General features: G+C 68.5%; 98 protein-coding genes, 3 tRNA genes and 3 pseudogenes (2 of these 104 running past the window's edge). 49 read left to right on the top strand and 55 right to left on the bottom strand.

What is annotated here, in order from left to right; translation table 11 throughout:
• Positions 1-376: the end of an ATP-binding protein gene (locus OG344_RS12450; protein ID WP_405088356.1), read on the top strand. Its footprint begins 2,519 nt before the window's first position; only the last 376 of its 2,895 coding nucleotides appear in the window; the start codon falls outside the window, past its left edge; it ends in the stop codon at positions 374-376.
• A 42-nt stretch (positions 377-418) separates the two neighbouring features.
• Here OG344_RS12450 and OG344_RS12445 read toward each other — a convergent pair whose 3' ends face one another.
• From OG344_RS12445 to OG344_RS12400, 10 genes are all read right to left on the bottom strand, one after another.
• The gene (locus OG344_RS12445; RefSeq protein ID WP_327049361.1) at positions 419-988 is read right to left on the bottom strand and encodes a TMEM165/GDT1 family protein; all 570 of its coding nucleotides are present in this window, start codon (positions 986-988) and stop codon (positions 419-421) included.
• 210 nt (positions 989-1,198) lie between these two features.
• Complete coding sequence (locus OG344_RS12440; protein WP_405088355.1) at positions 1,199-2,251, bottom strand: UDP-N-acetylmuramate dehydrogenase; 1,053 nt, start codon at positions 2,249-2,251, stop codon at positions 1,199-1,201.
• Between the two features lie 90 nt (positions 2,252-2,341).
• Positions 2,342-2,794, bottom strand: a complete 453-nt coding sequence (locus OG344_RS12435) for a hypothetical protein (protein WP_405088354.1) — start codon at positions 2,792-2,794, stop codon at positions 2,342-2,344.
• A 103-nt stretch (positions 2,795-2,897) separates the two neighbouring features.
• Positions 2,898-3,326, bottom strand: a complete 429-nt coding sequence (locus tag OG344_RS12430; protein ID WP_405088353.1) for a MaoC family dehydratase — start codon at positions 3,324-3,326, stop codon at positions 2,898-2,900.
• A gap of 2 nt (positions 3,327-3,328) precedes the next feature.
• Entirely contained in the window at positions 3,329-3,778 is a 450-nt protein-coding gene (locus OG344_RS12425; protein ID WP_327049357.1) for a MaoC family dehydratase N-terminal domain-containing protein, read from the bottom strand.
• A gap of 415 nt (positions 3,779-4,193) precedes the next feature.
• Positions 4,194-4,358, bottom strand: a complete 165-nt coding sequence (rpmG, locus tag OG344_RS12420) for a 50S ribosomal protein L33 (RefSeq protein WP_030921771.1) — start codon at positions 4,356-4,358, stop codon at positions 4,194-4,196.
• A gap of 79 nt (positions 4,359-4,437) precedes the next feature.
• A tRNA-Met gene (locus OG344_RS12415) sits at positions 4,438-4,511 on the bottom strand.
• A gap of 180 nt (positions 4,512-4,691) precedes the next feature.
• Positions 4,692-4,764 (bottom strand) — tRNA-Thr (locus OG344_RS12410).
• A 138-nt stretch (positions 4,765-4,902) separates the two neighbouring features.
• Positions 4,903-5,331: a hypothetical protein gene (locus OG344_RS12405; protein ID WP_405088352.1), complete on the bottom strand. Its 429-nt coding sequence runs from the start codon at positions 5,329-5,331 to the stop codon at positions 4,903-4,905.
• A 59-nt stretch (positions 5,332-5,390) separates the two neighbouring features.
• Positions 5,391-5,600, bottom strand: a complete 210-nt coding sequence (locus tag OG344_RS12400; RefSeq protein WP_405088351.1) for a transposase — start codon at positions 5,598-5,600, stop codon at positions 5,391-5,393.
• 140 nt (positions 5,601-5,740) lie between these two features.
• Here OG344_RS12400 and OG344_RS12395 point away from each other — a divergent pair, with 140 nt between their 5' ends.
• On the top strand, positions 5,741-6,391 hold the full coding sequence (locus OG344_RS12395) for a hemerythrin domain-containing protein (protein ID WP_327049354.1): 651 nt from the start codon (positions 5,741-5,743) through the stop codon (positions 6,389-6,391).
• On the opposite strand, the gene OG344_RS12390 is transcribed toward OG344_RS12395, so the two are convergent.
• On the bottom strand, positions 6,327-9,662 hold the full coding sequence (locus tag OG344_RS12390; RefSeq protein ID WP_405088350.1) for a BTAD domain-containing putative transcriptional regulator: 3,336 nt from the start codon (positions 9,660-9,662) through the stop codon (positions 6,327-6,329). The two genes, OG344_RS12395 and OG344_RS12390, sit on opposite strands and share 65 nt — an antisense overlap.
• A 298-nt stretch (positions 9,663-9,960) precedes the next feature.
• Here OG344_RS12390 and OG344_RS12385 point away from each other — a divergent pair, with 298 nt between their 5' ends.
• Positions 9,961-10,335 (top strand): STAS domain-containing protein, encoded by a 375-nt coding sequence (locus OG344_RS12385; RefSeq protein WP_405088349.1) that lies wholly within the window; start codon positions 9,961-9,963, stop codon positions 10,333-10,335.
• Here the strand turns inward: OG344_RS12385 and OG344_RS12380 are convergent, their stop codons facing one another.
• The 4 genes from OG344_RS12380 to OG344_RS12365 form a co-directional block, all read right to left on the bottom strand.
• Complete coding sequence (locus tag OG344_RS12380; RefSeq protein ID WP_405088348.1) at positions 10,336-12,447, bottom strand: transglycosylase domain-containing protein; 2,112 nt, start codon at positions 12,445-12,447, stop codon at positions 10,336-10,338.
• An 84-nt stretch (positions 12,448-12,531) separates the two neighbouring features.
• Complete coding sequence (bla, locus tag OG344_RS12375) at positions 12,532-13,506, bottom strand: class A beta-lactamase (RefSeq protein WP_405088347.1); 975 nt, start codon at positions 13,504-13,506, stop codon at positions 12,532-12,534.
• A 109-nt stretch (positions 13,507-13,615) separates the two neighbouring features.
• Positions 13,616-15,064: a protein kinase domain-containing protein gene (locus tag OG344_RS12370; protein WP_405088346.1), complete on the bottom strand. Its 1,449-nt coding sequence runs from the start codon at positions 15,062-15,064 to the stop codon at positions 13,616-13,618.
• Positions 15,054-16,430 (bottom strand): DUF4407 domain-containing protein, encoded by a 1,377-nt coding sequence (locus OG344_RS12365; RefSeq protein ID WP_405088345.1) that lies wholly within the window; start codon positions 16,428-16,430, stop codon positions 15,054-15,056. The genes OG344_RS12370 and OG344_RS12365 overlap by 11 nt, the downstream gene beginning before the upstream one ends.
• Before the next feature lie 224 nt (positions 16,431-16,654).
• On the opposite strand from OG344_RS12365, the gene OG344_RS12360 reads away from it, so the two are divergent.
• The 5 genes from OG344_RS12360 to OG344_RS12340 all read left to right on the top strand — a co-directional run bounded on the left by OG344_RS12360 (position 16,655) and on the right by OG344_RS12340 (position 23,477).
• Positions 16,655-18,124 (top strand): hypothetical protein, encoded by a 1,470-nt coding sequence (locus OG344_RS12360; RefSeq protein ID WP_405088344.1) that lies wholly within the window; start codon positions 16,655-16,657, stop codon positions 18,122-18,124.
• Complete coding sequence (locus OG344_RS12355; RefSeq protein ID WP_405088343.1) at positions 18,121-19,122, top strand: hypothetical protein; 1,002 nt, start codon at positions 18,121-18,123, stop codon at positions 19,120-19,122. The genes OG344_RS12360 and OG344_RS12355 overlap by 4 nt, the downstream gene beginning before the upstream one ends.
• Positions 19,119-20,795: a hypothetical protein gene (locus OG344_RS12350; RefSeq protein ID WP_405088342.1), complete on the top strand. Its 1,677-nt coding sequence runs from the start codon at positions 19,119-19,121 to the stop codon at positions 20,793-20,795. Before OG344_RS12355 ends, OG344_RS12350 begins: the two co-directional genes overlap by 4 nt.
• Before the next feature lie 147 nt (positions 20,796-20,942).
• Entirely contained in the window at positions 20,943-22,907 is a 1,965-nt protein-coding gene (locus OG344_RS12345) for a S8 family serine peptidase (protein ID WP_405088341.1), read from the top strand.
• Positions 22,908-23,081: 174 nt separating this feature from the next.
• Entirely contained in the window at positions 23,082-23,477 is a 396-nt protein-coding gene (locus tag OG344_RS12340) for a beta/gamma crystallin-related protein (RefSeq protein ID WP_405088340.1), read from the top strand.
• A 199-nt stretch (positions 23,478-23,676) separates the two neighbouring features.
• Here the strand turns inward: OG344_RS12340 and OG344_RS12335 are convergent, their stop codons facing one another.
• Together OG344_RS12335 and OG344_RS12330 are read right to left on the bottom strand one after the other, a co-directional pair.
• Positions 23,677-26,484, bottom strand: coding sequence for a DEAD/DEAH box helicase (locus tag OG344_RS12335; protein ID WP_405088339.1), 2,808 nt, complete (start codon positions 26,482-26,484; stop codon positions 23,677-23,679).
• A 563-nt stretch (positions 26,485-27,047) separates the two neighbouring features.
• The gene (locus OG344_RS12330) at positions 27,048-27,173 is read right to left on the bottom strand and encodes a hypothetical protein (RefSeq protein WP_405088338.1); all 126 of its coding nucleotides are present in this window, start codon (positions 27,171-27,173) and stop codon (positions 27,048-27,050) included.
• Between the two features lie 404 nt (positions 27,174-27,577).
• On the opposite strand from OG344_RS12330, the gene OG344_RS12325 reads away from it, so the two are divergent.
• Positions 27,578-28,015, top strand: coding sequence for a hypothetical protein (locus OG344_RS12325; protein ID WP_405088337.1), 438 nt, complete (start codon positions 27,578-27,580; stop codon positions 28,013-28,015).
• 45 nt (positions 28,016-28,060) lie between these two features.
• Here OG344_RS12325 and OG344_RS12320 read toward each other — a convergent pair.
• From OG344_RS12320 to OG344_RS12310, 3 genes and pseudogenes are all read right to left on the bottom strand, one after another.
• Positions 28,061-28,591, bottom strand: a pseudogene (locus OG344_RS12320) (transposase); the annotation flags it as partial.
• A gap of 340 nt (positions 28,592-28,931) precedes the next feature.
• Positions 28,932-29,186 (bottom strand): annotated as a pseudogene (locus OG344_RS12315) (transposase family protein); the annotation flags it as partial.
• A gap of 290 nt (positions 29,187-29,476) precedes the next feature.
• Positions 29,477-30,391, bottom strand: a complete 915-nt coding sequence (locus OG344_RS12310) for an IS982 family transposase (RefSeq protein ID WP_405088336.1) — start codon at positions 30,389-30,391, stop codon at positions 29,477-29,479.
• Between the two features lie 319 nt (positions 30,392-30,710).
• Between OG344_RS12310 and OG344_RS12305 the strand changes: the two genes are divergently transcribed.
• Positions 30,711-31,217, top strand: a complete 507-nt coding sequence (locus OG344_RS12305; protein ID WP_405088335.1) for an HNH endonuclease — start codon at positions 30,711-30,713, stop codon at positions 31,215-31,217.
• A gap of 43 nt (positions 31,218-31,260) precedes the next feature.
• Here OG344_RS12305 and OG344_RS12300 read toward each other — a convergent pair whose 3' ends face one another.
• The gene (locus OG344_RS12300) at positions 31,261-31,602 is read right to left on the bottom strand and encodes a hypothetical protein (protein WP_405088334.1); all 342 of its coding nucleotides are present in this window, start codon (positions 31,600-31,602) and stop codon (positions 31,261-31,263) included.
• Between the two features lie 267 nt (positions 31,603-31,869).
• On the opposite strand from OG344_RS12300, the gene OG344_RS12295 reads away from it, so the two are divergent.
• Both OG344_RS12295 and OG344_RS12290 read left to right on the top strand, forming a co-directional pair.
• Positions 31,870-33,297, top strand: coding sequence for a helix-turn-helix domain-containing protein (locus tag OG344_RS12295; protein WP_405088333.1), 1,428 nt, complete (start codon positions 31,870-31,872; stop codon positions 33,295-33,297).
• Positions 33,294-33,827, top strand: a complete 534-nt coding sequence (locus tag OG344_RS12290; RefSeq protein WP_405088332.1) for a flavoprotein — start codon at positions 33,294-33,296, stop codon at positions 33,825-33,827. Before OG344_RS12295 ends, OG344_RS12290 begins: the two co-directional genes overlap by 4 nt.
• 250 nt (positions 33,828-34,077) lie before the next feature.
• On the opposite strand, the gene OG344_RS12285 is transcribed toward OG344_RS12290, so the two are convergent.
• The 8 genes and pseudogenes from OG344_RS12285 to OG344_RS12250 all read right to left on the bottom strand — a co-directional run.
• The gene (locus OG344_RS12285; RefSeq protein ID WP_405088331.1) at positions 34,078-34,407 is read right to left on the bottom strand and encodes a hypothetical protein; all 330 of its coding nucleotides are present in this window, start codon (positions 34,405-34,407) and stop codon (positions 34,078-34,080) included.
• Positions 34,408-34,588: 181 nt separating this feature from the next.
• Positions 34,589-36,181, bottom strand: coding sequence for an Hsp70 family protein (locus tag OG344_RS12280; protein ID WP_405088330.1), 1,593 nt, complete (start codon positions 36,179-36,181; stop codon positions 34,589-34,591).
• Between the two features lie 14 nt (positions 36,182-36,195).
• Positions 36,196-39,162 (bottom strand): hypothetical protein, encoded by a 2,967-nt coding sequence (locus OG344_RS12275; protein ID WP_405088329.1) that lies wholly within the window; start codon positions 39,160-39,162, stop codon positions 36,196-36,198.
• 266 nt (positions 39,163-39,428) lie between these two features.
• Positions 39,429-40,973, bottom strand: a complete 1,545-nt coding sequence (locus OG344_RS12270) for an AAA family ATPase (RefSeq protein ID WP_405088328.1) — start codon at positions 40,971-40,973, stop codon at positions 39,429-39,431.
• Positions 40,970-41,518 carry a 4Fe-4S single cluster domain-containing protein gene (locus OG344_RS12265; RefSeq protein ID WP_405088327.1) on the bottom strand — a complete coding sequence of 183 codons (549 nt, stop codon included), beginning with the start codon at positions 41,516-41,518 and terminating at the stop codon, positions 40,970-40,972. The genes OG344_RS12270 and OG344_RS12265 overlap by 4 nt, the downstream gene beginning before the upstream one ends.
• A gap of 14 nt (positions 41,519-41,532) precedes the next feature.
• A complete protein-coding gene (locus OG344_RS12260; protein WP_405088326.1) occupies positions 41,533-41,730 on the bottom strand; it encodes a DUF2997 domain-containing protein in 198 nt (65 codons plus the stop codon).
• 4 nt (positions 41,731-41,734) lie between these two features.
• Positions 41,735-42,055, bottom strand: a complete 321-nt coding sequence (locus tag OG344_RS12255) for a DUF1257 domain-containing protein (protein WP_405088325.1) — start codon at positions 42,053-42,055, stop codon at positions 41,735-41,737.
• A gap of 196 nt (positions 42,056-42,251) precedes the next feature.
• Positions 42,252-42,620: pseudogene (locus tag OG344_RS12250) on the bottom strand (SbcC/MukB-like Walker B domain-containing protein); the annotation flags it as partial.
• 14 nt (positions 42,621-42,634) lie between these two features.
• Between OG344_RS12250 and OG344_RS12245 the strand changes: the two are divergent.
• The gene (locus OG344_RS12245) at positions 42,635-43,639 is read left to right on the top strand and encodes a transposase (RefSeq protein WP_405088324.1); all 1,005 of its coding nucleotides are present in this window, start codon (positions 42,635-42,637) and stop codon (positions 43,637-43,639) included.
• A 900-nt stretch (positions 43,640-44,539) separates the two neighbouring features.
• Positions 44,540-44,806 (top strand): hypothetical protein, encoded by a 267-nt coding sequence (locus OG344_RS12240; RefSeq protein WP_405088323.1) that lies wholly within the window; start codon positions 44,540-44,542, stop codon positions 44,804-44,806.
• A 496-nt stretch (positions 44,807-45,302) separates the two neighbouring features.
• On the opposite strand, the gene OG344_RS12235 is transcribed toward OG344_RS12240, so the two are convergent.
• Genes OG344_RS12235 through pglW form a run of 6 tightly spaced genes read right to left on the bottom strand, consistent with a single transcriptional unit; the run spans position 45,303 to position 63,272 of the window.
• On the bottom strand, positions 45,303-47,414 hold the full coding sequence (locus OG344_RS12235) for a DEAD/DEAH box helicase (protein ID WP_405088322.1): 2,112 nt from the start codon (positions 47,412-47,414) through the stop codon (positions 45,303-45,305).
• Positions 47,411-48,736 (bottom strand): BREX system ATP-binding protein BrxD, encoded by a 1,326-nt coding sequence (gene brxD / locus OG344_RS12230; RefSeq protein ID WP_405088321.1) that lies wholly within the window; start codon positions 48,734-48,736, stop codon positions 47,411-47,413. Before brxD ends, OG344_RS12235 begins: the two co-directional genes overlap by 4 nt.
• A 20-nt stretch (positions 48,737-48,756) precedes the next feature.
• Positions 48,757-51,528, bottom strand: a complete 2,772-nt coding sequence (gene pglZ / locus OG344_RS12225) for a BREX-2 system phosphatase PglZ (protein WP_405088320.1) — start codon at positions 51,526-51,528, stop codon at positions 48,757-48,759.
• Positions 51,525-55,220 (bottom strand): hypothetical protein, encoded by a 3,696-nt coding sequence (locus OG344_RS12220; RefSeq protein WP_405088319.1) that lies wholly within the window; start codon positions 55,218-55,220, stop codon positions 51,525-51,527. Before OG344_RS12220 ends, pglZ begins: the two co-directional genes overlap by 4 nt.
• A gap of 7 nt (positions 55,221-55,227) precedes the next feature.
• On the bottom strand, positions 55,228-58,839 hold the full coding sequence (gene pglX, locus OG344_RS12215) for a BREX-2 system adenine-specific DNA-methyltransferase PglX (RefSeq protein WP_405088318.1): 3,612 nt from the start codon (positions 58,837-58,839) through the stop codon (positions 55,228-55,230).
• Positions 58,836-63,272, bottom strand: a complete 4,437-nt coding sequence (gene pglW / locus OG344_RS12210) for a BREX system serine/threonine kinase PglW (protein WP_405088317.1) — start codon at positions 63,270-63,272, stop codon at positions 58,836-58,838. Before pglW ends, pglX begins: the two co-directional genes overlap by 4 nt.
• 253 nt (positions 63,273-63,525) lie before the next feature.
• Between pglW and OG344_RS12205 the strand changes: the two genes are divergently transcribed.
• Positions 63,526-63,975 carry a hypothetical protein gene (locus OG344_RS12205; protein WP_405088316.1) on the top strand — a complete coding sequence of 150 codons (450 nt, stop codon included), beginning with the start codon at positions 63,526-63,528 and terminating at the stop codon, positions 63,973-63,975.
• 18 nt (positions 63,976-63,993) lie between these two features.
• Here the strand turns inward: OG344_RS12205 and OG344_RS12200 are convergent, their stop codons facing one another.
• Together OG344_RS12200 and OG344_RS12195 are read right to left on the bottom strand one after the other, a co-directional pair.
• Entirely contained in the window at positions 63,994-67,164 is a 3,171-nt protein-coding gene (locus OG344_RS12200) for a tetratricopeptide repeat protein (RefSeq protein WP_405088315.1), read from the bottom strand.
• Between the two features lie 118 nt (positions 67,165-67,282).
• Positions 67,283-67,600: a hypothetical protein gene (locus tag OG344_RS12195; protein ID WP_405088314.1), complete on the bottom strand. Its 318-nt coding sequence runs from the start codon at positions 67,598-67,600 to the stop codon at positions 67,283-67,285.
• A gap of 123 nt (positions 67,601-67,723) precedes the next feature.
• Here OG344_RS12195 and OG344_RS12190 point away from each other — a divergent pair, with 123 nt between their 5' ends.
• Positions 67,724-68,284, top strand: a complete 561-nt coding sequence (locus tag OG344_RS12190) for an NUDIX hydrolase (protein WP_405088313.1) — start codon at positions 67,724-67,726, stop codon at positions 68,282-68,284.
• Here the strand turns inward: OG344_RS12190 and OG344_RS12185 are convergent.
• Complete coding sequence (locus OG344_RS12185; protein ID WP_405088312.1) at positions 68,265-69,386, bottom strand: XRE family transcriptional regulator; 1,122 nt, start codon at positions 69,384-69,386, stop codon at positions 68,265-68,267. The two genes, OG344_RS12190 and OG344_RS12185, sit on opposite strands and share 20 nt — an antisense overlap.
• 217 nt (positions 69,387-69,603) lie before the next feature.
• Here OG344_RS12185 and OG344_RS12180 point away from each other — a divergent pair, with 217 nt between their 5' ends.
• From OG344_RS12180 to OG344_RS12130, 11 genes are all read left to right on the top strand, one after another.
• Positions 69,604-70,014, top strand: coding sequence for a hypothetical protein (locus OG344_RS12180; protein ID WP_405088311.1), 411 nt, complete (start codon positions 69,604-69,606; stop codon positions 70,012-70,014).
• Positions 70,011-70,313 carry a hypothetical protein gene (locus OG344_RS12175; RefSeq protein WP_405088310.1) on the top strand — a complete coding sequence of 101 codons (303 nt, stop codon included), beginning with the start codon at positions 70,011-70,013 and terminating at the stop codon, positions 70,311-70,313. Before OG344_RS12180 ends, OG344_RS12175 begins: the two co-directional genes overlap by 4 nt.
• 92 nt (positions 70,314-70,405) lie before the next feature.
• Positions 70,406-71,122 (top strand): GntR family transcriptional regulator, encoded by a 717-nt coding sequence (locus OG344_RS12170; RefSeq protein WP_405088309.1) that lies wholly within the window; start codon positions 70,406-70,408, stop codon positions 71,120-71,122.
• Positions 71,123-71,162: 40 nt separating this feature from the next.
• Positions 71,163-71,639: a hypothetical protein gene (locus OG344_RS12165; protein WP_405088308.1), complete on the top strand. Its 477-nt coding sequence runs from the start codon at positions 71,163-71,165 to the stop codon at positions 71,637-71,639.
• A 152-nt stretch (positions 71,640-71,791) separates the two neighbouring features.
• On the top strand, positions 71,792-72,223 hold the full coding sequence (locus OG344_RS12160) for a plasmid replication, integration and excision activator (protein WP_405088307.1): 432 nt from the start codon (positions 71,792-71,794) through the stop codon (positions 72,221-72,223).
• Positions 72,223-72,498 (top strand): hypothetical protein, encoded by a 276-nt coding sequence (locus OG344_RS12155; protein WP_405088306.1) that lies wholly within the window; start codon positions 72,223-72,225, stop codon positions 72,496-72,498. Before OG344_RS12160 ends, OG344_RS12155 begins: the two co-directional genes overlap by 1 nt.
• Positions 72,499-72,639: 141 nt before the next feature.
• Entirely contained in the window at positions 72,640-74,079 is a 1,440-nt protein-coding gene (locus OG344_RS12150; RefSeq protein ID WP_405088305.1) for an FtsK/SpoIIIE domain-containing protein, read from the top strand.
• Complete coding sequence (locus tag OG344_RS12145) at positions 74,066-74,227, top strand: hypothetical protein (protein ID WP_405088304.1); 162 nt, start codon at positions 74,066-74,068, stop codon at positions 74,225-74,227. Before OG344_RS12150 ends, OG344_RS12145 begins: the two co-directional genes overlap by 14 nt.
• Before the next feature lie 35 nt (positions 74,228-74,262).
• Positions 74,263-75,837, top strand: a complete 1,575-nt coding sequence (locus OG344_RS12140) for a replication initiator (protein WP_405089080.1) — start codon at positions 74,263-74,265, stop codon at positions 75,835-75,837.
• The gene (locus OG344_RS12135; protein WP_405088303.1) at positions 75,834-76,025 is read left to right on the top strand and encodes a helix-turn-helix transcriptional regulator; all 192 of its coding nucleotides are present in this window, start codon (positions 75,834-75,836) and stop codon (positions 76,023-76,025) included. The genes OG344_RS12140 and OG344_RS12135 overlap by 4 nt, the downstream gene beginning before the upstream one ends.
• The gene (locus tag OG344_RS12130) at positions 76,022-77,386 is read left to right on the top strand and encodes a tyrosine-type recombinase/integrase (RefSeq protein ID WP_405088302.1); all 1,365 of its coding nucleotides are present in this window, start codon (positions 76,022-76,024) and stop codon (positions 77,384-77,386) included. Before OG344_RS12135 ends, OG344_RS12130 begins: the two co-directional genes overlap by 4 nt.
• 868 nt (positions 77,387-78,254) lie before the next feature.
• Here the strand turns inward: OG344_RS12130 and OG344_RS12125 are convergent.
• On the bottom strand, positions 78,255-78,731 hold the full coding sequence (locus tag OG344_RS12125; RefSeq protein ID WP_405089079.1) for an NUDIX hydrolase: 477 nt from the start codon (positions 78,729-78,731) through the stop codon (positions 78,255-78,257).
• A 258-nt stretch (positions 78,732-78,989) separates the two neighbouring features.
• Positions 78,990-79,074 (bottom strand) — tRNA-Tyr (locus OG344_RS12120).
• A gap of 147 nt (positions 79,075-79,221) precedes the next feature.
• Between OG344_RS12120 and OG344_RS12115 the strand changes: the two genes are divergently transcribed.
• Both OG344_RS12115 and OG344_RS12110 read left to right on the top strand, forming a co-directional pair.
• Complete coding sequence (locus tag OG344_RS12115) at positions 79,222-79,713, top strand: GNAT family N-acetyltransferase (RefSeq protein WP_405088301.1); 492 nt, start codon at positions 79,222-79,224, stop codon at positions 79,711-79,713.
• Between the two features lie 54 nt (positions 79,714-79,767).
• On the top strand, positions 79,768-80,259 hold the full coding sequence (locus OG344_RS12110; RefSeq protein WP_405088300.1) for a YajQ family cyclic di-GMP-binding protein: 492 nt from the start codon (positions 79,768-79,770) through the stop codon (positions 80,257-80,259).
• Positions 80,260-80,309: 50 nt separating this feature from the next.
• Here the strand turns inward: OG344_RS12110 and OG344_RS12105 are convergent, their stop codons facing one another.
• Complete coding sequence (locus tag OG344_RS12105) at positions 80,310-80,546, bottom strand: hypothetical protein (protein ID WP_405088299.1); 237 nt, start codon at positions 80,544-80,546, stop codon at positions 80,310-80,312.
• A gap of 444 nt (positions 80,547-80,990) precedes the next feature.
• On the opposite strand from OG344_RS12105, the gene OG344_RS12100 reads away from it, so the two are divergent.
• From OG344_RS12100 to OG344_RS12065, 8 genes are all read left to right on the top strand, one after another.
• Entirely contained in the window at positions 80,991-81,251 is a 261-nt protein-coding gene (locus tag OG344_RS12100; RefSeq protein ID WP_405088298.1) for a GntR family transcriptional regulator, read from the top strand.
• A gap of 261 nt (positions 81,252-81,512) precedes the next feature.
• Positions 81,513-84,104: an MFS transporter gene (locus OG344_RS12095; protein WP_405088297.1), complete on the top strand. Its 2,592-nt coding sequence runs from the start codon at positions 81,513-81,515 to the stop codon at positions 84,102-84,104.
• A 2-nt stretch (positions 84,105-84,106) separates the two neighbouring features.
• The gene (locus OG344_RS12090; RefSeq protein ID WP_405088296.1) at positions 84,107-84,922 is read left to right on the top strand and encodes a YceI family protein; all 816 of its coding nucleotides are present in this window, start codon (positions 84,107-84,109) and stop codon (positions 84,920-84,922) included.
• Positions 84,923-84,955: 33 nt separating this feature from the next.
• Entirely contained in the window at positions 84,956-85,459 is a 504-nt protein-coding gene (locus tag OG344_RS12085) for a MarR family winged helix-turn-helix transcriptional regulator (RefSeq protein WP_405088295.1), read from the top strand.
• A 422-nt stretch (positions 85,460-85,881) separates the two neighbouring features.
• The gene (locus OG344_RS12080) at positions 85,882-86,790 is read left to right on the top strand and encodes an ABC transporter substrate-binding protein (RefSeq protein WP_405088294.1); all 909 of its coding nucleotides are present in this window, start codon (positions 85,882-85,884) and stop codon (positions 86,788-86,790) included.
• Between the two features lie 3 nt (positions 86,791-86,793).
• The gene (locus tag OG344_RS12075) at positions 86,794-87,651 is read left to right on the top strand and encodes an amino acid ABC transporter permease (RefSeq protein WP_405088293.1); all 858 of its coding nucleotides are present in this window, start codon (positions 86,794-86,796) and stop codon (positions 87,649-87,651) included.
• A 29-nt stretch (positions 87,652-87,680) separates the two neighbouring features.
• Positions 87,681-88,448 carry an amino acid ABC transporter ATP-binding protein gene (locus OG344_RS12070; RefSeq protein WP_405089078.1) on the top strand — a complete coding sequence of 256 codons (768 nt, stop codon included), beginning with the start codon at positions 87,681-87,683 and terminating at the stop codon, positions 88,446-88,448.
• A gap of 80 nt (positions 88,449-88,528) precedes the next feature.
• The gene (locus OG344_RS12065; RefSeq protein WP_405088292.1) at positions 88,529-89,068 is read left to right on the top strand and encodes a helix-turn-helix domain-containing protein; all 540 of its coding nucleotides are present in this window, start codon (positions 88,529-88,531) and stop codon (positions 89,066-89,068) included.
• On the opposite strand, the gene OG344_RS12060 is transcribed toward OG344_RS12065, so the two are convergent.
• From OG344_RS12060 to OG344_RS12040, 5 genes are read right to left on the bottom strand one after another with little or no spacing between them, the layout of a single operon-like run.
• Entirely contained in the window at positions 89,008-90,165 is a 1,158-nt protein-coding gene (locus OG344_RS12060; RefSeq protein WP_405088291.1) for a peptidase C39 family protein, read from the bottom strand. The genes OG344_RS12065 and OG344_RS12060 overlap by 61 nt on opposite strands.
• Positions 90,166-90,173: 8 nt before the next feature.
• Positions 90,174-92,045 (bottom strand): ABC transporter ATP-binding protein, encoded by a 1,872-nt coding sequence (locus OG344_RS12055; RefSeq protein WP_405088290.1) that lies wholly within the window; start codon positions 92,043-92,045, stop codon positions 90,174-90,176.
• On the bottom strand, positions 92,042-92,878 hold the full coding sequence (locus tag OG344_RS12050) for an ABC transporter permease (RefSeq protein WP_405088289.1): 837 nt from the start codon (positions 92,876-92,878) through the stop codon (positions 92,042-92,044). The genes OG344_RS12055 and OG344_RS12050 overlap by 4 nt, the downstream gene beginning before the upstream one ends.
• A complete protein-coding gene (locus OG344_RS12045; RefSeq protein ID WP_405088288.1) occupies positions 92,875-93,834 on the bottom strand; it encodes an ABC transporter permease in 960 nt (319 codons plus the stop codon). The genes OG344_RS12050 and OG344_RS12045 overlap by 4 nt, the downstream gene beginning before the upstream one ends.
• Complete coding sequence (locus OG344_RS12040) at positions 93,831-95,483, bottom strand: ABC transporter substrate-binding protein (protein WP_405088287.1); 1,653 nt, start codon at positions 95,481-95,483, stop codon at positions 93,831-93,833. Before OG344_RS12040 ends, OG344_RS12045 begins: the two co-directional genes overlap by 4 nt.
• A gap of 236 nt (positions 95,484-95,719) precedes the next feature.
• Here OG344_RS12040 and OG344_RS12035 point away from each other — a divergent pair, with 236 nt between their 5' ends.
• Positions 95,720-96,295 carry a pyridoxamine 5'-phosphate oxidase family protein gene (locus OG344_RS12035; protein ID WP_405088286.1) on the top strand — a complete coding sequence of 192 codons (576 nt, stop codon included), beginning with the start codon at positions 95,720-95,722 and terminating at the stop codon, positions 96,293-96,295.
• Between the two features lie 28 nt (positions 96,296-96,323).
• On the opposite strand, the gene OG344_RS12030 is transcribed toward OG344_RS12035, so the two are convergent.
• Entirely contained in the window at positions 96,324-97,172 is an 849-nt protein-coding gene (locus OG344_RS12030) for a M48 family metalloprotease (RefSeq protein ID WP_327049318.1), read from the bottom strand.
• 88 nt (positions 97,173-97,260) lie between these two features.
• The gene (locus OG344_RS12025; protein WP_405089077.1) at positions 97,261-97,950 is read right to left on the bottom strand and encodes a 4Fe-4S binding protein; all 690 of its coding nucleotides are present in this window, start codon (positions 97,948-97,950) and stop codon (positions 97,261-97,263) included.
• Between the two features lie 212 nt (positions 97,951-98,162).
• On the opposite strand from OG344_RS12025, the gene OG344_RS12020 reads away from it, so the two are divergent.
• From OG344_RS12020 to OG344_RS12005, 4 genes are all read left to right on the top strand, one after another.
• On the top strand, positions 98,163-98,903 hold the full coding sequence (locus OG344_RS12020; RefSeq protein WP_405088285.1) for a ComEA family DNA-binding protein: 741 nt from the start codon (positions 98,163-98,165) through the stop codon (positions 98,901-98,903).
• 109 nt (positions 98,904-99,012) lie between these two features.
• Positions 99,013-99,273 (top strand): hypothetical protein, encoded by a 261-nt coding sequence (locus OG344_RS12015; protein ID WP_405088284.1) that lies wholly within the window; start codon positions 99,013-99,015, stop codon positions 99,271-99,273.
• Between the two features lie 37 nt (positions 99,274-99,310).
• Positions 99,311-101,293 (top strand): hypothetical protein, encoded by a 1,983-nt coding sequence (locus OG344_RS12010; RefSeq protein ID WP_405088283.1) that lies wholly within the window; start codon positions 99,311-99,313, stop codon positions 101,291-101,293.
• A complete protein-coding gene (locus OG344_RS12005) occupies positions 101,290-101,637 on the top strand; it encodes a hypothetical protein (protein WP_405088282.1) in 348 nt (115 codons plus the stop codon). The genes OG344_RS12010 and OG344_RS12005 overlap by 4 nt, the downstream gene beginning before the upstream one ends.
• Here OG344_RS12005 and OG344_RS12000 read toward each other — a convergent pair.
• The 3 genes from OG344_RS12000 to OG344_RS11990 form a co-directional block, all read right to left on the bottom strand.
• On the bottom strand, positions 101,618-101,971 hold the full coding sequence (locus tag OG344_RS12000; RefSeq protein WP_405088281.1) for a hypothetical protein: 354 nt from the start codon (positions 101,969-101,971) through the stop codon (positions 101,618-101,620). The two genes, OG344_RS12005 and OG344_RS12000, sit on opposite strands and share 20 nt — an antisense overlap.
• Before the next feature lie 138 nt (positions 101,972-102,109).
• A complete protein-coding gene (locus tag OG344_RS11995) occupies positions 102,110-102,634 on the bottom strand; it encodes an NADH-quinone oxidoreductase subunit C (RefSeq protein ID WP_405088280.1) in 525 nt (174 codons plus the stop codon).
• Positions 102,631-103,170 (bottom strand): NADH-quinone oxidoreductase subunit B, encoded by a 540-nt coding sequence (locus OG344_RS11990; protein ID WP_405088279.1) that lies wholly within the window; start codon positions 103,168-103,170, stop codon positions 102,631-102,633. The genes OG344_RS11995 and OG344_RS11990 overlap by 4 nt, the downstream gene beginning before the upstream one ends.
• A 218-nt stretch (positions 103,171-103,388) precedes the next feature.
• Here OG344_RS11990 and OG344_RS11985 point away from each other — a divergent pair, with 218 nt between their 5' ends.
• The 4 genes from OG344_RS11985 (at position 103,389) to OG344_RS11970 (ending at position 108,283) form a co-directional block, all read left to right on the top strand.
• The gene (locus OG344_RS11985; RefSeq protein WP_405088278.1) at positions 103,389-103,478 is read left to right on the top strand and encodes a putative leader peptide; all 90 of its coding nucleotides are present in this window, start codon (positions 103,389-103,391) and stop codon (positions 103,476-103,478) included.
• 190 nt (positions 103,479-103,668) lie between these two features.
• Positions 103,669-105,513: a 2-oxoacid:acceptor oxidoreductase subunit alpha gene (locus OG344_RS11980; RefSeq protein ID WP_405088277.1), complete on the top strand. Its 1,845-nt coding sequence runs from the start codon at positions 103,669-103,671 to the stop codon at positions 105,511-105,513.
• A complete protein-coding gene (locus tag OG344_RS11975; protein ID WP_405088276.1) occupies positions 105,506-106,576 on the top strand; it encodes a 2-oxoacid:ferredoxin oxidoreductase subunit beta in 1,071 nt (356 codons plus the stop codon). The genes OG344_RS11980 and OG344_RS11975 overlap by 8 nt, the downstream gene beginning before the upstream one ends.
• A 204-nt stretch (positions 106,577-106,780) precedes the next feature.
• Positions 106,781-108,283 (top strand): MBL fold metallo-hydrolase, encoded by a 1,503-nt coding sequence (locus OG344_RS11970; protein ID WP_405088275.1) that lies wholly within the window; start codon positions 106,781-106,783, stop codon positions 108,281-108,283.
• Between the two features lie 33 nt (positions 108,284-108,316).
• Here the strand turns inward: OG344_RS11970 and OG344_RS11965 are convergent, their stop codons facing one another.
• The 4 genes from OG344_RS11965 to OG344_RS11950 form a co-directional block, all read right to left on the bottom strand.
• Positions 108,317-108,913, bottom strand: coding sequence for a dTDP-4-dehydrorhamnose 3,5-epimerase family protein (locus OG344_RS11965; RefSeq protein ID WP_405088274.1), 597 nt, complete (start codon positions 108,911-108,913; stop codon positions 108,317-108,319).
• 1 nt (position 108,914) lies between these two features.
• Positions 108,915-110,606: a DUF4082 domain-containing protein gene (locus OG344_RS11960; protein ID WP_405088273.1), complete on the bottom strand. Its 1,692-nt coding sequence runs from the start codon at positions 110,604-110,606 to the stop codon at positions 108,915-108,917.
• Positions 110,607-110,769: 163 nt separating this feature from the next.
• On the bottom strand, positions 110,770-111,684 hold the full coding sequence (locus tag OG344_RS11955) for a hypothetical protein (protein ID WP_327049305.1): 915 nt from the start codon (positions 111,682-111,684) through the stop codon (positions 110,770-110,772).
• Positions 111,685-111,722: 38 nt separating this feature from the next.
• Positions 111,723-112,388, bottom strand: a complete 666-nt coding sequence (locus OG344_RS11950) for a hypothetical protein (protein WP_327049304.1) — start codon at positions 112,386-112,388, stop codon at positions 111,723-111,725.
• 250 nt (positions 112,389-112,638) lie between these two features.
• Between OG344_RS11950 and OG344_RS11945 the strand changes: the two genes are divergently transcribed.
• The 3 genes in view from OG344_RS11945 to OG344_RS11935 are tightly spaced (at most 15 nt apart) and all read left to right on the top strand, a layout consistent with a single transcriptional unit that may run on beyond the window.
• Positions 112,639-113,559, top strand: coding sequence for a hypothetical protein (locus tag OG344_RS11945; protein WP_405088272.1), 921 nt, complete (start codon positions 112,639-112,641; stop codon positions 113,557-113,559).
• A gap of 15 nt (positions 113,560-113,574) precedes the next feature.
• Positions 113,575-115,035: an O-antigen ligase family protein gene (locus tag OG344_RS11940; RefSeq protein ID WP_405088271.1), complete on the top strand. Its 1,461-nt coding sequence runs from the start codon at positions 113,575-113,577 to the stop codon at positions 115,033-115,035.
• A gap of 7 nt (positions 115,036-115,042) precedes the next feature.
• On the top strand, positions 115,043-115,343 hold the 5' portion of the coding sequence (locus OG344_RS11935; RefSeq protein WP_405088270.1) for a glycosyltransferase family 4 protein. The gene runs 695 nt beyond the window's last position; only the first 301 of its 996 coding nucleotides appear in the window; it begins with the start codon at positions 115,043-115,045; its stop codon lies off the right edge, out of view.

Here is a 115,343-nt window from a genome sequence, read left to right as displayed (position 1 = left end):
CGACCGCGAGGGGGCCTCCGCGCGGCTGCACGAGGCCTCCCCGCTCGCCACCGCGCTCCGCGCGACCCCGCTGGTCGCCCAGATCGAGACGCTGGCCCGCCGCGTCGGGTCGCCGCTCTCCAGGAGCCCGCTGCCGGATCCCACGCCGTCTGCCGCCTCGCCGTCCAGATCCGGACGGCAGGCCGACCTGACCCCCCGTGAGCTGGAGGTGCTCCGCCTGGTGGCGGCCGGGCGGAGCAACCGCGACATCGCGGCGGAGCTGTTCATCTCGGCCAAGACCGTCAGCGTCCACGTGTCGAACATCCTGCCGAAGCTCGGCGTGTCGACCCGGGGCGAGGCCGCCGCCGCGGCCCACCGCCTGTCTCTCCTGGACTAACCGAACAGCGCTCAACCGAACAAGGGCTCAACCGAACAGCGCTCAACCGAACAGGGGCTGCACCAGCAGCAGCACACCGAAGACGGCGAACGCCGCGGCGGCGCCGTACTTGATCCACTTTTCCGGCAGGCGGCTGCCGAGGAAGCGCCCGACCAGGATCGCCAGCGCGTCGGCCGCGACCATGCCGATGGTCGAGCCGATCCAGGTGCCCAGCCAGCCGTGCTGGGTGGCCAGCGTGATGGTCGCGAGCATCGTCTTGTCGCCCAGCTCGCTGAGGAAGAACGCCACACCGACGGCGACGAACGCGTTGCGGGTCGTCCTGGCCGCCTTCCCCTCCTCCTCCTCGCTGAGCTCGTCGCCGCGCAGCGTCCACAGCGCGAAGGCGAGGAACGCGAGGCCCGCGACGATCGAGATCGCGGTGGTGGGGAGCGCGTCGCCGACGACCCTGCCGAGGGCGACGCTGCCGAGATGCACGAGCGCGGTCGCGACGGTGATGCCGGCCAGCACCGGGAGCGTCCTGAACCGGGTGGCGAAGGTCAGGGCCATGAGCTGGCTCTTGTCGCCGAGCTCGGCCACGAAGATGACGACGAGGGAGATCCAGAGGGCTTGCACGGGGTCGCCTTCCGAGGGGAGGTGCGACCGGGCCGCCGTACGACACCCGGGGAACGGGCACGACTTCGGCCCGGCAGCATGTGGTCATGACTGTCGGGCCGAAGGTCTCGTCCGCCACGGGGGCTCCACGACCGGGCGGGTGAACCGCCAGTGTGTCGATCAGTGGATTTCGGACTACTCCCCTTCGGTGTTGTCCTAGTTTAACTGATGCTAAAGACGTGCTCCCACCAGCACGGGCTCGTTGACGAGCCACACGCCGAACTTCTCGTGCACGCCGTCACGCACCTCGCGGGCCAGCGCGAGCAGCTCGCCCGCGCCCGCCTCCCCGGTGGGATTGGTGAGGGCCAGCGTGTGCTTCGTGGAGATGCGGGCCCGGCCCTTCTCGTAGCCCTTGGGGAACCCGGCGTTCTCGATCAGCCACGCCGCCGGGACCTTCACCGAGCCGCCGGGCATGTCCCAGCGCGGATGGCCGGGGGCGCGACGCTCCAGGGCCGCCGCCTCGTCCGGGCCGAGCACCGGGTTGGTGAAGAAGGACCCCGCGCTGCGTGTGTCGGGGTCGCCGGGGTCGAGCACCATCCCCTTGCCGCGCCGCAGCTCCAGCACCGCCTCACGCGCCTCGGCCAGCGGCACCCGCGCGCCGATCTCCACGCCGAGCCGCGCGGCCAGTTCGCGGTACGCCACGGGCCCCGACAGCGCGGACCGCTCCAGGGCGTAGGTGACCGCCAGCACCACGTGCCGGTCGGGGTCCTGCTTGAAGGCGCTGTGCCGGTAGGAGAAACCGCACTCCGCCGCCGTGAGGCCGGCCACCTCGCCGGTCCTCCGGTCGAACGCGCGGACGCCGGTGACGGTCTGCGAGACGTCCTGCCCGTACGCCCCGACGTTCTGGATCGGGGTGGAGCCCACCAGGCCGGGAATGCCCGACAGGCACTCGACGCCCGACAGGCCCTCGGCGACGCACCGGGCGACCAGGGCGTCCCAGTCCTCCCCCGCCTGCGCGGTCACGAGCACGCGCCCGTCCCCGTCCGGCGCCGCCTCGACGCCCCGGGTGACGACGCGGACCACCAGCCCGCCGAACCCCTCGTCGCCGACGAGCAGGTTGCTCCCGCCGCCGAGCACCAGCACGGGTTCCCTGTCGCGGTCGGCCTCGGCCACCATCGCGACCAGGTCGCCGGTGGTGTCCGCCTCGGCGAACACCCGGGCCGGGCCGCCCGTACGCAGGGTGGTGTACCGGGCGAGGGCCACCCCTGCCAGCCGCTCAGCCATTCGTCTCCTCAGCGCGTCCCCCCAGGCTGTGTAGAGGGACCCGGGGCCGTGTCGAGGAACAGGATAGCCACCCTGACCGGCCCGTCCAGTTCACGGAGTGGGAGGGGCGTCCCGGTCGGAGGGTGAGTCGGTGCCGGTCTCGCCGCCGGTCTCGACGCCGGTGTCGCCGCCGGTCTCGACGCCGGTCCCGGCGATGGACCGGTCGATCCGGGAGGTGGCCGAACTGCCGTCCCACAGAAGCTGGGAGGCGACCATCGACGCCTCGCCCGACGGGGTCAGCGCCGTCTCGATCGTCCCGCCGGGGGCGACGTCCCGCTTGACCTCGGTGATCTCCTCGTGGCCCGCCGCCCGCGCGGCCTCCCGCGCGTTCCCCGCGCGGGGTGACGGCAGCCCACCCCCCTGGGCGTCCCCGGCCTTGCCCGGATCCTGCGTCTGCGTCGCCACGCCGGCGGTGTCGTCGTGCTCCCGCTGGGTCGTGACCGGCTCGTTGACGACGCCCTCGGTCTCTGAAGTGTCGGTCTCTGAAGTCTCTCGCTCGCTCACGATCCGACCGCTACCCAGCACCGGCGCCGCCAAGCGCCGCCAAGCCCCGTCATGGCCGGTCAGCGCCGATCGAAGCCGGCATCGAAGCCGGTATCGAAGCCGGTCAGGAGAGCTGGACCACCGCGCGGGCCTTGGACAGGACCCGGGAGTCGCCGGACCTCGCCGTGAGCGTGACCACGACGCGCTTGTCCTCGCGCTTCTCCTCCACGATCCCGCTGATCGTGATCGTCGCGCCGTTGTCGTCGTCGGGCACCACGACCATGGACGAGAACCGGACGCCGAACTCGACCACCGCGCCGGGGTCACCCGCCCAGTCGGTCACGAACCGCCCGCCCTGCGCCATCGTGTACATGCCGTGCGCGATGACGTCGGGCAGGCCGACCGCCTTCGCGTGGCGCTCGTTCCAGTGGATGGGGTTGAAGTCGCCCGAGGCCCCGGCGTACCGCACCAGGTCGACCCGGCGCACCCGGTACTCGGCGGCCGGGATCTCCTGGCCGGCCTCCACGTCGTCGTACTTGACCGTCGCCGCCATGATCAGGCCGCCCCTCCGCGCTCCACGATGATGTTGTAGGTCCGGCAGACCAGCTCGCCGGAGGTGGTGTGCACGTCGCTGCGCACGGTCAGGAACTCGTTGCGGCCGACGCTGCGGATCTCCGCGATGGTCGAGGCGCACACGAGCTCGTCGCCCGCCTGGATGGGCCGCTCGTACTCGAACCGCTGCTCGCCGTGCACGACCATGGAGAAGTCGAGCCCCAGCTCGGGGTCGGTGAGCGCGTCGCCGGTGCCGAGGAGGCTGAACACGATCGGGAAGGTCGGCGGCGCCACGACGTCAGGGTGCCCGGCCGCCACGGCGGCCTGCCGGTCGTGGTAGATCGGGTTGCCGTCGCCGATCGCGGTGGCGAACTCGCTGATCTTGACGCGGCTGACCTCGTAGGGCGCGGACGCCTGGTACGTCCGCCCGACGAAGTCGCGATTCAGAGGCATCGGCCGTGCTCCTTAGAGAATGAGCTCCCCAGTGAGCTCCTCAGAGAAATGAGCTCCTCGGGGGATGAGCGGGTGACCGTACGCTAGCAACACCCGATCCGGCCCGCCGTCACCGCCGCACCGCGCAAGATCCGTCACAGCAGATCCGTCACAGCAGCACCGGGACGGAAGCACCGGGACGGAAGCGCCGACACGAAAACCGGCGCCTCCGCGACGGAGACGCCGGTCATACGTGATCGAGGTCGGACTGCGTCCAGAACCGCTGTCGACGGCCTGGAGTGCGAGGCCTGGGACAGGGTGGGACCGAGTCGACGCCGGGTGACACCGATGCCCTGGAGCGACGTCCTGGACGGCACCGGGAAAGCCGACCACCGCGTTCGCGGCGCGGAATCACGCGCGCCGGACCGCGCTACGGTCAGCGGGTCTCGCGGTGCGCCTGGTGCGTCTTGCAGTTGGGGCAGTACTTCTTCAGCTCAAGCCGATCCGGGTCGTTGCGCCGGTTCTTCCGCGTGATGTAGTTGCGGTGCTTGCACTCCTGGCAGGCCAGCGTGATCTTCGGCCTAACGTCTGTGGCAGCCACGTGGGAGTGCCTTTCTACGTCTGGGACTACTGGACAACCCAGGCCGGGGCCGCCTACGTGAGGTGACCCGGCAGGGTAGTAGCGGAGGCCGGACTTGAACCGGCGACACAGCGATTATGAGCCGCTTGCTCTGCCTGACTGAGCTACTCCGCCTCGGCCGGAGAAACCGCACCCGGCCACGCAAGGATACCCGACCCGTACGGCTCTTCGCGCATCGGGATCAGCCGTGATCGGGATCGGTCAGCCGATGGGGAGAGGCACCCCCACCAAGCCAAAAGCCCCACCCAGCAACATTCCCCCAGGAACACCACTCAGATAGGACTTTCCGGCCAGAGCCCCCAAACGGAATCGAACCGTTGACCTTCTCCTTACCATGGAGACGCTCTGCCGACTGAGCTATAGGGGCGGGCCCGGCTGCGCTCTCGCGCCTCGCGGACAGGTGTAACCATACACGGCCACGCCGACCGATGCGAACCAGATACCCCTCCCGGCAATCTTCGCCCCGGGCGAACCTCGCCGGTCGCGGCACTCGAATATCCCCGGCTCACGGTGTCGGCAGCGCCCCGGAGAGATCGGCCGCGGGCCGCTGGCGGACCGGCACGTCGGCGGCGACGGCGTACCTGCTGAAGTAGCCCTTCCCCCGGACGGGGGTCACGTTGCTGAGCGTCACCGTGGCGTCGTACGGCGCGTCCTCGCAGGCGGGCAGGCACCAGGTGCCGCTGAGCTTGCCCGCGCCGACGGCCCGGGTCGGCCCCCAGGACCGCCAGGTGACCTCGCTGATCGTGCTGAACTCCGAAAGGACCAGGTTCACCGGCCGCTGGTCGGGGCGCCCCTGCTCCGCACCCCGCAGGTTGAGCACGTACACCGGTGTCTCGGCGGCCGGGCCGGCCGGCGACGCGCCGCAGCCGGAGACCCCCACGGCGAGGGCCGCGCCCGCGACGGCGAGCGTGGTGACAGTGGTGGCCAGGCGCATCGATTCCCCCTCGGCACTCTGAGTGCCCGAGATCGGCGCGGGTTACGCCTGGGGCCCGCCTACCTGACGGCCGTACGGGTGCCGCCGGTCCGCTCCGGCAGGGCGATCACCTCGCACAGGTCGGCGAGGTCGACGAACCGGGCGACCTCCTCGACCGACCGGCAGTCGGCGACCAGCCGTCCGTGCCGCCGCACGCGCAGCACCTGGCGGTCGCGGTGGTACGCCGGAACGATCTCGTACCCGCCGGGACCCACCCATCGCCTGTCCATAGGGGAACAAGCTATCGGTTCTTCCCACCGTTCTCTCGCGTCCCTTGGGAATCGGGTTTAAGTAAGGACCTAACCGACCCCAAGCGCCGGAGCGCACAGTGAGCGTGCCCGACCACCCCGCTTACGAAAGGCATCGCGCGATGTCCGACGCCCCCGCCCCGCACCCCGCCAACCTGCCCGCCCCCAACCTGCTGGGCTTCCGCATCACCCACCGCGCGATGCGGGCCGACTCCCGGCGCCTCGCCGACGCCACCGGCGAGATCGCCGCGGGCCGGCAGCCGTGCGGCCCCGAGCGCGCCGCCGCGATCAAGAACTACGTGGTCAAGCTGTGCCAGGGCATCCATCACCACCACAAGGCGGAGGACGACCACCTGTGGCCCCTGCTGGTCCGGTCGGCGGGCGCCGAGGTGGACCTGAGCGAGCTGAGCGAGGACCACTCCGAGCTCGATCCGCTGCTGGCGGAGATCCAGGCCGTCGCGGGCGACCCCGCCGAGCTGGCCAAGCCGATGCGCCGCCTGGCCGACCTGCTGGACGAGCACATCGCGGAGGAGGAGCGGCAGCTCTTCCCGGTCATCATGCGGCACGTCACGGCGAAGGACTGGGAGGAGCTGGAGAAGCACGTCCGCAAGGGCGGCGACCCGCGGTTCGAGCTGCCCCGCATCGAGCGGCACGCGCGGCCGGAGGAGCTGGCCGAGCTGCGCAAGGTGGCCGGGCCCGTCCTGGTCGTCATGCTGGCGCTGCTGCGTCCCGGCCACCGGCGCCGCGAGCGTCTCGTGTTCGGCGCGGCGTGAGCGCCCGGCGGGCGGCCTCCTCCCAGTGCGGGGAGCCGGCCTGCCGGGCCACCTCGGCGGCCCGCCGGTAGTGCGCGTCCGCGTCGCCGGGCCGGCCCAGGAACACGGCGAGGTCGCCCAGCGTGCGGGCCACCGGCCCGGCCGTGACCGATCCCGAGTGCAGGCCGGCCAGCTCGCCGTCGTACGGCAGCAGCAGCTCGTAGCACTCGGCGGCCACCTCCCGGTCGCCCAGCGCCGCCGCGTTGTCCGACCGCAGCGACATCAGCAGCAGCCAGTAGTAGTCGCGCCGGGGCCGGTGCCCGGGCAGCCACACGGCGCGGGCCTCGTCGACGCGTCCGGTGCCGACGAGCGCCCGGGTGTAGATCTCCATGCTGTCCTCACGCAGGCGCTCCCAGAGGACGGTGAGCTCCTCCACCATCCCGGCGAGGCGTCCGGCCGCCAGCGCGACCACGAAGCGGCCGACCATCCCCACCATCGCGCCGTTCGCGTCGCCAGTGCGGGCCAGCCGTTCGCCGAGCTCGCCGTACGCGCGGCCGGCCCGCTCGAAGTCGCCCGTCACCAGCAGGCGCAGGGCGTCGAGGAAGGCGAGGATGCCGAGGGCCAGGCCGAGCTGGCCGGTCGTCGACAGCGCGGCGCCCCTGTCGGCGTGCTCGCGCGCCGACGCCCAGTCGTTGCGGGCGAGCGCGACCATGAGCAGCGCGAAGTGGCCGAGCGTCTGGTAGCCGAGCAGTCCCGCGGCGGCGGACGCGGCCAGCAGGTCGTGCCCGAGCGTCTCCAGCTCCGCCCGCCGGCCCGGCGCGAGGCAGGCCCAGTAGCGGGCGTTGAGCGCCATGCAGCGCAGCCGGGGGTCGCCGAGGGCGTCCGCGATCGCCAGCGCCTCGGCGCTCGCCGTCTCGACGCGCTCCGCGTCGTGCCCTTCGAGCGCGTGGCAGAGGGCGACGAGCATGCGGCAGCGCAGCTCCCCCGCCTCCGCCGGCATCGAGCCCTCGATCGCCCCGACAAGGCGCGGGTCGTACGCGCGGTCGGGCTGGATGGTCCAGATGACCGGCGCGTCGAACGACGTGACCGCGCGGGCGACCGCCGCCAGGTCTCGCATCTCCCGGCTCATCTCTTCGGCCAGCGTGAGGGCCCTCTCCCGGTTCCGGAGCGCGGTGATCACGTCGCCCGCGTGCGCCTGGGCGGACACCAGATCGCACAGCAGGCCGAGCCGGACGTCCCGGGGCGGCTCGCCGGTCCCCTCGGTCAGCAGGTCGAGCGCGTCCAGGGCGCCCTGCAGCAGCGTCGCCGCCTCGCCGTACGCGTGGTAGACCGACGAGGCCTGGCGGGCGGCGCGCGCCGCGTACCCCGCCGCCGTGAGGGCGGTCGCGGTGGTCGCGGCGGCGAGCGCGTGGTGCCCGAGCGCCCCCACGTCGCCGGGCCGCACGGCCTCCAGCGCGGTGAGGACCCTGCCGTGGATCCGCGTACGGCGCAGCCGGGGGATGTCCTCGTACAGCGTCTCGCGGACGAGCACGTGGGCGAAGCGGACGTGGCCGGGGCGCGGCTCCTCCAGCAGGCCGGACAGCACGCCCGCCTCCAGGCCGTCGAGCACCGTCTCCTCGTCGGCCCCCGGCATCGCGACGAGCACGTCCGCGTCGGCCTCCCGGCCGAGGACGGCGGCGGTGCGGAGCGTCGTCTGCGCCGTGGCCGGCAGCCGGGCGAGGCGGCGGCGGATCAGGTCGCGGACGCCCGGCGGCAGCGCGTTGGCCGCGGCCGGGCCGTCCACCGCGAGCAGCCGGGCCGTCTCGGCCACGAACAGGGGGTTGCCGCCGGTCCGCTCGGTGACCGTGCGGACCAGCGTCGCGTCCACCTCCGCGCCGGAGCGCTCGGTGAGCAGGCGCGCCACCTCCGGCTCGCCGAGGCCGCCCAGGGTGATGTTCTCCACGGCCTGGACGGCGAGCGCGGCGGCGGTGGCCGTGAGGTCGTCGCCCGCCTCCGCCGGCCGGTGCGTCAGCAGGACGAGGACCGGCGTGCGGGCCAGGCGGCCGGCGAGATGACGCAGCAGCTGGAGGGTCTCCTCGTCGGCGCGGTGCACGTCCTCCAGCACTATCAGCAGTGGTCCCGGCACGCCCTCCAGGTAGTCGCCGGCCGCCCGCGCCAGCCAGAACTGGCCCACGGGCGCGGCGTCGTCGGTCAGCAGCGGCGCGAGCCTGGCCGCCGTCCCGGGCTCCGGCGGCCGGGTGGCGGAAAGATCGCGCAGCACCTCGCTCCAGGCCCACGCGGGCGGCACGCCGCCGGTCGTCTCCGGGCAGCGGCCGACCACGGTCTGCCAGCCGTCCCCGGACAACCGCCGCACCAGCGCGTCGGCGACCGTGCTCTTGCCCGAGCCCGCCTCGCCGCCGAGCCAGGCGATGCGGAAGCCGTCCCGCGCCTGCCCGGCCGCGGCGACCAGCCGGGACAGCTCCGCCGTACGGCCGACCATCCGGAAGGCGGCGGGGGCGGGCTCGGCCCGCGTCTCCCGTACGGGCGGGCCGATCACGGGCGCGGGGTCGAGCGACTCGGCCTGCGCGAGGATGTCCGCCTCCAGCGTGCGCAGCGCGGGCCCGGGGTCGACGCCGAGCTGGTCGGCGAGCAGGGCGCGGGTGCGGCGCAGGGCCGCGAGCGCCTCCCCCTGCCGTCCGCCCCGGTAATAGGCCAGTGCGAGCAGCCGTACGGCGTTCTCGCGCAGGGGATGCTCGGTGAGGTGGCGTTCCAGCTCGGGGACGATCTCGGCGTGGCGGCCCAGCGCGAGCGCCGCCTCGGCGCGGTACTCGGCCGCGACCACCCGCAGTTCGTCCAGGTGGCTCACCTCGGGCGCGGCCCACTCCTCGTCGCCGAACTCGGCGTACGCCGGGCCGGTCCACAGCGCCAGGGCCTCGTTGACGAGGTCGAGCGCCCGGGCGGGCGCGCCCTCGGCGAGGAGGCCGGAGGCGGCCTCGACCAGCCGGGGGAAACGCCAGGCGTCCACGTCGTCCGGCTCCAGCGCGAGGCGGTAGCCGGGCGGAGCGGTCACCAGCACGCGGGCGGCGGCCCGAGGCGGGCGGCCCGGCTCCAGCACGCGGCGCAGGTTGGAGACGTAGACCTGCAACGCGCCCAGCGCCCGCGGCGGCGGCTGGCCCTTCCAGAGGTCGTCCACGAACCGGTCGGTCGACACCACGTGGCCGTGCGCGCAGACGAGCCGGGCGAGCACGGCGCGCTGGAGCGACGTCCCGAGGTCCGCGCGGCGGCCGTCGACCTCCGCCGCGATTCGCCCCAATATTCTCAATCGCACCATAACGGGGTAAGCATATGTAGCGGATCCGGCTGCGGCAGCAGGAGACAACATCACACCGCGGTGGTGAATTTCTTCCACTCGATCGACGCAGCGGATAAGAATTGTTACTCTCAGTAGGGCCCAACTAGTGCAATGTTCAACTGAGCCCTACCTCTGGAAGGCAGGACGCGTTCGCCGTCCCGCCGTCGAAGCGCTTCGTCAGGTCGCCCCGGACCTCCCCCACGGCCCCCCACGGCTCCGTCAGTGGTCCCCGGCGTCGAGAAGAGCGAAGGGAGCCACCGTGGAGACGTGGACGGCACCGAGCCCTGCCCCCACCCGATGGTGGGTGCTGGGCATGCGCGGAGAGCTGGATCTCCACGCGGTGCGGCATCTTCACGAGCCCCTGCGCGGCCTGATCGAGGCCAGGGGCCCGTGGCTCGCCCTCGACCTGAGCGAGGTGCGGTTCATCGACACCACCGGGGTCGGGCTGCTGGTGCGCCTGGCGCACCACCTGCGCGGCCGGGAGGGCGACCTGGCGCTGATCGCGCCCAGAGGCCAGGTGCTGCGGATCCTCCGCTGGACGAACCTGACCCGGCTGTTCCGCGTGCTCGACACCGCCGACGCGCTGGCCGACCTCGCCACCGACTACCCGCCCCGCCTCGGCCGGGCGACCTGACTAGTCGAACCTGATCTCCACCGGGGTGTCGTCGCGCGGCGGCGCCACCGGGCGGCAGCTCTGGCCGCACCCGCCGAACGAGGGGTCGAGCGGGGTGAACTTCGTCGCCGGCGTGCCACTCAGCGCCTTGAGCATCGTGTCCTTCCAGATGGGGCCGGGGACGCTGGCGCCGAACACCTCGCCGTAGTAGCGGCCGCCGATCGTCACGCCGTTCAGCTTGTACTTCGACGTGCCGCGCGGGTCGCCGAGGCTGACCGCGCCGGCCAGGTCGGGGGTGAACCCGGCGAACCAGGCGGAGGAGGAGTTGTCGGTGGTGCCGGTCTTGCCGGCCGCATCGCGGCCGATGCCGCCGACCGCCGCCATCGTGCCCTTGGTCAGGACGCCGGACAGCACGTACGCCGCCGCGTCCGCCACCTCGGGGTCGAGTGCCTGACGGCACTTGGGCGTGTAGTCCGTCGTCCTGCCCGTGCTGTCGGTGATCCGGCTGATCGCCATCGGCGCGCAGTACTTCCCGCGCGCCCCGATCGCGGCGTAGGCGTTCGCGACCGTCACCGGGTCCATCTCGTTGATGCCGAGGGTGAACGTCTCGAACTCCTGGAGCGCGCCGCCGTCGGACCGGTGGATGCCCAGCGACTTGGCCGTCTTGACCACCTCGCAGAGCCCGGCCCGCCGCTCCAGCTCCATGAAGAACGTGTTGACCGAGTGCCAGGTGCCGGTCTGCAGGGTCAGCCAGCCGGGCGCACCCTCGTCGTTGGTGACCGTGTGGCTCGGGTCGCCGATGGGCTGGCCCGCGCAGTTCCTGAACGTGGAGTAGCCGGGGGCGGTGTAGCCGGCGCCCACGCTGAACCCGTCGTTGACCTTCATGCCCTGCTTCAACGCGGTGAGCAGGGTGAACGTCTTGAAGGTCGACCCCGCCTGGAAGCCGATGCCGCCGCCGTGCGCCGCGTCCGCGACCAGGTTGTAGGACATCTCCTTCCTGATCTTGCGCGTCCCGTACGGCCGGCTCGCGGCCATCGCCCGGATCGCCCCGGTGCCGGGCTGCACCAGCGCCTCGGCGGCCACCGGGTCGTCGGACGGGTTGACCCACTTCCTGATCGCCGCGTCCGCCGCCGCCTGCATGGAGGGGTCGATCGTGGTCCTGATGGTCAGGCCGCCCCGGTTGAGGAACCGCGACCGGTCCTTGGCCGTCTTGCCGAAGTCGGAGTTGCTGAGAATCTCGTTGCGCACATAGACGCAGAAGTACGGATATTTGCTGGACTCGCAGCCGCCGGGCAGCTTCGTTCCCTTGTACCCGAGCTTGGCGGCTTTCGCCTTGGCCACCTCGGCTTGGGTGATCTTGCCCAGCTCGGCCATCCGGTCGAGCACGACGTTGCGCCGCTTCAGCAGCCGGTCGCGGTGGGTCTTGCCGAGGTTGGGGTCGGTGGCGTTGGGGTCCTGCACCGCGCCCGCCAGCGTCGCCGCCTGCGGCAGCGTCAGCTCGCTCGCGCCGACCCCGAAGAACCGCTTCGCCGCCGCCTCGACGCCGTACGCCCCCGCGCCGAAGTAGGCGATGTTCAGGTACTTCTCCAGGATCTCGTCCTTGGAGTACTTCTTCTCCACGCCCATCGCGTACCGCAGCTCGTTGAGCTTGCGGGCGTAGCTGGCCTCCAGGGCCTTGTTCTTCTCCGCCTCGGTGTCGGCCGAGTTCAGCAGCACCTGCTTGACGTACTGCTGGGTGATCGAGGAGCCCCCCTGGGCCACCCCGCCCGCCTGCATGTTCCTGGCCAGCGCGCGGAGGGTGCCCTCGATGTCGATCGGGCCGTGCTCGTAGTAGCGGTAGTCCTCGATCGAGATGATGGCCGTCTTCATGACGTCGGCCATCTGGTCGAGCGGGACGACCTCGCGGTACTGCTCGTAGAACCGCGCGATCTCGCGGCCCTTGACGTCCTGGACCACCGAGATCTGCGCGAGCGGAGGCTCGGGGAGGTCCCGTGGTTCGAGGCCGACGTCCCTGACGGCCGACACCAGGCCGACCCCCGCGCCGCCGACCGCCGGCAGCGCGATCCCCGCGACCAGCACGCCCGCCGCCGCTCCCATGGCGGCCAGACGCAGCATCTTCCCCGTGGCGTTCACGTGATCATCCCCAACTCGACTTCCCCGTCCCCCGAATCGATAAGGACAAGGTTATGGGGCCGTAAAGGGGTTCGAGACCCGGTCCTACGACAGCAGGCCGAGGCCGCGCACGAGGACGGCGGCGGTCCGCGCCACGACCTCGTCGTCCGCGGAGCCGCCGGCGGCGTGGCGGTTCGTGTAGATGGCCAGGATGATCGGAGCCGCGTCCTCGGCCGGCCAGATGACGGCGATGTCGTTGGCGGTGCCGTACGTGCCGCCGGTGCCGGTCTTGTCGCCCACGATCCACTTCGGGGGCAGCCCGGCGCGGATGCGAGCGCCGCCGGTCGTGGTGCCGCGCAGCCACCCGGCGAGCCGGGACCGGTCCGCCGCGTCGAGCGCGCCGCCGGCGGTGAGCGCGCGCAGGTCGCGGGCGATCGCCACGGGCGTGGTGGTGTCGCGCCTCTCCTTGGGCGACCACACGTTCAGCTCGGGCTCCCAGCGGTCGAGACGGGAGACCTGGTCGCCGAGCGAACGGAAGTAGCGGGTCAGGCCCTCCGGCCCGCCGATCCGCTTCAGCAGCAGGTCACCGGCGGTGTTGTCGCTGTGGACGATCGCCGCCCGGCACAGCGCGGCGAGCGTCATGCCGTCGTCCACGTGCTTGCCCGTCTCCGGCGAGTGCGGCTTCACCTCACCGGCCGTCCACCGGACCACCTCGCGGGACAGCTCGGCATCGGTGGTGCCGGCCAGCACCGCCCCGGCGGCGAACGCCTTGAAGGTGGACGCCAGCGGGAACCGCTCGCCCTCCCGGTAGCCGATCGTGCTCCCGGTCGCCGTGTCGATCGCGTACGCGCCGATGCGGCCCCGGAAGGAGGCCTCCAGCCTGCGCAGCGTCTTCCGTACGGCCGCCTCGCCGTGCGCGGGCACCGCAGAGGCCCGGGCCGAGGGCGTGGTCTGGGCCGAGTTCGTGGCGGGAGGTCCGCCCGAACCCGGCACGCCGCCCCCCGCACCGGCACTGCAGGCGGCGCACGCCAGGACGGCGGCCACCGGTACGGCGGTTCTCCACCCGCCCAGCCGTCTCATGACAGAGGAGCCAACCAGAGGCGACAAAGTCGTGTCCAATGCGTCGCAGCCGATGTGTCGCAGCCCATGTGTCGCAGCCGATGTGTCATCGCCCCCGCCGGCCGGTTCGTCACTCGGCGACCTGCCGCCGGACGGCGGGGCTGAGGCCGGAGAGGAGGCGTTCGGCACGGCCGTCGGTGGTCGCCCGCAGCAGGGCCGCGATGACGGCCGGCGGCACATTGTCGAGGACCCGCCAGGCCCGCCGTGTCGTCATCGACTCGACCAGCCGGACCGCTGTCATGGTGGGGCCGAGCGCGGTGAGGATCGCGGCGGCGCCCCGGTCCGCGACCCCCGCCAGGACCAGGGTGCCCCGGCCCGTGGGCATCACGCGCAGCACCGCGGCCGCCCCCGTGGCGGCCATGTGGTCGACGGCCCGGCCCGCTCGCGCCGTCCCCATCAGGGCCAGCACCGTGGCCGCCGCCGACGGCTCGCCCGCCATGGCGTCGAGCAGCGCGCCCGCGACCGCCGGATCCAGGGCGTCGAGCAGCGACGCGGCCACCTGCCTCGGCTGCGCGAGCAGCAGGCGCGCCCCCTCGGCCGGAGACGCCCGCCGGATCGTCTCCACCGTCGGCACCCCCCGAGACGCCCCCGGCGGCGGACCGGCCAGTGCGCCTGGCGGCGGACCGGGCGGTGCTCCCGGCGGCGGACCGCAGGCAACCGGCGGCGCCTGGGATATCGGGCCGTCGAGGATCGTGCGCAGGATGGCGTCGGCTTCCTCCGCTCCCATGCGCCGTACGGGATCCTTCTCCAGGAGCCCGGCCACAACGCGGGCCAGCGGCCCGGGCCGCGTCTGCTCCGGGTCGTCGCTGATGACGGCCAGCATGGTCGCGTGCTCGTTGCCCCGGCGGAAGGGCGAGCGGCCCTCGACGGCCCAGAAGAGGGTGACGCCGAGCGACCACAGGTCGGACGCGGCGCTCGCCGCCTCCCCCTTGATCTGTTCCGGCGCCATGAACTCGGGGGTGCCGAGCAGGCGGCTGCGGGCCGTGAGGCCGCTCGTCCCGGAGATCTGGGCGATGCCGAAGTCGACCAGGACGACCTTTTCCGCCCGGCTGATCAGAATGTTGGCGGGCTTGACGTCCCGGTGCACCACGCCGGCGGCGTGTGCGGCGGTCAGTCCCCCCAGCACGTCGCGGGCGACGGACGCGGCCTTTCTCTCGGCCAGCACGCCTTCCCTGATCTGGTCTTCCAGACTGACGCCCTCGACGTGGGCCATGACGATCCACGGCCTGCCGTCCGCCTCGAAGACGTCGTGCACCACGACGATCGAGGGATGCTGGATTTGGGCGAGGGACCGCGCCTCCCGGAGCGCCCTCTCCCGCTGGACCTCGGTCCGCTCGCCGTACGGCCACAGGGGGATCTCCTTCATGGCGACCAGGCGCTCCAGCGCCGTGTCCCAGGCGAGCCACACCGCGCCCATGCCGCCCCGGCCCAGCAGGGACCGCAGTTCGTACCGGCCCACGACGACCTGCCCGGGCCGCGCCGGGCCGCCGACCGTCATGCCGGCGGAGTCAGTCGTCATCGGGGAGCAGCTCGACCCCGCCGGAGCGCTCCGGGGCGGGCCGCGGCAACCGGAGGGTGCGGGTGTCCGGCATGCGGCGCAGTTCCTGGTCCTCGACCGAGCCGTAACCGTCGGCGACGTGCTCGGCGCGGGTTCCCGTCGGCCCTCCCGACGGGTCGTCGGGACGGGAGCCGGGAACCGACGGGAGCGGCCCGGTGTCCCCCGTACGGGACCAGATGCCCCAGATGTCCGTGGCGCCGTTGGCGGGTCCCGCGGTCGGCGGCCGGGTCATCGCCCCGGCGGTGAAGCTGCCCCGCGCGGCGCGGAACTCGTGCTGCTCGGCGAGCGCGAGCACCTTCTCGTAGTTGCCGGGCCGCTGCATCAGCTTCACCGCGACCGGCAGGCACTCGATGAGCAGGAACAGCAGGAAGAGCAGCAGCCGGGTCATGCTGAGGCTCATGTCCTTGCCGGTGATCTCGTTGAGCGCCTGCATCCTGATGAGCAGCCCGTTGGTGTTGAGGTTCTCGGCGTCGAAGGACTGCTGCAGGTCTCCCTGCCGCCTCTGGGCCGCGTCGAGCTGTGCCCGCGCCTTCGGCAACGCCTCCTGCGCGCTGGTGAGGCGGACCTGCTTGGCCTCCTGACCGTTGTCGGTCAGCTGCTTCCTGCGCTTCTCGATCTGCCCGTTCAGCTGGTCGATGCGCCGCTTGTTCTTGTCGTACGCGCGCTTGCTGTCCCGGGCGAGCGGGCCGTCGCCCTTCTTCGGGCAGGACGACCCTCCGTAGAGCTGGCACTGCCACTCGGTGTAGTGCTGGTCGGCGAGCTTCCGTTCGCCGTCCCGGTCGGCGGTGAGCGCGACGATCTGCGGGTCCTGGTCGGTGGCGACGGGGACGTCACCGCCGGAGGAGACCACCTTCTCCAGGTTCGCGACCTCCTGGCGGAGCTGGCCGATGGTCTTGCCGGTCACGCCCTCTTGCTGCTGCGCGACGAACACGTCCGCCCGCCGCTGCTTGATCTCGACGATCTGCGCGTCGATCTCGGACTTGAAGATCTGCAGGACCAACGGGGTGGAGATGACGAAACCGAGAAGGAGCGCCATGAGGATTCGGGGGACGGCCAGCGGCCAGCGGCGCGGCGCGTCCGCCCTCATCGTGCTGACCAGCCAGCGGTCGAGGCTCAGGATCATCAGGCCCCACACCAGCCCGGCGAGGATGGAGACGACGACGTTGAGCCCGAGCGCGCTGCTCAGAGCGAAGGTCATCGAGATCGTGGCGAGGACGCCCGTCGTGAGGACGGCGCCCCCGATGCCCTCGAACTTGGGTTTCTCGGTCGGGCAACGCTCCAGGACCTCCGATCTCGCTCCGGACAACGCAATCAGAAAGTCCCTCATGTTTCTCCCGGGAGAGTGGAGTGCTGGCCTGCGCCGTACACACGGAAACATCGCGTGACGCGCGCCACACCGCTATCGTAGTTCTCCTATGTCACGTTTCGCGATATCGCGGAATTTACCGTGATGTCATCACAGAAGGCGGGCGCATCCGAGAACTTCTCGCCGGGGACGGGGACGGGAACACGGACCGGTCGGGGTCCGGGGTCGAGGACGGGGCACGAGGCATGACGGGGGATAACGTGCCGGAGCCCGGCGAGGACCTGCTCCGCAAGGCCCTCGCCCGGGCCGTCGCGGGACTCACCGCCACCGGCAGGCTGGTCGTCGTGGAGGTCGCCGCCGACGGCATGACGACCTTCGAGATCCACCGGGACGAGCACGGCACCGCGCTCGGCCGCCGGTGGCCCCTGCAGTGGATCACGCTGACGGCGGAGCACGGCTGGGGCGAGGAGGCCCGGCAGGCCCTGCTGCGCGCCGCCGGCCTGCCCGCGCCCGGTTCTGAGGTCGTCGTCGCGAGCTCGTCCCCCGAGAGCGCGACGGCCCTGCAGGCGCTGGAGTGGCTGCGCGAGGCGCGCACGGCACAGGTGTTCGCCACCACCGCGCCGATCACCGGGCTGGTCAGGGACGTCCTCGTCGGCGACCCGCTGTGCCGGTCGTACGACCTCGTGGTGATGCGGCCCGCCGGGGCCGGCGGACGGCTGGAGCTGGCGGGCAAGCTGCTGTTCCCGGTCGGCGCCCGCGCCGGAACCCGCACGGAGCTCGCCGTCCGCTGCGAGCCGGGCGGCGAGCACGGCACGGCCCTCGCCGTCGTCACCCGGCAGGGCCGGGAGCCTCGGCTGCTCTCCGTGCACAGCGCCAGGGTCGCCCCCGGGCCGTACGTCGTCACCGCCGAGCTGGTACGGCCGGGCAGGGTGCGGTTCGCGGGGCTGCCCGGCCTCGCCGCCGATCGGCGGACCTGGGACGAACTCCTCGCCGACCTGCCGGACCGGCTGCCGCCCAGGACCGGCCCGGCCCACCTGATCTGCGCGGTCGAGGTGTGCGGCCCGGACGTCAAGGTCGAGGAACGGCTGGGCCGCGCCCGTCAGATGATCGCGTTCCTCTCCGGTCTCGCCGGTTTCTCCGGCGCGCCCGCGGACGCGCCGCGCGTCTCCCTCGTCGCGTACGGCGCGCACTCCTTCGACCGGTCCGTACCGGATCGGCCGGTGGAGGTCGTCGCCTGGCAGGCCACGGCGGAGGCGGCCCTGAAAGGGCTCGACACCCTGGAGGACCGGGGGGCCGTCACCCAGGGCTACCCGTACCACCCGCACGCCGCGCAGGTGGAGGACATGCTGGCGACGGTGGCGGCCCGGCTCAACCGGAGCATGAGAAAGTCGCCACCGGGCCGGCACGTGCTGCTCACCATCGGCGACCGCCGCCCGCATCCGATGCGGGCGGACCGGTCCGGCGTCCTGCCCTGCCCGCATCGGCACGACTGGCGGTCGCTGCTGGCGTACCTGGAGCACCTGCCCGGGATGGCGTTCGGCGCGATCTGCGACCAACCGGAGGACGGCCCGCAGCACCGGATCTGGCGCCATCTCGGCGCGCGGGCGCTGGCCCACCTCGACGCCCTCGACCTCCAGGGACTGGCCGCCGGCCTCGGCCTCGCCGTGCCCGCCGCCGTCCACGTCCCGTTTCCCCTGCTCGACGAGACGGAGTGAACACCGGCATGCAGCCCGATCCGAAGCCGGGGCGGCCCGCCCACGACATCGCCATGTGGGGCGCGCCCGGCAGCGGCAAGACGACGCTGCTGGCCGCCCTGGACATCGCCCTGATGCGCAGGGACGACGACTGGAGGATCGTCGGCTCGGACCCCGCGTCGTCGGAGTTCCTGATCGAGCGGACGAACGCGCTGTCCACCGGCAAGGTCTTCCCCGAGGCGAGCACCGGCCTGGAGCACTACCACTGGACGTTGTACGGCCCCGGCGAGCGGCGCAGGCGGCGGTGGTGGCGCAGGCAGGGTGAACCCGAGCCGTTCGAGGTCGGCCTCGGCATGATCGACGCGGAAGGCGGCCTCTTCAGCGCGGGTCCCCGGCGGCTCGACTACGGCCCGGACGTGCTGGACGAGCTGCGCGAGCGGATGCTGGACAACCTGGTGAAGAGCCTCGGCATCGTCTTCCTCTTCGACCCGATCCGCGAGTTCGAACGCGGCGACGCCTTCAACCATCTGCATCCGCCGCTCAAACGGCTCACCGAACGGATGCGCGACCTCGGCCGGCTCACCGGCGGCCGGCTTCCCCACAACGTCGCCGTGTGCGTCACGAAGTTCGACGACCCGCGTGTGCTGGAGACGGCCGAGAAGATGCACCTGCTCGCCTCCGCGCCCGACGACCCGTACGGCTTCCCCCGCGTGTCCGACGACGACGCCCCGGACCTGTTCCGGCAGCTGTGCGACCTGTCGGCCAACGGCAACGCCGACATGGTCCTCAACGCGCTCGGCCGCTACTTCCACCCCGACCGCGTGCGGTTCTTCGTCACCTCGTCGATCGGCTTCTACGTCCATCCGCAGACGAAGGCGTTCGACTGGCACGACTACGAGAATCTGCTGCCCGAAGGCGAGGACCTGCGTATCCGCGGGCCCATCCATCCGATCAACGTGGTGGAGCCCATGCTGTGGCTCGGGCGGCAGCTCGCCGCCGACAAGGAGACCCCGCGATGAACGGGGACGGCGCGCGGAGGATCGGCTTCGAGTGGGGGCTCGAAGGCAAGGAGCACGGCAGCTACGACGAGTACGGCCTGCTGAGGTGGAGCGCCGAACGGCTCGCGCACGTCTTCGACAAGCTCAGGGCACGGTACGCCGCCGGCACCCCCTCCGAACTGCCCCAGGTGACGATCGCCCCTGCCGGGATCGAAGACAAGGACACCGGCGAGAAATCCCACAACGTCGTGCTGGCGATCCACACCTGGTCGGACCACCGTGACTTCACGGGCCGGAAGGTCGCCTACACACGGTGGTTCTTCGTGCCGTACCACCAGCTCCAGGACCACCCGGTGTCGTACCAGGCGCTGTACGCGGCTTTCGACGCGCTCCCGCTGACCCCGGAGCCGCCGCTGACCGTGGCCGTGCCGGCGCTCGACCCGCGCGACGTCATGCCGGGGTCGGACGCGCTGGCCGCCGCCGCGCTGCTGGCCTCCGGGCAGCAGGTCTGCCTCGTCGGCGCGGACGGCGTCCCGATGGCCGAGCGGTTGCGCTTCGTCGACACGGTCATGGCGCTGCTGCCGTACGGGCTGCGGACGAGGTTCAGCGCGGCGACCTGGACCAGCAGCACGACGAAACACCGGATCAAGCTCTCCTTCGCCCGCTACGCCCCGGAGGGTGTCCAGGCCGTCCATTGGGGCCAGGGCGCGGACATCCCCCTCGACAAGCACTCGGCGGAGTACCACCGCATATTGCGCAACCGTGACGTGGACTACCCCGACCTGATCGGGTGGCTCGCGGGCCAGACCGAACCCCTTTGGTTCAACGACGACGACCGCCCCCGGGTCTTCGAACTGCTCCGCCAGTCGGCCTCCCAGTCACCTCCCCCACGACCACCGGACCCGGCGCCCGCGCCCGCGCCCGCGCCCGCGGTGAGCAGACAACGCGGGATGGTAGGGGCGACCCAACAGGGCCCCACGGTCGACGCACTCGCCCAAGCCCTCGCCGATGTGGCACCCACTATGGATCCCCGCCCGGCGTTGAATGCGCTCCTGAAGGCCGTCAAGGACCAGCCCGGCAGGACTGCCCTGGGGGAAGCCATGTCCAGGCATCACTGCTTCCGCGATGTACTCGATCACCAGGATGATTCGGCCCACCTGTACGAGCAGTTGGCAGCAGCGGCTTTCCTACCGGACGAGAAATTGTCGTGGACGAGCTGCAATGCCCTGCTGGACGCCGAGAGTACGCCGGAAGTCGTGCGTCTCCGATTGGAGGGTCAGCCCAGCCCACAGCGGCGCCGGTTGAAGGGTCTGAACAGGCCGCAATGGTGGCGGTTCGGCTGGGTCAAGCGGCATCGGGTGGCCTGCGCCATCGGTGCCCTAGTGTTCGCCTTCACCCTCGCTGGCGGTGCCGCCCTGTTATACCTACACAACGACAACGCTCCGAATCCGCAGGCATTCTCGCCGGCGCCCCAGACCTCTCTCGGTGAAAGCACCTCGGCGGAGCCATACATGACGTACACCCAGGCACCTTCGTCCTCCCCGGAAACGCCGGCCGGGCTGGCGGGGATCTCCTGGGATGCCATCGCAATCGCCTGCGCCGTCGTGGGCATCGCCGGGTCGATAGGAGCGGTCATCTACATCCGGAGGCCCTCCCGGTACGAGGGTTCGATGACAGGGCGGCATCGGGCGTGAGCGGCGTTCCGGCCCCGCTCGGCACCGCCTTCGCGGGTCGGCGTACGCGGTCTGAGCCGCACCTTCCAGTCGACGATCACGCTGACCGGCGGGCCGTCGATCAAGGGCGCGTCGATCACGGCGGGCGTCTCCTCGCCGCTGCCCGTGGTGCTCGCCTCGGCCCCGCCGTACAGCGACGCGCTGTGCCTCAGCCCGGCGCCTCCCGGGCTGTTCGCCGGGAAGATCGTCGCCTGTCAGCGCGGCCCGAACCGGGTGCTCAAGGGCTTCTCGGTGAAGCAGGGCGGCGCCGCGGGGATGATCCTCTACAACGCCACACCGCAGGACGTCATGACCGACAACCACTGGCTGCCGACGGTGCACATCGACAAGCCGGAGACCGACGTCCTGCTGAGCTGGCTGAGCTCCCACCCGGGCACGACGGCGACCTTCACCCAGGGGACGAAGGCCACCTGGCAGGGCGACGCGATGACGTCGTTCTCCTCGCGCGGCCCCGGCGGCGACTTCCTGAAGCCGGACGTCACCGCGCCCGGCCTGCACATCCTGGCGGGCATGACCCCGACTCCCGACTCACCGCTGGAAGGCCCGGCGGGCAACCTCTACCAGGTCATCGCCGGGACCTCGATGTCGTCGCCGCACGTCGCGGGCGCCGGCGCGCTCCTGTTCGCGCTGCACCCCGACTGGACGCCGGGCCAGGTCAAGTCGGCCCTGGAGACCACCGCCACGACGAAGGTCACCAAGGAGGACCGCACCACCCAGGCCGACCCGTTCGACTACGGCGGCGGGCGCATCGACCTGACGAAGGCGGGCGACGCGGGCCTGACCCTGGACGAGACCGCGGTGAACTACGCCGCCTCGGCCGCCGACCCGCTGAACCGGATCGACCTCAACCTGCCGTCGGTGAACGCGCCCATCATGCCGGGCGTGATCAGCGCGAAGCGTACGTTCGTCAACCCGACCACCAAGACGCTCACGTACACCGCGCTGGGCACCACGGTCAGCGGGGCGAACATCACGGTGCTGCCGCCGCTGTTCACGGTGAAGCCGGGCAAGAGCCAGAAGGTCACCATCCTGATCACCGCGCCGGACCTGCCCGAGGGGCAGTACTTCGGCCAGGTGAACCTCAAGCAGGTCGGCGGCGGCCGGGAGCAGCACCTGCCGGTGGCCTTCTACCGGCGCGAGGGCGCGGTCCCGATCGACCAGACCTGCACGCCGAGCACCATCGCCAGGAACACCGGGCAGTCCACCTGCACGGTCTCGGTGCAGAACACCTCCCTGCAGGACACCGACGTCACCGCGCTCAGCACGCTGGACGCCAAGCTGCGGCTCACCGGCGTCACCGGTGCGACCCAGGTCGGCAGCCAGATCGTGACGACCAAGAAGACGCTGGCGGGGAGGAAGCCGGACAAGCCGGTCATCGCCCCGGGGTCGGGCCCGGCCGGGTACATTCCGCTCACGGCCTTCGGCATCGCCCCGACGCCCATCGGCGACGAGGAGGCGCTGAACTTCACCGTTCCGGCGTACACCTTCGCCGGCCGTACGTTCACCAGGATCGGCGTCGTCTCCGACGGCTACACGGTCGCGGGCGGCACGAACGGCTCGGCGGACATCCAGTCGACGCCGCAGACGCTCCCCGACACCGCCCAGCCCAACGGCGTGCTCGCGCCGTACTGGACCGACCTGGACGGCACCGGAGCGCCCGGCGTCTACGTCGCGACCCTCACCGACGGGGTGAGCAGGTGGCTGGTCGTCGAGTGGAGGCTCAATCTGTACGGCACGAACAGCCTGAAGGTCTTCCAGCAGTGGATCGGGCTGGGCGGCGCCGAGGACATCACGTACGCCTACGATCCGGGCAACCTGCCCGGTGACCCCGGCGCGGTGTACGGCCTGACCGTCGGCGCCGAGAACATCGAGGGCACCGCCGGCACCCAGATCAGCGGCCCGCCGACGCAGGACTACCGCGTCACCAGCACGCCGGGCGCCCCCGGCGGCACGCTCAGCTACTCCTTCACATTGAAGGGCGTGTCCGCGGGCACCGGCACCGTCCTGACCGCCACCTCCACCCCCGAGGTGAAGGGCATCACGGTCGAGGTCGACAAGATCACCGTTCAGTAGGTCTTTTCCTCTGCGGGGCCCGGCGGACGTATGTGTCCGCCGGGCTCTCGCCGTCTACCAGGCCCGGCGGTCCAGCGGTCTGCAACCGCCGTACGAGTGGACGCCAAGCCCCGGTATCGGTGGGCGCCAAGAGTCGATTGGCACGCTTCTCCCATGCACCGCACAGGAGGAAAGATGTCTAGAACGCTCAGGACGCTGCTCGCCACGGCAGTGCTCGCCACCGCCGCGATCGTCGTCACCGTGGCGCCGGCCCACGCCGGTTGGATCGGGATCATCCTGTACGAGGACTCCGGTTACAAGGGATATCCGCACGCCTATACCACCAGCCGCCTGGGACTGTACGGGTGGTGGGAGAACGACGAGGCCAGCTCCGTGAAGAACGTCGACGTCTTCGCGTGGGTCCTGTACGACGACGTGGACTACAAGGACCGGCATTTCTGCATCCGGCCGGGAGAGTGGGTCGAGAACCTCGGATCGTCGCCGTGGAAGTTCAACGACAAGATCTCGTCCCTCAAGCGGCTGACGACCTCCAGCTGCGCCGGATACGTCCCCTTCTATAACAACGCCTGACGCCTCAGCACGGAGGGCGGAAGGGCAGGTCGGCGCGACCGGTCTCGCCGTGTAGTCGGCTCCACCGGCGGCAGCTACAGCCCGCGACAGGTGCCGTAAAGGCGGCACTGCCCAGGTCACCGCCTACAGCCTGGAAACACCAGATGCGATGTGGGCGGTGACCCCGAGCGGAAGCCGTGCCCGGCGATTCCCAGAGGGCTCAACCTCCCTGAGGAGGTTCGGGCGGCAGTTCCAGCCGTGGAAGGTCGCGAGCGACCACGTCGAAGTAACGCTGTGTGGACCACGCGGCCCGATCACCGATCACGTACAGCCGTCGCTTGGCACGGCTGACAGCCACGTTCAGCAGGTTCGGACGGGTGGCCGCCCAGCGTTTCGCACCCGGCCGCCCAGGATCGCCGCCGAGGACCAGGACGACCACGGTGGCTTCCTTGCCCTGCGCCGTATGCACTGTTCCGGCCTCCACTCCTCGGAATCGCCGCACCACCTGGTTCATCCCGCGTACGACGTCCCGGAAAGGGCTGATCACGAAGACGTCCTCGGGTTGGACGCCCGCTCGCGCGAGACGGCTCAGGACACGGGCCAGGGCGACTCCCTCCTCGGGGATCCAGTGGCCGCCGGAGGCGGATCCGGTCACGTCGATCCACATGCTCTCCGGCAGTTCGACAGGTGGCTGCTCGGTCTTGCCGTACACCATGAGCCCGTCGTACGCGATCGCGTTGGAGATGCCGAACATGGGCTGGTCACAACGTCGGTGGACGCGCAGCGGCGCGCCGACCCAGATCGGCTCCTCCTCGCCCGGGAGATAGGTCCCGTACGCGTTCGCGTGATCGGCCAGTTGCTGAACCGACGTACGTCCGGGAAGCCATCGCTCCTCCTGGACGCCGAACACTCGGCGCAGCACCTGTTGCGCGGTGAACGGCAGCGTCACCACCGGTTCGAGCTGCAGAGGGTCTCCGACCGCCACCACCCGCCGCGACCGCCAGATCGCGCCGGCCGCGAGTTGCGGCGCCGCCTGACCGGCCTCGTCGATGAAGAGCCATCCCAGTGCCTCCTGCTGCAGGTGGGAGAACACACGGTGAAAGGATGCGAAGGTGGTCGAGACCACCGGGACGAGGAAGAAGAGGCTCTGCCAGGCAGCCCGTACGGCCTCCTCCGGTGCGCTCTTGGGGGCCTCCCCGGTCAGGACGTCCATGGCGGCCTGGAGGCTCTTCCGCATACGCGTCGCCTCCGCTCGAAGGAACGCCTGGTGAAGACGCAGCGCTTCGAGGAACAACTCGCTACGCGCGAGGTTCCAGGTCTCGTCCGTCCACAGCGTCTGGCGCTCCCGATACTCATCGTCGCTCCACCATTGCTCGTCGGGGAAGAATTCCCGCAACCTGTCCTGCTGGAGGGCGAGCTTCGACTTGAGCCGGGTCAATCGTGACTGTGCGGCATCACGCTCGGCCCGGCTGGAACCGAGTTCACGGGTCATCCGCGCGATCATCTGGTCAAGCTCCTTCAGCCGAGCGGCAGCCGTGTACAGCGCCTGCTGCGCACTGTGAACCTCGCCCACCAGCACCCGGTCCTGCGCGTGCCACTCCCGTGAGGCCTTGCCGAAGGTGAACACCGCGGTGATGAAACTGGGCTGGAACCGCTGGTGATCCTCTCGTCTGGCGTTCCGGGCCGCGACTTCCTGCCGTGCCGACGCTTGGAGGCGAAGTGCGTCATCGAGCTCGTTCAGCAGGGCTTCGACGTGTCTCTCGGCCGAGGTGATCTGCTCGGTCATCCGGGCGATGGAGTGCTGGACCGCGAGTACCTCCCGCAGGTGCTTGTGAGCCTCGCCACGCTCCCGTCGGAGCGCCTCGACTCGCTCGTAGGCGAGCATGAACGACTTCACCGCCGTCTGCCACGATCCGGCCCCGGCCTTCTCCCAGGCCTCGAAGGCTGTCCGGAGGCCGGGTTCGACGTCGCTGCCGTACCAGGCCTTGCCGACGAACTCGACGCGGTTCGACTTTCTGCCCAGCCTGGCGGCCACCAGCCCCCACGCGGGCTCACCGAGGACCCGGCTGGCGACATCGTCGAAATATCTGGCCTCGCCCTGCCATCGATCGTCGATCGCCTTCTCGCCGGGGATCTCGGTCGTAACGTTCTCGACAGCCCCGTTGTTGGCGGAGGCGACCACCATCTCGAACCCGGTGAGGTCCTCCCGCCACAGACTGACCACGCGCCGGAAATCACCCGTCTGCCATCGCCTCTCTCCGGTGAAGGCGGCCCCGGTGCCGGGGAGCCTGGCCAGGCGCAGTGCCCGCTCCACCACGTTGGCCGCGATCAGATCCCGGAGCATCGTGGTCTTGCCGGTGCCAGGAGGCCCGTTGACCGCGAAAAGCCCTGCTCCCGCAGACAACTCCACCATGATCGTGTTCACGGCGAACTGCTGGCTCAGCGCGAGCGGCTTGTCCGGGGACTGCGGCCAGCGGCCCGCGGGCACATGGGCAGGCGCCACGTGGTCGAAGACCACCTGCGGTTGCCTGCGCAGGTCCGTACGCGGCGGCGCCGGCAACCGGAGGTAGGCGTCCAGTGCCGCTCCATACCTACCCGTCCGTACGGCGGACGCGACGCGTTCGAGGTCGCCGACGATGAAGCTGTTGAGGAAATCGGCTCCCGCCTCGACGACATGCTCACGCCGCCGGGAGACCTGAATGCACTTGACCAGGAACCCCTCGGGGGCCAGAACGTCCTCGACACCGAACCGGTCGCTGGTGAGCTCCATGAGCTCCAGCAGGTCGTCGTGGTCAAGAGGACGGCCGACGAGCACCCCCTTGTTCCGCAGCTCCTTGGCCTGCTTGTCATCCGCGGTCGCGGCGACGCGCGTCTCGGCCACGCCTTGGAGGTCTTCGCTCGTGCCGTCGAAGCCGTCGAGCCAGGAAAGTGAATCTGGACCGGGGGAACGTGTGCGGCCCGCCGCCCATGCGGCGCTGGAGAACCCCAACGTGTCCAGGAGCGGACGCCCCTCCTCCGTCACGGTCACGGAGAGAAGCGCACTCAATCCCTGCGGTGCCTGGTCGAAGACATCCGGATCCGGTCCGAACACGCTCTCAAGGAGGACACGTATGCGATCGAGCTGGAATACGCCGCCGTAAACGATATGCCGCCATGTCATGTTCGGCTTGATGGGCCTCCGTTGGAGAGGGTGCCTGGACTCCCATGGAAAAACCTCTCCGGGGCCGATCCGGAACACCGGCTCACGCTCCTCTCTGGGATTGGCCCTCGGCAGGCTCTGCGGGCTGAACAGCTCGCAGGCCCGCCAGAACTCAACGATGCGTGCGCGGTTGGCGTTCAGATGGCTCACGGCTCTCCTTGTCGAGGCGCTGCACGGCGTCGCACCTGTCCGGTCTGATCGGGCCCCCGACCCTCGGAGCTCTCCAGGAGGTCAAAGGTCGATCTCGGCCTTGCATGACGACCATGCGATGAGCGCAGCAGAGTGCCTTCTGAACCGACGCGGAGAGGACCTCGGGCAAACGAGCACAATCCTTCCAGCCCCAAGGGTGCTTTCTCGCGTAATCGATCAAGCCCGCCGAAAATCGTGGCGGCCTACCGACCGCCGTTCCTCTTCCGGTTGTGCCGGAGCGCGAGCCGCACCGCGAAGTAGACGACCGCGAACAATACGGCCACCTCGAACACGACAAGTAACAGTTCTGCCAGCCCGAGCCCGTACATCGACCACCTCTTCAGGAGAAGAAACCGAGGGCAGTATGAGCCGATAGTGCGCCGCAGTCGAGCAGTGCTCCCGGCGGTGAACTCGCTCCTGGCTGATCGCCCGCTCTTCAGCCGAGGCTGTGGCCGCTGATGGGTGCGGGACGGAGACGTTCCCCAGGCATACCGTGCGATCGAGGCCAGTTGTAGCCCGGGAACGCCGGGGCGCCGACTGCGCCATTCGGCAGACACCGTGAGGACGCCACGGCCCAGGTAACCGCCTACGGTTCGGACATCACCAAATGCGGTGTGGGCGGCGACCCAAATATCTCGCCTGGCGGACAACCAGGCCGAAGGACTCCACGGCGGGTCCCAACTGGGACCAGAGAGTAAGGCGGTCACGATAAATCGCCTCATAAGATCTCGACGTGGGACTCTCTGATCTTCGTCGTGAAATGGTTCTCGCCGCCATCGCAGAGTGCGACGACTTGGGCCGGGACGCGTTCCTGGACACGTACGGATTCGGGCGGGCACGCGGATATTTCCTCGTCCACGAGGATCGGCGCTACGACTTGGAGGCCATCGCCGGAGTCTCACACCGGGGCGTCGACGGGCAGCCACTTCGGCCTGAAGAGTTCTCCGGTGGCAGGGAGTCCGTGGCCCGCCAGCTCATCCGTCTCGGTTTCAAGGTCGAGGCCCCCGGGTTGTCGCTGGGCGAGCACACGATCGAGAATCTTCTCCTGAAGATCGGCTCCCTCCGTACGGACACGTCGAAGGCGACCGGCCGGCCCCGCAGGCACCAGCCGCTGACGCTGTTATGGGCGCTCGGACGAGCCGCGCAGGCAGAGCCACGCCTAGACGATTGAATCCAAGGCGGTCTGGCCACGTTCAGTGGCACGGCCGTTCCAAGATCACGGTGTGAGTCCGAGGATGACGAATGGCCTGTTCATGTAGCGGCAGGCCCAGCGGGTGGCTTCGGTGATGTCGGTCCGTCCAGCCAGGCGTAACGCGCCGATGGCAAGGTTGCGCAGGCTGGCCATGACGCGAGGGCCAGAGCGCGTACGAACGCGGGAGTGGTCCTCGCGGAACAGGGTGTCTCTGATCCAGTGCAGAACCTCCACACCCCAGTGATCCTGATTGAATCGGGCCAGGTCGGTGGGGGCGACGAGGTGTTCGTCGGGGCTGGCGACGCCGAGTTGGGCGATGGCCGACACGACGGTGCCGTCGCCGGCCTTCACGTAGCGTTCGATCAACCAGACCTGGCTGACGTGCGGGAACGGCAGATTCTCGGGAGCGGGCAGGACCTGGATGGTGCGGGTGGTGATCCGGCCGTGACCGGTCTGGGTGCTGGTGTGCGCGATCGGAGTCTCGCGCCACGGCAGCGCGTTGAGCGCGTCGAACAACGCTCCACGGTTCTCCTTGACCGGCAGCACGAAGTGGCCGCCCCGCTCGCGGGATCATGTTCGCGGTGGCCTTGACCGTGTGCAGTGCGTCAGCGGTCAGGACGGTTCCGGTCAGATCGAAGTCTTTCAGCAGCTCGCGGGCGGTGACCGTCTCCCGGGTCTTGGCGCCGTCGACTTCTGCCTGAGCCGCCACCACGGCTCGGTCCGCTGGTCCGGCCACGATGGCCAGCAGGTGCCGCCCGTTGCCGTCGCCGGTGCGGGCGCCGCGGAGGGTTTTGCCGTCCATCCGCAGGTGGGTCAGCGGCCGTGTGGCGTTGCTTTCCCCGTGGGGAGTATCAGTGTTCATGCAGCTCATGAGGGTTGCTGTGAGCCAGGTGCCGATCGCGGTGTCGAGCGCGGCTGGATCGGTGTCGGTGAGCACGCGCCAGAGCGTGGTCCTGCTCGGTGGCGGTGCCGGGGCCGCCCCAGCTCGCATGTACACCTCGGCCAGGACATCGGCGGGGACGTCGGCGATCCAGCCCGTGATTGCGCGGTAGCCCTTCATCCCGGCCACCGTCGCTGCCGCGGCCAGCGCGAGTACTGCTGCAGCCGGATGGTCGCGGCCTTGATCGGAACGTCCGTCCGGGACCTCCATGAATAGTTTCAGCAGGTCATCGCAGGCGTCGGCGAGCGGGACGCAAGCGATTGGGCCAGCGGTCACCACGTCGATGGCTTCCGGCTCGACCGTGGGGATGGCACACTTGGCCACGACGAAGCTCCACGCGCAAGAGATCTGTAGGAAGACCCTTGCTAGCGGGAGCTTCGTCTCATTCTGGGAGCAACACGCCGTATGTGATCACATCGCGACCTACCCGGCCCACCTCCGGCCCACCCCACTGTCTTCCCCACCGTCTTCAGGGTATCGATCTTGGAACGGCCGTGCGTTCAGTGGTCGTAGGCAATCAACGACCGCTTGATCGGCTGACCGGTCTTGTCGTTGTGCCAGATCGCGGCGGTCAGCGCGAGTATCCGCGCGAGCACGCGGGCGATGACTCCGCTCGGCGTGCGTCCGGCGTGACGTTCCAGGTCAAGCTGGCCCTTGAAGGTCTGGTTGATCGACTCGATGGTCTGCCGCAACGGCTTGAACAACGCTGATCCGGCCCGTTCGGGTTCGCCCTTGCGGGCCGGGCGCAGCAATCGAATATCACCGTCGGTGAGGTTCTGCTCGAACTCGCGGCCGTAGTAGTTCTTGTCTCCGATGATCGTCTGTCCTGGGCGGCCGGTCAGCAGTTCGGGAGCATGGTCCAGCATGCCTTGCAGGATGTCGCGTTCGTCGGCCTTGGCGCCGGTGAGAGCAAAGGCGATCGGCAGCCCGCCCAGGGTGCACAACAGGTGCAGCCGCAGTCCCCAGAAATACCGGGAGTGACTGGCGCAGTAGCCGTACTCGGCCCAGCCTGCCAGTGCGCTGCGCTTGGCCGTCTCCCGGGAACGGCCGCACTCCACCGGAGTCGAGTCGATCACCCATACGTCGTCGCTCCACAGCGTGGTGTCGGCGGCGAGCATTCTGATCACGTGTTTGAGCAGGCTGGACGCCTTGCGTAGCCGCTTGTTGTAGCCGGACTGGCCGGGCAGGTAGGGGAACATGCCAGTCAGGTGGGCGCGGGCGTAGCGCAGCCAGTGCCGCTCGGAGGTGAAGCCCAGCAGCGCCGACATCACCGCGAGCGTCACCAGCTCGGCGTCACTGAGGGTAGGCGCGATGCCGACCTTGGGACGCCAGGGAGCCAGATCCGGCCAGGCCTTCACCGCGTCGTCGATCTTCACGTAGAGTGCGGTTGCGAGGGTGTCTATGTCATTGGTCACACATTGATCATGGACGCCCTCGCCCTATTTCCGCAGGCGATCCCTTGGACTCAATCGTCTAGAAGCCTGGGCGCGGACAAGTGCCGAGATCTCCTCGCTCATCGAGAAGTTCGGTCACGTCGACGACCAGCCGAATCCCGAGTTCCCCGTCCTGCGGCTGTTCCATCACGGGCTGTGGGAGCTGGACGCGTCCGACGTTCCCCCGAGGGCGAGCACGAGCGTTGCTCAGGGATGGATGAAGAGGAGTGCGCCTACGGGAGGTCTACGACCGTGGGTCCACACCCTCGTAAGCCGGCATCCGGACGTACGCGCGCAGATCGTGCTGCGCCTCCTGGAGAAGTACTTCCAGGGCGTCGACCCCGACGAGCTCCTCACCGCGGTAGGCCTGGTGAGCACCTCGGAGGCCGAGGTATCCCTGAACGACGGATCTCCGGCCCCACGGCGCCGCCAGTCCACCACGATGCGCCTGATCCGTGACTCGGCCCTGGCGCAGCAGATCAAGGACGTACACGGACACCACTGCCAGATCTGCGGCGTACGGCTTCGGCTCCCCAACGGCTCGTACGCCGAGGGCGCCCACATCCGCCCGGTCGGCCAGCCGCACAACGGCCCCGACGAGCCGGGCAACATCCTGTGCCTCTGCCCGAACGACCACATCCTCTTCGACCGTGGCGCCCTCACCCTCACCGACGATCTGCAGGCCTTCGACGAGGTGACGGGCCAGGTCAAAGGCGACCTGCGCCTCGCACCGCAACACATGATCAGCATCACGCACGTCGCCTACCACCGCGAGACGGCCCGCCAGGCCGCGCAGCCGACGCACTGACTGCCGCCACCGCCGCTTCCTGTATCGGGGTCGTCGAGGTCGTTCACGAGCCGTCTTCCGCCAGGTACGGAGGGCGGGGGTACCGCTGGCGTAGTTGCCCGTACCGGTGCGCCACCCGGCGCGCGGCGGTGACGACGTCGGAGGCCGGGGCGAAGGCGTAGACCGGCCGCCCGCTGGTCGAGGTACGGCCCGAGCGCCAGCGGAAGTATCCGCCGTCGGTCCACACGACCAGCTCGACCCAGACCGACACCAGCGCCAGCCCGTACCCCTCGTGAACATCGGCGGCGATGCCGTACTGCTCCAGCTCCACACGCAGCCGCTCGGCACACTGGGCAGCGGTGACGACCAGCGGGCGACGCCCCGCCACGAGCCGATCGGCGCTCATGACGCCACCGCCCTACGGCCCGAGCACTCGACCGTGGACAGCTCCACGATCACGCTATCGATCCGGTATCGGGCCTTCGCCGACGCCTGCCAGCCCTTCCCTCGGCAGGCCCCGCACCTCTCCGTCTCCGCAATCATGGAGCAAGGGTCGGAATTCTCGTTCTCCCAGCCCATCCCCACGTGGCATCCCTTGACGGGATAGGTCGCGACCGCGTACCTGTGGAAGGCACTTTCCGTAACCGCCCCGGTGCGAAGGGAAAGCACGCGGATGCCGCCACGCGTCGCCGAACCGTACGAGGTCCCCGCCTCGCTGTGGAACCGCCCCGACACGCTCACCGCGCTCAGGGCCCGCGACATCGGCGCGGTCTTCCGGCTCGTCCGGCAGTACGGCGGTTTGAGCCAGACCGCGATCGGCAGCCTGACCGGCTACAGCCAGGGCAAGGTCAGCGGCATCATGAGCGGAAGCCAGCAGGTCACCGCCCTGGAGGTGTTCGAGCGCATCGCCGACGGCCTCCACATGCCCGACCAGGCCCGCATGGCTCTCGGCCTCGCTCCCCGCGACCTGGCCGCCGCACCCATCCCACGGCGGCATTCCCGCCCAGCAGGTCCGCCGCCTACCGTTGATCTCGTCCGACACGGAGAGGACGAGACCGAAGTGCGTCGTCGTAACTTCGTCGGCCTCGCGGGGGCCGCCCTGTTCAGCGCCGTAGTAGACCAACCCCTCACCCGCGACGAACCATCCGCAGATGCCGACGCTCTCGCCGCGGCCCTCACCGAACACCCGGCCGCCGGCCCCCGCCTCCCGGAGCTGGCGCAACTCGCCGCCGCGGTCGTTAGGGCGAAGCGGAGCTATCAGGAATGCCGATACTCCGAGGTCGCGGCCATGCTCCCCGCGCTGATCCGCTCCCTGCGCCTCGCCTGCTTTGAACTCAATGGAGATGCTCAGCTCAAGGCACACACCCTGTCCGCCGAGGCGCACCATGTGGCCGCCTCCATCCTGCTCAAGCAGGAGGACAAGGGCCTCGCCTGGCTCGCCGCCGACCGCAGCGTCCACGCCGCCCGGGCCAGCGAGAGTCCTCTGATGATGGGCTCAAGCGCCCGCATCATCACCCACGCCCTGATGGACGGTGGGCACCACCGGGCAGCGACCGGCATGGCGAGCAGCGCCGCCCAACGTCTGAACGCCGCCCTGTCCCAGCCGTCCCCGAACGATCTGTCGGTGTACGGGACGCTCCTGTTGCGTGGGGCCGTCGCCGCCGCGCACCATGGCAACCGGCACACCGCCGCCGAACTCCTGGACGAAGCCGAGGACGCAGGCCGACGACTCGGCCACGACGGCAACCACATGTGGACCGCCTTCGGCCCGAACAACGTCCTGTGCCACCGCGTGAACATCGCCCTCATTTTTGGCGACGCCGGAACCGCCATCGAGAACGCCCGCGGGATCGACCTCGACGCCCTGCCAGTCAACGAACGAAAGGCGACCGTCCTCCTGGACACCTCCCGAGCCCTCCTCGCCCTGGGCAAGCACGACCGCGCCCTTCACATCCTGCGCGCCGCCGGAGACCTCGCGCCCGAGGAGATCACCACCCGACCCGCCACTCATAGGCTGGTCCGCGACATCCTCGCCACCGCGCCCGTCAGCATCCGACGCGACGCGCGAGAGTACGCCGAATCCCTGGGAGTCACCGCGTGACCGAGTCCGGCAAGGTCCTGTACGTCATCGTCTGCGCCGCAGGACCCGCCGGCGACGTCGGCGAACTCGTCACCCTGGCTCAGGACGACGGATGGACTGTCCAGATTGTCGCCACCCCGAACGCGCTCGACTTCATCGACGTCCCCGCACTGGAGAAGCGGACCGGCCGCCCCGTCCGCAGCCGATATCGCAAGCCGAGCGACCCCAAGCCCCCCAGGGCGGACGCCATTATCGTCGCCCCCGCGACCTACAACACCATCAACAAGTTCGCCCAGGGCATCGCCGACACCTACGCCCTCGGCCTCCTCGCCGAAGCCCCCGGCCTCGGCATCCCCGTCGTCATCCTGCCCTTTGTCAACAGCGCCCTCGCCGCTCGCAAGCCCTTCCGCCACAGCATCGACTCGCTGCGCGGTGAAGGTATTGCTGTACTTCTGGGCGCTGAACAGTTCGAACCGCATCCACCGAACGCAGGCGGCGACCAGATCGACACCTTCCCCTGGGACCTGGCGTTGAACGCGTTGCACCAATGACCGGCCCTGGTCCGATGAATGCCCTTCTCTGCGATCAACGTGCGCAATAGCTAAAGAGCGACGCTAGGCACGTGGCTCTTTCTCTTTGGTCTTGCTATACGTCGATCAGCTCGGAGGAAGCGGCGTCAAGCCCAGCGAGCTTGGCGCTTACCCGCCTGTCCGTATCCGATACCCGATCGACGCTGCTGATGACGCCGTTGAGGAACTCCTCGACAGCCGGCACCAGCCCATTGGTCACTTCGACCCGCGTTCACTGACCTGCCGTCCGATCGTCCCTCGCTAGAGCCAGCACTGCTTCTTTACCCGAGAAGCAATCCTCCACGAATCGGTGCAGCTCATCGACCGATTCGAAGTAGGCGTTAGAAGTGCCTTCTACCTGCTCGGGAGTCAAGCAGGTATACGCCCAAGCGGAAAGACCATGCGAGCTCTCAAGGACCTGCGTGAACATGATGACATCGTCGTCAAGACGGAAGGTCCCATTCAGAGGGATCTCATACTCGTGCCAGACATCGACGTCACATGCTCCGGGGTTGGGACGCCAGGGCAGATGACCTCGCTTGACAAGCAAGTCCAGGTTCATCCGTCTCACCTCACGTTCCCCTCGTACCCATTGAAGACGATCACGCTTCGGCTCGGCCGGGCTCCGCACTTCTTGGCCCTATACCTCGAGCATGTTGCCGCCGCCCTTATAGGGTAGCAGATCCAGCTTAAGGTAAAGATATTGCCCATCCAGCTACATACGCATCCCAACCAATTTCCTGTTATGCGAGGCGAACGACAGGAAACTGGTCGAGCACCATCGTGCGGCGTTCCAGGTCGATGGCCGATACGGTCAGGCGCTTCTGCATATCCACGCGGAACTCAAGCTGAAAGCGGTCTACTCCCGCCTTGGCCGGGGGATCTGCTTCCAGGAAGGTTGGGCTTTCCTCATTGAGCCAAAGTCGTGAGCGTTCCTGGAGCTGCTGGGCAGTGACAGCGACCGTTCTGGCACCTCCGTGGGCGTCAAAGACGATTTCTAGATCGGAGCTGGCCTCACGGAAGCTTGCGTGAGCGAGTTCGTAAATGGCGATCCCCAGGTTCCGCTGACCGTCCCTTACCGCCTTGATAGTTAAGGTCCTAACTGGTTCCGGTGTGGGATATTCAGTCCCTGCGGTGACTATGGTCTCGAACTCGTAGGCGCCGGTGTCCCGGTTGACGTGGCGGATGGCGTAGTCATGCTGAATATGGTCACTGAGTTCGTAGCCGCCTGCGATGCTAGCCGCACCTGCTGCCACAGCCTCGAGAGGGCGGTCCAGGTGAATGATGCCGGGCTCGAAGTGCAGGCGCAGGACATCTTGTACAGCGGGGATGAGGCTGGTTCCACCGACCAAGAAGACTTTGGCGATGGTTTCGGCCGGGAATCCAGCGGCTGACGCCTGATCAAGTGTCTTGCGGAGAACGCGGTTCACGCGTCCGAGGACATCCTTGTCTTTAAGTAGGCGCTCGAACTCGACCTTCGTAATCTCGTGGCGGTACTTTTCTGCTTTGATGATCGCGCTGTCCGCATATGTGAGAGTCACCTTCGCAGCTTCCACAGAGTGCAGGAGCCCACGGAATACGCGGTTATAGGCGTCTGTGTCTCCCAGAGGGACTCCGACGGCCTCTGCTACATACTCGGCGACCAACCCATCGATGTGGTCGCCGCCCAAGTCAAGACCAGCCTTGGCGATCGTCCTCACTGCAGCGCCAGCGGTGGCGTCTGCTGGCTCCACGACTCGGACTACCGAAATGTCGAGCGTTCCAGCACCGAAGTCGAAAACGAGAAACACATCCCCTGGGTTAAGCCGAGCGCAATAGCCCACGGCTGCGGCAGTGGCCTCGTCGACGACCCGCAGTCGGACTATCCCGACACTGTCTCCTACCTCGCGCACCAGCCAGTCGCGGTAGGAGTCAAAGGATTCGACCGGTGCGGTGGCGACGATCTCCAGGTCTTCCGATCCGACGGCCAGCATCGCGGCGGCCATAACGTCAGATAGGAACTTGGTAGCGGCCTGCCGACCGCTGATCTTGTTAATTCCGAACGTGCGAGGGATGTCGATGGCCCGTCCGGTGACGGCGCTTTTAGTCGACTGGAAGACCACAACTTCAGCGTTGTCATGCATGCTGTGCGTGACTTGGGCGCCGATCCAGCTTTTGTTGTCTGTGCTGGAGTAAGCAATTTTCGAGGGGATAACACGCTGGTCGATGCCCCGATGGCCCTCGCGTGTTAGGTCGAGTCCGTTCAAGGGGATCGGTTCGCCACGGTCCACAACTTCATCCCAACGCGCCACTACGGTGTTCGCGGTACCGAAATCGATCCCGATGCGTGTTGTCATCCGATTGGGTCCCTTCACAGGCTGATGTCGTAATCGCCGACGCCCAGTTTCACAGCGTCGCCGAGTTCGATGTCAAAGCGGAACCGATGCTCGAGGCACGCGTAAAGGAGGGTCAGCAGGACTCTAACTTCATGGCTAACGTCCCGAGAGTTCTGTGCGCTGCCGACGATTCCAAGGTGGCGCGGCACTAGGTTCACTAAGGGTTTTTCTACGATCGCGGGAACCTCACTGATCCGCAGATCGTACAGATCGGTCCGGCCATTATCGTTTCCGACTGCAAGGAACTCTCCCCGCGGAGAGACGTTCAAGCTGGTAGCAAGACCGTATCCGCGGCCATGCACCTTCGCTACTACTTGAAGCGAATCGGTACTGAGAAAGTACAACGTTCCAAGGCGGTCGACGGCTGCAAGCCGATTCAGTTCGGTAATTGCACCCAGGCCACCTAGGGATGAAATATTTATTTCTGCCGGCTCGGTAAGCCAGGAGCCGTTGCGACGAAGCAGCTTGATCGTACCCGCCTGCCCTGCACAGGCGAGGGTGTCGTGGCTGACGAATTGAGCACGAGCGATTACGCGTTCGGTTACGCCTCGAGCGAGGACGGCTGCTGTTGGATCTGTTATGACTAGACGTTTGCCTAGAATGGCCATATTGCCGGAGGGAAGGTGCGCGGCGATGGATCTTGGCCAGTCATCCGTGTCAAAACCGAGCATCCTGACAGAATGGGAGGTCACTGGGCCTGCGTCTGGTGCGCCGCGAACGAGTTTCCCGGAACGCGTTCCCGCCGCGAAGGCCCCATCCTTGCTCGTTAAGGCGAATGAGGTCACGGACCCGGGCGTCTCGAACAAGGTCTGATGCTTACCGTTCTTGCAGCGGATGATTTTGCAGGGACGTTGCGCATTGTTCGTGCGTTCTCCCGCAACGAAGGCTCCCCCTCCGACATGTAGGACGCGTCCGACGGACGATCCGAACCCGTCGTATCGCTCAACGAGTCGTGCCCGGGTTAGGTCGATGACCCCCGCGATTGTGCTGCTGCCGGCTACCGCGAGCAAGGGCGCATCCGGAGCAAAGGAGACATCGTTGACCCGCCCTTGGAAATGAATGGTGGCCTGTCGTAGCGCTACCGGCCATTTCTTCTTCATCTGCGTGAAGGCTCTTTCGAGGACCGCAGGATCGGTCTTCCGGTAAAGATTGAAAATCCGTCGGCTGTCGTCGTCTCTGGGCATCCACCGGTCGAACAGCTTAATAATCCGGACACCCACGGCGATCGACAGGTCCTGAATTAGGCTCCATAAATCCGCCCATTCATCTCGCGAGGCGAGTTGTTCGGCCAGGTAGGAAAGCTCGCCTTCAGACATTTTTTGGATCCGGGCGCGCCTGTCGGTGCCAACGATGATCCGGACAAGGTTGAGCTGGCCACTGGTAAGCATGGCCTGCTGCATACGCGTCCGCGTCTTGGGGGCGACTGCGGCGTAGGCGAGTGCCAGAACGCTGCCATCCGGGTCCATCCCGTGGTACTGCTCGGGCTGACCTGTGAGTAAGAAAAAGACAACCCGGCGGACGGGATCCCTCGGCGCCAGTCGGTGCCGCTTGCAGAAAGCGACCAATTCAACCTTGTCGATCGCAGCCTCGCAGATCAAGTCGAACAGCGCTTGCTCTCGGGTAGCAAGGACCTTCTCACGGGCCAGCTTGGTCAGCGGGTGCTTGCCGAAGGCCACGGCTTCGACGAGGGCCTGATGGAACTTTGGGGCCGTGAGGCGTTCAGGGTCTGCCTCCAACGCGATCACGCTCAATTTCCTGGAGCGGCCCTGGCTTGCGGGCAGATGCCAGCGGAACAGGGCGTCCCATACTGCAGGGTCCGGTGTACTCAGCCAGGACTCCCAGAGCTGGTTCAGTGTTTCTGATGGGGGTGGCGAGGGGTTGTCGAGCAGTAACGAACGCAACTGTCCGGAGGAAGATGCGTGGACCCATAAGGCGTCCAGTGTCGGCCCGGTAACCGTGCGGCAGGCCTTAAGTGCTCCTTCCCGCACGTCCTCATCTGCATCGAGCAGTAGTTGAGGGGCGTAGCGGGCTTCTTTTGGTCGCCAATCTTCGGCGAGTCGTCCGAGTAGTGCCAAGGATTGAACCTTAGCCAGGCCGGCCTTGGCTGGCGCCCCGGTTTCCAGGACGAGTCGGCGGAGGAGGGGTGCTCGTGATGTCGCCCACCGCTCGGCGATGAGTAAGTGGATTGACTGAGGTATGGCCCAGCGGGTGAGACGGGTGATGGTCTCGAGGTCGACGGTGGCCAGGCTGTCGACCCATAGCTGCTGCAGGATCGTGAGCCCTGGTGGTGATGAGTTCTTGAACAGGACCTCGCGGAGCGGAGCGTCAGACAGCGCCGTCAACCAGAGGGCGTCCAAAGTCGCCCCTGTGGCGGTGCTAAACAAACGCAGTGCCGCGTTCCGCACGCTTTCGTCGGCGTCGGTGACGAAGCCGGGTGCGTACCCCGCGTCTTCCGGCCGCCAGTGGTCGTCGAGGCACTCCAGGAGCGCCGCGCACTGCAACCGCGGCAGACCGTCGCGTGCCAAAGCCCCGGTTTCCAGGACGAGTCGGCGGAGGAGGGGTGCTCGTGATGTCGCCCACCGCTCGGCGATGAGCAAGTGGATTGACTGAGGTATGGCCCAGCGGGTGAGACGGGTGATGGTCTCGAGGTCGACGGTGGCCAGGCTGTCGACCCACAGCTGCTGCAGGATCGTGAGCCCTGGTGGTGATGAGTTCTTGAACAGGACCTCGCGGAGCGGAGCGTCAGACAGCGCCGTCAACCAGAGGGCGTCCAAAGTCGCCCCTGTGGCGGTGCTAAACAAACGCAGTGCCGCGTTCCGCACGCTTTCGTCGGCGTCGGTGACGAAGCCGGGTGCGTACCCCGCGTCTTCCGGCCGCCAGTGGTCGTCGAGGCACTCCAGGAGCGCCGCGCACTGCAACCGCGGCAGACCGTCGCGTGCCAAAGCCCCGGTTTCCAAGACGAGCCCGCGCAACTCCGGGTCACGTGTCCTCGCCCACCAAACACCCAGAGATTTTTTGGCGTCCTCCTGGCGCTTATGGTCCCCAATTCCAGCAATCTGGAGGACTGCCGACCGCGCAACCCGGTCCCCGTCCTCCGCTGCTTCGAATAGACGGCAGGCTGCCCAGCGCGCGAAGGGACCCGTACTTGAGGAACAACGCGCCGCCCAACGTCGGGCCTTCTTCTCACTGATCACGCAACTCGCCCCGCTCAGGCCAGTTCCAGGCGGACTTGCTCCTGCACAGCCTGCGAAGCCTCAGCGAATGAGGCGGACTGCGCGCGGCCGTCCCGAAGCCAAGACCGAAGGTTCTCAATGCCTTCACGCTGGGATTTGCTCAGCGGAACAAGGCGCCTGATGGCGGAGGCAATGTCCTCAGTAGTGATGTCGCGCGGGCCCTCGGCGAATGCCCGGTACATTGCATCCGTAATCGCCTGCTCGATCTCGGCCCCTACGTAGCCCTCCGATAGTCGGGCCAGTTGGAACAGGTCAAAGCGGTTCGGCTCTCTGCGTCGCTTCCGCAGATGGACAGAAAGAATCTCACGTCGTTCCGACTCCGTAGGTAGGTCGAGGAAGAACACTTCATCGAACCGGCCACGGCGTAGCATCTCTGGTGGTAGGGCTGTCACATCGTTGGCCGTGGCTACCACAAATACAGGCTTAGTCTTTTCCTGCATCCACGTCAGGATCGCGCCAAACACACGTTGAGAGGTGCCGCCATCCATACCGCCGTTGGCCAATGATTTCTCGATCTCGTCGATCCAAAGGACACAGGGCGCCACCGTCTCAGTGATCTTGAGTGCTCGGCGTAGGCGCTCCTCCGACTCACCAACTAACGATCCAAAAAGGGCCCCGACGTCCAGGCGTAGTAGAGGCAACCGCCACAGCCCGCTGATCATCTTCGCTGTTAGGCTCTTTCCGGTGCCGGGAATCCCGATCAACGCCATCCCTTTAGGGGCTGGTAGACCAAAGTCGGCGGCGTCCTGGCTGAAGGCGCGCTCCCGAATGGTCAGCCATTCCTTCAGAATCTCGAGGCCTCCGACGTCGTCGGGGGTCTGATCCGCGCTATAGAATTCCAGCGCCTGGGAAGCGCGGATAACCGCTTTTTTTTCCTCGATGACCGCAATGATATCCTGTTCGTCCAGAACCTTGTCACGGACGATCGCCTTCGAGAAAGCCCGGCGGGCTTGGGTAGCCGTGAGGCCCAGCGCTGCCTGGGCCAAGCGTGCCTGGCCATGAATTGTAAGCGCGTTTTTGATCCCTGTCTCTTTGATGAGAGATTCGAGATCTTCTGTGAGGGTCTCGACGTCAGGGAGTGGGAGGTCAAAGACGACGACGTCGTTGCTGAGCTCCATCGGGATTTCCGGAGTATGTGTGGTAATGATGACAGACGACCTGGTAGAGACCAATTGGTGCGCCAGGCTACGCAGCTTCCGTTTCACCGCTGGACTCTTTTCCCAGAACTCGTGAAAGTCCTTCAGTACGTAGAGGTCCGCGCGGTTCGGCGCCGATCTGGCTAGTTCTGCGATTTTGTCTAGTGCCACGTCGGGAGTTGCTGCCGTTGGAACCTGCCGACCGGCCTGGGATCTGAGCCCCTCGGCGAGGTCCCAGGTGACGAGATCGGACTCGAAGGTCGCGCTGCGCATCTTGCGGACGTCTTCCAGAATCTCGATCGCACGCTTCTCCTCAATCGTCACCAGGACGATCATTGGAACGCGGGCGCGAAGATACAGGACAAGATCTTCGCGAATGTTCATGTCTGCGCCCCCTGCCAGGCATGCATGCCGGTCACCATAATTGTCCCGTCGGTAGCAATCACCACCTCCGCTTCAGGGACCGTCTCGAAGTCCTCGGCTGAGTATCGTGGGGTTATCGCCCAGTACTCCTTATTCGAGGAACCGCGAAGCGCTGTCCCAAGGTGAAGGCGAGCATTATATCGGCCCGCGATGACCATGTCGGCCAGCGCGGCCGCTTTCAGCCGTGCAGGATCTCCCTGTATCTCCGCCACCGAGAAGCCTGTAAGCAGCACAATCCCTATGCCCGATCGCTGACGGATCTCGCGGAGAAACTCGATGAGTTGAAGGGGTTGTTCCAGCGGTTCACCGCCACTGATCGTGACTCCTTCAATTCCCTCAACCTTGAGGACTTGTTCGACTACTTCGTGGGTACTGACAGCACGACCGCCGGTCCGATGTGTCTCGGGATTGAAGCATCCGAAGCAGTCGAGTGAGCAACCCTGCGTCCAGATGACGAAGCGCAACCCCGGCCCGTTTGCGGCGCTGCGGTCGATGGTCGCGTGCACAAGCCAGTCTCGCCCTAGTGCCACAGGCGATCCTGCTGATCTTCGGATGCTGTGTTGTACGCCTCTGCCGTTAACTGCTGAGTTTCCACCTCGCCGCCCAGCAGTGCGACCAGTTCCTCGGTGGTGTCCAGGCATGCCATGCCGTCCACACCAGTGACGTGGATCTCGACACGTCCGTCTGGGCGGATTGAGACCTCGACGATCTCGTCCATCGGATCACATCCCCGCAGATCGACGAAGAACGACTCGCAGTGCACCCGTCTCATCCTTGAGTTGCTCTGCAACCTCGAACCCTCGCGATTCCAGGGTTGCGATCGTAGTCAGGAGTGCATATTGCTGATTCAGATCCCGTGTAAAGGAAGTTTTTGTCAATCCGTGTATCCCCCACCAGTCCGCAATTATTGCGTATCCATCATTCGACGGGACAAAGCCGATCTCATGCTTGGTTTTTGGCGGGCAGATTTTGAACTCAGCGTTGGCACGCTGGCCCTGAAAGCCGCGAACGCCGTTTGCAACCGGCTCGATGGCGTAGCCCATCTTCTCCAGCGCCTGCCGGAGCACTCGGCCGTCGACCAGTCGGGTTCGGACTCTGGTGAAGTGCGACAAGCAACCTCCCTAGGCAAATGCCCCTAGTGGGACGAAGAGAAGCTACCGTACAATCTGGCGGCCCCTCTGCCAATACCTCTATTACGCCAGCGCCTGCAAGCCGCTGGCCAGGTCGGCTTGCACCAGCTCATTGCGTTCGGCCGGAGTCAGCCAGCGTGCTGTGAACCCAGTGGGGCCGCGTTCTACCCACAGCACGGCAATCAGCCTCGGGGACGGCGTGCAAGTGGCTGATCACCATAACAAGCCGGTCGCCGCCGGCTTGGGTGCGCAGCACCTCGAGGGCTGATTCCAACGCTGCAGTATCGAGGGCTGCGAAGCCTTCGTCGAGGAACAGCGACCCCAGTCGCGATCCACTGCGCGAGTGCAGTTCGGCCAGTGCCAATGCGAGGGCGAGCGAGGCTAGGAACTGAACCGCCCCGGCTTCGGTGGAGACCACTGGCCTGGTCGGACGACGTCGCTGACGGCGATGTTTTCGGGTACTTCCTACAGGGCTGGTGTGGTTGCGGGGCCGTGCACACCGCGCCGCGCCCGGACGGGGTGAGCGCCGCGCCGGCCAGTTGTGGCGTCAATCTGCAGGCCTGGTGTGTGTATCTGCTGGTCGTCCACGCGATCCCGGTCCACTGGTGTGCTGAGCTGGTGGCCTCGCTGACCGGCGCGGAGCCCTCGCCCGGGTTCGTGCACCGCTTGATCGGCCGGGCCGCCGCCGCGGTCGCGGTCGCCAACGCGCGCATCCGGATGCTGCTCACGCTGGCGTATGTGGTGTGCTGCGATGAGACACCGATCCGGGTGGGGCCGAAGAAGGCCAAGAAGTACCTGCTGGTGGCCTGCAACCAGCTGCTGATCTGGTACATGCTCGGCGGACGCGACCTGGACGCCTTCAAACGGTTCGTGCCGGCCGGCCTGACCGGGGTGGCGGTCCACGACCGCTACCAGAACTACGACGCCACCGATCTGGGGATACACGATCACCAACTGTGTGCGGCGCACCTGATCCGCGATCTGGAAGACTGCGCCGAGACCTACCCTCAGGCGCGCTGGCCCGCCCAGCTCCAGATGGCGCTGCGCGGTCTGATTCACGCCGCCAACCTCGCTCGCGAACAGGGCAGGGGCGCCATCGCAGCGGGCACGCTGACAATGTTCACGAAGATGTTCCGCGGCGGGGTCGCCGTCGGCCTGTCGGAGGTCAAACGTGTCCCCGGCCCGGCCAAGACCGTCACCCAGCCGGTCGGCCGCGTACTGCTGGAGGTACTACGCGACCGCGCCGCAGATGTCCTGCGCTTCGCCCATGACCTGCGGATCCCACCCACCAACAACCAGGCCGAACGCGACCTGCGACCAGCCAAAACCCAGCAGAAGATCTCCGGCAGACTCCGCTCCGAGCAGCACACCCGGCATCGGTACGCCGTCGACGGCTACCTATCCACCGCGAGCAAGCACGGCCTGGACGTCATGACCGGCCTGCGCGACGCACTTCTCGGCAAGCTCTGGATGCCGCCCGACCCAGCCACGGCCTGACGCTACCCAGCATCCGTACTCCCGCACGTCTCCGGACGACCACGCAGCGCGATCACCAAACTCGAAACGCGCTGGACGTGAATGCTTACGCCCATTGGTGGACCCCCGACAGATGGCCGCTCGCGGTGGCCTACGGCTGCACAGGGCCGGAAAGCAGAAGAGGCCCCGGAGGGCCTCTGAGCTGCTGTTCTGCTGGTGGCAGGTGCAAGGTTCGAACTTGCGTAGGCTGAGCCGACGGTTTTACAGCTCGTGACCGTTCTTCGGGTGACATGGCCGCTGACCTGGTGCGCAGTACGCTCACGGCTCCCCCGCCATCATGATCATTGCACGCATATTGCACAGAGCCGTCGCTTGACCGAGGAGTCCGCGGCCCGAACCGAGACACTGCGGATTAAAAGCTCGGCCGATCATGGTTCTGGACAGTTCAATGCAGGTCAGCATGCATGCGCGGTCCGCGCTGAACCGCCCCGTACGGTCTCGTACTGCAACCCGAAGTGCAACCAACGACGTCCGTTGGGCCGGGGCTGAGGAACGAAGCTCCGGACCGTCGATCGCCCCCAACCACGTACGGCGGCCAACCACAGAAAGGCGATCGTAAGGGCTGCGAGAGAACAGACTGTCAGCGACGATCGAAGAACGCCGGATTGGATCCCCAACGTGTTTTGGATCTTTCTCTGTGTGATGGCCAGGGCGATCAGGGCTGCCTCAGCAGGCTAAGATGAGGCCGTTCGCTCTGGCGCTCCATCCACCGCGATCCGGAGCTGCGGATGAGAAGAAGACGCCTCGAAAGTACGACGGATTACACGTCGGCCGCGAGAGTGCGTCAGATCACCTACAAAGACCAGTCGGACGGTCGTGTCGATTGACGCGGCATGGGTTACGACGAGTAAGGAGGGCAGCATGTCGAGTGTGATTGCTTTTTTTCGCGATATCGCGATAGAAGCTGGACGGAAGTTATTCGACAATGAATTCGACAAGGGCTTTGATGAGGCGACCGATATCTGTATGAGTACTTTACAAAAAAACATTGATGATTTGATGAGTAAAATGAAGTCGGGAAACCTCCTGTCTGATCAAGAGCAATTCCTGTTGTCAAGACTAGACGAGCTTAAATCTGAAACAGAAGACCGCTTGCGAGGCGGTCGGGGTACGGACAATGGCCGATAGCCCGTAGCGTGATGCCGGTTCGTCATACGGGCAGTCGAGTTGTTCGGGCCAGTCAAGGATGCGAGCACGCTGACAACCGCTGGTGAACTAGCATGAGTCGCCCGTTTCCCGGTCCGCCCTCGTTCTCCTCGCAAGTGCCGATCCCCATGACTCGGCGGGCAGCGGCCGGGATGCTCTTGCAGCCAGGAGGACAAGGTCTCCCGCGACCGGTCTCCGTAGGGCTGTGACTGGTGTGTGCTCGCATGCGGTCCCGAGCCGCCGTCGGCCGGGACCGGCCCCCAGGCCGCATGCCCGGCCGCCGAGCGGGCGTAGGGCCGCGAGGCGGCGCGTAGCGCCGCCCTTGATCCCTATGAGCACAATTCGGCAACGAGCTGCGTGATCTGCCTGTCCGGTCCCGGGACATGCTTGACACATCAGTCTCAGGTGAACCATGGTCGTTCGGGACGACAGTTGTACCTCGTTTAGGAGGACGGCCTCCCAACCTCCGGTTGGCCTATCAGAGAACCGTCCAACGTGCCGGTTCCCGGAGGACTGCTGCGGCGCCCTCCAGGTCGGCAAGCCGGGCCGCAAGCGTCGCCTCGGCGAGACGCGGCGGGAGCGCTGCGCTGAACTTGAGTCCGTTGAGGGCCTTGTGGTCGACCTCCGGGAGGGAGAGCCGAGCGGCGGCATCCGCTACGGCCTCCTTCCACTGCTCGAAAGTTAGGTCCTCACGGAGTCTGACGGACTCGTCCTCGACTCGCTGTCCTGGCCCTGCAATTCCCGGCAGGGTGGACAGGAGGGTGGCGTTGGCGCGGAATCCACCCCACGTCCACCATCGGACTTCCCCGTTCCTGTCGCGTGTGACGACGGTCCCGGCAGGGTGCACAGTGTCGATGGCCTCTTCGCGGATCATCGCGAGATGCTCTTTCCCTCGCTGGGTGAGCCGTACCGGTGGGTCCTCCCCGAGCAGCACCGAGCGCATGGCCTGGGTCAGCATGTACGACAGCCCGCTCGGCCCCATGGCGCTGTTCCAGCGTGCCTTGCCCCGTCCGTCTGACGGTTCGACGAAGCAACGCCGCCGGCGCCAGTCGATATAGGTCACCCGCCAGGTGCGTCCGCCGAGCAGGAGCAGGCGTGGACCCTCGATCTCTTCGGTCAGGACAGCCGGGTCGGTCCGTCCCACCTCCTTCCTCCCCGCCAGCACGGTGAACTGCGGCGCTGCGGTGAAGACGGTGGTCATTTCCATGAAGTGCCGCCGGCCGAAACGGCGCTCGGCCTCTGGGCCGATGAACAGCATCCCCGAGTCGGAGTCTAGATACCCCTGTTCCACCAGGTGCCGCACGATCGGCTCGGCTCCCCGGCTGAAGGGGCCGAGCCCGTTCCACCACTGCGGCCACACCCGGTCGCCCACCCGGTGCTCCTGCAGGCACAGCGCGAGCACCTGCTGGGCCATGATGTGGCGAGGCTCCGGCGGCGGGACCACCGGCTCCACCCAGCCGCGGCCCCATAGCAGCAGCAAGCCGGCCGTGTGCAGCAGCGCATCCTCGTTTAGGGCCAGGAACAGGCAGTTGCGCACGGTCCCGGTCCGGCGGCCGGTACGGCCGATGCGCTGCAGGAACGACGCGACGGTCATCGGCGCGTTGATCTGGATGACCCGGTCGAGGTCACCGACGTCGATGCCGAGCTCCAGTGTGGACGTGGCGACGATGACGCAGTCCCGCTCCTGGGCGAAGGCCTCCTCCGACCTGCGCCGCTCATCGAGGGACAGGGAGGCGTGCGAGAGGAAGGTGGTGACCCCGAGCGCGCGCAGTGAGTGTCCCAACTCCTCGACGAGCTGCCGTGAGTCGCAGAAGACCAGCCGCTTCTCTCCCCGGTGCAACGCGGCGATCACCTTGGCCGCGTTGGATACCGATCCGACGTAGTCGAGCTGCACCTGCCCCGGTGGCGTGCCCTGCCCCACGGGCTTTACGGCGAGGTCCGGGGCTATGACCTGCCCCGGACGCGCCCCAGCCTGGGCACCTTGCAACCAGGTCAGCAGCTCCGCTGGGTTGCCCACGGTGGCCGACAGACCCACCCGCTGAATGGGCCGCCCGAGCAGGTGGGTGAGCCTTTCCAGGACGGCGAGCAGGTGCCAGCCACGGTCATCGCCAGCGAACGCGTGCACCTCGTCGACCACGATGGCCTGAAGGCCGGCGAAGAGCTGCCGGTGGTCCACGTTGATGCTCACGAGCATCGCTTCAAGCGACTCAGGTGTGGTCAGGAGCACGTCGGGGCGCGCGGCGAGGATCCGTTTGCGCGCCGTATCGGTTACGTCCCCATGCCACAGCGCAGCGCGACGCCCGATCCAGTCCGTGTACTTCTCTAGCCGCGGCAGCAGGTTATTGAGCAGTGCCTTGAGCGGGCACACGTAGAGCACGGAGGTGCCGTGCCAGTTGTTCGTGGCCATCCGCGACAGCAGTGGGAAGACCGCCGCTTCGGTCTTGCCGCCCGCGGTCGGGGCGAGCAGCACCGCGTCCTCGCCGTCCATCAGGGGTCCGATCGCCGCCCGCTGCAACGGTCGCAGATCGGGCCAGCCGAGGGTGTTGACGATGTGATGGAGCAGGGTGGGATGCAGCAGGGCGGACGTCACGACAGGTCCAGGTCCACCTCATCAGCCGAATCCGCAGGCCGAGCGGCGTTCGCCACGTTCCGTTCGACCTCGGTCAGCTCCACGGATGAAAGAGTCAGCGTGTAGTGCTTGCGAGGGTCGAAGTCGTCGAACTGGTCGACCCGGTCGAGCACGTCCACCAGCTTTCGCAGGAATATCCGGGGGGCGACTCCGACTTGGCCGCCGAGCCCTCCGGTGACCGCCGATGCCAGCTCGGCAACATAGGCGTCGTCCACTGTGAAGGAGACCCTGTCCGAAGCGGAAGCCCCCGCGGCATACAGAGATCGAACCTTGCGTCCGAGCTCTCCAAGCGAGTCCAGGGTGAATCCGGTCAGCCGGATCTGGATCGCCCTGGGGTTGTCGAAGCGGGTGTCGGAGGTGAAGTCGACCGAGAGCCGCTGCGCCAGAGGGGTGAGCCGCTGTACGCCCTGGGGCCCGTCGTAGAACGCGGATGTGCCGGTGATCAGCAGATACAGGCCAGGGAACCTGCCGGAGTGGACTTCGTCGATGAGTTGCCGCAGCGAGTTGAGCGCCTTGTCGCGGGCGTCGGAGCGTACCCGCTGCAGAGTTTCGACCTCATCCAGCACCAGTACCAGGCCAGGATGGCCGGAGTCGCGCAGCACGGTCAGCATGCCCTGGAGGAAGCCCAGGGCGCCGAAATGGTCGAGGTCGCCCCGGACTCCGGCGGCCCGGCGCGCCGCCGCGGCGACGTTCGGCTGGCCCCCCAGCCAGGCGAGGATGGACTCGGCCGTGCCGCTGTCTCCGGAGGCAAGGGCATTGCGGTAACCACGCAACGCCGCGGCGAAGGTCGGCGCCGATCGGCTGACTTCAGCGAGCCGCTGGGCGAGCAGGTCTTCGACGGCGGTTTCGAGCGCCGCGCCTTCCAGCGACGCGTCCACCGCGAAGGCGTCCTCCTCCAGGACGTAGAACCAGGCGTCGACCACCGGTCGAAGTGCCGAGGGCGCGTATGAAGCCGTCGAGAGCCGCTCGGTGAGGCGCCGGTACACCGTCTCCAGCCGGTGTAGCGGGGTCTCGTTCTCCGACACCTGGACCTCGGCGGTGGCCATGCCGCGACGCTTGGCCTGTTCGGCGAGCCAGCGGGTGAAGAAGGTCTTGCCCGAGCCGTACTCACCGCGGACCGCCTTGAACACCGATCCCCCGGACGTGACGGTGTCCAGCTCGGCATCAACTGCCGAGGCGAATCGGTCGAGGCCGACGGCGAGCAGGTCGAGCCCTGCCTGGGGCACGGCACCGTTTCGGAGCGCGTCGATGACCTCGCGACGCCGTACCGCGCTGACCGACACGGACTCCGACTCCGACACCCCTACCGCCCCTTCAGGCCGAACTGTTCACGCAGCAGCGCCACGTCGAGCTTGAGAGTGCGGCCATTGTCGACAACCGCCAAAACAGGGTAGTTGTCAAGGTTGAAGATGCGCTGCAGCGTCGCAGCAAACCCGGCGGCCCGCACGACGGGCTCACCGGCCCGCTCGGCGGCGACCGGCAACGGCAGCACTCCTCCGGACTCGAGCAGCGCCACAAGCACAGCCTCGATCTTGGCGGCCGGGACCTTGCGCGGCATCAGCCGCTGCTGAGCCTGGAACAGCTCTGTGTCCAGCAGTTCGGCCACGAGCGCCGTCTCTGGCGCCTGTGGCACCTCGGGGGACGCCATCGCGACGTCGAAGAGCCCCGGCCGCTCCTGCTGGTCCTGCTTCTTCCCGTTCTTGCGCGGCTTGGTACGCGCAGGAGCCTGTACGGCGGGTGCCACGGGCCCGGGGGCGTCGAGCGACCACCAGGAAGGGCTCTGGTCAGGCAGCGCGCGCCAGCCGGTGGGGGCGGCCGCCCCGAGCGGCAGGAAGGCCAGCAGCGGGATCGTCACCTCAGCCAGCGACGCGCCGCCGTGATAGCCGGCCTTCTTGTCTGTGTAGCGGACATGCGGGTCCCACAGTGCGACGATCCGCTCGTCTGCGGCGGCCACCCGTGATCCGGCCAGCTCCACCTCGGCCGCATCGGCCGGTGGGCCGGCGCTACGGTGCCTGGCCGACCTGACGCCGTCCGCACGGCGTAGCTCGCTGCCGCGTTCCAGGACGTGGCCGTGGTCGCTCGTGATGATGACTGCGCGGCCCTGGTAGCGGGCGTAGTCGAGCAGCGTCCGCATTCCGGCGATGTCGGAGATGCGCCACGGGACGTCGGCGCGGCCCTTGTCGAGGCTGTCGTCGATGGTGTTGAGGACGACAGCCACGGCGGTCGCGTCATCGTTCAGGGCCTGGACCAGGTCGTCGCCGAGGGTCTCGCCAGCATCCCCCGGGAGGCCGCCCTTGTGGAAGAGCCGCGCTTTCTTACCCTTCCAAAATGCGTGCTTCTCGAAGGCGGCCCGCTCGTCGTCTGGGCCGCCGGTGGTGATGCGAGCGGCGAACAGACTGGCCCGCGACACCTGGGTGACGGTGGGCAGGGCGGCGACCACGGCCCGGCGGCGCGGTTCCTCATCAGCACCTGCGACAGGGTCGTACTCCTCCCACCGCTCAGCGCGCAGTTCCTCGCCGAGCGCGGTGGCCACGGCCGTGCTCATCCCGTCCAGCACCAGAAGCAGGACCGGACGCCGGTGTCCGTTCCCTCCCGTCACCAGGGGAGCAACGACGCGCGGCAGCACGGTCTCGACCATTAGAATCTGACCGGGATCGGCACCTGCCGCGGTTGAGGCGGCGAGCCTGCCGGCGAATTCCTCGTCCAACGCCCGTCTGCGGTCCCGGACCAGCGCATACAGGTCCCGGTAGTCGCTCTGCAGCGTCCTATTGAGTTCTTCGCCTGCCCAAATGTCGTCCCGGGCGCGATCGACCCAGCCCCACTCGCCCATCTGCGCCTGTACGGCCGCGCCGGCACCAGAAGCGGTGGGGTTCGGGGTGGCAAGCCACTGGACCAGGCGCTGTGCCATTTCCGCTCGCCGTACTCGATGGGCGTGTATATCGGCCAGCTTGTGTTCGCGCAGCTCGGCTACCGCCTGGGCCAGTTTCCCAACAGCACAGTGGTCATGGATTGACGTCCTCAGCGTCTGAGCGACCGCCTCGATACGGGCGTCGAGGCTGGAGCGCAACAGCAGGCTGTGCTGAGCCGCCGATCCGGCGCCGAACTGGGCGATCAGCTCCTCGGCCCGGTCGAGCACGGCGTGGGCATGCCGTCCGGCGTTCTCGTCGCGCCGATCGGCCAGCATCCACCCGGTGAGCTGCTCGGCGGCTGCCGCGAACTCCCGGACGGCTTGGTCGGTTACTTTGATCTCGCCGGGCCTGGCCATGGCGATGTAGGACAGTACACCTCCCTGCGCTCGCTGGGCGGTGCTGCCTGCTTGTGGGTGCCAGAGCGCGGCGCAGACCAGACCAAGGGCGAGGGCATCGCCCGCATGGCCCGATTCGACGAGGGGGAACAGCACGTCGGCGGTTCCCCCGGCACACTCACGGAGCCAGGCGATGAGACCGGCGCGTTCGGCTTCACGGAGCAGGCGGAACGCTTCGACTTGTTCGAGGTCCCGGCTCCAGAGCAGCAGCGCGCTAGCGTCTAGGTTCTCGGGATCGACGCCGATCCGGTCCAGGCCCAGGCGGCGGACGGCCAGCGCCCGAAGTGCAGTGTCGCGGGTGAGTAGCGGTCCCGCCAGCCGCGGCCAGCCGCCCGGCGGCATGGCGTCGACCAGCGCTTCCCCGGCCCAGCTCTCAGCGGCGAGCCGCGGGTCCAGGTGCTGGGCCCCGAAACTTTCCTCGATCAACCGCCATGGCTCCACCACGAAAACGCGCTGCCGGATGACCCTGCTGAGCAGGCCTGTACCGAGGTCGCTATCCTCTGCGCCGGTGAGCACGACCAGGACGGCGTCGTCGTCGCTCTCGGCATGCTCGGTGACCTGCTCCAGTACGGCGAGCGGCGACACGCAGGACACCACCCGCATTCGCTGGCCTGCCACGGTCATTGTCCCGAACCCGTTGCCCAGCGGCTGGGCCCGGATGAGCAGTGCCTTCTCCTGTTGCCCGGCGTACTTTCGCAGCAGCCGGGTCACCTCCTGCTCGAGTGCGGCGGAGGTGACGGGCAGCAGGCGGCGGATCGTGGATGAGGTCATGGCTGCTCGATCACCCGCCAGGAGATTTCGACTGTCGCGCCGGGATGTGCCGCCGCGATCTCGTCGGCGAGAGCCGCCAGTTCTGCGACCCGGACCGTCCGCTCACCTGCGCCTGGCTTTGGACGCGGATCCTTCTTGTCCGGGTCAGGGCGCCGAACGGTCGCTCTCCGGATCAGCGCGGCTGCGGACGTCGCTGCCTTCTCCAGCGCCGGGCCTAGCCCGATGGTGAGTTCATCCGCGACCGCTGCCTGCCGGAGATCTTCCAGAATCCGCTTCGCTTCCTGATCGTACGGCTCGGGCAGCGAGGCGATGATCTCAAGGTTCTCCCACGGCGCGCTCTTCAGCGCGGCCGATACCGCCTGCGCGCTCTTGATGCTCTTGCCGGTCCGGTGGGCGGGTCCGCCGAGCTCGGCTTCGGCGAGCTGAGCAATGATGTCCAGTTGCCCGTGGCGCGATCCCAGCCCGTCGAGCAGGTCGGCCGCGCATCTGGCGGTGTGCAGCCGGCCCTGCCTCGCCTCCAGGTCGAGGCCCAGCACCCCCGCGTGGGCCTCCAATCGTGCGACGAGCTGGTGCGACGCGTCGCGGTAGGTGCGGGAGTCGTCTGATAGCTGCCGTGCGAAGATCGCGGCAAGCCGGGCTCTGCGGATGGCGGAGGGATTGTGCCCGAATACCTCCATGGCGCGAAGGCGCGCCGTCTCCCAGGTCTGCTCGTCGGGAAGCTGCTGTTCACGAAGCGCCATCTCATCCTTGATCTGGTTCAGCTCCGGTGTCCTCGCCTCGAGGTTGCCTCGGTAGACGAAGGCACGGTCCGTCTGCTCGGCGAAGCAGACGATGACGAGGTGGGCCACTAGCTTCTCCAGGCCTCGCGCCTCGGGGAGGTCGATCCAGTCGAGCAGCTTGGCCAGTCGCAGGTCGCCGGTGATGCCCTCCTTGGCCGCCTGCTGCTGGAAGTGCTGACGCCAGTACGACCCGATTACGAACTTCGCCTCATGCATCTCGCCGATGAGCAGCGGGTTGGCGATCCGCCGCATGGTCGCGCGATGTGACTTGTCGACCTCCACCGGGTCGCTGGGCTTCTCGGTCGCCTGCCGCACGTAGTCGAGAACCATGCGGGCGTCGGCGAGCCTGACCGTCGCGCCGGTGCGGTCGGGGTCGAAGTCGGGATGCGCTGGATACTGCACCATCAGCATCTGGTCGGCGAGCGACCGCATCGCCTCGGACAGCGCGGCGCCGGAGGCCAGTCTGGGCCGCAACCCGTCATGCAGGGAAAACAGGTGGTCGTCGAACCCGGTGACGACGTCGGCGGGCTGCTTCGTGATCAGGCCGTACGCCTGACGAAGTGTCTCGGTCAGCTTGCCCTGCAGGGTGTTCCGCTGGTCGGTCAGGGTCTGGCGGGCCCGATGCCGATCGGTCGGGTTCAGGTGGCCGGCGTGCTCCTCGAAACGCTGCCCGGACAGCACGTAGTCGAGGACGACGAGCTTGCCCAGATCCCGCAGCCGCTCCGGCGACAGTGACGCCGGGATCCAGCAGAGCGTCCGATCGTGGACCGCCATGTTCTGCAGCCGATTACGGTCATCGGCGGGTGTGTAGTCGTCGAGGTCGAAGGGATAGTCGACGATCAAGCGCCAGGAGGTGGGATCGGCGGGGTGGAAGACGTCGTCCCGCAGGTCGTGCGCATCGCGGATGTTGCCGAAGACGACCTCCACCGCCCGCTTGCTGCCGCGCCAGGTGAGATCGAACCTGTCCCCGCTGTATTGCCCGGTCTCGGTGACACCGAGCTCGGTGTAGAGCAGCTTCTTGACGAGGTTCTTCCTGGCACCGTCAGTGTTGGCGAATCGGGCCGTCGACAGCACCGACTCGACATCGACCCCGACGAGCTCCAGGCCGACGCCGGGGTCGTCGCCTCCGGTGAACTTGATCTCGGTGAACTGGCCCGCCCAATCCTCGACCTTCCGGGCGACCTGCGTGACCTCGGTGCCGGGGATCGGGCTGATCACGCTGCCGTGGTTCAGCGCGGACAGACGGCTGGCGGTCAGGTTGTGCAGGGCGGGCACCGTCGGCGCGAGCGCCGACAGCAGCAGAGTCTTCATCAGCCGGTCGTCACCGCTGAACGCCCGGACTTTGCCGGCCGTCTGCGCGTCGGCAAGATCTCCGCGTCGGGCCTGGGCGATGTCATCCTCGGTAAGGGCGTACCTGTCGAGCAGGTACGGGCGCAGCCGCACCTCGTAGAGCTTCTGCGCGGCCTCGAACTCCACCTTGAGCTTCTGGGTGAACGGCTCATCACCGCCCTCGGTGATGACGTCGTAGAGGTCACCGAGCGGGATGAGCTGACCGAGCCGGAGCTCCTCGCGGCGGCGGATCAGCAGGCGGCGCATGAGCTTCAGCGCCGTGCGCGACCGCTGTAACGCCGCCGATAGGTGGACCAGCGTGTCCATGAAGGCTGGGCTGAACGGGTAGGTCTTGCGGAAGGCCTCGATGTCGGCCCCGGTTCCGCCCCCCGCGCCGAGCAATGTGTCCCTCACCTGCTGGCGCAGCTTCGTGGCCTTGTCGAAGGCCCGCGCGATGGCGGCTTCCGACTCCGTCACCGGCTCCCTGCGTCTGAGTACCCGCTCCCGGGCGATCACCGGCAGGTTCCGGTCTTCCAGTGTGATGGTGTCGAACCGGGCCTTGGCCAGGTCGAGGGTGTCCAGGATGCTCAGCTCGGTGGTGCCGGTCACCTGTTCGCCGAGAGCCTCGCGCAGATCGCGCTGACGGGCAATGAAGCTCACCACCGGCGCCGGGCGGTCCGGGTCGCCTCCCTCCACGAAGTTCGTGATTTTCTGCATCTCACGGCTGACAAACTGCGCGTCACCCGCCGAGTTGATCAGCCAGAGCACCAGCTCGTCGAGGAACAGGATGAGGCTGTCGTAGCCGAGCTCCTTGGCGTGGCGGCTGATCTCCTTCAGCCCGGCATCCAGCGAGACGAACGCCTCGGCGTCCTCCTTGGCGTCGCGGAAGAAACCCGCGCCCCAGCTCAGCAGCAGGTCGTTGACGAGCCGGCGGCGCAGGTCATCGTCGTACGCGGCGGCGAAGGCGGCGTCAAGCTTCTCCGAGGTCCAGAAGGCCGAGCTGTCCCCCCACTCATCTTCCTCGTCCCCTCCTGGCAGACCGGCGATGAACCCCTCGTCGTCGACCCGTTCCCTGGTGAAGCGTGCCTGGTCCAGCAGGGCGTCGGTACGGTGCACCGCCGGGATCGGGGCATCCGGATGCAGTATCCGCACGTAGTCGATGTAGCGACCGAACACCCGCTGCTCCAGCGACTTGGCGCCGAGCAGGTGCAACGGCACCAGCAGGAACTTCTTGCCGTCCATCCAGTCGTGCTTGGCAAGCAGCGGGGCGAACTCCGTCCGCTCCCTGGCGACCTTCTCCTTGCGCAGCAGAGCGTGCAGGACCGCCATGAAGTGCGACTTACCTGAACCGAAGGATCCGTGCAGGTAGGCGGCCTTCGATGCCTGGCCGGTCACGGCGGTCTTGATCAGGCCCAGCGCCTGGTCGAAGTTGTCCACGAGCGAATCCGTGATCACGTATTCGCGCAGCGTCTCCTCGGCCCGGTTGACCCCGCTGGCCAGTTCGAGGACGAGATCGCTGTCGCTCATCGCCTCCGGGATGTCGATGAAGTCCCTGAGCAGCGGCTGCTGGTTCGGCGTAGACATCGCGCTCCTACTTCCTGCGCCCGCGCCCGGCAGCGGGCGGCCGCCAGCCGGCGAGATCGTCGTCGGTGAGCTTCAGGTTGCTCGCCATCTGGTCGAGGAAACCCGCGTAGATCTCAGCCGGGCTGGCGCCATAGGCGGCGTCGAACTCCCCATGCCACTGCCGCACCCACGGCAGCACCTCACGCAGGCCGGCCAACAGCGGCGCCAGCCGGTCGGCACCCCAGCCGTCGCTCTGCTCGCGCTCCACGATGAGGGTGGCCAGGCTCTGTGCCTGCTCGCGGTGGTCGAAGCCCGCCCAGCCGAGCAGCAGCGCCCCATCCTTCGTGGACGACGCACCGTCCCGCCCCGCGTATGGGTAGGAGACGAACCGCTCCTTCGGCAGGTCCAGCTTGCCGCGGTTACGCCAGTAGGAGGGCTTGAGGAAATCGCCCGAACCGTACTTCGGCGGCACGGGGATCGCATCCCGGATCTTCTTCTTCGCCTCCTGCGACTCAGCGGCGTCCTCGGCGCGCTGCCGATCCCACACGTCTTCCCAGTCAGCGCGCTTGCGCAGGCCGGAGTCCTTGTAGCGGAGCGCCGCAAGGTACGGCACGTGCTCATCGGCCACCAGCTCAGCGACGACCTTCTCCAGGTCCTTGCCCCCGGCGTAGAGCTCGGCCACGGACACCACGTCGGCGTCGCGCCGCAGCGCGTCGGCGAGCTGCGCGGTGGTCAGCAGCCGAGGCTGCTCCATCCCGTCCACGTGATGGAACCACAGCTCCCGTGCCTCAAACCGATCGAGCAGCCACTCCCGCAGGGCCCGTTCCTGCATCGCGTCGAAGCCCTCGGAAGCCCAGCGGCGCTTGCACTCCGGCCGTTCGATCAGGCCGATGTTGCGGTCCGATTGGATCAGCGCAATGCGCTTCTCCACCACGGCGCGATACTCCGCAGGCCAATGATCGGGCAGCTCCGTAATCGGCTTCGAGTTGTGCCGCGAGAACCACTCGGTCTCCACCTCGCCAGCTGCCATCTTCCGGGCGAGCACGATCTCGAACGCACGCTCACCGAGGTTCAAGTCTGGCACGGCGTCCGCCGGGGCGGTCAGATCGTCGTCCAGCAGCCCGTAGAGAGAGTAGACCTCCCAGTCCAACTCCTCCTGCGCCGCGAACATCCTGCCGAGCGTCGTGTACCAGTTGTCCCGCGCCCTCGCGAGCGCGTCCCCTGTCGGTACGGCTTGCGCAGCCACAGTGGAAGGACACACCGATGCCAGCCGTTGCGCCAGCGCATCCAACTGCCGCCCTCGATCTAAAGGCAGCGTCTCTGGCAACGGGAACTCCTGCAGCTTGGTCCCCGTGAACTCGTAACTCCATGACCACGGCTGGTCGGACCGGCCTCCACCCGAGTTACCGGCTCCCCCTTTCTTCTGGCTTACCTGCTTGAGCCAGAAGCATGCGGTGGAACTATTGAGCACTCCCAGCAACTCCAGGTGCTCGTCCTCCGTCGCCCCCTCCGGCAACTTGATCACTGGCGCGGACTGTTTGAAGACCTTCCCACCCCGATCCAGCACGAAGTGGTTATGCGAAGCAACGAAAGCAAACGCAATCGATAGCGGGGTCCTGAGCTTGTTGGCGGTGAGGCGCCCATACTCACTCCAGCGAAGTCCACCCTCAATCTTCGACTTACCGCCGAAAAGTAGATTGCGGGAAATAACCGTTCGACCCGGCCACATGTACCTGAAGAGGTTTCGCTCGCCCTCAACAGTTATGGGTCGAAAGTCCTCATCGTAAGGGAAAATTGCGTCGTCGAGGTCGCCGCAATCCCAGTCCCGCAGCGCATCCCCGACACACATGGATCGCCGGAACTGAATGGGGATTCCAAGTCGACTAGCACTTCTCATCGGAAGCAGGTACAGGTCGTCTTCCAAGGTAAAGCTCGTGATCCCGATTGAGTCGGCCATTGCGTCCAGCAACCGTCTATCGTGCTCCACGGCTTCTTGCAGGTCACCTGCCCCACCGCCTGCGAGACTCCAAGGGAACCCTGCGAGCTGGTCTCGCTTCTGATCAGAGACACTGATCCATTCGCTCTCGGTTCCTGCTCGATCGATCTGATTGGTGATCGCCTGCCAGACCAGACCCTTGCTGGGATCCTCGGGCGCGGTGGGTTCGCCACGGATTCCCATCACCGTGCGAATGGTCTCGCCTCGGGCATACCGATAATCCTTGTTCCGACCCACAAGGATCACCGTTGGAGTGCCATGGCCGGGGATATAAGCCCCGGACGTGTCGATGACATGGGTGAGTTCGATCTTGTCCCGGAAGAAGCTCTCGATGAGGACTTTGCCGAACTCCCTCTTCATGAAGGAGTTCGCGGTGATCTGGCCTACGTATCCGGAGCCGCGCCCATCAGCGCCAGCCGTACGAGCGAGCTGGTAGAAGCGCTGCGCGAAAGGAACCGATAGGGCGTACTTGCCGGAACACGCGTCATACAGATCGCGGTAGAGCTGGTTGAGCTTCTTGTCCTTGACGGTGATGTAGGGCGGATTGCCGACGACTACGTGGTAGCGGCCCTCGTCGAGGATGCCGGGGAAATCGTCGCGGTCCTCGGTAGCGTAGTGGAAATCCGCGAGTGCCTGGTCATCGTCGATGCCGGTGATCGCGCGCTGTGGGTGCTTGATCAAAGCGTCACCGATGGCGATGTTGAGGTTCCCCAGGTCATGGTTTTCGAGGTCCGCGAGCGAGGTGAAGCCCGCGGCCTTCATCGCGGCGATAAGCAGCCGGAAACGGGCGATCGCCACCGCAAAGGGGTTGAGGTCCACACCGTGAACCGCGCCAAGCGCTAGCCGAACCAGCTCCCGCTGGTCTCGGGCGGGCGCGAGCCGTACCCACTCGTCGAGCAGCCGGTGGAACGCGCCAAGCAGGAAGTGTCCGGACCCGCAGGTGGGGTCGATCACCTTAACGGCGTCGTGGCCGAACTCGGCGATCGCTGGCGTCAGCGTGTAGTCGAGGATGAACTCCTCGACGAACTCCGGAGTCTGCAGCAGCGCGAAGTTCTTCCTCGCGGCCTCGGACAGGTCCTGGTAGAGGTCCCCGAGGAAGCGGGTGTCCCAGTCCCCCGAGTCGAAGGAGTGGACCAGCACGCCGGACTCGCCGCGCCGCCGCCAGAACGCGAGCAGCCCCTTGGCCGCGTCGTGCGAGAGTGGGATCTGGTAGAGCGGGTTGTGCTTTACGTCGAAGAGTAGGTGACCGGCCTGCGACCGGCCGATCTCGGCGAAGGCGGCCAGCAGCCACCCTCGGTCAGTCTCGGCAGGGTTGGCGCGGAAGAACTCCTCCTGCGCCTCCTCCGCGAAGAGCAGCGCGTCGTGCGTGGACCCGGCGATGTACTGCTGGGCGAGCAGCGCGTTGTCCTCGCAGAAGCGGACGAACACCGTGCCTAGCGCCCACGCGGCGGCGGCCTGGGTCACCCGCTCGTCGCGCCAGGACGCCCAGGTGGCACCGGTGCGGCCGAGCTTGAACGCCCGCTCGTACTCCGCGCGGAGCCTGGCGCGGACGTCGACAACCGACTCGGCCTGCTCACGCAGGTCGACTTCCAGCGACTTCACCTGCTTGACGAGGTCGTCCTTGAGTGCCTTGGAGACGATCACGACGCCTTGGCTCCGCTTCTATGTTGGTTGGCCACCCATGCGTCGGGCAGCACGATCCATTCGTTGGGGAGTTGGGCGGGCACGAGCATCCCGTCCAGGCGGGGCTGGTGCCCTGGGTTGTTCATTGGGCAGAGCAGCCAGACCGGCGTGTCGCCCTGGCGGGCGCCTGCGGCGAGGTCGAAGAGCAGGTCTCCGGCGTCGTAGCGGGCCAGGGGGGCCGCGTCGTAGACGAGCAGCGGCCCTCCTGCCTGCTGTTCGGCCCCCTTCTCTACTAGCGCGGCGAGACGGTGCGCGACGAGCTGCCACGCCTGGTCGGCGTACTCCCTGAGCTTGAACGCCGCCTTGCTGTTGGGGGCGGCGATATCAGCGTCGAGGATCGTCTCCCAGGTGGGTCTCTTACCGGGCGTGACCTGCTCCTGCATGGCGTGCAGGAACAGTTTCGCCAGGCTGACCGGCCGGGCTCCGAAGCGGGAGACGAGTTCTCCGCGTGCCCTGCCGTACAGGCTCAACTGCACGGTCAGCGCGCGGAAGCCGCCCGCCGCCAGTGCCGCGTCCGCCGAGACTCGCAGGCGTTCCTCGGTTCGCAGGGCCTCGGCGAGTTCAGGGGTCTCGGCATTCCAGCGGCTTGAGCCGGTGCGGGTCGCGCGGCGGGTGAGCGGCCGGCCGGTCGATGCTTCCTCGGCCTGGGGCGAGACGTAGCGGTCGACCCGCCAGCGCACGTCGAATCCCGCGTCGCGTAGCAGCGCGTCCAGCTTCGGGTGGTTCGGCAGGGGCTGCAGCGCCGGGAAGCGGGCGCGGACCTTCTCGTGAATCTGCTCGGGGGTAAGCCCGAGAGGCCTGCCGTCCCGCATGACCGCGGGCACGACACCGGCCTGGGTCAGGCGCAGCGCCCGGACCGGGGACAGATCGCGCGGGTAGATCTCCAGCCGGGCGGTCGCCGCCGCACGGTCGGAGGAGGTGGCGGCGAGGAAGACCAGCCGCCGGTCATCGAGGATGACCTCGGCCCCTGGGACTTTCACCGCGCGGAGTTCGCGCAGCACGGTGGCTGCGGTGGGCAGCACCTCTTGGGCGGCCAGCCTGTCTGCGGCCTTGCCGAGGGCGTCGGCGTAGTCGAGCAGCGCGGGACCTGCGGGTGTGTCGGGCGCGTCGCTCTCGGTGGCCTCCAAAGCCACCATGATCCGGTCTCGGTGTCTGCGGGTGATGAGCCGTGGTTCGCCTTGCACTGGGTCGATTTCGACGGCGGCCCGGACGGCGGCCATGGCGATCGCCCGGCGCAATGTACTGCCGGTGCGGGCCGAGCCGCGCCGGGCGAGGATTGATTCGGCCAGTTCGGCCGCTCCCATGACGCGGCCGCTCCCGGCCAGAAGTGTGATCACTTCATCGAGGACGCTGCGGACCAGCGGCTCGTCGCGCCAGCGTGCGCGCTGCTTGACCATGATCTGGGCGATGCGGCCTGAAGTGACCTGTGGCCGTAGTTCCATCGCCACTTGGGGCTGCTGCGGCCACGGTGGGAGCGGTGAGGGATCGCCGGCGGGGCTCGGGAGGCCGAGGAGGAGCCGGGTTGCGTCCACCTCGGTGGCGTTGCGCCTGTTCGCTAGGAGGTCGGGGACGAGTAGGGAGGCGATGATGTCGAGCCCGACCCGACTGAATGCCTGGCTCTCCTCTTCGGTACCTGCGGTGGCGTGCGTGGTCTCGGCCTTGGCCGCCTTTTTCTCGGCGGTCGCCAGCGGCGACATCTCGTTCTCGCCCAGGCGTGCCCGCCAGTCCCGGATCCGCCGCTGGAGCTCCTGTCGTGTCTTCGCGCCCAGGCCGGGCAGGTTGAACAGCGCCTTCGACGGCAGGTCGAGCAGATCCCCGACCGTAGTGGCCTCGAGCCGGGCTGCCGCGGAGACTGCCCGCTGCGTGAGTCCTGCAGCGTCCAGCACTGTCGCCCGCGTTGCGGCCTCGGCTGCTTTGTCTCGGGCCTTCTGCGGGGCGTCGTCTTCCGCGGGAAGGGTGCCCCTGCCCGCGGTGTCGTCCGGATGATCGGAGCCGACCGGTGGAGCGGCATCGGAACGCTGGAAGACGATTCGCCAGGCGGTCATCATCTCCTTGAGCGTGTCGAACCGCTTCTTGGCGTCCCGGTGCAGGGCCCGCTGGAAGAACTCCACGAGCCCGTCGCGGATCGCGGGGTCGAACGCCTCCACCGCAAGAGTGGGTGGTCCCTCAGTGAACCGCGCCTCGGTCTTGCCGTCGCCCCATTCAGGCAGTTCGCCCGATGCCATCTCGTGCAATGTGACGGCCACCGCATAGCGCTCGGCGTGCGCGTCGTACACCTGGCGCGAGGCCGTACCCAGGAAGGGGTCCAGATAGCCCGGAGTGCCCGCCTGGATGTCCTTCACCGAGATGCCGGCCAGACTGAAGTCGAACAGGACAAGCTGGCGGGTGCGGTTGGGCCGGATCCTGATCGCGATGTTGTCCGGCTTGATATCCCGGTGGGTGACGCCCTCGCCTTCCAGGAAATCGACCGCGCCGAACAGGTACTCGCTGAACACCTCCAGCTCGTCGGGGCTGAGCCGCCCGTCCTCGCGGATCTTGCGGGCGACGGTGTGCTCCCCGGCATGGTCGAGCACGATGAAGGTGCGCCCGCCGACGCGCAACGGCTCGTCGCGCGCCAGCCTGATCACCCGGGAGTCGCTGCCGAGGCGGCTCAACACCGAAGCCTCGTGCTCCAGCCTCGACGCCTTCTCGTCCGAGAGCGCGACCTTCAGCACTTCCTTCCTGCCCGAGTCGAGGTTCTCGGCGAGAAAAGCGCGTGATGTCGACCCGGTGCCGAGGCGCTTCTCGATCCGCCATGTACTGTCGATGACGTCCCCAGGGCGGGCGTCGAGCGGGTCAGGCTCCTCAGCTGCAGGTACGGCTTCGTCTTCGGGGTGGGCGGTCTCCGGAGCGGTCGCTTCATCCTCGACCAACTCCAGCATCTCGAGGAACTCGGCCACCGTGGCCAGGCGCTGGGTCGGCACCGGAGCCGTCGCCGCCTGCACCATCTCGTCCATGAACTCGGTGATCGAGTCGGCAACCGTGGAAGGGCGCAGCCCGTTCTCCTTGGAGAGCCGGGTGAACAGCTCGGTGCGCGTGTCCGCGGGTGGCTGACCGGTGAGCAGCAGGTAGGACAGCGCCCCGAGGCCGAACACGTCCATCGCCACCGGGTCGGGGTTGGGCGCGGAAAGCTCCGGCGCCAGGTAGGCCTGGGCAGAGGCCTCGATGTGCTCACCGGCATGGCTGGTTATCGAGCTGAGCACCATCGCCTCACCGGTGCTGCCCGCAGAGTCGGCGCCCCTGGTCGCGGTCTGCCAGTCGCTGATCTGCACCTGCGGCCGGAGCCATCCGGCTTCGCGACCGCGAGCCGGGGTGACCAGAATGCTCCGCGCCGACAGTGCCCGGTGGTAGAGGCGCCTCCGGTGAGCGTAGGAAACGGCCTCGGCAAGCTGGCGCACCATGCCCAGCCGCGCGTCCAGGTCGAGGCTCTCACCGTACTGAGCCAGATAGTGGTCGAGCCGCATGGCCTTCGGGTGATGCCGGAAAATCAGCGCGGGGCCGGCCTCATGGGGCTCCATCGTGTCGACCTGGACGATGCCCGGATGGCTGATCCCGTGCAGAACAAGCATCTCCCGCCGGGCGGCCCGCTCGATGCTCGCCCGCATGGCCTGGTCAGCGTTGCGCTCCACCAGATAAATGCGAATCCGCCGCTTCTCCGACTTGAGCTGGGAGTGCTCGGCATGATGGTCCTGCCAGGTCGGTCCGACGTCGAACGGACGGGTCTCCAACTGCCACGACCCGACCTGCAGGTGACGCCTGCTACGGGCGATTCCGACATCCTCCAGCAGCGTCGTCAGCTGCCGCGACAGCGTCGGCGTCAACCGCCTGCGATCGTCCTGCGGCGGCCTGCGGAGCAGGTCCTCCCAGATCTCGGGAAGATTCTCCTGCCCCTCGGTTCCATAGATGCCGTGCAGGTGGTGATCAGGCAGCTGGATCTGGAGGGACGGGACCGAGAGGAACACCGCGGCCTGAATGAATGGGATGTGCTCGCGCACCCCTCTTTTAGAGGCCGCTCGCTGAAGGAGCGTCTTGAGCTGCTTGGCCTTGGAGTCGGCCAAGTGCAGAGGATTATCGAACGTGCGCGTCCCCGACCCTGACGGGTTCCGCTGGATCCAGTTGGAGCCGCTCGCGGTCAACCGGCCATGCAGGCTCTTGATCTCGATGAGGTGGAGGCCGCTGGGCGCGGCAACCAGCAGGTCGACCTCGCGAACGTGGCCCGTATCGGCGGTGAAGGTGAAGTTCGACCAGGCGCGGTACGGCTCCGCCTCCGGGAGCAAGCGGCGGACATACTCCAGGGCATCACGCTCGTGCTGGAACTGGGAAGGCGTGACCGTGACCCACCGGCCCTCGTCCATGCCTCTCCTGTCAAGATCAATGAATGTAGCGACAGCCACGATAGAGACAGGTGGTACCTATAGGTAGACATGTGTCTCTTTTGTAGCCTCATGACTATAGCCAGGAGATACGATCACGCGACAAGTCGGTCACATGTGGCGATACCGACAGACTGTGCTCGCTCTGGAACGATCCCGCGACCTGGACACCGGCCATGCCTGAGACGTGGCCACCGCAGGACGTCAAGATCACCTCACCCATCGAGGACAACCCATGCCCGAACTGACCGGCGAGCCCCGCAAGACCACCGCCGAGATCCTCGCTGCCTGGCCCTCTCCAACGATGATCATCGATGCGAGTTATGGCGGCCACATATTCGCCGTTCTCCGGGAGTGGCGTGACGGCCTGCCCACCGAGCCGCCCGTCCCGACCGACGAGGAACTCGCCGACCTGGAGATGGACGAGGACGGCTGGTATGAGTACCAGCACAACGAGCGTCGGCCGCCGCTCCATCTGGTCACCGACGAATGGATGCCCACCGAAATCGCCGAACGCTTCGGAGTCGGTGACGGCGGCTTGGGCATGGACTACTGGCCCGCTGAGTACCTCTATCCGTCAGAAAAGCTGGAGGACCTCGAACGGGCCCTCCGTGACCTCGGCTTCACCGTGATCCGTGGAAACCTCGATAGCGATGGCGCATTCCTCGACAGATGGCTCCCCTGAAGGGTGTAGGCCGCACTCTTATTCCTGGCTCTCGTCCACGCGCTCTTCCTCAGCCAGCACTCGGGCCAGGGCCTGTCTGGCCGTCTCCCGCCGGGATCGATACACCGGATCCTCGACACAGATCTGGTCGTAGATCGTAATCGCCTCTTGGAGCTGAATGGCGGCCTGGGGGAGGTCGCCGAGCCGGTGTAGCGCATGCCCGGCGTCCTCGTGTGCCTGGACCTGGAAGAAACGCAGGCCCGAGTGGCCGGCCTCGACGAGAGCGTGGAGCAGCTCTGTCGCCTGCAGGCTGGTGAGTGCCGCCTCCGCGAACTGGCCTGCCCGAATCAGCGCCGACCCGAGTCTGCCGATCGCCAAAGCCCGCTCGGCCTCGGCATTCTCGATCACATCGCCGAGGCCATGGAGAAGCGCAACAATGATCCGTACGGCGAGCACCTCATCGTGGGGGCGGCGAAGCGAGCAAAGCTCCCCTGCCAGGTTGGTCAGGGACCGCAGGATGCCGACCGGACCGTCATGCCCAGGGTCGGCGAAAGTGACGTCGCCGGCGACCGCTGCGAGTTCGCGCAGCGCCTGAGCAAACGCGGGATCGAAGTGCGGGTTCATTTCCGGAACCAGCCCTGCACTGAAGTCAGCGGCGGTCACGTCGACCCCGGCGAAGAAATCCACGGGGTACCGCTCATAGCCTCTGGCGAGATCGGTCACGGTCAACCCGCCTGGGGCTTCAGCGACGGCGGCTGCCGCCGTGGGGACGGTCAGCTCCTCGGCACGGCGGAAGGCGTTCTCAGCCGGGACCTCCCGCCCAAGCGCCCGCAGCACCCGGCCGAGTTGACGCAATGACTCGGCAAGCGCGGAACCGTGCCGGGCACCCAGTCGTTCCCGCACGCTTACGGCGCGGCCGGCCGCTTCCAGCGCCTCGGACAGACGACCGCATGCAACCAGATATTCCGACAGGTCGTCCAGGGTGACACCTAGATTGGGCAGATGAGGGTTGCCCTCCTCCTGTTCAATGGGGTCGAGCAGCGCGATGGCGCGGCGCGCCAGCCGTACCGCCTCTTCGGGGTCACCGAGCTGTGCTCGACACCAGGCCAGCTTGTCCAGACAGAACGCGTGCAGCGCCGGCACCTCCGGGATGTCCATGCACAGGGCATCGGCGCGCTCCAACACGGCGACGGCGTTCTCCAGCGGAGGTATCCCGGTCAAAAGCCCGCCGTAGTCGATCAGAGCCTCGGCCAGCTCTACCCCGCCCCGAGCCTCGAACATGTTCACCCGAATCGCGGTGGCTTCCGCGGCCCGATGAAAACGGCCGAGCGCCGCGGCGAAGTCGGAGGCGGCCCGTAGTGAGGACAGCAGGTCTTCCTCGATCGCCTCCGGGTCCTTGGCGTACAGTCCGTGCCGGATGCTCGCGGCGCGGGCGGCGGCCCTCCAGGCCTGCTCTAGGTCACCAAGCGCCGCCCGATATCCGGCCAGGTTCGCCAGCACGACCGCCAGCTCGCGAAGATAGCCCGGCTGTTCCGGGGTCAGTTCGTCGTAGTAGGCCACAGCGCGTTCAGCCGCCTCGCAAGCTAACTCGTCGCGGCCCAGATGGTGCAGGCGGACGGCGAGACCGTTGAGGGAGTTGGCCAGGTCGCCGACGTTATCGGTCTGTTCGTACAGAGCCACGGCCCGCTGCGCCGCGTGGGTGGCCTCCTCATGCCGCCCAAGAGGGCCGAGCTTGTTGGCGAGGTTGTTCCATGCGCTGGCCAGCGCGCTCCGGTAGGTCTCGGGATCGTCCTCGGCCAATTCCTGCCAGAGAGCCAGGGCCTTCCGGCTGGTGGCCTCGGCCTCCTCGTGGCGGCGGGTTCCCGCCAGGCTGCTGCCCAGGTGCCCCAGCGCTCGGGCGTGGGTTTCCCTGTTCTCAGAGCGTTCCGCGATCCGCACCGCGCGCTCGGCCGTACGCAGCGCAGCCTCGTGATGACCGCGGTGGAACTGGAGCTCGGCCTGCCATCCGAGAAACCGCGCGTAGGCGACGAGCCAGACGGGATCACCACCGCTGAGAATCTTGTAGCGACGAGCGGTCACCAACACGACCGACTCGGCTTCGCCAAGGTATCCCTCGCCGGCCAGAAGTCGGGACAGGTGATCCAGAAGGCCGGTGAGCCGCTCGGCCGGGTCAGGTGGGCAACTGGATGCCGCCGACAGCAGGATCTCCTTGGCCTCCAGGAGACGGCCATGCTCGACCAGGCGCCAGCCATAAGTCACCTTGGCCTGCACCGCGTCGGTCGCATCCGCGAGCTGTACGGCTTCCGCCGCCGCGTCGAGCGCTTCCTCGTCACGGTCCACGGCGGACAGAACATCCGACAGCAACAGCAGGGTCTCGGTAAGGAAGGGCAGGCACCACTCCGCCGCCAAATCCCGGTAGGTGTCAACCGCACGAGCGGCGAACTGGACCGCTTCCCCGACCCGGCCGAGCTCGTACAGCGCGGCTGCGCGCAACCGCATGACATCTGCCAGTTCCCCGCGGAAGCCGGGAAACTCCGGTGCGAGCTCCTGCATCAGCTCGATCGCCCGATCCGAGACCGTGAACGCCTCCTCGTGCTCTCCGCACCACATGAGCAGACCGAACAGCTCTTTGCAGGTCAACGCCACATCTGGGCGGAACCGGGGGCTACCAGCCAGGCAGCGCTCGTAGAACCGCAAGGCCTCCCGTTTGGCCGCGGCGGCCTCCTGCGGCCGGTTCAACTCGGCCAGATTGGTTCCGCAGTCCCGTACGGCCCGCGCGTAGAGACCCAGGGTGCCGTCGTCGTCGAACATGTGAGGGCGGAGCACCGCCGCGCATTCCTCGGTGTATACGAGGGCCTCGGCCGGTCGGCCGTACCCGGTGAGGCTGTGCGCGAGCATGCCGAGGGCGTTGGCGTAGTTCAGCGGATCCCCTGCGCCGCGCAGAAGCGCCACCACCAACTCTCGCGCGGCCACGAAGTCGTCGGCCCTGCCCAGCCGCTCAAACTCAGAGCCCAGCCGGATGACCTCATCCACCAGGAGATCAGCCAGTTCCGCCGGGCCCGGGTCCAGCCCGGGAATTGTCAACTGCTCGGCGATCCCCGCCGCATCAGCCCGAAGCCGCAGACCGGCGAGCGAGTAGGCGACCGTGATGTCGAAGCCCTCAGGGGTGAGCTCGCCCAGCCGACGGTAGGCCTCGCTGATGTCCACCATGCCCTCACAAGATCCTCAAAGGTGATATCGGGGTAGATACTGCCGAAATCTCGATCAATCTGGAACGTCCCAAGGCGTATTTTCGGAAGATCCGCTTGTGCCGGTAGGTCGTGAGCGATCAGAGCAGCGGCGCGAGGGAATCCGGCTGCTCCGCGATCCGGCGCAAGACAGCCACCGGGCCGTCAGCGTGGTGGTCCGGAGGGATCAATCGCAGCGCGGAGGCCAGGACCGAGATGCTGATCTCCTCGCTGGCGCGAGTCGCCTCAGAAGGCTCGTCCAGCGAGGAGATCAGCGTGTCGGCGGACGTGATCTGATCTCTGCAGCTTGCGCAGACGGACTGGCCCCATTCGGGGACGTCGTAGCGCCAGCAGATGACACAGGCGGTGCGCTGCGCGAAGTTGGCCCGCAGGCTCTGCCTGCGTTTGGGATTCTTCATTCCGTGCACTCCTTGAGGACGGTTTCGGAGTTCCTTGCAAGCGGGATTCGGACGCGATGCCTCCGGAGGCCGCCGTCCAGGTTTCCCGTGTACGCCGGTGATGTTGGGCGGTAGCTTCGCTGTGTGGCTACCAACGAAGAGCGGTCGCGGTGGGTCGTGCACGGTGAGCGGCTGATCTATGACAACCGGTGGATCCGGCTCGGCCTGGTGGACGTCGAGATCCCGGATGGGGAGCGGTTCGAGCATCACGCGGTGCATCTGGACCGGGCGGCCATCGCTGTGGTGGTCGATGAGCAACAGCGGGTGCTGATGATGTGGCGGCATCGGTTCTTGTTCGACCGGTGGGGTTGGGAGCTGCCGGGCGGCCTGGTCGACGCGGGGGAGGACCCGATGGCGACGGCGGCTCGTGAGGTGGAGGAGGAGACCGGGTACCGGGTCGGGGAGATCGAGCACCTGGTGACCTATCAGCCGATGGCCGGCATGGTCGACTCCGAGCACAACCTGTTCCTTGCCCGCGGTGCCGAGTTGGTGAAGGAGCCGAGCGGGGAGATCGAGGCGGACCTGATCGAGTGGGTCCCGATGAAGGAGATCCCGGAGATGATCGCCCGGGGTGACATCTGGACCTCGGGGACGCTGGTCGGTCTGTACGCGGCCCGTGATCGGCTCAACGGAGCGCGCGGGTAAGTCTCCGGGTGAGTTCGTCGATGCGCTTGTGCTGTCGGCGTGAGCCGGTCATGGTCGCCAGGTGCTTCGCCCGTTGGATGTGGGGTTGGGCGGCTTCGGGGTCGCCCAGGGCCAGCAGTGCATGGCCCAGGTCGCAGCGAAGGGCGGCCTCTGCGCGGTTGTAGGTGCCGTCCATTCCGGCGAGTGCTGACCGTAGGTCCTCGATGGTGCCGGGGTCGCCGAACCGGACGAGGCAGTTGCCGCGCCACCGGGCGAGGTGATGGATGTCGAGCGACAGGTAGGGCATGGACGCGTCGCTGTGTCCGCTCGGTAGGAGAGCGGCGGCCTGGTCGAGGGCGGCGCGGCAGGTCGTCTCGTCGCCCAGGATCGCGGCGGCTTCGGCCTCGGCCGCTGAGAGCCATGAGCGCAGCCGGGCGGGGATGCGGTCGTGATAGACGGCCTGCACGTGCTGGAGGACTTCGGTTGCTTGGGCGGGCTGCCCCAGGTCCATGAGGACGTAGGCCTGTTCCGCGCAGACGTGGGCGATGACGGCGGGGTCGTCGGCTTCGCGTGCGGCGGCCTTGGCGTTCTCGTAGTGGTTCCAGGCGTCGTTGAGGGTGCCGGTGTTGATGGCCTGCCATCCGGCGAGTGACTCGGTCTGGGCGAGGATGTGGGCGAGTTGCGCGCGTATGCCGGGCCGTACCGCATGGTGGTGCGCGCGCTCTATCTGGGAGATCTGGGCGCGCATTTTGTCGGCGATGGCGGCGCTGCCGAGCCGGCGGTCCAGTAGGCGCAGGTTGTTGGTGTCGGTGTTGAGGATCATCACCATCGTGGGGTCGATCGCGGCGGCGGCCTCGATGCGGGCGGTGAGTTCCTCGGTCTGCTCCTGGTGCTCGTCGCCGTGGCCTGCGGTGGGTGAGGCGATGTCGAGCGGGGCCAGGCCGAGCAGTACGCGGGCGTGGTCGGGCAGGGCGAGGCCGGCGGCGATGCGCTCGTAGACCTCAAGGTCGGTGACCTGGCGCTGTCCGCGCATGAGCTGGCTGATGCGGCCTTGCGCGATGCCGGTGGCGGCGCTGAGGCGGATCTGGCTGGCGCCTGCGTACTTGACAGCGAGATTGAACAATCCCGCGATGTCTCGTTTTCTGAGGATTTCCCGGCTTTCGTTGCGATCCCATATGTGTGCGGGTATTTGGATCGGGTCGAACGCGTTCCCATGCATTCCGGCCTCCGGTCGTTTGCCCAGGCTGGTGGCGCATTGCTCGTGCTGGGGACTCTATATCTCCCGGTGATATATCCCCGTGGAATAGGAAGGAATTCTTTCTCGGCCCATTCTTTCCGACATGACAGCACCAGTTAAGTGCACCGCGTGCAACGGGCGCGGCTGGAAGATCGTCACCCGGCGCGGGCAGGTCGCGGCCGTGACGTTCGGCCTGGCGACCTCGTCGCGGGAGGACTGCCTGTACTGCGACGGCGGGCAGGTGGTCGTGGAGATGTTCGAGTGGGAGGTCTTCGTCACGGGCAACGGGACCGACGATCTCGGGCCGTGCGGAACCAGCGCCGGGCAGGCGACCTCGATGGACGAGCTGCGTAAAGCGCTGCGCCGGTTGGACCCGGCCCGGCAGCCGTGGGGCAGGATCACGCACCGGGTCTACGACTTCGGCACCGTGCCGGACGACTGGTCCCGCCGCGTCGTCTTCCGCGCGACGCTGGACGCGGCTGGTCAGGTCCACTTCGAACGGACCGACCGATGAGCAACCGCACCCCGGCATGGGGCGGGCCGTGCCCGTCCCCGCATCTGCCGCCCCTGGTGGGCAACGCCGAACCGCTCGCCTGGCACAAGCCGGGGCGGTTCGCCTGGTCGCGGGTGCTCGCCTGGACCTGCCACGAGCACCGCAACACCTGGTACGAGTTGTGTGCGGCGGGCGGACTTGCCTACATCCGGCGGTTCAAGGGGAGCCAGTTGAAGCCGAAAGTAGCGCAGACGCACGCCTGGCGGATGGCCGAGGCGCAGGCAGTGTGGCTTGCGCTGCTGTCCGGCCGGGTGAGATAGCCGTTCCTGCTGGTGGCTGAGGTCCTGACAGGCCTGTGCTTAGCCGCTACTGTGCTTATGCAGACAAGTGGAAAAGTGATTGGGCGCTTAACATGAGCATGGACTTCGCCCCGCCGAAGTACGCCCAGGTGATGACGGCGATTCAGCAGCGTATCCGGGACGGGGAGTACGCGCCCGGCGACATGCTGCCCTCGGAGACGCAACTCGTCCGGGAGTTCGGCGTCGGCCGCACCACCATCGTGCGGGCGCTGCAGACCCTCGCCATGCAAGGCTGGATCGAACGCGAACACGGCCGCGGGTCGTTCGTGAAGGGCCGCCCGGAAAGCCCGGCCGAGCGGGTGAGGCCCGGCCTGTCGACGGTCGAGCATCCCGAGAGCGCCGAGAACATTGTCAGTGTCGCCCGGGTGCCGGCTCCCCGGCACGTCGCCAAGCTGATGGGCGTGGACGAGCGAACCCCCGTGATCGCCCGCCAGCGCACCGCCCGGCAGGGCGACCGGGTATCGGCGGCGGAAACCCTGTGGTTCCCCTTGGAGATCGCCCTCGGCACCGACCTGGACAAGCCCGATCCACTACGGCATGGGGTCCGCCAGCACCTCCAGGCGGTCAAGCATCTGCGGATCGACCATGTCACCGAACGACTGACCGCGCGCAAGCCGACCAAGGAGGAAGCCGCCCTCCTCGGCTCCTCGTCTCCGGTTCTCGGCGTGCTGGCCACCGTGCACGACCCGGGCGGGGCGGTGCTCCTCGTGATGAGCGTGGCCTTGCCTGGTGATCTTCATGAGCTAGAAGATGTCTATCCCGTGGCATAGACCGACTTCGAGAGGTGCCGTGCAGACTGTGTCCCCTGCCGTGGGTGAGAAGCCGATCATCAAGCGGCCGTTCTGGCGCAGTCGAAAGGGGGCTTATGTCTTTGTGTCGGCGCTAATGATCCTTCTGCCTGCGGTTGGGCTGTTCTTCCTGGTCAAGATCCCTCAGTGGGCGGATGACGCGAAGCTGGCCGCCCTGGTGGACCGGTTCGAGAGCTATCCGCTTCCCCCGAAGACGGAGCGACTGGACTACAGCGAACCCGATGCTTCGATCGCCCTTCGCGGGAATGGCAACCATTGCGACTATCGCGCCCGATGGACATTCAGGACCCAGCTCACCGGCACTGAGCTCGCCGAGTACTACGCGCACGCCAGGATCGAGGGGGTCGAGAAGGGGCCGCCAAGCATCACGGTCTGGCTCGCGGAGCCGTCCAAGCGATCCGCTTACCCGGGCGAGTCGGTAGCGATCGTGGAACTCTACGACGGGACCAGCGCAGGACTCGACCTTCGCTGCACCTGAGCGTTGGGCTAACCCAATGGATACCTAAGTCTTACCGCGCTCGTTTCGCTTGGTTACTTGTGCGGACGAGTGGGCAAGACTTACAGTAGAACTCAATCGGACAAGTGGACGAGCGGATAAGCTGCTCGTCGCGAGAGTAAGGACCACATCGCATGGCCATCGCAGGACCCATCCCGATCGCCTTCGGGCACGTCTTCCCCCACGGCTGCTACCTGGTGGGGGAGGTCGAGCAGGTCAAGGACTTCACCGCCTCGACCGGCGGGCGCACCGTGTTCGCCAAGGACAAGACCACCGGCGAACTGGTCTGGCAGGTCGCCGTCATGGACGCCGACCCGGCCGCCAAGCTCGCCCAGAAGACGGTCGCGGTGAAGATCATCGCCCCGGTGCAGCCCGTCCCGCCGCCCTCCACGCCCGGCCTGCCCATCACCCCGGTCGAGTTCGAGGGCATGACGGTCACGCCGTACGTCCACCAGAACACCGGACGCCTGGCCTACTCCCTGCGAGCCAGGAGCATGCGCGCTCCCCGCCCCGGGGCCACGACCGGCAAGCAGACCGGCATGGCCGGTAAGGAGGCGGCGGCCTGATGCTCCGCGACCCCTACACCTACGTCACGCTCTCGCTCAACCCCGGCGCCCCCGCCAACGTCGGCATCTCGTTGTACTCGACCGAGGTGCGCGCCCAGGCCTCGGTGCTGGACTCCGGGCGGCCCTACTTCGCGATCACCAGCAGCAACGTGGACGTGACCGTCTCGACCATCGCGGCCGGGCCGGCCACCCCCCGAGACGTGGAGATCGCCCGGCAGATCTTCCAGGCCGCATCGCGCTACCTCGCCGACTGCGAGCGCCTGATCGAGCAGTAGCCGACCCGGCTCCGATGCCCACCCCTCCGGGCGTCGGCCACTCACCGGCCTGACACGAAAGCGGGGCCGCAGGAAGCGGCAACTTCCGGCGGCCCCTCGGATCTCCCACGCACACCGAATGCTTGAGAGGACTCCAGCCTAATGCTGAGAAGACTGCCCGGGGACGAGGCGCGTAACCTCGTCTCCACCACCCCGGACACGGCCGTGGTCTTCCGCCCGGCCGTCGTCAAAACCCCCGCCGTCGTCACCATCGTGATCTGGCTGGCCCGCCTGCTGCGCGGGCTGGTCCGGACGATCGGGCGGCACCCGATCGCCTGCACCGCCGCCGCTGCCCCCATCGTGGTCACCCTCGTGTACGGCTGGCGCATGGCCGTGGTCCTGGCCGGGTTCCTGCCCGCGGCCGGGCTGTCATGGGTGCTGCTGGAGCGCGAATCGTTCCTGCGCCTGGTCGGCTGGCCCCTGCTTGCCTGGTGGCGCCTGGTCTGGGTCTACCGGCGGCACTGGCAACCCGTGATGATGGTCTCCGGTCTCGGCCGGCACCTGCGCGGCCGGGACTACCTGCCCCGCCTGGTCACGGTCACCTGCACCTCCTGGGCCGACCTGGTCACCGTGAGAATGCTGGGCGGGCAGGCGGTCAAGGACTGGACCGACCGGGCCGACCACCTCGCCCACGGCTTCGGCGCCCGAAGTTGCCGGGTGTCGATCGCGCGGGCCGGTCGCCTCGTGCTGACCCTGCCCCGGCACGACCCCCTCGCCGAGCCTCTGCCGGCCGTCCCCATCCCCGAGGATGCCTCGGTGAGGCCGGTCGAGATCGGCCGGTGCGAGGACGGCACGCCGTACCGGCTCAAGGTCCACGGCACCCACGTCCTGATCGCCGGTGCCACGGGCGCGGGCAAGGGCTCCTACCTGTGGTCGACGATTCGCGGGCTGCTCCCCGCGATGCGGGCCGGGCTGGTGCAGGTGTGGGCGCTCGACCCCAAGCGGATGGAGCTGTCCTTCGGCCGCGCGCTGTTCGGCCCGCGCTACGCCGCGACCCCTGCCGAGTGTGCCGACCTGCTTGAGGCGGCCGTGGCGGTGATGCAGGAGCGGGCCGACCGGTTCGGCGGCAATCAGCGCTCCCACACCCCCACCCCGGCGGACCCCTTCGTCCTGGTCGTCGTCGACGAGGTCGCGTTCCTGACCGCCTACCAGTCCGACAAGCACCTCCGCGAGCGCACCAAAGCGGCGCTCGCCACGCTCACCACCCAGGGCCGGGCGGTCGGGGTCGGCGTCATGGCCGCGCTCCAGGACCCCCGCAAGGAGGTCATGAACATCCGCAACCTGTTCCCCGACAAGATCGCCCTCCGGCTGGACGAGTCCGAGCAGGTGGACATGGTCCTCGGCGATGGCGCACGCGATCGGGGCGCACTCGCCGACCGCATCTCACCGATACCCGAGCAGGGCGCGGGCGTCGGCTACGTCCGGCTGGAGACCTCGCCCGACCCCGTACGCGTCCGCGCGGCCTACGTCTCGGACGAGGACATCCGCGCCATGGTGGCGAGCTTCTCGGCTGGCAGGGCGGGGGCGCATGCCCGTGGTTGAGATCTCCCACCTCCTCGACGAGCTCATCTGCGCGGGCTGCGGCACCCGCAACGCGCTGTGGCTCTACCCCGTGCGGGGCGTCGTCGAGTGCCGCGAGTGCGGCGAGAAGGCAGTCGTGATCGTCGAGCCCTCCGGCGGTGACCAGTGACCACGACCGACAGGGCAACCCCGCGCGCCGTACGGATGGCTCAACCGCTGGCACGGGACGTGGTCGAAGAGATCGCCAAGCAGTACGGCGTGTGCATCCGCCCGGTTCCGCTGCGGCGCCAAGACATCCTCACCGGACAGGTTGAGGTCATCGACGTCCCCTGCGGGGCGACGATGGAGAGCAAGTGCCCGCCGTGCGCCAAGCGCAACCGGCAGCTTCGCCGGGCGCAGTGCCGGGAGGGCTGGCACCTCGACCACGAACCGATCAACCTGCCCGACAACGCCGATGAGTATCAGCGTCACCTCGTGGAGCTGCGGGCCGACGTCCAAGCCTGGCGGGACGAGGCCGAAAAGGCCGGCGGCGACACCACCGACCTAGACGCCGCGATCGTCGAGCTGGACGAGGAGATCAACGCCGCCGGGATGCGGGGCAACGTCCTCGGCCGGACCAGTGGGAAGCGGTCGCGGTCGACGAAGCGGCGGCAGGACGCGCCGGACCTGCCCAAGCGGCAGATGACCAAGACCACGCTCGGGCGGACCTTCACCGGCTGGGACGGCAAGGTCTACCGACCCTCGATGTTCGTCACCCTCACCCTGCCCTCCTACGGGCGGGTGATAGAGGGCGCGCCGCTCAACCCGGACGCCTACGACTACACGCGGGCGGCCCGCGACGCGCTGCACTTCTCCAAGCTCGTCGACCGGTTCGTGCAGAACCTCCGCCGGGTCGCCGGGTACGACGTGCAGTACTTCGCCACCGTCGAACCACAGAAGCGGCTCGCTCCGCACCTGCACATGGCAATCCGCGGCACCCTGCCCCGTGCGGAGCTGCGGCAGATCATCGCGGCCACGTATCACCAGGTGTGGTGGCCCTCGACGGATGACGTGCGTTTCGAGGGGGAGCACCTGCCGGTCTGGGAGGACGGGGCCGGCTACCTCGACCCTGACACCGGGGAAGTGCTGCCGACCTGGGAACAGGCCCTCGACCGGCTCGACCAGGACGAGGACGCCGAACCCCTGCACGTGCTGCGCTTCGGCGACCAGATGGACGTCAAAGGCGTGCTCGCTGGAACTCCGGACGCCGACCAGCTCATTGGCTACCTGTCGAAGTACCTCACCAAGAGCCTCGGCGACGCCCTCGGCACCGATGACCCGCGCCGCAAGGCACACGCCGAACGGCTCCTCGACGCCCTGCGATTCGAACCGTGCGCGCCGACCTGCCCGAACTGGCTGCGGTACGGGGTGCAGCCCAAGGGCGCCAAGCCCGGGATGGCTCCGGGCCGGTGCAGGGGCAAGGCGCACAAGCCCGATCACCTCGGCTACGCGGGCCGCCGCGTCCTCGTCTCCCGAAAGTGGTCCAACAAGACCCTGACCGAGCACAAGCAGGACCGCCGCACCTGGGTCCTGGAAGCCCTCGGCGTCGAAGACGAGCCCATCGACCCCCACCGCTACACCTGGAAGCCCGTCAAGCCCGGTGATCCCGACCTCGCGCCGATCGGCGTCCGACTCCTGCGTTCGGTCCACGAACGCCAGCGCTGGCGCAACCACCTCGACCGGCTCCAGGCCGAGGCAGACGGCCAAGATCTTTCGGCAACTGAAGGGAGGGCGGCATGAAGAAAGACGACAACCTGATGACGGTTCCCGAGATCCTCGACGCGCTCGGCGGCGTCTCCCGCCGGACCTTCTACCGCTGGCGCGAGATCGGCAAGGCTCCGGAGGGCTTCAAGCTCCCGAACGGGGAGATCCGCATCTACCGCAGCGAGTTCGACGCCTGGCTTGAGAGCCTCCGGGAGGCTGCGTGAACACCTCCTACGACGTGAAGTTCTGGGCCATCACGCGAAACGAGTCGAGCAAGACCCCTTCTTATGTCGTTCGCTGGAAGGTAGGCGGTCGGCAGAAGTCGAAGACGTTCAGGACCAAGGCGCTCGCTGAGAACTTCTTGTCCGACCTGCGGCAGGCCGCCAAGCGGGGTGAGCTGTTCGACGTGGAGACGGGGCTCCCCCTGTCGATGATCCAGGCCAAGAGCGCCCGGACCGTCTTCGACTTCGTCCAGGCTTACATCGAGATGAAGTGGCCGCATGCGGCGGCCAAGAGCCGTGACAGCGTCTCTGACGCACTCGCTACGGCGCTTCCAGCGCTGGTGAAGGAACGCCCCGGCCGTCCCGACGCCGAGACGCTTCGGACGGCGCTACGGAAGTACGCACTCCTGCCAGAGGGTAAGCGGCCTGACGCTCCCCCGGCCATGGCCCGAGCCATTCGGTGGCTGGAAGGGGCCTCGCTCGACCTGGCCGACCTCGGCGAGACGAAGACGGCACGGCTGGCGCTCGACGCGCTCGCGCTTCGCCTCGACGGCAAGGCGGCCAGTGCAAACACTGTCCGGCGTAAGCGGGCCGTCCTGCACGCGGTCTTGGAGTATGCGGTGGAGCTGGAAGAGCTTTCGGCAAATCCGCTGCACCGGATCAAGTGGAAGCCTCCCAAGACGACCGAGACTGTAGACCCCCGGGTCGTGGTCAACCCCCGGCAGGCTCAGGAGCTGCTGACCGCGGTGACGTATGTCGGTAAGCGGGGACGTGGCCGGCGGCTGATGGCCCTGTTCGCCTGCATGTACTACGCGGCCCTTCGCCCCGGTGAGGCCGTCGCCCTGCGCAAGGATGACTGCCACCTGCCGGAGCACGGATGGGGGCGCATCCTCGTCGACGTGTCCCGGCCTGAGGTCAACACTCAGTGGACGGACACCGGCGATGCTCACGAGGAACGGGGGCTCAAGCATCGCGGCCGTGACGACGTGCGGCCCGTTCCCATCCCTCCGGCCCTGGTCAAGATTCTTCGGCAACACATCGAGGAGTACGGCCTCAGCACGGACGGGCGGCTCTTCCAGAGTGAACGCGGGGGTGTGGTCGCTTCGACGGCCTACACGGAGGTGTGGCAGGAAGCCCGTAAACTCGCTTTCACCCCGGCTCAGGTCGCCTCTCCCCTGGCTCGTCGGCCCTACGACCTCCGGCACGCGGCCGTCTCCCTCTGGCTCAATGCGGGCGTCCCGGCGCCTGACGTAGCTGAACGAGCAGGGCACGGCGTTGACGTCCTCCTTCGGGTCTACGCGAAGTGCCTCGACGGGCAACAGGAAATCGCCAACCGGAGAATCGATGACGCTCTGGCGGCGTGACCGCCTAAACCTGGTCGCCAACTTCGGCTGATCTTGCCAACCTCTCCCGTTATTAGCAGAGCGGCGATCCGCGTGAAAAGCCATGGCGTGCCTCCGCCCCTTGACTGTGGGAGGGAGGCACGCCGCGTCTATCGTGAGCGCCGGACACTCCAGGGGCGAGAGCAGGCGTTGCAGCCGAAGGCGCGATCTACGTACTCGTCCGTGTCGATCCGGCTGAGATTCACCGGATCGTAGGACGCGCACCTCGGGCAGAGTCCATCTGGCCAATCCGGATCATGGAGACATATCGTGTCCATCTCCCGGTAGCACCTGCAACCTGGGCGGCACTTACCCGGGCGGCACTTACCCAACCACCACTTGAACCATCCTCCACGCATGATTTTTCCCTCCAGCCTCTCCATCGACATTTCGGAATCTGGAGAGCCGGGCACCGCTGCTCCGGGGCGGAACAGTCGCTCAAGCGGGCGGATCTCGTGACTGTCGGGAATTTCTCCCCGACCCCCTTTCTCGCGACGATCGTGCCATAAGAAACAACCCTTGACTAGACCTCGACAGAAAGTAAGGCCATTCTTCCGCCGAAGAGAGACAGCCATCTAGCGCGTAAATCAGGGAAAGGGACCTTCATTTAGCGTGTGAAGCCAGGGAGAGGCATTCTCCAGCGCGTGAAACAACCTGCGGGATAAACACAACGTGTGGGATAAACATCAGCGGGGGCGGCTTCATGGAGCGATCGAGGGTAGAGGGTGGGCCACGGCGCAAGCGTGACCAGGCCAGCAAAGCTCAGACGGCACATCCGATTTCCGTTGATCCCCCAACAGCAGGCAACGCCCTCGGCGACGTCGCAACCCAAGGCATGGAGGCCTGTTGCTCAGCCAATATGCGGCGTGTCCCTACCGGTCAGGTGATGCCTGATACGCAGGGCCATCAAGCGGTCCATGGGCAGAGCCTCGACCTGGTCTCGGGGCACCCAGCGGACCTCTTGCGACTCGCTGCTCGGGGTGGGCTTGCCGGCTACGGCGCGGGTGGTGAGCACGATAGAGAACTCCTGCCGGGCCTCACCGTTGCTGGTGTAGAGAATCACGTGCCGAGGATCGGTGTAGATGCCGACCAGGCCAGTGATCTCGCACAGCACGCCGGTCTCCTCGCGGGTCTCCCTCATCGCGGCCTGCGGGAGGGACTCACCGAGGTCGATCGCGCCGCCGGGGGCGGCCAAGTTGCCGTTGTCACTTCGGCGGATCATGAGAATGTCGCCGGCCTCGTTGATCACGATGACGTTGACGGACGGAACGAGGCTGTTCGGAGCAGGGGCGTCGGGGTCGTCGTAGAAGTCGATCCGTCGCACCATGGTCACGTCACTACCGACGCAGGCGTCATCTCGACCGCTCATGCTGTCCAGGTTGACGCTGGTTGCGTCCCCGCTGGCTCATCGGTAAGCCTGGCGCATACTTGCGGCGGAACAGCCCGCGCGACCTGCGGAAACGCCCTCAAGATCATTGCGCATATATTGCGCAACCCCCGACAGACGGGGGCTCAGGGTGGCCTACGGCTGCACAGGCCTGGAAAGCAGAAGAGGCCCCGGAGGGCCTCTGAGCTGCGGTTCTGCTGGTGGCAGGTGCAAGGTTCGAACTTGCGTAGGCTGAGCCGACGGTTTTACAGACCGCTCCCTTTGGCCACTCGGGCAACCTGCCGTGTCTTCCGCTCGCCGCGGCGACAGGTAGAAGAATAGCGGACTTCCCGGGTGCACGTGACATGGGTTCCGTCCGGGTCGCTCCTGGACAGCAGCCGGTCCGGAAACCTGGGAGCGGGCGCGGCAGGCCGGCGGTCATAGTTGGACGGTGATCAGACAGGCCGAGCCGGCGGACCTCTTGGCCCTCCCGGAGATCGAGCGGGCGGCGGACGGAATGTTCGCGCCGCTCGGCATCATCGTCCCGCCCGGCACCACGGTCATCGAGGAGTGTGACGATCCCGGGCGAGTCATCGTGGCCGACCGGCCGCCGGTGGGGTTCGCCCTGCTCGGAGTGGTCGACGGCCTGACTCACCTCGAACAGATCGCCGTGCATCCCGGCCATGCCAACCAGGGGATCGGGACCCGGCTTCTGGAGGCCGTCTACGCGACTGCCGCCGCCCCACGAACGACAGCGACCGCTGCGGTGGTGACGCTGACGACGTTCCGGGACGTGCCGTGGAACGCGCCCTGGTACGCGCGCCGCGGCTTCCGCGTCATCCACCCCCACGAGTGGGGGCCGGAACTCAGCGCGCTCGTCGAGCACGAACGGGCCCTCGGCATAGAGGTGGCGCCCCGCGTCGTGATGAGGAAGGACCTCTGACCGCATCAGGGGCCACTAATCTCGAAGGTCAACGGAGAGAGGACACGGACACCGATGGCCGACAGCAGTTTCGACGTCGTGAGCAAGATCGACCGGCAGGAGGTCGACAACGCCCTGAACCAGACGGTCAAGGAGGTCGGGCACCGCTTCGACTTCAAGGGCACGGGCGCGAGCATCTCCTGGTCGGGGCAGAAGGACATCGAGATCAAGGCGAACAGCGAGGAGCGGGCCAACGCGGTCCTCGACGTCTTCAGGGACAAGATCGTCAAGCGCAACCTGTCCCTCAAGATCCTGGATGCCGGTGAGCCGAAGCCGTCCGGCAGGGAGTATCGCCTGGTGGTCGCTCTCAAGGAGGGCATCGACCAGGAGAACGCCAAGAAGATCTCCAAGCTCATTCGGGACGAGGGCCCGAAGGGCGTGAAGGCGCAGATCCAGGGCGAGGAGCTCCGGGTCAGCTCCAAGAAGAAGGACGAGCTCCAGCAGGTGATCTCGCTGCTCAAGGGCAAGGACCTCGACATCGCCCTCCAGTTCGTCAACTACCGCTGATTCGCACCCAAGACCGGGCCGATGGCCAGGGATTGCGGTGAACCCGCCGGTCACAGCGGCTCGCCCAGCGCCGTGGGGATCTGACGCAGGGCGAGCAACGCCGCCGACTCCTCGTGCAGCGCGGCCTCGAGGTCGGCCGCGGTGCGGGCCCGGAGGACGACCGGCTCAGGAAGCGGCCAGGCCGCCATGGCATAGAAGCGGCGCGAGCCAGGTCCGTACAGCACGGTCCAGCCGGGCCAGCGGTGGGCGATGCTGCGCGCGTCGGCGCGCTGCGCGAGGTCCCACACGCGGGGCCGCCATGGGCCCGGTTCGGTTCCCTCGCGGTGCCTGCCACAGGGCTTCACGGGACCGCTTGCTCGGCTCGGGCCTCCTGCGCGGCCACCGTCTCAAGAAGCTGGCCGAGGTCGTCGGCGTCGACGGTGCGTTCGGCCCCCGCTCGCATCTGCGGCACCGTGAACGGCCGGTCTCGGGTCGCCCAGAATCGGCCGGCGTCGGACCGCCAGAACCGCCAACCTGGGATCCCCGCAGGGGGCACGTTGGCCATATCGTGTGGCATGGGTCGGACCTCCAGTGTCCGATCAAGGGCCCGTCGTGGCGTTCCAGCGCCTGGCGGGCCCGTCGTGTCTTCAGGACTCAAGGGTCAGCGTAGCGCTCTTACGCATGCTTAACCATGGTTATCCTTGGTGCTGCGTGCGTATCCGCGCATCAGCACGGGTGCTTATGGTTCGGCCGTGGCGATCGAATGGCGGCCGAACGCGCCGAAGTGGGAACAGGTGGCCGAGGTGCTCAAGCAGCGCATCGCGGACGGGACCTACCCGCCGGACACCCAGCTTCCCTCGCAGCATGAGCTGGTGCGCGAATTCGAGATCGCCCCGAACACCGCCCAGAAGGTCCTCACGAGGCTGCGCCAGGAGGGCACGGCGTACTCGGTGCGCGGGGTCGGCACGTTCGTCTCCGCCGACCAGGACGATGCGCAGGGCGCCGGTGGATAGCCCCCGGAGCTCAACGTCGGTCAGCGGCGCGCACAGCAGGTGAGGGCGCACCTGAACGCGATCGCCCGCTGGTGGTTTACCCGCCCCTGGGCATGCAGGTGATGCCGGTCACAGGCGGAAACCAGCACCAAGGCCCTGACCTGCGGGTTCGGGGCCTTTTTCATGCCCACGCACCCCAACGCCATGACTATTTGGTTGCCCCAAGCAACGATCAGCGTACGATTGCTTAGGGAAACTAAGTTCAAGCACAGAGGGGCTTTGATGGCGAACGCGATGACCAGGGAGACGCCGCCGGGCGCGGCGGCTCCCGCGATGACGCACCGGGAGATCCTGGAGGCGCTCTCGGGTCTGATGCTGGGGATGTTCGTCGCGATTCTGTCGTCCACCGTCGTGGCGAACGCGTTGCCGACGATCACGGCGGAACTGCACGCGGACGAGACGACGTACACGTGGGTGATCACCGCGACGCTGCTCGCGACCACGGTCTCGACGCCGCTCTGGGGCAAGCTCGCCGACCTGTTCAGCAAGAAGTTGCTGATCCAGCTCGGGCTGACCATCTACGTGGTCGGCTCGGCGATCGCCGGCCTGTCGCAGAACCCCTCGATGCTGATCGGGGCGCGGGTGGTGCAGGGCCTCGGCGTCGGCGGCCTGACCGCCCTCGCCCAGGTCATCATGGCCGCGATGATCCCGCCGCGGGAGCGGGGCCGCTACTCGGGTTACCTCGGCGCGGTGTTCGCCGTCGGCACGATCGGCGGCCCGCTCATCGGCGGCCTGATCGTCGACACCTCGTGGCTCGGCTGGCGCTGGTGCTTCTACGTCGGCGTGCCGTTCGCGATCATCTCGCTGATCGTGCTGCAGAAGACCCTGCACCTGCCGGTGGTCAAGCGTCACGTGCGCATCGACTGGGGCGGCACGGTCCTGATCGCGGCCTCGGTCTCGCTGCTGCTGGTCTGGGTCTCCTTCGCCGGCACCAGGTACGACTGGCTGTCGTGGCAGACCGGCGCGATGGTCGGCGGGGCGGTCGTGCTCGCCGCGCTGTTCCTGCTGGTGGAGACGAAGGCGCGGGAGCCGATCGTCCCGCTGCACCTGTTCCGGATCCGTACGATCAGCCTGGCCGTGGTCGCCAGCGTCCTCGTCGGCGTGGGCATGTTCGGCGGCACGACCTTCCTCAGCCAGTACTTCCAGCTCGCCCGTGGCGAGACGCCCACCGTGGCCGGCCTGATGACGCTGCCGATGATCCTCGGCCTCGCGCTCTCCTCCACCATCTCCGGGCAGATCATCACCCGCACCGGGCGCTGGAAGGTCTTCCTCGTCGGCGGCACGTTCTTCCTCACCGCCGGCTTCGCGTTCATGGGCACGCTGCGGTACGACACCGACTACTGGCTCGTCGCCGTCTTCATGTTCCTCGTCGGCGTGGGCATCGGCATGAGCCAGCAGAACCTCGTGCTCGCCGTGCAGAACCAGGTGCGCGCCGAGGAACTGGGCGCGGGCAGCGCGGTCGTCGCGTTCTTCCGCTCCCTCGGCGGCGCGATCGGCGTCTCGGCGCTCGGCGCCGTGATGGTCAACCGCGTCCGCACCTACCTGCAGGAGAACCTCTCCGCGATCGGCGCCAACGGCACCGGCGGCGAGAGCGGCGCGATTCCGAAGCTCTCCGCGCTCCCCGCGCCGATCCGCACCGCCATGGAGGGCGCGTACGGCCACGGGATCGGCGACCTGTTCCTCTACGCCGCGCCGGTCGCCTTCCTCGCGCTCATCGCCGTGTTGTTCATCAAGGAGGTCCCGCTGCGGACCACCGCGCTCAGCGTCCAGGCCGAGGCTCCGGCGGAGCCCGACCCCTCCCTCACGGACCCCGCACGCGGGCGGAACGGCGCCGCGCCCGGCCGCCACGCGCAGCGCGACCGGCAGACGCCTCTCACAGCCGGCGTAGAGACAACGAGTGCCGAGACGACCTCGCCCAACGGCTTTGGCACCGTCCCCCACCACCTCGAGACCCGGCCGTTCATCCCCGAGCCGTCCGTCCTCACCGCCACGCGCGAGCGTCCGTACACGAGCCTCGCGACCGAGGCGTACGGCCTCGGCGGCCAGAATGGTCAGAACGGCGTGGAGATCCGCGGGCTTGTCACCGGCCGGGACGGCGCGCCCGTGGGCCGCGCCGTGCTCACGCTGATCGACGTACGCGGCCACCAGCTCGGCCGTACGGTCACCCGGGACGACGGCGGCTACGCGCTCACGGCCCCGGGCGGCGGAACGTACGTGCTGATCGCGTCGGCCGGCGACCGGGACCCGCAGGTAGCCACGCTGGTCGTCGGCGAGCAGCCGGTGGACTTCGACATGGTGCTCGCGGCCTCGGGCCGGCTCGTCGGCACCGTACGCGGCACGGACGGCGGGCCGGTCGCCGAGGCGACGGTCGTGGTGACCGACGTGCGCGGCGAGGCCGTCGCGACCGGTGCGACCGACGCCGAGGGCGGCTTCTCCTTCTCCGGCGTCGTCGCCGGGACCTACACGCTCACCGTCAGCGGTGCGGCGTACCGTCCGGCGGCGGTCCCGATCGAGGTGCTCGGCACCGGGCAGACCCGGCAGGACGTCGTGCTGCCGCCCGGCGCGCGGGTGCGCGGCACGGTCCGCGTCCGGGACGGCGTGCCGCTGGCGGACGCCAGGGTCACCCTGCTCGACGCCGCGGGCAACGTGGTCGGCATGGTGACCACCGGCGAGGACGGCGAGTACGCGTTCACCGATCTCACCGGCGGCCGGTACACCGTCGTCGCGACCGGCTATCCGCCCGTCGCGAACTCCCTGAACCTCGACGGGCAGGGCGACGAGCCGTACGACGTGTGGCTGGGGCACCCCGAATGAGCATGTCCACCACGGTCCCCCGGGGGCTGCACGCGGCGGTCCGGACCCCGGACGGCTGGGCCGTCCAGCACGCGATCGTCACGGTGACCGACACGGCCGGACGCCAGGTCGTGCGGGCGGAGGCGGACGCCGACGGGCAGGTCGCCACCGCCCCGCTGCCCCCGGGCGTCTACACCGTGGTCGCGACCGCGATCGGGTACGCGCCGGCCGCGTCCACCGCGATCGCGACCGCCTCGGGGGCGGCGGAGGCCGGCACGCTCGTGCTCGCCCGGCAGGGCGGCACCGAGCTTCCGCCGCCCGGCGGGTGGACGATCGACCCGGCGCACTCCAAGGTGTCGGCAACGGCCCGGCACCTCGGCCTGAGCAGCGTGCAGGGGCGGTTCACCGAGTTCTCCGGCCGGATCGACATGGGCGCCACGCCGGAGGAGTCGTCGGTGGTCGCCGAGATCGACGCGGCGTCCATCGACACCGGCAACGAGATGCGCGATGATCACCTGCGGTCGGCGGACTTTCTCGACGTCCCGGCGCACCCGGTCATCACGTACCGGAGCACGGGGCTGTCTCCGGCGGGCCCGGACCGGTGGACGGTGCACGGCGTGCTGACGCTGCGCGGCGTGAGCCGCCCGGTCGATCTCGACCTGGCGTATCTCGGTACCGGCCCGGACCTTTGGGGCGGGCTGCGGGCGGCCTTCCGCGCGGTCACGGAGCTGCGCCGGGAGGACTTCGCGATGACCTACAACCAGGTCGTCCAGGCCGGCATCTCACTGATCGGGGCGACGCTGAAAGTGGAGCTGGACATCCAGGCGGTGCGCGGGTAGACCCTGCCACAGGCAGTCAGGAGGAGGCAGGCCATGAGAGAGACGGAGACCGCTCTCCGGCCGCCCACGGCCGAAAATCACGAGGCGGTCCAGGAGGCCCATGAGGCGTACTGCGCGGTCGAGCGGCAGCTCGCCATCCTGCTCCGGCGCTCCCAGGCGTTCTCCGCCGGAATGGGACGCAAGGTGCACCCCGAGCTGGACCCCGGCGCGTACGGCCTGCTCGTGCGGATCGACCAGAGCTCGCCCATGCGCTCCAGCGACCTGGCCGCGTATCTCCGGGTGGGCCGGGCGACGATCAGCCGCCAGCTCAAGGTGTTGGAGGAGCTCGGGCTGATCAGCCGCAGCCCCGACCCGGAGGACGGCCGCGCCCACCTGCTGGCCCTCACCCACGAGGGGCGCAGGCGGCTCGACGACGCGCGGGCGGCGCGTCAGGGACAGCTGCGCACGCTCCTCGCCGCCTGGCCGGAGGAGGACGTACGGCTGCTCGCCGGAATGCTGGAGAGGTTCAACACACTGACCGAGGGCATGCACCCCTGACTCCGGAGACCGGACGGATGTAGACAGTCCCGGTCAAGGTGAGGACGCGACAGGGCAAGAGGCCGTCAGGTACGGCAGAAGACACGGAAGCTCCTGGCATCACACAGAGAGGCTCTGTATCCGCCAGGAGCTTCTTCCTGTCAGGCATACCGCTTCCGATCTCTTGAGCGCGGGGCGAGGTTCGGAAGCAGCCGCGCCGAAACCGACAGGGGGCGACAGACGGGACGGAAGGGTTGCAGTCGATGCGTAATTTTGGGATAACGTGTCCCATCACAGAAGTCACTAAGGAGCATCGCCCTGCTGGCCGTTCTCTGCATCCGAGGCGTCATCACCGCTCCTGGCACAGGCCGTCCCTGCCACCAGGCACGGCTCCCCTCGCGCGGCAGAGCACGAGCCGACCTATTAGAACCAAGGAGTGCCTCGTGCTCTCACGATCGATAACGCGGCGTCGGCTCGCAGTGACCTGCGCCCTGGCCCTCGCCACGGGGCTGACCCTCTCGGCATGCGGCGACGACACGACCGGAACCGACACCGCCGCCCCGATCCCCAGCGCCACAAGCACCCTGGCGCAGCTCGTGCCGCAGAACATCGCGGCGGACGGCAAGATCTTGATCGGTAGTGACGCTTCTTACCCGCCCAACGAGTCCGTCGACCCGGCCAGCCAGAAGATCGTCGGGTGGGAGGTCGAACTGGGCGAGGCGCTGGCGGCCAAACTCGGACTCAAGGCCGACTTCCAGAACGCCGGCTTCGACACGATCATTCCGGGCATCCAGTCAGGCAAGTACGAGCTCGGCATCTCGTCCTTCACGGACAACCCGGAGCGCGAGAAGGTCGTCGACTTCGTGACGTACTATTCCGCCGGCGTCTCGTGGGCCACTCTGAAGGGCAACCCGAACGGCGTCGACCCCGACAACGCCTGCGGCAAGAAGATCGGCGTCCAGCAGGGCACGGTCGAGGTGGACGACATCAAGGCACGTAGCGAGAAGTGCGTCAAGGACGGCAAGCCCGCGATCGAGCAGGTCGTCCGCAAGGGCCAGACCGAGGTCAACGCCGACCTGGTCTCCGGCAAGATCGACGGCATGCTGGCCGACTCCCCCATCGTGGGTTACGCGATCAAGGAGACCGGCGACAAGCTCGAGAGCATCGGCCAGATGTACGACGCGGCCCCCTACGGCTTCGCGGTCGGAAAGAACTCCGGCTCGTTCAAGGACGCCGTGCTCGGCGCGCTGAAGGAACTCATGGCGGACGGCACCTACACCAAGATCCTGGAGAAGTGGGGTGTCCAGGACGGCGCCATCACGGAGCCCGTGATCAACGGCGCCGGCGGCTGATCCATGTCCGTCCGCGAAACGGAGGCGCGCACCGGGACGACGATCAAGGCCGTCCCGGTGCGTCACCCCGGCCGCTGGGTGGCGGCGGTGGCGGTCGCGGTGCTGGCCGCGATGCTGATCAACAACCTCGTCACCAACGAGGCTTACAACTGGTCCGAGCAGCTCAAGTACCTGTTCGCGCCTCCGGTGCTCGAGGGCGTGCGCAACTCGATCTGGCTGACCGTCGCCGCCATGGGCGGCGGCGTGCTCCTCGGCATCGTGCTCGCCCTGATGCGGCTCTCGGCCAACCCGCTGCTGCGCGGCGCGGCCTGGATCTACATCTGGGTTTTCCGTGGCACGCCGCTGTTCACGCAATTGCTGATCTGGGGCAACATCGGGGCGCTGTTCCCCAGCCTCGGCCTGGGCATCCCGTTCGGCCCCGAGTTCGCCACCGCACAGACCAACGCGCTGTACAGCGCGGCCGCCGCGGCGGCGCTCGGACTGCTGTTCAACGAGGCGGCCTACATGGCCGAGATCGTGCGCGGCGGCATCCAGTCAGTCGACGTCGGCCAGCAGGAGGCGGCCAGCGCGCTGGGCCTGACGCGGATGCAGGCACTGCGCCGGATCATCCTGCCCCAGGCGATGCGGGTCATCGCGCCGCCTACCGGCAACGAGGCGATCTCGATGCTGAAGAACACCGCGCTGGTGGCGGCCGTGCCGTACACGGAGCTGACCTTCACGGTGCAGAGCATCTACTCGCACACGTATCAGATCATCCCCATGCTGATCATGGCCTGTATCTGGTACCTCTTCCTCTCGTCCCTGATGATGATCGGCCAGCACTACCTTGAGCGGTACTACGGCAAGGGGCACGCGCGGTGAGTGAGACCACGAACGCCCCGGCGGACGTCATGGACGACGGCCTGATGGTCAAGGCCGAGCAGGTCTGCAAGAAGTTCGGCCACGTCGAGGTCCTCAAGGGCATCGACCTGACGGTCCGGCAGGGCGAGGTGATGTGCATCGTCGGCCCGTCCGGCTCGGGGAAGTCGACGTTCCTGCGATGCATCAACCATCTGGAGAAGATCGACGGCGGCCGGCTGTGGGTGGGCGGTCACCTCGTCGGCTACCGCCAGCGCGGCGACAAGCTGTACGAGCTGCGCGAGAAGGAGGTCGCGGCGCAGCGCAGGGACATCGGCATGGTGTTCCAGCGGTTCAATCTCTTCCCGCACATGACGGCCCTGCAGAACGTCATGGAGGCGCCGATCCTCGTGAAGGGCGAGAGCAAGGACGCGGCCAAGGCCAGAGCGGAGCGGTTGCTCGACAGGGTCGGCCTGTCCGACCGGATGGGCAACTACCCGTCCCAGTTGTCCGGCGGGCAGCAGCAGCGCGTAGCCATCGCGCGGGCACTCGCGATGCAGCCCAAACTCATGCTGTTCGACGAACCCACCTCCGCCCTGGACCCGGAACTCGTCGGCGAGGTCTTGGACGTGATGAGGGACCTGGCCGGCGAGGGTATGACCATGGTCGTCGTGACACACGAGATGGGCTTCGCCCGAGAGGTCGGCGACTCCCTGGTGTTCATGGATGAAGGTGTCATCGTCGAGCAGGGCGTCCCCCGCGAGGTGCTGACCAACCCTCGGCACGCTCGCACCCAGGCGTTCCTGTCCAAGGTCCTCTGACCCTGCAGCCCTCGGCGTCTGACGCCCGGACCGCCCCCTTCGTGGAACAATGGCGTACTTCGAAAAGGGGGGCTGGGCGGGTGGGCGCGCTCTCGGAGCAGGTGCGAGCGGCGATCGCGAGCAACGTGCGGCACGCGCGGCACACGCGCGGGCTCAGCATCCGCGACCTGGCGGACCGCTCCGGCTTCAGCAAGGCGCTGCTGTCGCAGATCGAGCGCGGCCTGGCCAACCCCACGGTCGAGGTGCTGGCGGGGCTGGCCGAGGCGCTCGACCTGTCCTTCGCCGACCTCACCCGGACGCCTTCGTACGAACCGCAGGTGGTGCGCCGCGCCGGCGATGACGCGGCGCGCACCCTGCTGAGCTCCCTCGACCGGCGCCGCTTCGAGCTGTACGAGACGCCGCTGCCGCCGGAGCACACCCATGAGAGCGCACCGCACGGGCGGGGGTCGGAGGAGTTCGCCTACGTCCTGTCCGGCTCGGTGACCCTGGAGGTCGCGACGTACGAGGTTCGTCTAGGGGCGGGGGACGCCGTCCGGTTCTCCGCCGAGGCCGAGCACGGCTACCGGACCGGCGCGGAGCCTGCCCGGCTGCTGACGCTCGTCTCGATGCCCGCCGACTGACCGGCACCCGCCTGCCGTCCGGCCGGCTGTCTGAGCGCGATCATGCCGCGGTAGCTCGGCGTGCCGTACCACGCGAGCCGGTCCAGCGTCGCGGCGGGAAGCGGCAGATCGAGCGCGTCGAGGTAGGTCTCCCCCAGGTGGGCGTCCGTCCACGGGTCGTTGACGTGGAAGACGTCTCCCTCCACCCCGTGGACGGCGATCCAGTGCGGGCAGCTCTCATCGTGCATGCCGAGCTGCTCTATCAGCACGAGCGCCACCCCGCCGCCCTCGATGAGCGCGCGGAGCCGGTCGAGGTCGAAGGCGACGGTCTCCACGCCGATGCCCCTCCGGGTGAGCTCGGCCCGGAAGCCCGTCTGGATGAAGCGCCTCAGCTCGCGCTCCTCGTCCGTACGGCACAGCTCCAGCAGGGTCGGGGCCTCGGTCGACAGCAGCACCTCGGGAGTCGCGCCACGGTCGGCGGCGGCGAGCGCGAGGCCCAGGGGGTCGCAGCCGGCCACGGTGGTCGCCGCACGCCACAGCCGCAGCTCCTCCTCACGGGAGGGCTCGCCCCGCAGCCCCAGCCCTCCGAGTGCCATCTGCAGCGCCGCGGGACCACAGGTGAAGTCGGTGGTCTGGCGCATGTACGGCAGCGCCCGCGCGGGGGGCCGCTCGCGCCAGCGCACCTGGCCGTAGCCGGTCTCTGAGCCTGTTTCCGGGCCGCCGACGACCGGGCCCGCCCAGGTGGGCACCGGCACCTCCCGGTAGCCCCGGCCGAGCGAGCGTTCCCATGCCGCGTCCCGCGCCGCGAACCACCGCTTGACCGCCACCGCGCCCTCCCGCCAGGCGCGGCCCTCGATGGTCCGGACGAGCGCGTCGGCGACCGCGTCGTCGGACGCCCACACGTCCACGATCTTCCGGTACGCCGTGAGCGGCCGGTGCACCTCGAAGGCGGCCCCGGCCAGCGTTCCGCCCGTACGGGCCGTGACGAGCGTGCGCACCTGCACGCCGCCCGCGAGCCGCCAGCGGCGCAGCAGGTCGGCGGGCACGGCGTCGAGTCCTTCGGCGACGGAGGCCACGTCTCCCGTCACGGGCAGCACGTCGACGCGTAGTTCGGTCATCAGGATCTTCACTCCGCTCGGGTCGCCGCCGGCACGGACGCCAGCAGCCGTTGGGTGTACTCGTGCGTGGGGGCGCCCAGCACACCGCCGACCGGCCCGGTCTCGACGACGCGGCCGCGGTGCATCACGTACACGCGGTCGGCGACCTGCCGCGCGACGGCCAGGTCGTGGGTGATGAACAGCAGGGTCAGCCCCAGGTCGCGGCGCAGGTCCGACAGCAGGTTGAGCACCTGCGCCTGGACCGAGACGTCGAGCGCCGAGACGGGCTCGTCGCAGACCAGCACCTCGGCGCCGGGAGCGAGGGCCCGCGCGATCGCCACCCGCTGGCGCTCGCCGCCCGACAGCGCGCGGGGCCTGCGCCGGGCGTACGCCGCGGGCAGTCCGACCAGGTCGAGCAGGGCGGGCACCTCCGACCGGGGGCGGCCCGCCGCCCTGAGCGCCTCGGCCAGCGAGGCGCCGACGGTGAGGCCGGGGTTCAGCGCGGAGTACGGGTCCTGGAACACGTACTGCACCCGTCTCGGCCCGGTGGCCCGGCCGCCGAACTCCACGGTTCCCCCGTCGGGCCGTTCCAGGCCGATCACGCACCGCGCGAGTGTGGTCTTGCCGGAGCCGGACTCGCCGACCACCGCGACCGACTCCCCCGCCGCGACCTCCAGGTCGACCCCGGCGAGCGCCGGCGCGGACGCCCCGGGGAACCGCTTGGTCAGCCCCCGCACCGTCAGCATCGCCGGCGCAGGCTCCCGGCCGGCGGACGACGGCTCCTCGGCGGGCACCGGCTCTTCGGCGGGCACCGGCTCTTCGGCGGGCACCGGCTCTTCGGCGGGCACGGGCTCTTCGGCGGGCACGGGCGGCGGCTCGGGAGCGGCGATCGGCCGCACGTCGGAGGGCCGCACGCACGCCGCCCGGTGCCCGGGAGCCACCTCGGCCAGGGGCGGCTCCGCCATGCGGCAGGCGTCGGCCACGAGGTCGCACCGGTCGGCGAAGGCGCAGGCGCCGCTCACCGTGTACGGCCGGGGCACCGAGCCGGGGATCGTCGGCAGCGCCGGGAGGCGGTGCGTGACGGGCGGGTCGCAGGCCGCCAGCCGTGCCGTGTAGGGGTGCTTCGGGGTGTCCATCACCCGGGCCGCCGGGCCCTCCTCGACGAGACGCCCGGCGTACATCACCATGATCCGGTCGGCCCTGGCGCGGGCGAGCCGGAGATCGTGGGTGATCAGGATCAGGCCCATGCGCCGGGCCTCCTGCAGCCCGGCGATCAGTTCGAGCACCTCGTGCTGGGTCGTCACGTCCAGCGCGGTGGTCGGCTCGTCGGCGACGAGCAACGCGGGACCCGCGGCGAGCGCGGCGGCGATGGCCACCCGCTGGCGCATGCCGCCGGACAGCTGGAAGGGGTAGCGCCCGGCGGCCTCGGCGGGCAGCCCCACCTCGGCCAGCAGCCGGGCGACCCCGGCGGCGCGCCCGGCGCGCGGCAAGGTCCAGCCGATCTGCTCGCCGCAGCGGTGCACCGGCGACAGCGAGGTGAAGGGGTCCTGGAGCAGCAGCGCGATCGTCGCCCCCCTGATCCGCTGCCAGGGCGCGCGGCCGCCGGCCAGGTCGTACGCCTGCCCGGACAGTTCCAGCCGCCCACTGGCGTGCACGCCCTCGGGCAGCAGCCCGGTCAGCGCCTTGACGGTCATCGACTTGCCCGAGCCGGACTCGCCGACGACGGCGACCGTCTCCCCGGGGGCCACCGTGAGGTCGAGACCCGTGACGAGGTGGCCCGCCGCCGAGGTCACCCGCAGGTCGCGGGCGCGCAGCAGAGGCGTCCCGAAGCCCGAGTCCACCGTGTCTCCGGCCGTCGTGTCTCCGGCCGTCGTGTCTCCGGCCGTCGTGTCACCGGTCACTTGGCCACCACCCTCCGGTCGAGCAGCTCCGACAGCCAGTCGCCCAGCAGGTTGACGGCGGTCGCGGTGAGGATGATCAGGACGCCGGGCACCACCGCCGCCAGCGGGTTGTCGCCGAGCAGCTCACGCCCGTCGGCGAGCTGGCGTCCCCAGTCGGGGGCACCGGGCGGCACGCCGAGCCCGAGGTACGACAGCGACGAGAGCGCGACCAGCGCGAACGCCACGTTGAGCAGGAGGTTGGCGACCACGATCGGCACGATGTTCGGCGCGACGTGCCGGAACATGATCCGCATCGGCCGGATGCCGAGGAGCCGGGCCGACTCGATGTACGGCCGGGGCGTCTGCTCCATCACCGCGCCGCGCACGAGCCGTAGGTCGGACGGCGAGAACAGCACGACCAGCACGGCGACCGTGACCCAGTAGCCGCGGCCCACGAGGCCCGCGACCACGATGGCCAGCAGCACGGGCGGCAGCGCCAGCAGCAGGTCGGCGTAGCGGCCGGCCAGCATGTCCACGACGCCGCCCCGGTAGCCCGCGAAGGTGCCGAGCAGGAACCCGATCACCATCGAGCCCAGGGCGACCACGATCGGACCGGCCAGGGCCGAACGGGCGCCCGCCAGCGACAGCTGCAGGATGTCCCGGCCGAGCTGGTCGGTGCCGAACAGGTGGCCGTCGGCCCCCGCGCCCACCACGCCCAGGTAGATGTCCTGGTCGAGCGCATGCGGCGCGAGCAGTTCCCGGCCCACCGCGCACGCCGCGACGGCGGCGAGCACGACGGCGGACACGACGACCAGGACCGGGGCCCGCCGCCTCAGCCGTCTCAGCCGGGTCATCCGCGCACCGCCCTGGTGCGGACACGCGGGTCGATCGCGAGATACGACAGGTCGACGGCGAGCGCGGTCACCGAGACGACCAGCGCGACGACGAGCGTCAGCGCCTGCACCACCGGGATGTCCTTGAACAGCACCGACTCCTCGATCAGCGCGCCGAGTCCGGGCAGCGCGAAGGTGACCTCGATCAGCACGGTCCCGCCGAACAGGTAGGCCACCATCAGGCCGAGGCTGGTCACGATCGGGATCGCCGCGTTGCGCAGCACCAGGCGCAGCACCCTGCGTTCGGACAGGCCACGGCCCCGGGCGAACGTCACGTAGTCCTGGTCGAGCTCCCGGACGACCGCCGCCCTGGTCAGCTTCACGACGAACGCGCCGAGGCCGAGCGCGAGCGCCACGGCCGGAAGGACCAGGTGCCACAGCGCGTCGAGGAACCCGGTGCCGGTGCCGTAGACGGGGAACCAGCCCAGCCCGAGCGCGAAGACGTACAGCAGGATCAGGCCGACCGCGAAGCCGGGCGCGCTGACGCCGACGACCGAGGCCGTGACCACCACACGGTCCAGGAGCCGGCCCCGCCGTACGGCGGTGGCGACGCCCGCGGGCACCCCGGCGAGGATCGACAGCAGGAACGCCAGCCCGGACACGGCCGCCGTCACCCCGGTCCGGTCCAGCAGCAGCGGGCCGACCGGCCCGCCCGTGCGGATGGAGGTGCCGAAGTCGCCCGTCACCACGCCGGTCAGCCACCGCCAGTACTGCACCAGGAAGGGGTCGTCGAGGTGGTAGCGGGCGCGCACCTGGGCCAGCGCCTCCGGGGTGACGCTGCGCGTGCCCAGCATGGTGCGGGCGACGTCTCCCGGCGCGAGGTACAGCAGGGCGAAGACCAGCAGCGACAGCGCGACCAGCAACGCCAGCGTCGCGGCGACGCGCCGCAGCACGAACGTGAGAACGGGCCGGTTCACTGCGCCGCGTACACCTGGGACGGCCAGTCGGCCATGAGCGTGTAGGAGGAGTAGTCCTTGATCCCGACCGCGCTGCCGAACGCGACGGCGGCCTGGCCCCACCACAGCGGCAGGTAGGCGAGGTCGGCGGCCTGCGTGGTCTGCGCGTCGATGAGGAGCTGGGCCCGTGCCGCCGGGTCGGCCTCCCCGTCGGCCTTCGCCATCGTCGCCGCGATGTTTTTGTTGGTGTATTGGGCGGGATTGCCGTCACCGAGGAACCAGGCGGCGAGCTCGCCGGGGTCGCCCGTGGTGTTGAAGTACCACATGTAGCTCAGCGGAGGGAAGTCGTTGAGCTCCGCCAGCCACTGCTCGATGGGGAGTTCCTTCACGTCGAGCGTGATGCCGATCTTCTTGAGGTCGGCGGCGAACGCCAGCGCGGCCGTGCCCAGGTGCGGGCCGGTGTTCGGGTAGGACAGGCTCGCCGAGAAGCCCTGCGGCACCGACGACTGCGCCAGCTCCCGCTTCGCCTGCTCCAGGTCGTAGGCGTACTGCGGAATCCCGCCGAGTTTCGCGGCGGCCTCCTGCGGTGTCCAGAGCCCGCCGAACTGCTCCGGGGTGGACATCGCCGTCGCCACCTGCCCGTGCCCGCGCAGGATCTTGGCGACGACGGCCTCCCGGTTCACGGCGTGGGCGATCGCCTTGCGCACGTGCACGTCGTCGAACGGCTTGGCCCGCACGTTGAAGGTGAGCCCGGCGTACGAGCGGTCGGGCGCGTACACGACCCTGGTGTCGGAGGCGCTCTCCCACTGGCCTGACTGGGCCAGCGGCACGTTGAGCGCCATGTCCGCCTTGCCGGCCTTCCAGGCCAGCAACCGGGTGTTCTCGTCGGGCACGAACTCGAACCGGATCTTCGCGGGCTTCGGCTCCGGGCCGCGCCAGGTGCCGGCCCGTTCGAACTCGACGTACGAGTCGGGCACGAAGGAGGTCACCTTGTACGGGCCGGTGCCGACGGGGAGCGCCTGTGGGGTGCCGATACCGGTCTTCGCCCTGTCCCAGAGGGCCTTCGGCGCGATCCACAGCGCGTCGGCGTTCGACGGAAGCCAGGCGAAGGACACGTCGGCGGTCTTCGCGGTCAGGGTGATCTCGGCGTCGCCGGTCTTCTCGGCCTTCTTCAGGTTCGCCCAGTAGGAGGCGGTGGAGGGAGAGACCTTGACGTCCTTGGCCATCTCGATCGAGTGGAGGACGTCGTCCGCGGTCACGGGGGTGCCGTCGTGGAACCTCGCGTCGGGGCGGAGGGTGTAGACGAAGGTCGTCGGCGACGTCTGCTCGAACGCCGACGCCAGCGCCGGCACGATCTTCCCTGCCGCGTCGACGCCGACCAGCCCCTCCATGCAGATGCCGGTGACGTAGTAGTTGAGGATGCCCGACTCCTGGCCGGGATAGAGGTTCGACAGTGAGCCGGGCAGTGAGACGCGCAGCACCTCGATGCCCTTGCCCGTGTCGGCGCCCGCGTCCGCGCTGCCGTTCGACGGCTTCGTCCCGTTCGAGGACGAGGAGCCGGCGCCGCACGCCTCCAGCAGCGCGGCGGTGGAGAACACACCGACGCCGGTGACCGCCGCCTTCAGGAGCCTCCGGCGGCTGTAGACGCCGCGCTCATGTACGTCCGCCATGTCACACCTCTCTCGTGACCTGGCTTGTCTACCAAGCCGACCCAATCGGTTGGCTGCAGTAAACACCACCAAACCGCATATTTCACCCCTTGTCATGACACAAGGGCACCGATAGAGACCTGGGCGTGCCTGATTCGTGACAGATCCTCGACCACCGCCGCTCGACCACCGCACGCGTCTGTCCGACCGGTGGACGTGGCGGCTGCCGGGCGCGTGGTCCGGGTTATCGTCGCAATATGGGCAAGGTCTACGAGAAGCTCACCGACCGACTGCGTGAGTTCATCTCCGCACAACCGGTCTTCTTCGTGGCGACGGCACCCGAGCGGGGCGGCCACGTCAACGTGTCGCCGAAGGGCTACGGGGACACCTTCGCGGTCATCGACGACACGACGGTCGCTTACCTCGATCTCGACGGCAGCGGCGTGGAGACCATCGCCCACATCCGCGACAACGGGCGCGTCACGCTGATGTTCTGTGCCTTCGCCGGGCCGCCGAAGATCGTGCGGCTCTTCGGCACCGGCCGCGTGGTGACTCCCGGCGACGCCGGCTTCTCCGATCTGCTCACGCTCTTCGGGCCGCATCCGGGCGTGCGCTCGGTCATCGTGGTGTCCTGCGACCGCATCGCCGACTCCTGCGGCTACTCGGTGCCCTTCATGGCGTACGAGCAGGACCGGGCGCTGCTCGACGATTGGGCCGGACGCAAGGATGTGCAGCAGCGGCGGAACTACCGCGCCAAGCACAACCGGGAGAGCATCGACGGGCTGCCCGCGCTCGGCGCCGAGGAGACCGACCCGGTCCGCCAGCACTCCTGAACGCCGCCTGCTCCCTCTCCGGGCCCTGTCAGCGCCGGTAGCCGGCCATCCGCTCCAGCCGGGCGATGCGCGCGGCGACCGGCGGATGGGTCGCGAACAGCCGGCCGAGCCCGGCGCAGCGGAACGGGTTGACGAACATCATGTGACCCGCGGAGGCGAGCCTGCCGTTCTCCGGGAGGGGAAGCCGGCGCGCCTCCATCTCGACCTTGCGCAGCGCCGAGGCGAGAGCCAGCGGGTCGCCGGTCAGCCGTACGCCCGCGTCGTCGGCGGCGAACTCCCGCGACCGCGAGATCGCCATCTGGATCATGGTCGCCGCGACCGGGCCGAGGATCATCACCAGGATGGCGCCGAGGAACCCCGGCCCCTCGTCGTCGTCCGAACCGGAGAAGAGGCCGACGTACCCGAAATAAGTGATCATCGTGGCCAGCGCGCCCGCGACGGACGAGATCAGCGTGTCCCGGTTGTTGATGTGCGACAGCTCGTGGCCGAGCACACCCTTGAGCTCGCGCTCGTCCAGCAGCCCGAGCAGGCCGTGCGTGACGCACACGGCGGAGTCACGCGGGCTGCGGCCGGTCGCGAACGCGTTGGGCTGCATGGTCGGCGACACGTACAGGCGGGGCATCGGCCCGCGGGTCTCCGTGCACAGCTCGCGGACGACACGGTAGAGGTGCGGCTGCTCGACCTCGGCCACGGGCCGGGCCCGAAGGGCCGACAGCGCGATCCTGTCGGCCGTGAAGTAGGCGACGCCGCAGGTCGCGAGCGCGACCACGACGGCGATCCGGGCACCGGCCCCGCCCCCCAGCCAGACCCCGGCCGCCAGGAGGAACGCCGACAGCGCCCCCAGCAGGACCGCGGTGCGCAGGCGGTTGTGGTGCACGCCTCCTCCTCACGGTTCGGTGTGTCCAGCCCTCCAACGCGCAGGTCCTGGGCGAACGTTCCCGTGGGACGGTCCGGCGTGCGAGAGGTCAGCTCTCCCCCTCGGGACCACCCTTCTCGCCGGGCCGCTGGGGCTTCTTCGGCAGTGCGCCGGGCGGCCGGATGGAGCGGACGTCGCGCATGGCGCGCGGCGGCTCGCGCCGAGGGCGGTTCCCGGGCCCGCCCGCCGCGCCGGTCGCGGGTTCGGTCCCGCGCGCGGGCACAGGTTGGGTCCCGGGGCCCTTCGCCGGCTCTTTGACCGGACCGGCCGCCGCCGGGCCGCGCGCGCCCGCCGACGATCCCCTGGACGGTCCCTTGGGCGGCTCCGCGCCGATCTCGGGCGCGGGCGGCGAGGGTACGGTCGCGACCCACTCGCCGAGCCGGTCCTTCTCGTGCAGGAGGTCGCGGACGTCGTACTCGGCGTACTCGAACTCCGGCGACCAGAACAGCGCGTCGAACGGGCACACCTCGACGCAGATGCCGCAGTACATGCACAGCGAGAAGTCGATCGCGAAGCGGTCGAGCACGTTGCGGGCACGCGGGCGGCCGCCCTCCGGCGCCGGGACCGTCTCCTTGTGCGAGTCGATGTAGATGCACCAGTCGGGGCACTCACGCGCGCAGAGCATGCAGACGGTGCAGTTCTCCTCCACCAGGGCGATCACGCCCCGGCTGCGCGCGGGCAGGTCGGGGCGGACCTCCGGATATTGCCCCGGCTCCGGCTCGCGCAGCGCCTGCCGCATGATCACGGCCGGGTCCCCGCCCGGTCCTTCTCCTGGTACGCACGCCATACCTCATCATCGCGCACCGTATCGAGCGCTGTGGACGGCAGCCGGACACGCGGCTCCGCCCTCGGGTTTTTCCACATCGTCCACAGCCTCGTCCCCAAGGTTGTCCACAGAATGTGGGGAAGAAGGGCACGCACAAACGGCGACGAATCCGTATCGTCTGGACAATGAACGGCTATGGGGGACCGGGAGGCTACCCTCCCGCACCACAGGGACCACCGAATCCGTACTACGGGGGCTATCCGCCGCCACCACCGCAGCCGCCGTCCGGCACGGCCAGCGTGTTCTGGGCGCTCGTCCCGCTCTTCACCTGCGGAGCCGGCACTCCCTTCTCGATGCTGTACGCCGCCATCCGAGGCCGCAGCGTCGCGCTCGGCCTGTCCGCCGCCGGATACGCCGTACTGACGACGGGGTGGCTCTGGAACAGCGTGGTCTACAAGGGCGTCCCCACCCCGTTGCCGGCCACCATTGCCATCATCTTCGGCGCGCTCGGCCCCTCGCTCGGTGGGACCCTGCACTCCTTCCTGATCAGGAAGCGGGTGTTCGGCCTCGCCTCGCAGCCCGCCACCCTCAACGAGCACGCGCTGGCGGTCGCGCAGCACCGGCGCATGCTGCGGCAGCAGGCGAGGGAGCTGGCCGAGCGGGATCCCGCGATGGCGCGCGAACTGCGGATCGGACGGCCCGACCTGCCCCGGCAGTACGACGACGGCGGCCTGGTCGATCTCAACCGCGCTCCCGCGCCGCTCATCGCGAGCCTGCCGGGGATGACCCTCGCCCTCGCCGACCAGGTCGTACGGGTCCGGGAGCAGGTGGGGAGTTTCGTCTCGGCCGAGGACGTCTCCGCCGCCGCGGCCCTGCCTCCCCACCTCACCACCGAGCTATCCGAATACGGCGTCTTTCTCCCATAGGCGCTCGGCTCCGGCTTTCGTCGCATATCTCTGGTTATACGGGATGCATTTCCCTAGGCTGCGAAGTGCTCCTTGGGCGTTATGTCAGCCGCGACAACCGGAGGGACCGATGACGGCGCCGGAAATCGCCGAGTGCAGAGCGGACATGGCCGCGGCCGCCACGGCCGCGCGGGATATTCTCGATGCGCTCGGCGCCGTGCCCCCGATGTTCGGCGACCACACCTGGCAGGGTACGGCGGCAGATCTGTGGGCCGCCGGTTGGCACGCGCGCAAGGCCCAGCTCAGCACGCTGCTCGACGCCGTTCTCAGCGAGCAGCCGCATCTCGTCGCCCGTGCCGAGGAGGCGGAACGCCGGACCGCCGCCTCGTAGTCCGTCGTCACGGAGTTCGCCGGGGAGAAGGGACACCATGGGGGATTTCGTCGGGGTCGATCCCGAAAATCTGAAAGAGCTGACCAGACGGCTGGAACAGCTTCACGACATGCTCGCCCGGCAGGGCCCCGCGATTCAGCAGAAGATGCAGAAATGGGGCAGTGAACTCAGCTTCGCCTCGCTGTCCCGCCTGATCGCCGCCGCGCTCGACGACGTCCGCGACATGGACGCCCGTACGACGAGGGCGTACGAGCTGGCCAGGCAGCAGGGGTGGAATGTGATGACCGGAGCCCCGGGCGTGCTCGGGCCGGTCTTCGCCCGCCCCCCGGTCGTACGGCTGGACTGGGAGGCGACCGGGCAGAGCGGCGACCAGGGGCGGCGTGACGCCGAGGCGCTGGCCGCCGCCCTCGCGGCCAAGAACCCCGAGGAGGCCCGTGCCGCCCTGGCGCCGTTGGCCGAACGCCTGGAACGCCACCTCGCCGACAAGGACTACCAGGAGGCCTTCTGGGCGGGCGCCGGGCCGCTCGCCTCGCAGGCCGCCCGCACGCTGTACAACCGCACCGGACCCACGCTGTTCGGCGCGGAGACCGTGAGCATCCTGCGGGCGCTCGGCGCCTCGCTGGCCGCCGCGAGCCGGATGCGTGTGGGCGCCGGCAAGGAGAGCCGTCCCCTGCTCTCCACCGCGGCCCGCGACGCGATCACCCGCGGTTCCGACCCCTGGTCGGCCGGCATGCTGGCGAAGTACGGCCCGGACGGCCGTTCGTGGGACCCGCGCCTGCTCGCCGACCTGACCCGGACCATGCTCGACGCCCGCGCCGCGGGCAGGGCGATCTGGCCGCCCGATCGCGGCGAGCCGGAGACCGGCACCGCCGCCACCCGTCGCCAGCGCCTCATGGCGGAGTTCGACGCCGTGGGGGCCGTCCTGCAACGGGCCGCCGAGAACGGCATCGCGGCCCGCCACGTGCTCGGCGACCCCGCCACCGGCCCGAAGTACGCCCGCATGCTGGTCAGCGACTCCTGGCACACCCCCGGCTACGATCCCGGCGCGTTCCTCAGCTCGTACGTGCATCCGGGAGGCGCGCTTCCCCTCGCCGGCCGGATGGACCTCTCCACTCCCGTGGGGGCCTTCCTCAAGGCCGCCGTCTCCGCCGAGCGCGGCACCTCCCTCGACGCCAAGGAATCCGCCTGGTCCGTCGTCCACATCGTCCAAGCCACCGCCGCCTTCGCCAAACTCCACCCTCAGACGGTGCTTCCCCACCAAATCCGACAGGCGTTGATCGACACCGCCGGCCGCCACCTTCCCGACTTCGCACAGTCGGTGAATCACGATTTCGCCTCCGGCGCTCTGCAGCAAGGGAACAAACCGTCCAATCCTTGGGTGGCCATCAACAAACTCGATGAGCTGGAGGGCTTCTTCACGCAGGCCCTGCGGAAGCCCGAGGAGTTCGGCGTGTTCAAGGGCTTGATGGCCTCTCGTGTGAGCACAGCCGTCGCGGCTACAATCCAAGACCCTTCCGACCGGAACTACCTGAGGGAAATGGGCGGTCTCTTCGGTCTGATCCAGCGGGTGGAGAACACCCACCACTTCGAGAAAGAGCTACGCGCCGATGAAGAGGCTGCCAGGGACCAGATGCTGCTCGCGACGGCAAGCGGCGGGTTCGGTGCCCTCAGCTTCTCGAATCCCTTCGGGCCAGGAACGCTGGCACAGATCATGACCGCCCTCGCTACACCCGCGCTGAACAGTGCTTTGGACACAGGGCACGCCTTGAAGGCTCTCAAGGCCAACATGGATTCCTCCAGGCGGCAGGTGTTCCAGGTGGAGGTTCCTGTGATCCAGGGACTCCTGGACGCGGGAGCAGTGCATCCGCCACCAGATGCGCCTTGGGTGCGAAGCGGGCGTGTGATTCCCGATGCCGCCCTGGTCGACTGGATCAGTCTGCACGCCGACACGCGCTACGCGGGAAAGACGCTCACGGATTGGATCACGGATGCGCAGACCGCTATGAGGATGCAGCAGTGACGACGACACGACGTGCGGTGCTCGCGATGTGCGTCCTTGTCCTGCTGTCCGCGTGCACTGACGAGAAGCCGCCTTCTCCCGCGAACGACGAGGTGAAGAAGCGCGATGCCGCGCTCGTGGCGGTGGTGCAGTGTCTCGTCGATCACGACAGAATCCCGGCCGCGCATCTTGAACACCAGCCGTGGCTGAAGGACAAGAAGGTACAACCCAGCGCGGAACTCGTGACGTGGAGGAGCGATCACGAGGAGACGGTGTATGAGGGGAAGACGCTGCAGGCGTGGGAGGACGAGGCGACGGCGAGGTGGCCTGATTGGAAGTGCCCCCTCAGCGCACGGGCCAGATAAAGGGCCGCGACGAGAAGAGCCATGCCGCTCGATGCCGGTCGGCGGCGGGCGGGATCACGGAAGCGAAGGCCGCCATGAGGATGCAGCAGTGACGACGACACGACGTGCGGTGCTGGCGATGTGCAGCCTTGTCCTGCTCGCTGGGTGCGGGCAGGGCAAGCAACGTGCCCTTTCCTCCCCCGATGACATTCACCGCCGTGGCGAGGCACTTGTCGCTGTGGTGCAGTGCTTCTTGGACACCGGACTCATCCCGGAAAATCAGCTTTCTGGCACCTGGCTGAGCAACGGGCGGATAGAACCCGATGCCACTTTCACGGTTTGGGTTTCGGGCCACGCGGACACGGTCTATCGCGGGAAAACGCTGTCCACCTGGGAGGACGAGGCGACGGCGGCGTGGCCGGGGTGGAGGTGCCCGTTCTGATGCCGCACCACCGTCACGCGGTGCGGTAGGAGCGCGTCGGCTGTGGGGCTCTCAGGAGGGCGTCCAGTCGGGCGGGACGCCTGGGGGGAGTGTCCTGCGGCGGCTCGGGGAGCCCTGGCCGGACTCGCCCGGCTCCTTGGCTCCCGGCCACGCCTTGGCGACCCGGGCGGCGAGCACGAAGTCCTTGCGCAGCGGATGGCCCTCGAAGCCGTCCGGCAGCAGCAGCGGGCGCAGGTCCGGATGGCCGTCGAACACCACGCCGAACATCTCGTACGTCTCGCGCTCGTGCCAGTTCGCGCCGCGGAAGACGCCCGTCGCGGTCGGCAGGCGGGGGTCGGCGCGCGGCACCCGGGTGCGCAGGAGCAGGTGCGCGAACGCGACGGGGTCGAACACGTGGGCCACGACGCCGAACGCCTCCGGCGGCTCGTCGACGGCGGTCAGCCAGTCGAAGAACGCGAACCCGGCCGAGCGCGCGGCCGTCAGCGCGTCGATCCATTCGCCGGGCTCCACGTCGAGCACGGCCTGCCCGAAGGAGTCGCCGGCGCGGGAGCCGTACGGCTCCGGCAGCGCGCTCATGACTCCGCGCCCGGGACGGAGCGGCCCGAGGCCGGGAGCGAGCGGTCCGCGGCCGGGAGGGAGTGGTTCCCGGCCGACTCGGCGGCGATCTTCTCCTGCAGCTTCGTGATCCCGTGCAGCAGGGCCTCGGGGCGCGGCGGGCAGCCCGGGACGTACACGTCCACCGGGATGATCTGGTCGACGCCCTTGGTCACGCAGTAGGAGTCCCAGTACGGCCCGCCCGAGTTGGAGCAGGCGCCGAACGAGATGACGTACTTGGGGTCGGGCAGTTGCTCGTACAGCCGCCGCACGGCCGGGGCCATCTTGTCGGTGACCGTGCCCGACACGATCAGCAGGTCGGCGCGGCGGGGGCCGTCCGCGAACGGGCTGACCCCGTGGCGGATGAAGTCGTGCCTGCTCATCGACGTGGCGACGAACTCGATCGCGCAGCACGCCAGGCCGAAGTTGAACACCCAGAGGGAGTATCGGCGGCCCCAGTTCAGCACGAACCGCATCGGCTCGGGCAGCGGCCGCGTCACCGGGCCTGCCGTCGGCATCGGAAGATCGTTCACGGGCATGTGCTCACCGCCATAACCCCCATTGTCCTCCGCCGAGAGACCGGTCACGTCCGGCCCGGGACCAGCCATGACCACGGCACATGAGCCGAAATATCCGCTCTTACCGTGTGTCGGGTACCCCTGAATCCCGCCGGGCTCGGTCTCAAGGGCTGAACGCTGACGGCCGCAGCCCGGCTCCCCGCATATAGTTGAGGATCGTGACCCGAACCATGCTCGTCGCCCGCTTGCACGTGGACCTGTGCCGGCTCGCGTCGGGCCTGTGTCGTCCAGACGGTTCGCGAGACTGACGGTGCGCCACCCCGGCGGCCGGAGCACCCAGTGGAAACACCCCGCAGATGGCGGGCCGGCAAGTCCCGGTAGACAGCGCGTCAAGTGCGCACTTCGGAGAAACCAGCCTGACCCCGATGGATCTAGCATGGACATGACAACGTGCCACAAGCAGACAGGCCTGGGCGCGCCAAGGAGGACTGAGGAGCTGTGACCAAGCAGGTTCAGCAGCTCGACCGCGTGATCATCCGGTTCGCGGGTGACTCCGGCGACGGAATGCAGCTCACGGGTGACCGGTTCACGGCGGAGACGGCCCAGTTCGGCAACGACCTGTCGACGCTTCCCAACTTCCCGGCGGAGATTCGCGCGCCCGCCGGCACCCTGCCCGGGGTGTCGAGCTTCCAGCTGCACTTCGCCGACCACGACATCCTGACCCCCGGCGACGCGCCCAACGTGCTCGTCGCGATGAACCCCGCCGCGCTGAAGGCGAACATCGGCGACCTGCCCCGCGGCGCCGACATCATCGCCAACACCGACGAGTTCACCAAGCGCAACCTGCAGAAGGTGGGCTATCCAGGCAACCCGCTCGAAGACGACTCGCTGAAGGAGTGGCGGCTCCACGCGGTGCCGCTGACCTCTCTGACCGTACGGGCGCTCGACGGCTTCGACATCTCGAAGAAGGACGCCGAGCGGGCCAAGAACATGTTCGCGCTCGGCCTGCTGTCGTGGATGTACAACCGGCCGACCGAGGGCACGGTCAAGTTCCTGGAGTCCAAGTTCGCGCGGAAGCCCGAGATCGCCAAGGCGAACATCGCGGCCTTCCAGGCGGGCTGGAACTACGGCGAGACGACCGAGTCGTTCTCGGTCTCCTACGAGATCAAGCCGGCCACCCTCACACCGGGTGTCTACCGGAACATCTCCGGCAACCAGGCCCTGTCGTACGGGCTGATCGCGGGGGCGGTGCAGGCGAAGCTGCCGCTGTTCCTGGGCTCCTACCCGATCACCCCGGCCTCCGACATCCTGCACGAGCTGTCCAAGCACAAGCGGTTCGGCATCCGCACCTTCCAGGCCGAGGACGAGATCGCCGGGGTGGCCGCCGCGCTGGGCGCCTCCTTCGGCGGGTCGCTCGGCGTGACCACGACCTCGGGCCCCGGCGTCGCGCTGAAGGCCGAGACCGTGGGCCTCGCGGTGACCACCGAACTGCCGCTGATCGTCGTGGACGTGCAGCGGGCCGGTCCCTCGACCGGCATGCCGACCAAGACCGAGCAGACCGACCTGCTCATGGCCATGTACGGCCGCAACGGCGAGTCTCCGGTGCCGGTCCTGGCCCCGGCGACGCCGTCGGACTGCTTCGCGATGGCGGTGGAGGCGGCGCGCATCGCGGTGAAGTACCGCACGCCCGTGATGCTGCTGTCGGACGGCTACCTGGCCAACGGCTCGGAGCCGTGGCGCATCCCGGAGGTGTCGGAGCTGCCCGACATCACCGCGCCTTTCACCACCGAGCCCAACGGCGAGGACGGCACCTACCTTCCGTTCAAGCGTGACCCGGAGACGCTGGCCCGCCCCTGGGCGGTGCCCGGCACGCCCGGCCTGGAGCACCGGATCGGCGGCATCGAGAAGGCCGAGGGCACCGGGAACATCTCCTACGACCCCGACAACCACGACCGGATGGTGCGGCTGCGCCAGGCCAAGATCGACGGCATCGACGTGCCCGACCTGACGGTCGACGATCCCGGCGGCGACGCCCGCGTGCTGGTGCTGGGCTGGGGCTCGACGTACGGGCCGATCGCGGCGGCGGCCCGGCGGGTGCGCGCGGCCGGGCACAAGGTGGCCCAGGCGCACCTGCGTCACCTGAACCCGCTGCCCGCCAACACCGGCGAGGTGCTGCGCTCCTACGACAAGGTGCTGCTGCCGGAGATCAATCTCGGGCAGCTCGCCATGCTGCTGCGGGCGCGCTTCCTGGTCGACGTGATCAGCTACAACCGCGTGCGGGGGCTCCCCTTCAAGGCCGAGGAGCTCGCCGCCGTCATCGGGGAAGTGATCGAGAGTGTCTGACACAGTCAACGGGGGCCTCAACGGCAAGGGCCTGGCCCTGATCCCGCGCACCGACACCAAGCAGACCCTGAAGGACTTCAAGTCCGACCAGGAGGTGCGCTGGTGCCCGGGCTGCGGCGACTACGCGATCCTCGCCGCGGTGCAGAGCTTCCTGCCCGAGCTGGGGCTGCGCCGGGAGAACATCGTTTTCGTCTCCGGCATCGGCTGCTCCTCCCGCTTCCCGTACTACCTGAACACCTACGGTTTCCACTCGATCCACGGGCGGGCCCCGGCGATCGCGACCGGCCTGGCCGCCTCCCGGCCCGACCTGTCGGTGTGGGTCATCACCGGTGACGGCGACGCGCTGTCGATCGGCGGCAACCACCTCATCCACGCTCTGCGCCGCAACGTCAACCTGAACATCCTGCTGTTCAACAACAGGATCTACGGCCTGACCAAGGGGCAGTACTCCCCCACCTCCGAGATCGGCAAGATCACCAAGTCGACCCCGATGGGTTCGCTGGACAAGCCGTTCAACCCGATCTCGCTGGCGCTCGGGGCCGAGGCCGGGTTCGTCGCCCGGACCATGGACAGCGACCGCAAGCACCTGCAGGGCGTGCTGCGCCAGGCCGCCGAGCACCGCGGCGCCTCGCTGGTGGAGATCTACCAGAACTGCAACATCTTCAACGACGGGGCCTTCGACACGCTGAAGGACCCGGGCACCCGGGACGAGATCACCGTACGGCTGGAGCACGGTCAGCCGATCGTCTTCGGCACCGGCGAGAACGAGCGGGCCGTACGGCTGTCGCCCACGGGCGGCGTCGAGGTCGTGCGCCGCGCCGAGGTGTCCGACGGGGAGATCCTGGTGCACGACGCCCACAACCCCGACCCGTCGCTCGCGTTCGCGCTGTCGCGGCTGGACGAGCCGGCGTTCGAGCACGTGCCGATGGGCGTCTTCCGCTCGATCGACCGGCCCTCCTACGACCACCTGCTGAACGAGCAGGTGGCCACGGCCACGGCCGACAAGGGCGAGGGCAGCCTCGCCGGCCTGCTCCACGGCGGGGACACCTGGACCATCGGCTGACGCGACCCGCAGACCTCACCCGCAGACCTCACCCGCAGACCTCACGGCCCCGGTTCCTCAGGACCGGGGCCGTGGCTTTTTCTGAAGGCAGAAGCATCACCATAAGTCCCCTTTTCCGGGGGCTATCGATGGCATACTCGAACCGCGCCGCGGGGCGGTGCCCGAGTGGGATCAGTGTGCCAACGCTACGGAGGGGCTCTGTTGATGGACCTGTACCGCCGGGCGCCCAGGACAGGGCTGCGCTATCTGGGCCATGCCGGGTTCATCGCCGAGCACCAGGGCGTCCGGCTGCTCATGGATCCCTGGTTCTATCCCGCGTTCCTGCACTCGTGGTTCCCGTACCCCGACAACCGGCACGTCCTGGACGTGGTGACCAGTGGTCGTTTCGACTACCTCTACGTCTCCCACGCACACGAGGACCATTACGACGAGCGCCTGTTGCGCATGCTGGACAGGTCGATCACCGTGATCGTCCCCCGGTACCGCTCAAGGATCATGGTGAAGCGGTTCGCCGCGCTGGGCTTCGACGACGTCGTGGCGCTGGGCCACAAGGAGTCCCACGAGCTCGCACCGGGCTTCACCGTCACGATGTACCTCGACACCAGTCACAAGGAGGACAGCGGGCTCCTGCTCGACCTGGACGGCTACCGCTTCCTCGATCTCAACGACTGCAACACTCCGATGTCGGAGCTGCCCGGCGACGTCGACCTGCTCGCCGCGCAGTACTCGGGTGCGATGTGGTACCCGAACTGCTACGACTATCCGCCGGAGGTGATGGGGAAGAAGGTCGAGGCCGTCCGGGGCGACCTCCTGGACACGCTCTACCGCAAGGTACGGATCACCGGCGCCGCCGCCTACCTGCCGTCGGCGGGCCCGGCCTGCTTCCTCGATCCGGTCCTGGAGGCGTACAACGACAGGGAGGCGACGATCTTCCCACGGTGGGAGGACGTGGCGGACCAGTTCGCCGAAGCGTGCCCCGGCGTCGACGTGCTGCGGCTCTTCCCGGGTGACGTGGTACGGCTGGGCGACGAGCCCGGCGGCCCGCTGGTGGAACGTGACAGCGACGCGCCGCCCGCCGATGACCTGGCCGGCTACCGGGAGCGGCGCCGCGACGAGTGGGGCGCGTTCTACGACGAGCCGGCCGACCCCGTCACCACCGAGGAGATCGAGGCGTACTTCGCCAAGCTGCAGAGCTGGAACAGTCGCTTCCTGGGCGACTTCGCCAAGGATGTCCGCCTGGTGGCGGACGGCCGCATGTGGGACGTGCGCCTGGGCCGCCTGGCCGAGCGCTTCGTGATCGAGGGCGAGGAGCCGTACGACCCCGAATACACGCTCCTGCTCTGCCCCCGGACGATGCGGGCGGTGATCGAGGAGCGGACCGGCTGGGAGGAGGCCCTGCTGTCCATGCGGGTGGGCCTGCACCGCGAGCCCGACGTCTTCGACCTGACCTTCATGAGCCTGCTGCGGTACGGCAACCAGCCCGTGCAGACGATGCAGATGCTGCGGGAGCGGCAGAACACCGAGACCATCGAGCGTGACGGTCTGCGCATGCAGCGGTTCTGTCCGCACGCGGGCGAGGACCTCACTCACGCCGTCATCTGCGACGGCGTCGTCGAGTGCCCCCGCCACCACTGGAAGTGGGACGCGACCACGGGAGAGTGCATCGACGGCGGCACGCTGCCCCTGCGGGTGGAACCGCTGACCTGACGGCTCACCGCGCTTGAGCGCCGGGAGCCGCGGCTACATGGCGCGGAGCTTGTCGTAGTACGCCAGGCATTCGTCGTAGACGGGCAGCAGGCCGGCGGCCATGGCCTCCGGCAGCGTGGGGGCGGCGGCGTCCTTCGGTGACAGGATCGGCTCCAGGCCGGCCGGCCAGGCGATGCCGAGCTCGGGGTCGAGCGGATGCACGCCGTGCTCGCGACCGGGCGCGTAGGGCTCCGAGCACAGGTAGACGACCGTGGCCTGCTCGCTGGTCGCCATGAAGGCGTGCCCGAGCCCCTCGGCGAGGTAGACGCCCTTCCTCGTGACGTCGTCCAGCTCGACGGCCTCCCAGCGGCCGAAGGTGGGCGACCCGGTTCTGAGGTCGACGACCACGTCGACGACGGACCCGGCCACACAGGTGACGTACTTCGCCTGGCCGACCGGCACCTCGGCGAAGTGGACGCCTCTCAGCACCCCCCGGCGGGAGACCGAGCAGTTGGCCTGGGCGAGGCGCATGGAGTGCCCCACCGCCTCGGCTATCCTGTCCGCCTTGAACCACTCGAGGAAGTCGCCCCGGTCGTCGGCGTGGATCGCCGGAGTGAGGACGTACGCTCCGGCGATCGGCAGTTGTTCCATGTCAGAGCTCGACCAGGTTCCGGGTGCCCTGCCACACATTGTTCTGCCACACGTTGCCGGGCGCCGATCTGTCGAAGTGCGCGACCGGGCCGTACGCGCCGCAGTTGGAGAAGAGCGAGCGGCTGAACACGTTGTCACGGACCACGACGTTCCTGCTCGACCCGGCCTTGTCACCGCCACCGTAGAAGCAGTAGCCCCCGCCACCGATCAGGTTGCCCTGGATGAGGACGTTGGTGACGGGACCGAGGCTGGTGGCCAGCATGATCGCGCTGGTCTGGCCGACGGGGTTGAGGATCGTGTTGTTCTTGATCACCAATGGCGCGCTTCCCGACGAGCCCTCGGTCTGGATGCCGTCGACGTGGTCCCCCGTGAACGCGCGCAGGTCGTGGATGTAGTTGCCCTCGATGGTCCCGCGCCCGGTGTTGATCGCGTCCGTCGCGTCGTGGATGTCGTTGCCACGGATCGTGATGTCGCCGTCCCCGATGTTCTTGACGGCCACGGCCAGCTGGCGCCTGCCGTCCCCGGCGATCTCACAGTGGTCGACGACGAGGTTGGTGTGGCCGTTCCTGAGCTGGACGCCCCACTCCCCGGTGGTGATGATCCTGCAGTTCCGCAGGGTCACGTTGTCGGCGTAGACGTCGATCGAGTCGGTGATCTCCACACCGTCGTAGACGGCGCCGTTCTGGCGGAGTTCGCCGCCCTTCATCCGGGTGAACACCGTGCCCTTCGCGGGGCCCGTGGTGGAGGCGTCGGGGAATCCGGTCACCGGCGGCGGAGCCTGGGTGGGCTTCGAGGGAAGGCTCGGCTCGGACGTCGCCGTGGGGTCGGGGCGGCCGGGCGTTGCGGCCGGGGTGGCGCGCGGAGTGTAGCGGGGGGTGAAACGCGGCGTGGCGGGCACGATCACCGTGGGGGTCGCCTCGGGTGTGGTCGTCGCCGTGTCGTCCGGCAATGCCGGCGTCACCGGCACTTCGGGCGTTTCCCCCGGCTCCTGGGGATCTGCCGGCACCGAGGTCGGCGGCACGCTTTCCTCGGCCGCCGGATCCGGGACGGCAGTGGTGTAACGGAAGACGACGTCGACGAAGTAGTTGTAGCCGGCGCGGTTGGAACGCCGGGGAAAGGCCGGCCGGCCGTAGGAGAAGACGCCGTTGCGCTCCGCCGGCGCGACCAGGGGACCCGCCTCCAGCGGCCCTCGCGTGAACACCCCGCGCTGCGCCACGTACCTGCCGGCGCCGCTGTTGTAGGAGACCGTGTAGGTGCGTCCGGCCTCAAGCGCCACCGGCGCCGACAGACGAGCCTCCTGCCAGCCTCGGCTGGTCTCCGAGCTGAAGGTGACGCGTGCCAGCAGCGCCCCACGGTCGCTCCACAGGCTGCCGATGTGACGGCCGGAGTCACCCCGTGCCTTGAGGAAGCGCAGCGCGACGACCTGACCCTCGACCTGGGGGACGAACCGCATGCCGACCTCGACCGGCATCGGATCGCGCCGGGGCCTGGCCTCCCGCGGCTCCGGCGCGAAGCTGGCCTGCAGGATCCGCTCCTGGGCGACGGGAACCGTCGGGCCGAGCGACGTCTCGGGCGAACGATTGGTGAGGATCACGGTGACCGCGACCCCGCCGACGGCGCAGGCGGCGAGCAGCGACACCAGACCGGGCAGACGGCTCCGCCGTCCGCCCGCGCGCCTCGAACTACGTACCATCGCTCTGCCTCCGACCTACGCGCCCGGTCGAGCGCCTCGTTTCCGCCGACTCAGCGATATACCCAAGCGGTCATTGTTGCGGCTGCGACACGACCAGACAACAGGAATGGCAGAGTTCATACATTTTTCAGTTAAACAAACCGAGTGTCGGAAATATCCATCCTCACGGCTCCACCGGACGACCCGTGTCGAGCCAGACGTTGTCCTGCCACTCGTTGCCGCGCCCGGCGGGCTCCCAGGCGTTGACCGGTCCCCAGCGGCCGCCCTTGGGGAACATCTGCCGGGTCCAGACGTTTTTGATGATCTTTATGTTGCTGGTGGCGTGTTTGTCGTCGGCCCCCCGCCCCGCGTAGAGGCTGTAGCCGCCACCCCCCAGCAGGTTGCCCTCGATCAGGACGTCGTGCGGGGCGCCGAAGTCCTGGAACAGGCCCACGGCCGAGGTCTGCTCCTGCTGGTTGAACAGGGTGTTGTTCCTGATGATCAGCTTCAGGCCGGCCGCGGGACCGCTCCCCGCCTGGATCAGGTCGACGTGGTCGTCCTTGCCCGGCGACGGGTCGTGGATGTAGTTGTCCTCGATGAGGCCGTGCGAGGTGACGACGCCGTCGGCGGTGCCGGAGATGTTCGTGCGGCGCACGGTCAGCATGCCGCCGAAGTTGAGCACCGCCTGGTCGATCTTGTGCCGCGGCGTGCTGACGATCTCGCTGTCCTCTATCACCAGGCCGCCGACGCCCTGCCGCTGGATGATCCCCCAGCCCTGGTGGGCGTCGCTGACGACCCGGGTGCGGCGGATGACGACGTCGTCGGCCTCGACGCTGATGTCCCCATGGACCTCGTAGCCGTCGATCACCTCCCCCGGGGTGGTCACCCGGAGGACCGGACTGGGGATCAGCTGGATGCCGCCGGTGCCGGTCGTCTTCGCGTTCGGCCACCGGGAGGCGTCGATGGCGCCGGAGGCGCGCGGGGCCGACGTGTTCGCCGGACGCGCGCGCAGGGTCTCCCGATCCCCGGGATGCGGCACGGCCACCAGCCACACGACCGCTCCGCCGGCCACGGCGCCCGTGAGAAGCGCCGCGACCAACCTCCCCCACCCTGGCGGTGCCATACGTTGTCCCTTCATCACGACGGTACGGGCGCCCGCGGCGGCGGTGCGGCCACCGGCGCCCTGCGCAACCGCTTCCAGCTCCGCCGGGAGGCGAGCATCCGGTCCGCCACCACCGCGCTCTTCACCACGACCATGACTATCAGCAGAGCGAGGACGGCGGCGGCCTGTTTGGTATGCCTGGGCACCTCGACGGCTTTGCGGCTGCTGGCCACCGTCTTCAGCCGGAGAATGTAGTAGTCGTCGTCCGCGCCCGCGGACATCTGCCAGGACGCCAGCCTGACCCGCATCGCCCGGACCAGCACGGTCATCGCCTTCTCCGCCTCGGCGGCTCCGGGGGCGAAGGTGTCGAGCACGATGTACGGCTGGTCGTGGGTCGGCACCTCCTCACTGCCCTGGTTGTCCATCACGACCCGGTAGTCCGCCCGCCCGCCCGCTCCGGCCACCTCGTCCCGGGACCTGTCGTCGTCGAAGGACGCCGCCAGCAGTTCGGCCGTGCCGATCGTGCTGGAGGTGAACTTGGTCTCCTCGCCCTGCCGCACCACGGAGACCACCGTGTGCGCCTGGTACGAGGCGGGGGCCAGCTTGGTCGCATAGAATCCGGGACCGCCGATCGCGATGACGACGAACAGCACCACCAGCGGATGCCGGAAAACCGCCCTGAATATATGGCGAATAGTCACGGAACGCTCCAAGCGGGGTGCAAGGGACCGTCTGGACGTGCCATTGTTGCACCACGAGACTCGGGACGCACCGCGAATCAGGGCGCGTGCTTCCCCGGCCCGGCTGGCGGAACGCCCTGTCGTAGGGGACACTTTGTGAGTCCGCTACCTGGGAACGGTCCGGCGGTCAAGGGACGGCTCGTCCGGTACCGCCCGCATGAGCACACCGGCGTCACGACTATTCACGCGGGGTGGGGTTGATGGAGGTCCGGTGGACCTGATGGAGGCCGTGTTCGTCCTCGCACGCCGATGGACGATCACCGTTCCCCTGCTGGTGCTCACGTTCGCGGCCGTTACGGCGGGGTACCTCCTGCTGCCCTGGACCTACGAGTCCTCGGGAACCGTCGTGTTCCTCACATCGAAGCAGATCGCCGAGAAGAACACCGGCGGCAACCCGTACCTGTCCTTCGACGGGTCCCTGTCGATCACCGCGGAACTGGTCGGCCGCGCGGTCGACGATGAGCTCACCGCGCAGGATCTCGCGCAGCATGGGCTCACCGGTACATACGAGACGCAGATCCCGCCCGACAGCCGCGCCCCCCTGCTCAAGGTGACCGTCACCCACAGCAACCCCGCCATGGCGCAGGCGACCATGGAGGCGATCCTCAAGAGGATCCCGGCCGCGCTCGACGACCTCCAGAAGACCAACAGCTCCATATCCCAGGTCCGGCTCTCGGTGCTCACCAAGAGCAAGGAGCCGGAACGGGTGGCGACGTCGAAGATCCGGTCGCTGGTGGGAGTACTCGCGGTCGGTCTCATGCTGACGGTCGGCGCGCCGCTGATCACGGAGTCGATCAGAAACCCGCGCCGGCCGATCCAGCCCAAGCGCGTTCAGGACCCGGACGGCGGACCCGAGCCGAGACGGCTCAGGCTGGACGACGACGCGCCCACGGCCGTCCACGTCTGGCCGCCCGCGGCGGCCGGTCCGGCCCACTCGCCGGCGGTCGGGAATCCGCCGGAGCCGGCTCGCCCGAGGATGGAGGGGCAGGGTTCGGGCCGGAGCAGGACCCGGGGCACGCGCAGAACCCCCCGTCCGAATCCCGAAGGGAACCCGAACGGGGCCGACGGCCGGAACGACACGGCCTGGCCGAGGGGGACCGACGATGGCCGGAACACGAGAAGATACCCCTAGGGCACGGCGGACGGCATGGTCAACGGTGCGGCCGACGGCGTGAGCGACCTTTCCGAGCCGGTTCTCGAAGACGAGGCGCCGCGTCGGCGGCTGCCCTTCTCCGTGGACGCCGTGACCGTGCTCAGCCTCCTGGTCGTGGCGCTCGTGTTGATTCCGTCGCGATACGTGGTGGGCCCGCTCGGCTCCGCCGGCACTCCCGCCATCCTCATCGCCGCGGTGGCGTTCGGCTGGTACTGCGCGTCGATTTTCACGGAGCGCTCCACGCCGCTGCGGGGGCGGCAGCCGATCAGGACCTCGATCTTCATCTACGTGTGCGCCATCCTGGCCAGCTTCGTGGCGGCCACGACCCGGCCGATCGCCGCGGCGGAGCTGCAGGCGGCCAACACGGCGCTGCTGCCCGTGATCGGCTGGTGTGGAATCGCCCTGCTGGCCGCCGACGGAATCTCGAACCGCGAGCGCCTCGACGTGCTGCTGCGCAGGTTCGTCACCGGGGCGACGTTCGTGGCCATCGTGGGGATCGTCCAGTTCGCCACGGCGTTCGACCTGTCGCAGTACCTCGCGTTTCCCGGGCTGAAGGTGAACGGGACGTTCATCTCGCTGTACAACCGCGACGGCTTCAACCGGCCGACCTCGACGACCATCCACCCGATCGAGTTCTCCGCGACCCTCGCGATGGCGCTGCCGCTCGCCCTCCACAACCTGCTGTACGGCCCGAACACGAAGCGCTGGTTCAACCGTTTCTGTGTGGCGGCGCTCGCGGTGGCCATCCCGCTGACCGTCTCCAGGACCGCGGTGCTCGGCATGGCCGTCACGTTCGCCGTCCTCATGCCCACCTGGCCGAGAGCGTGGCGGCACACCGCCTACGTCGCCCTGCTGATGTTCACGGGCGTCATGGGCGTGGCGGTGCCCGGCCTGCTGGGGACGTTCAAGCGGATGTTCTTCGGGATGAACGAGGACTCCAGCGCCACCGCGCGCACCGACGACTACGCGGCGGTCGCCGAGCACTTCTCCCAGCACCCCTTGTTCGGCCGTGGTGTCGGCACCTTCCTGCCGCACGTCTACCGGATCCTGGACAACCAGTATCTCGCGACGCTGGTGGAGACCGGCGCGTTCGGGTTGTCGGCCATGCTGCTCATCTTCGTGTGCGGGTGGGTCGTCGCACGTCGCTCGCGCCGCAAGTCCGCGGACGCGACGACCCGTCACCTCGGCCAGGCCCTCGCCGCGGGCATCGCGGTCTTCGCGGTGACGTGCGGCACGTTCGACGCCTTCTCGTTCCCCGTCGCCGTCAGCTCCGCCTTCCTGTTGATCGGCTGCGCGGGCGCGCTGTGGCGCATCACCGACCCGTATGGAGGCGCGTATGTCGCCGTATCCCCGCGTTGGCTTCGCCTGCTTGTGGGACGAGGATCCACGCAGGACCTGGTCGTACACTCCGTGGAACCTGCGCGCGGCCCTGCGGGAACGGGCCGACCTGGTTGATCTCGGTGTGGAGATTCCGAACACGGTCCGCACCGCCCTGCGCGCCGCCCATGTACGGCCCCGCCACGGCAGGGTGGCCACGACGTGGAAGTACTCGAGGATCACCGACGAGTACTGCCGCAGGGCGCTGCTGAGCTCTCTGCGTGGCTCGGACTGCGAGGCGGTCCTGCAGATCCAGGACATCGCGCCGCTGCCGGCGCCTTTCTTCCTCTACCAGGACCTGAGCTACGACGCGCTGCTCAGCGTGCACGACCCGGACAACCGGCACGCCGTGCTGCCCAACATCTCGCCCGGCATGATGCGCCGCA

Source organism: Microbispora sp. NBC_01389, assembly GCF_045040095.1.
Lineage (GTDB): Bacteria > Actinomycetota > Actinomycetes > Streptosporangiales > Streptosporangiaceae > Microbispora.
This window is presented reverse-complemented; position numbering and strand designations above follow the sequence as displayed.

What these genes read in the sequence shown, in the direction of transcription:
- OG344_RS12440 (WP_405088355.1), bottom strand. Translation starts at nt 2,251, where the DNA reads ATGGCTGAGCGGCTGGCAGGGGTGGCCCTCGCCCGGTACACCACCCTG.
- OG344_RS12430 (WP_405088353.1), bottom strand. Translation starts at nt 3,326, where the DNA reads ATGGCGGCGACGGTCAAGTACGACGACGTGGAGGCCGGCCAGGAGATC.
- OG344_RS12425 (WP_327049357.1), bottom strand. Translation starts at nt 3,778, where the DNA reads ATGCCTCTGAATCGCGACTTCGTCGGGCGGACGTACCAGGCGTCCGCG.
- OG344_RS12405 (WP_405088352.1), bottom strand. Translation starts at nt 5,331, where the DNA reads ATGCGCCTGGCCACCACTGTCACCACGCTCGCCGTCGCGGGCGCGGCC.
- OG344_RS12400 (WP_405088351.1), bottom strand. Translation starts at nt 5,600, where the DNA reads ATGGACAGGCGATGGGTGGGTCCCGGCGGGTACGAGATCGTTCCGGCG.
- OG344_RS12395 (WP_327049354.1), top strand. Translation starts at nt 5,741, where the DNA reads ATGTCCGACGCCCCCGCCCCGCACCCCGCCAACCTGCCCGCCCCCAAC.
- bla (WP_405088347.1), bottom strand. Translation starts at nt 13,506, where the DNA reads ATGAGACGGCTGGGCGGGTGGAGAACCGCCGTACCGGTGGCCGCCGTC.
- OG344_RS12370 (WP_405088346.1), bottom strand. Translation starts at nt 15,064, where the DNA reads ATGACGACTGACTCCGCCGGCATGACGGTCGGCGGCCCGGCGCGGCCC.
- OG344_RS12365 (WP_405088345.1), bottom strand. Translation starts at nt 16,430, where the DNA reads ATGAGGGACTTTCTGATTGCGTTGTCCGGAGCGAGATCGGAGGTCCTG.
- OG344_RS12360 (WP_405088344.1), top strand. Translation starts at nt 16,655, where the DNA reads ATGACGGGGGATAACGTGCCGGAGCCCGGCGAGGACCTGCTCCGCAAG.
- OG344_RS12350 (WP_405088342.1), top strand. Translation starts at nt 19,119, where the DNA reads ATGAACGGGGACGGCGCGCGGAGGATCGGCTTCGAGTGGGGGCTCGAA.
- OG344_RS12340 (WP_405088340.1), top strand. Translation starts at nt 23,082, where the DNA reads ATGTCTAGAACGCTCAGGACGCTGCTCGCCACGGCAGTGCTCGCCACC.
- OG344_RS12330 (WP_405088338.1), bottom strand. Translation starts at nt 27,173, where the DNA reads ATGTACGGGCTCGGGCTGGCAGAACTGTTACTTGTCGTGTTCGAGGTG.
- OG344_RS12300 (WP_405088334.1), bottom strand. Translation starts at nt 31,602, where the DNA reads ATGAGCGCCGATCGGCTCGTGGCGGGGCGTCGCCCGCTGGTCGTCACC.
- OG344_RS12295 (WP_405088333.1), top strand. Translation starts at nt 31,870, where the DNA reads ATGCCGCCACGCGTCGCCGAACCGTACGAGGTCCCCGCCTCGCTGTGG.
- OG344_RS12285 (WP_405088331.1), bottom strand. Translation starts at nt 34,407, where the DNA reads ATGAACCTGGACTTGCTTGTCAAGCGAGGTCATCTGCCCTGGCGTCCC.
- OG344_RS12280 (WP_405088330.1), bottom strand. Translation starts at nt 36,181, where the DNA reads ATGACAACACGCATCGGGATCGATTTCGGTACCGCGAACACCGTAGTG.
- OG344_RS12270 (WP_405088328.1), bottom strand. Translation starts at nt 40,973, where the DNA reads ATGAACATTCGCGAAGATCTTGTCCTGTATCTTCGCGCCCGCGTTCCA.
- OG344_RS12260 (WP_405088326.1), bottom strand. Translation starts at nt 41,730, where the DNA reads ATGGACGAGATCGTCGAGGTCTCAATCCGCCCAGACGGACGTGTCGAG.
- OG344_RS12255 (WP_405088325.1), bottom strand. Translation starts at nt 42,055, where the DNA reads ATGGGCTACGCCATCGAGCCGGTTGCAAACGGCGTTCGCGGCTTTCAG.
- OG344_RS12240 (WP_405088323.1), top strand. Translation starts at nt 44,540, where the DNA reads ATGTCGAGTGTGATTGCTTTTTTTCGCGATATCGCGATAGAAGCTGGA.
- pglZ (WP_405088320.1), bottom strand. Translation starts at nt 51,528, where the DNA reads ATGACCTCATCCACGATCCGCCGCCTGCTGCCCGTCACCTCCGCCGCA.
- OG344_RS12220 (WP_405088319.1), bottom strand. Translation starts at nt 55,220, where the DNA reads ATGTCTACGCCGAACCAGCAGCCGCTGCTCAGGGACTTCATCGACATC.
- pglW (WP_405088317.1), bottom strand. Translation starts at nt 63,272, where the DNA reads ATGGACGAGGGCCGGTGGGTCACGGTCACGCCTTCCCAGTTCCAGCAC.
- OG344_RS12205 (WP_405088316.1), top strand. Translation starts at nt 63,526, where the DNA reads ATGCCCGAACTGACCGGCGAGCCCCGCAAGACCACCGCCGAGATCCTC.
- OG344_RS12200 (WP_405088315.1), bottom strand. Translation starts at nt 67,164, where the DNA reads ATGGTGGACATCAGCGAGGCCTACCGTCGGCTGGGCGAGCTCACCCCT.
- OG344_RS12195 (WP_405088314.1), bottom strand. Translation starts at nt 67,600, where the DNA reads ATGAAGAATCCCAAACGCAGGCAGAGCCTGCGGGCCAACTTCGCGCAG.
- OG344_RS12180 (WP_405088311.1), top strand. Translation starts at nt 69,604, where the DNA reads ATGACAGCACCAGTTAAGTGCACCGCGTGCAACGGGCGCGGCTGGAAG.
- OG344_RS12175 (WP_405088310.1), top strand. Translation starts at nt 70,011, where the DNA reads ATGAGCAACCGCACCCCGGCATGGGGCGGGCCGTGCCCGTCCCCGCAT.
- OG344_RS12170 (WP_405088309.1), top strand. Translation starts at nt 70,406, where the DNA reads ATGAGCATGGACTTCGCCCCGCCGAAGTACGCCCAGGTGATGACGGCG.
- OG344_RS12160 (WP_405088307.1), top strand. Translation starts at nt 71,792, where the DNA reads ATGGCCATCGCAGGACCCATCCCGATCGCCTTCGGGCACGTCTTCCCC.
- OG344_RS12155 (WP_405088306.1), top strand. Translation starts at nt 72,223, where the DNA reads ATGCTCCGCGACCCCTACACCTACGTCACGCTCTCGCTCAACCCCGGC.
- OG344_RS12150 (WP_405088305.1), top strand. Translation starts at nt 72,640, where the DNA reads ATGCTGAGAAGACTGCCCGGGGACGAGGCGCGTAACCTCGTCTCCACC.
- OG344_RS12145 (WP_405088304.1), top strand. Translation starts at nt 74,066, where the DNA reads ATGCCCGTGGTTGAGATCTCCCACCTCCTCGACGAGCTCATCTGCGCG.
- OG344_RS12140 (WP_405089080.1), top strand. Translation starts at nt 74,263, where the DNA reads ATGGCTCAACCGCTGGCACGGGACGTGGTCGAAGAGATCGCCAAGCAG.
- OG344_RS12135 (WP_405088303.1), top strand. Translation starts at nt 75,834, where the DNA reads ATGAAGAAAGACGACAACCTGATGACGGTTCCCGAGATCCTCGACGCG.
- OG344_RS12125 (WP_405089079.1), bottom strand. Translation starts at nt 78,731, where the DNA reads ATGGTGCGACGGATCGACTTCTACGACGACCCCGACGCCCCTGCTCCG.
- OG344_RS12110 (WP_405088300.1), top strand. Translation starts at nt 79,768, where the DNA reads ATGGCCGACAGCAGTTTCGACGTCGTGAGCAAGATCGACCGGCAGGAG.
- OG344_RS12095 (WP_405088297.1), top strand. Translation starts at nt 81,513, where the DNA reads ATGGCGAACGCGATGACCAGGGAGACGCCGCCGGGCGCGGCGGCTCCC.
- OG344_RS12090 (WP_405088296.1), top strand. Translation starts at nt 84,107, where the DNA reads ATGTCCACCACGGTCCCCCGGGGGCTGCACGCGGCGGTCCGGACCCCG.
- OG344_RS12085 (WP_405088295.1), top strand. Translation starts at nt 84,956, where the DNA reads ATGAGAGAGACGGAGACCGCTCTCCGGCCGCCCACGGCCGAAAATCAC.
- OG344_RS12075 (WP_405088293.1), top strand. Translation starts at nt 86,794, where the DNA reads ATGTCCGTCCGCGAAACGGAGGCGCGCACCGGGACGACGATCAAGGCC.
- OG344_RS12070 (WP_405089078.1), top strand. Translation starts at nt 87,681, where the DNA reads ATGGACGACGGCCTGATGGTCAAGGCCGAGCAGGTCTGCAAGAAGTTC.
- OG344_RS12060 (WP_405088291.1), bottom strand. Translation starts at nt 90,165, where the DNA reads ATGACCGAACTACGCGTCGACGTGCTGCCCGTGACGGGAGACGTGGCC.
- OG344_RS12050 (WP_405088289.1), bottom strand. Translation starts at nt 92,878, where the DNA reads ATGACCCGGCTGAGACGGCTGAGGCGGCGGGCCCCGGTCCTGGTCGTC.
- OG344_RS12040 (WP_405088287.1), bottom strand. Translation starts at nt 95,483, where the DNA reads ATGGCGGACGTACATGAGCGCGGCGTCTACAGCCGCCGGAGGCTCCTG.
- OG344_RS12035 (WP_405088286.1), top strand. Translation starts at nt 95,720, where the DNA reads ATGGGCAAGGTCTACGAGAAGCTCACCGACCGACTGCGTGAGTTCATC.
- OG344_RS12025 (WP_405089077.1), bottom strand. Translation starts at nt 97,950, where the DNA reads ATGCGGCAGGCGCTGCGCGAGCCGGAGCCGGGGCAATATCCGGAGGTC.
- OG344_RS12020 (WP_405088285.1), top strand. Translation starts at nt 98,163, where the DNA reads ATGAACGGCTATGGGGGACCGGGAGGCTACCCTCCCGCACCACAGGGA.
- OG344_RS12015 (WP_405088284.1), top strand. Translation starts at nt 99,013, where the DNA reads ATGACGGCGCCGGAAATCGCCGAGTGCAGAGCGGACATGGCCGCGGCC.
- OG344_RS12010 (WP_405088283.1), top strand. Translation starts at nt 99,311, where the DNA reads ATGGGGGATTTCGTCGGGGTCGATCCCGAAAATCTGAAAGAGCTGACC.
- OG344_RS11995 (WP_405088280.1), bottom strand. Translation starts at nt 102,634, where the DNA reads ATGAGCGCGCTGCCGGAGCCGTACGGCTCCCGCGCCGGCGACTCCTTC.
- OG344_RS11990 (WP_405088279.1), bottom strand. Translation starts at nt 103,170, where the DNA reads ATGCCGACGGCAGGCCCGGTGACGCGGCCGCTGCCCGAGCCGATGCGG.
- OG344_RS11970 (WP_405088275.1), top strand. Translation starts at nt 106,781, where the DNA reads ATGGACCTGTACCGCCGGGCGCCCAGGACAGGGCTGCGCTATCTGGGC.
- OG344_RS11965 (WP_405088274.1), bottom strand. Translation starts at nt 108,913, where the DNA reads ATGGAACAACTGCCGATCGCCGGAGCGTACGTCCTCACTCCGGCGATC.
- OG344_RS11960 (WP_405088273.1), bottom strand. Translation starts at nt 110,606, where the DNA reads ATGGTACGTAGTTCGAGGCGCGCGGGCGGACGGCGGAGCCGTCTGCCC.
- OG344_RS11940 (WP_405088271.1), top strand. Translation starts at nt 113,575, where the DNA reads ATGGTCAACGGTGCGGCCGACGGCGTGAGCGACCTTTCCGAGCCGGTT.